The following is a 115343-nucleotide window of genomic DNA, read 5'->3' on the forward strand; positions in this document are numbered from 1 at the left end:
ATATTAATTACTTCCATTTTTATTTCTTTATTACTTAAGCCTTTAACGGAACTTTTAACAATAAAAACAATATCTTTATTTTCTAAACTAGAAGCTTTTATTCGAAACTGTTCACGTATTTGACGTTTGATTAGATTTCGCGCAACTGCCGTAGGGACTTTGCGCTTGGTGATCGCCATACCGACTCGTGGCTGCTCATGAGTATTAGTACGCACAAACGCCATCAGATGGCTCTGATGTAGCTTACGCTCAGGCGCGTCAAAGACCTCACGAAAGGCTGCAGGCGTGAGTAAACGCTGCTCTTTAGTAAAGCGAGCATTTAGTGTCGTTGGAGGAGTATTAGACATAGTACAACCTAGTATAAGAGATGATAACGATAGTAGAAATAATAACAAAATATAGAGACAAAAAAAGCGCCGATGTGGGCGCTTTTAATATATGGCTAAGTGTCAGTTGTGATGATTGACTATCGCAATCTATAAATAATAGAAACACAACAAGCACTATGAGCCATGCTTATCGCAATCTACTGATTATACAGTAAGGCGATGACGTCCTTTAGCGCGGCGACGAGCTAAGACCTGACGGCCTTTTTTAGTTGCCATACGAGCACGGAAACCGTGAGTACGTTTACGCTTGATCACGCTTGGTTGGAATGTACGTTTCATAACTCACCTATCAAAATAATGGACTAAATTCGTAATAACGGAGGATTATATCATTGCATAGGATGTGGGTCAATAAACTATTCACTACGTTTTAAAGCAACGTGATATCGCTCTTCGATTTTTTACTTTTTGTAGAAAGCTGATGAGTTTTTAAAACTCGTCTAAGAAGTTAGTCATCCTCTGTGTACTTGATAAAATCACTACTGTAAATCTTATTATCTAGTTTGAAAACAATTTGTATTATTGGCGATGATTTTTAAAGTTATCCACAGTTTTTATTGATTCTTATAATAATTAATTGATTAATATATATAGATATTGTTGTTATTGGGGTGCTGCTTTTCTGTGGTTAAGTATTAATTTTCCTTTATAATCAAAAATTTAAGCTATGGGTAACCCTGTGTATAACCTGTGGGTGGAATATGGATAACTTAATATGATTACTTATACACAAAAATATCCACAGGCTTATCCCCAGAAAACAAGGTTTTATCCACAGGTTATTTGTGGTAGATTACTCGCCTATAAGATATAAGATGTTAGTGTACTTTGTAATAGGTTGTTTAACGTAAGCCTCAACGCCTTTTTAGACCTAATTCGATCCATTCTTACAATAAAAAATGCTAATACTTTGAACTATAGGGCTACTGATATTCATGATAGATACAGCAAATATTTGGGATAAATGCCTAAACGACCTACGTTATCATGTCAAAGATAACGTGTTTACCATGTGGTTAAGACCATTGTCAGCTCATCAAGAAAACAACACCTTAATCATTCTTGCACCTAATGATTATTTTGTAACTTACATCAAAAAGAACCACTTAGAGGATATTCAGCAGCTGGTTGCTAAGCATAGTCAGGGAAGTATTGAAGAAGTTATTGTACGTGTTGATAACGCTGGTCGCGATATCGATGATAGTAGCTCGCTGCAATCGGGATCATTATTCTCAGAAGATAACCTCTCCCCTACCCTTGCAAATCATGATTTTGAAACCATTCATCATAATAATGCCAAAGCAGATATCGATGCCAATATGCGTCATGCGGAAGCCGTTGACTCTGCTGATGCGAAATCCTTAAATTATTTAAATCCTGATTTTACTTTTGAAACCTTTGTCACAGGTAAGTCTAACAATCTTGCTTATAAGGCGTGCTACGAGCTTGGTAAACGTCAATCAAAAAACCGTCACAATCCTTTGTTTATATATGGACCTTCTGGTTTGGGAAAAACCCATTTAATGCATTCTGTAGCACATCGCTATTTAAAAAATAATCAAACTTTTTATTATTTCACTTCTGAAAAATTTATTAATCAATTGGTTTATTCATTAAGAAATAATAAAATAGAAGATTTTAAAAAGAAAATAAAAAAAGTAGATTTATTAATAGTAGATGATATTCATGTATTAGCTGGAAAGACTAAAAGCAGTAATGAGTTTTTAACATTGTTTGCAGATTTTACTAGTGGTGATAAACAGCTAATTTTGGCATCCGATCGGCATCCATCACAGATGACCGAATTTGACGAGCGCTTTAGATCTCGTTTTTCTTGGGGCTTAACGGTCGCAGTTGATCCGCCTGAAATTGATACGCGCGTACAAATCTTACAAAGGAAAGCCGCCTCTTATGGAATGAGCCTTCCTAAAGAATGTGCATTATTCATCGCTCAAAATGTTGTTTCTAATGTGAGACGTCTAGAAGGTGCTTTAAATCAGGTATTTGCCAATGCTAACTTAACCGGCGCCCCTATTACCCTTGAAATGGTGCAATATGCGTTAAAAGATATCGTTGCCATGCGCGTACAAGCCGTCAATATGGATAATATTCGTAAAGTGGTCGCTGAATATTATGATGTGACGATTAAGGATATGCTCGGTCGCAAGCGTACGCGTAGTATTGCTAGACCTCGCCAAATAGCGATGGCACTATCACGAGAGTTGACCAGCGAGAGTTTTCCTGAGATTGGGCAGTCTTTTGGAGGACGCGACCACACAACAGTGATGCATGCTTGTGATAAAGTGAATGAGCTACGTGCCGCCGATCCAGCGTTTGATAAGGATTACAAGACCCTAGCTTTGATGCTGCAAGCTGGTTAGAAGGCTCTACTATCACTATATTTTAGTAGATAGATATGGTTTATAATGTTGAAAACGGGCGTATACAGACTCCTAATAGATTATCGTCAGTAGACAGGGTATATTAAGTCAATATTCTTTATTTTTACAAAAAGAATCAATCAAATAAGAGTAACTAAGCATGCAATTATCGATTAATCGAGAGTCGTTACTAAAAGCCATTAACTTGATCGCCAAGGCTGCTGATAAACGCCATAATATGGTTATTTTGGGTAATATCAAGCTACAGCTATTTGAATCAGAGCTTGTTTTGACCGCTTCTGATTTAGAAGTAGAGCTGACATCGACGTTGAAATTGCCTGCTGGAGCTTGTGTTGAAGCAGGTACGACGACATTGCCTGCCACTAAATTAAGAGATATCTGTAAATCTTTGCCTGCTCAAGCACAAGTCAATCTGATAACTCAAGAAAACCAACGTTGTTTACTAACCAGTGGCAAAAGTCGTTTTACCTTAGGTACATTGCCTAGCGAAGATTATCCAAGTTTGGGCAATCCTGAAAATATTACACCATTAACGATTAGCCGTAGCCGTCTTATTGACTTGATTCATAAGACCCAATTTGCGATGGCGATTCAAGATGTCCGTTATTATTTAACCGGTATGCTGTTCGATGTTTCACAGCAGCAGCTAACCACCGTTGCGACTGATGGCCACAGACTGGCATTAGCACGTAGTGTTATTGAGGTCAGTGCTGATTTAAGCATGCAGGCTATCTTGCCACGTAAGGCTGTAATTGAGCTTGAGCGTTTGGCTACCGAGCTGGGCAAAATGCTTGGTGATAAAGACAATGCCGTCACGTTGAGTTTCGGTCGTGAGTTTCTGCAAGTGAGCTTACCATTTGGTGATGTGGATAGTGCAGGGCAGGTTAGTCAGGATTTGATGGTGACTTTTACCGCGCGTCTGATTGATGGTAAATTCCCTGATTATCGTCGAGTGATGCCAAGCAATACGGACAAACTTGCTCTATTTAATCAAGAAAAAATGATGGATGTGCTGCGCCGTGTCGCGATTTTGAGTAATGAGAAGTCTCGCGGAGTAGTCTTTAATTTTGCGAGTGATGGTATGGTAGAAGTACGCGCCAATAATGCAGAGCAAGATGAAGCTGTTGAGATGATTCAAGCCAAGTATCAAGGTGAGCCGATGGAGTTGTCCTTTAATGCTGCTTATCTACAAGACGTGCTAGGTGTCATCCAAGGCGACTTGCAAATGCATATGAGCCAGTCAAATGCATCGGTATTGGTTAATCAGTTAAATGATGAGTTCCATCAGTACGTTATTATGCCAATGCGCATATAATTTATTCTTTAAATGATAGATAATTAGGGTTTAAAGTTATAATTGTTATGGATTTTAACCCTAATCATATCGATGAATTTAAGCTTCCTAAGCTTAAAATTCTATATTTTAATTAAACTTTTGCCTGCTAAAATACAAGCAGGATTTATAGGCGGCTGTCGGTATTATGATTGAACGTCTACAAATCTCTCACTTGCGCAATTTAACGCACATCAATTTATCGCCTGCAGCTTGTAATGTTATTATCGGCGCTAATGGCAGTGGTAAAACCTCGTTACTTGAAGCTATATTTTTGTTATCAAGAGGCAAAAGTTTCCGTCATCATCAGCCTAAACGCTACATCCAACATTATCAAGAGTCTGCCACTATACATGCTAAGCTCAATAACAGCCGTACCTTAGCTATCCAAAAGAAAGCAGATGCGACGACTATTCTGCGTTTAAATCAAACCACTGTTTACAACCAAAGCATCTTGACCGAGCAGCTACCAACATTGCTTATAGACCCATCAACGATGGACATGCTAGAGCAGGGTAGTGCCAGTCGTCGCCAGCTATTGGATTGGTTAGTGTTTCACATGAAACAAGGCTTTCACCCCCAGTGGGTTGCTTATCAACGTCTTCTAAAACAGCGCAATAGTTTACTAAAGCAACGGCGTCATTTAACTCAGGTTCAGCTCGCTGAGCTTAAGGCTTGGGATAAGGGGCTGGCCAGTCATGCAGCGCTGATTCATCATTACCGTCAAGCTATATTTGAAGCTTGGCAGCCTTATTTTTCTAAGAGCATTGCACAGTTATTGCCTGCTTATGCTGAACAATTGAGCTTAAGCTACAATGCAGGCTATGATACTGGTATAGCGCTCGACATACAGCTTGATGAACGCCTAGAGCAGGATTTGCAGTTGGGTTATACCCGTATTGGTAATCATCGTGCTGATATTCACGTGCATTGGCGCTCGATAGGCTCAAGACAGATAGCTGATGAGAATCTAAACCCACCTTTATCAGCGGATCCGACTGTTAAACTGCCTATTTTGAAAGAGCAGGCGGCTAATATCTTATCTCGTGGAGAGAAAAAACTGTTGATTACGGCATTGCGTTTATCACAATTACCATTGTTGCTTAATGCTAAAAGTAATAGCGAGCTACATAACAGTGACGCTAAATTAAGTGTTACACCAGTGGTATTACTAGATGATATTACCGCAGAGCTGGATGATAAGGCGATAGAGATTTTATTATCAACATTAGCACAGCTACCATGCCAGGTATTTGTGACCAGTTTGACAGACAGTATTTTACCTTTAGTACATAAATATTGGGAAAAATCTCAAGTGTTTCACATGAAACAAGGAGGTATTTTACCAGCTCAGTAGCTTTTACTAGGGTATTGATATCTGCGTTATTAATCCTTATTTTACGTCCTTAAGCGCCCGTCCTCTTGCATATTTTACCCTCGTTCTATACCGCATTCTGATACTTAGAAATCGTTCCCTAAACAGTGACTTACAGACAAAAAAATGCTAAAATAGAGCTTTATTTTTGTCCTATTCTTAGCAAGTTATCTTACCGTTTTATATGGATCTTTATTATTGGTTGTAAGGACTTAAGTTATTGATAACAATGAATTTGATTCAATATTTTTAAACTTTATAGTTTTAAGAATAATCGCAGTATGGATCAAATAGAGTATGCAGACCTGACATATTTTTCAATCTGGTTTTTTGCCTCTATATTATTTTCTAAAAAGCTTGGGCCAACCTTAATAAAGACAGAATATGACTACAAGACGATATTATAGATAGCATCATTAAGTATCACCACTGTGGTGAGCTGATGATAAACAGCTGATAATGGCTAGATCAAGGAATGCACATGAGTGACTCATTACCTACCGACCACCAGCAATTAACGTCAGACAGCGCAGTTGAGACTATTGCCGCCGCTGTCGCTCCTGAGGTATTACCCTCTGATTACAGCTCGAAAGACATTCGAGTACTGCGCGGACTAGAAGCGGTGCGCGTGCGTCCTGGTATGTATATTGGTGATACCGATGATGGTACCGGCTTGCATCATATGGTCTTTGAGGTGGTGGATAACTCTATCGATGAAGCGCTTGCTGGTCATTGTGATCAAATTGATATCATTATCCACGAAGATGAATCTGTCAGCGTGATGGATAATGGTCGCGGTGTCCCTGTCGACATTCATCCAGAAGAAGGGGTGTCTGCCGCACAGGTTATTATGACGGTACTGCATGCTGGTGGTAAGTTTGATGATAACAGCTACAAGGTATCTGGCGGTCTGCATGGCGTTGGCGTTTCAGTCGTTAATGCATTATCCAAAAAGCTTGAGATGAATATCTGGCGTGAAGGTTATCATTATCATCAGACTTATACTGATGGTGTGCCTGATGGCGATATTAAGCAAATGGAAGCGACAGATCAAACTGGCACACAAATCCGTTTTTACCCTAGTAATGACGTATTTACTGGTACTATTTTTGAATATGATATTTTAGCCAAGCGTTTACGTGAGCTGTCATTTTTAAACTCAGGTGTACGTATTGTTTTGACTGATGAGCGTATTGATAAGCGTCATGAGTTTGAACACAAAGGTGGATTATCAGAGTTTGTCAGCTATATTAATGCTGGTAAAGATGGCATCAATGATGTGTTCCATTTTATCAGTAATCAAGATGATGGTATCAGTGTCGAAGTGGCGTTGCAGTGGACAGATACTTATAACGAAAAAGTGTTTTGTTTTACCAATAACATTCCACAGCGCGATGGCGGCACGCATTTATCTGGCTTCCGCTCAGCACTCACGCGTTGTTTGAATACCTATATGGATCGTGAAAATCTCTTCAAAAAAGAGAAAGTGGCTGCGACTGGTGATGATGCCCGTGAAGGTCTAACGGCTATCGTATCTGTTAAAGTTCCAGATCCTAAGTTTTCGAGTCAAACCAAAGATAAGTTGGTATCAAGTGAAGTAAAATCTGCCGTCGAATCAGCAATGCACGATAAGTTTAATGATTATCTGCAAGAAAATCCAAGCGCTGGTAAATTAATTGCCGGTAAAATCATTGATGCTGCTCGTGCTCGTGATGCTGCTCGTAAAGCGCGTGAGATGACTCGTCGTAAGACCACATTAGATATCGCAGGTCTGCCGGGTAAATTGGCGGATTGCCAAGAAAAAGATCCTGCATTATCAGAGTTATATATCGTGGAAGGGGACTCTGCTGGCGGTTCAGCCAAGCAAGGTCGTAGCCGTAAAACGCAAGCAATTTTGCCTTTAAAAGGTAAAATCCTAAACGTTGAGCGAGCGCGTTTTGATAAAATGTTATCGTCACAAGAAGTCGGTAATCTAATTACTGCACTTGGTTGCGGTATTGGTCCTGATGAATATAATCCTGATAAAGTTCGCTATCATAAAATCATTATCATGACCGATGCGGACGTTGATGGGTCGCATATTCGTACTTTGCTATTGACCTTTTTCTTCCGTCAAACGCCTGAATTGATTGAGCGTGGTTATATTTATATCGCACAACCACCGCTATATAAAGTTAAAAAAGGTCGTCAAGAGCTGTACTTAAAAGACGATGAAGCACTTAAAGCGTATTTATTATCTTCAACGATTGATAATACTAGGCTGCATATCAGTGCTGATGCCCCTGCGATTACTGGTCAAGCGCTAGAGACTTTATTAAACGATTATAATCAAACGCAGTTGATTAAAGCGCGTTTGCAGATTCGTTATCCAGCCGTTTTGTTGGATGCCCTAACGCATACGCCAAAGCTTAGTACTGATATGACGTATGATAAAGATGCAATGCAAGCATGGAAAGATACGCTACAGACTCAGCTTGAGCACTTTGGTAGTGACTTAAACCCTGAGATTGAGCTGGTGAATATCCATGCACCGCAGCCTAAAAATATGGATGCTGCTGCCGCTGATTTACTGGGTATGAAACCTGGCGTTGCCGTTGAAGAAAGTGATAGCTCTGACACTGAAGCGGTAGTCGCAAAAGCACAATGGCTGCCACGTATTACGGTCTATGTGCATCAGTTGGCCCATCATTATTTGCTCGATGCCAGCTTTATCAATTCGGGTGAGTATACTAAGCTGCTGCGTTTATCAGCTGAATGGAATACCTTGCTTGATGAAGATGCTTTTATTCGCCGTGACGCAACAGCGGGTACAACCAAAGACATCCCAATACGTGACTTCGATTATTTGTGGCAGCAAATGATGCTTGACGCGCGTCGTGGTCTAGCGATCCAGCGCTATAAAGGATTGGGCGAGATGAATGCCGATCAGCTGTGGGATACCACTATGGATCCTGAAAACCGCCGTATGCTGCGCGTCAATATTGAAGATGCTATCGCAGCGGATCATATGTTTACCTGCTTGATGGGTGATCATGTTGAACCGCGTCGTATCTTTATCGAAGAAAATGCGTTAACGGTTTCTAATTTAGATATCTAAATGGCATAATATTGTGAATCAATGAAAAACCACCGCTTTGGCAACCAATGCGGTAGTTTTTTAATATCAAGCCTGTTTCACGTGAAACTTAATTGAATAAATGCTTTAAATAATGGATATAGAAATGATCGAAGTTATTTTACTTGCTATAGCATTGGCAATGGATGCATTTGCGGTATCAATTGGTTTAGGCGCTAAGTCCCAAAAACAATCGTCCGCTTATGTTTTACGTTTAGCGGTTTATGCAGCACTGTATTTTGGTATCGCACAAGGCTTAATGCCACTGATAGGGTATTTATTGGGTGCAGTATTGCTAGGCTGGTTGGCGACTGCTGCCCCGTGGATTGGCGGTGGTATCTTGATTTTACTTGGCGCTAAGATGTTATATGAAGCTTTTAATGGTGAGATTGAAGCGGTATTAGAAGACAGTTTTGATAGAAATATGCAAGAAAAAATCAATCATCGCATGATGTTCACATTGGCTATTGCCACCAGTATTGATGCCATGGCAGCAGGATTTACTTTAAATTTACTGGCACTTAATGCGTGGTTAGCGTGCTCCATCATCGCTATTGTTACCGCTGGATTTGGCTTTTTTGGTATCTATTTAGGTAAATCTTCGGGAACGTGGCTTGAGGATAAAGCTGAGATACTTGGTGGATTGGTATTGATAGCCATTGGTATAAAGGTTATGTTTATCCGTTAATAAGCACTATTATTTGGATTAATTCTCTACAATAAAAAGCACCCCTTTGATGATCAAAGGGGTGCTTTTTTGTTTCACGTGAAACTATAGTTATTTATAATCTTAATTATTATTTACTCTTCATCAGTATTAAAACGCCATGCAAGTATACGAGTACTTTTTTGACCTTGACTCATCTCGATGATACGCATTTGGGCGACACCAAGTTGTTTTAACAGCAATTGCAGAGGTTTTACGTTTTCTGACTTAGATACCAGTGTCGTAAACCAGCCAACATGCTCAGCGAAATCTTGACTCTCTTTTGCCATCTTGGTTAAAAAGGTAATCTCGCCGCCCTCAGACCACAGCTCTTTATGCTGACCACCAAAGTTTAGGTTTTGTGCGGCATTGCCAGACTTTGTTGAGCTACGGCTGATTTGTTCATTCTCATTCTTACCGCGATGTCGTTGTAAATTATGCTGCTTACGGCTATTGGCTTCCATCGCTTCTTCTAATGAGGCATGGAACGGGGGATTACATACCACCACATCAAAGTAATCTTGGCGACCGATGATATTTTTAAAAATAAATTTAGGTTCGGTCTGTAGTTTGACTTTAACAGCACTTTTTAGCTTTGGATTGGTTTCACAAATCAGCGCGGCGGTATTGACCGAAATAGGGTCGATATCAGAGGCAGTAAAGCGCCAGCCGTAGCTTTGACTACCAATAATGGGATAAATTGCACTGGCACCCGTGCCAATATCTAGGGCGTGGATTTCTTTGCCAGTTGGCGGTGTATTGTCTTTATTCACATGCGTGGTTTGCGCGAGCAGGTCAGCGATATAATGGATATAGTCGGCACGACCAGGGATCGGTGGGCAGAGATAACCTTCAGGAATATCCCAAAATTTCACGCCATAATAATTTGCTAGTAGTGCCTGATTGAGCACTCGTACCGCTTGATGATCGGAGAAGTTAATCGTCGACTCACCTTTAGGATTGGTAATGGTGTGCTTGGCAAGCTCTGGTAAGGCACGAGTCAATGATACAAAGTCATAACGACCTTGGTGCGGATTGCGCGGATGCAGCTGCCCTAATTTTTTGGCAGTCTCAGGCGAGCGGTTTCTGTGATTATTGGCGGTCGGGCGACGGTTTATAGGCTTACTGGTCATAGTATCGGGCTTTGATGTTTGAATATAATGCACCATTTTAGCAGATTTCACGAGTCACTAGCGTCTTATCGACTACGTAAAATAAGATTTAATCCCAATATTATCATCGCTGTACCCAATACGCGGTCGATCCAATGTTCAAAACGCTGAAAGCGACGATGAACGGCAGGAATAGACAGTAACATCACCACGGTACTAAACCATGCCATCTGCAAGACCATCATCCATACGCCATAAATAGCCAGTTGCCACAGCGGTATATCGGGTGAGAGTACGAGTGTAAATATCGCGACGAAATATACTGGTGCTTTTGGATTAAACACATTACAAAAAAAGCCACGGCGTAAAATGGCAGTGGTCGATTCAATATCAGTAGGCAGTTTTTTATTAGAAATGGCTTTATCAGAAAGCTCGGCATCATTGGTAGAAGTCATTTGCTTAATAAGCATATCTTGTGAAACGTGAGCACCTGAATCTATTAGCTCTACTGGATTTGCTAATTCTGATGTTTTTTTCGGTTTGGCTTGAATACCTTGCCATCCTAGATAAATAAGATAACTGCCGCCCAACCATTTAATAGCAGTGAGTAGTGGCTGCGAATGGGCGATGACCGTTGCCAGTCCTAGCACCGAATAAATGATGTGTACGGCAAGACCCAAAGTAATACCAAGGCTACAAATCAAACCAGTACGTCGACCTTTGGCTAAGGTCTGCTGCGAGACCAAGACAAAGTCAGGCCCTGGTGAGGCGGCGGCCAGCAAGTGAACGCTCGTGATTAGCAAAAATCCGTGCCAAAACTCCATAAAACCCTCTGTACCCTATCCAGTCTGAATCATAGTTGCACTTATCGTAAATGAGGTCAACTTTTATCTATTATCGCGCCATTCGAGTCATTGCTATCGCTTGTGTTATCGCTATATGGTGTCTATATTAAAAGGTGGATGAAAAGCAGGTTTATCGACAAACCGCTATAAATAAACGATCAAGATTCAACCATCAAGACTCGACGATATAATCACTGACTTCATAAAAAATTACTTCGACAAGGACAGCACCATGACGACGGACAGTAATACTCAAGACAAGCGCATCACTTATGACACTGACGGTTATATCTGCCTGATTGGGCTAAACCGTGCCAACAAACGCAATGCCTTTGACAGTCATATGATTACGCAGTTATCTGACGCACTGACCCAATATGAAGACGATGACAATTTACGCTGCGCGCTCATCTTTGCGCATGGCGATCACTTCACCGCTGGGCTTGATCTGGTCGAGCTGCAAGACAAGCTAAACGACGGTGTGTTTGAATTTGATGACAACCAAATTGACCCGTGGGGCATTAGCGGACGCTTACGTACCAAACCTGTGGTGGTGGCGGTCAAAGGGACTTGCTTTACCGTGGCTATCGAGCTGATGCTCAATAGTGACGTGGTCATCGCCAGTGATAACTGTAACTTTGCCCAAATGGAAGTCCAGCGCGGCATCATGCCGTTTGGCGGGGCGACGGTACGGTTTGTCGCGGCGGCAGGCTGGCAAAAAGCCATGCCATATCTACTCACGGGTAAAGCATTCGATGCGCAAACGGCTGATCGGCTGAACTTGGTCAGTGAAGTGGTGGCAAATGGGTCTGAATACGAGCGCGCATTAACGCTGGCACAAGAAATCTGTAAAGCCGCGCCATTAGGGGTAAGAGGCGCGCTATCATCCGCACAAGATGCGAGCCGCAATGGAGCAGCGACGGCACTGGCCAATATCCATAGCTATCTGCCGCCGCTCTTTCATTCAGAAGATGCGAAAGAGGGCGTGATGGCGATGGTTGAGAGAAGGGAAGCTGAGTTTAAGGGGCGTTAACCTACTTTTGATTTATCAAGAAGTAAATATATTATTTTTATAATGCCAATTAAGCACTTGAAATAACATTAAGCTTTATTCCAGTAATTTCATTAATGTATGTCTCAGCATTACCCAAAATTATAAGCTGTTCGTCTGAAACTTTACTTTTTGAGATTGCTGGTTGGATAATTGTCATATTAAATTCATAATATGCTAGCTTTGCGACCTTCTGCAAATAAAATAAGTATTCTAGATCACCTTTATCTATTCGAGAAAGTTCATCTTTCGCTAACCTCTGAGTTTCACGATAAATTAGTCTAGATATAAGCTTATCTACATCACTAATCCACTTGATACTTTTCGCTGCTTGACCTGCTACTTGATAAACATCATCAACTCTGGCCCCAGGATTTGATAGACCTTCCTTGTTTTTTGAACAATATTTTAAGTGAAAAAAGTCAATGTAAAGCACTCTATCATTGTCATTTTTAATAGCAACGATATCTGCAATTTCACCACTGCCATCGTCATCAAAAACTAAGTCGTAAGAACCTTTTATCTTTTCTATAGTATTGTATTGAATAGAGCTACGAATCTTTTGTACTTTTTGAGACTCTGTAGATATATCTACGCCCTCCCAATTCCAGATTTTTATCTTATTTTTATCATATAGATATGCGTATTGTTCATTGGGGTAATAATGTTGGTCACCCTCAATGTAAGATGTATCTACCAATAATAATGTTGGTGGATGTTCAGAAAAGAAATCATTGAGTAATATAGGTGTCTTACCAAACTGAATATATAGATCATCTGAAGACTCAAACTTCGCTTCATCATTATTTAATGAAAACTTTATTTCGCTTCTATTTTCAGGTGTGCAAAGGTAGATAGAAATTTCTTTACCATCAGGAGCAGGTAGTAAAGCTGAATTTAATTCGCAGTTTACTAATTTTTCACTCCAATCAGTATTTCCTATAATTATTGTTTCTTCGTTCTTTCGAAGTAGTTCTACTGGCCAATCTATAGAAATTATAGGCAAATGAGGGAAACTTGAAAGAGTAGTATTGCGCATAGCAGTTTTAAGCACATGATTAGGATCTATACTTTCATCAAGAATTTTCTTACCAACATTCTTACACCATGTAAACCATTTATCTATAGAGTCGCTATCCATTGCCCAAATTTTACCTTTATATGAACAACCAATACTAGTTTCCTCACCGTTCTCAAAACCTTTGCCAAAAATATTCGATTTTACAGCTCTCTGTGCTTCGATATCAGGTATTTGTTCAGCTATATCTCTACCAGTATGCATAGTGTAGCGAACCCCTTTTTTATTTTTGTTAAGGCCTACATTTTGTAGGCGCAAACGTCTAAGTCCGTATAGTGCTCTAAATATCGGTTCCCCTCTGACTTGAATTGCTTTATTAGCAATCGACTTGACTATATATCTATTTAAAGTGCCTTTATTAGAAGTATGAAAAAATAGTAGGCTATTTTCTTTGTCATAATATAGGACATACAAGTCCCAAATTTCGTCAAACAACTCTTTAGATTTAGTCCAGCCTACAGGGACATAGGTCTTTGTACTAAAGATAATAGTATCGTTCTCATCATTGACAGTATGTTCAAATATTTTAAAATGTTTCTCTCCTAGCGAGAAAATGTTTTGAGGATTCCATGATTTCGAAGCTAATCTGTATATGGTCGTACTCATATTAGGTACTAAGCCTAAATTAAAAATATTTGTTGATTCTGAAAATTTTTCTTTAAATTCTTGATACATTTTCTCATCTTTAATTTTGTTTAAACTTACCTCGCTGATAATGTTATTCCAATCAGAATCTTCTACATACAATTTTGCAAGTTCTTTACTAACCCCAGTATTAGCGATATTAGCTATGAACTTAGCATTGCCTAGTTTGTTATTTGTTCTCGTAAATCTACCTATAAATTGAAGAGTTATATTTATACTTTTATGAACATCATGCATGGCAGATATTTTTAAGTTAGCAAGGTCGAAACCTTCACCTAGCATATCTACGCAAACAATTATCTTGTGACTTCCGTTTTTGATAGCTTCTAATTTTGTCTTACTATTTTTTGTCTTACTATTTATTAATACTGGATATAGGTCTGTTTCACTCTCATATAATTTGAAAATCTCTTTCGCTCTTTTTATAGAAGATGCTCTAGCCATAACCATATGGTCAAAGCCTAAGCTAATATCATCTCTAAGGATTTTGATTGCTTTTTCAGAAATGGCTTTGTCGGATTTTTCCTGAGTAAATTCCTTTACTGAATGAAAATCAATTTCTTGAAAGTAACCATCTAATTGAGCCTTTTTAAGGGAATAATCGAAAATAATCCTGCCTTCCACTCTAATACCATCGGATCTAAAAGGTGTGGCAGTAAACTGAAAAACTTTTTTATCTAAAAAATACGTTTTTATATTAGTCCATGTTTTTGCTGCTATATGATGTGCTTCATCAACAATAAGATGTGTACATGCATTCAATAGAGTAGCTAGGCAACTAGCGGAAAAGTTAGAAAATACAGATGGCGTTGCTATGATAACGTTAGAATTTAATAATTCATCAATTTCCTGAAGCCTTTTAACGCCATGCGTTATTGTAGCGACGTGGGGATTTTCAAACTTATCATCAACTAACTCTAGCTTTCGCAAAAGACCAAGGTTCAAAAATTTGTTTTTAATTTGAGTACGTAGCGCATCTGAAGGCACTATAACTAAAGTTAAAGGGAACTTTCCAGCCACTACTAACGATAAGATTGTTTCAGTTTTACCAGTACCTGTCGGCATGACAATAGTTGCAGATTCATTATGATCGGACTTTTCATATCCTAAACCTGCATGGATTGCTCCTATTTGTGGAGGTCTTAGCCCTTCAACTCCAGTGCTAAGATCCTCTTCCTTGAAAGCAAAAAAAATAATTTTCCAAGAATGTATTACGTCTTTGTAACTCTGATTAGATTGATTAATTGGCTGCCAGTAAATGCAGTTTTCACCAACTTCTTTACATTTGACATCAGTGTTCACAGGATATCCTTTTTAATATTTACTAACTTAGATAGAAGCAATTTAATTTGACTTGTATTTTAGTGAAGTAGATTTATCATAATATAAATAATTTGACTACCAATTAAAATAATAAGTATTTGTTTGCTAATTTAGCATAAAATGATTGAGAAAAATCTTAATATATTTATTAAAGTTGCCCTAAAAACAGTTTTAGCCCTGACAATAGTAGATGGCAGGATTGGCTACTTTTCATCACTACACAGTTTAAACCTCGCCCAAATCTTCCATATTCACATACTCCTTTTTACCATGGATCGTATACATCTTGCGATTGATCTCTGGATACAGGGTAATGTCAATCGGTGGTCGGCTGCCGCCCATCAAGTAAGTGGCATCGGTATCGCTCTCATTGCGCATCGAGTGCGCCGCGCCATGAGCAGGAAAACCGACAAAATCTCCAGCACTCAGCTGATAATGCTCATTGCCGTAGCGAAGTGACAGCTCGCCTGACAGTACATAAATGAACTCATCTGACTCCTCATGATAGTGATGCGTCGTTGTCTCATCGCCTGCCTCAACGCGCACAAGGTGCAAGCCAAATTTGGTCAGACCGACGATGTCGCTGAGCGAAACGGTATGGCGAATGGCGTGCTGATTGAACTGATGGACGTGCTTAGTCTCAGGCGTGTTATCGATATCGGATTTCGTCAAGACGTATGCTTGCGTATCCTTATGTGGCTGTTGGTCTAGTGTCGTCATCATCTGTCTCCTTGATTGATGCTTTGAGTGTATACCACTATTAGCCAATAGTATCAGGTTTTAAAAAGGACGAAATAGGCGTGATTTTGATAATCATATAGCGACTTAATATATCCTTCATAAAGCGATTGTTGATGACGCCATTCATGTTGTACCCTGAACCATCATTTTTAAATAAAGGAGGGTGCGGGTGTTGTATAACTTTGATGAAGTCATCGATAGACGGGATACGGGGTCGCTCAAATGGCACTATACCGATGATACGATTCCGCTGTGGGTGGCGGATATGGATTTTAAGGCCGCGCCGCCTATCTTAAACGCGATTGAGCAAGCCGTGCAGCATGGCATATTGGGCTATACCAAACCCACCGAGGCACTGTATGACGCGATCATTGATTGGCATGGTAGTCGCTATGAGTTGGCGCTTGCTAAAGAAAATATTTTGTTCTCACCAGGTGTCGTCCCAAGCCTAGCGCTGATGATGAAAGTATTTACCGAGGCAGGGGATGCGGTACTCATTAATGACCCTATCTATACGCCTTTTATGACCAAGGTTTTGGACAATGGTCGTAAGCTGGTGACCTCTGCATTAAAGGAAATAGATGGTAAATATCATCTGGATTTAGCTGATATCGAAGCCAAAATTATCGAGCATAAAGTTAAGCTATATTTGTTCTGTAATCCGCATAATCCGGGCGGGCGGGTATGGACGGCGGATGAACTTGAAGCGCTGCTTTGTATTTGCAAGAAGCACGATGTGGCCATTGTGAGTGATGAGATTCATCAAGATTTAACTTTGAGTGGGTATACATTTACGCCTTTTTTAACCCTAGCAACAGGCTACGAGCACAAAGTAGTCAGCCTAACTTCGATGACCAAAACCTTTAATATTGCCGGTATCAAAGGCTCGATGATATTTGCTAAAGACAGCGGATTACTGAGTAAAATTAACCAGCAGCAGCGTTTGAGTGACGAGCATGAGCTAAATTTATTCGCTTATACGGCGATGCGTAGTGCTTATGAGCAAGGTGGTGAGTGGTTGGCGCAGGCGCTGACTTATATTGAAGCCAATATTGACTTAACGCTACAATTTTTAGAAGAGCATTTACCTAAGATTAAGGTGATGCGTCCAGAAGCTTCGTATTTGATTTGGCTGGATTGTTCGGCATATGCGCAAGACGATCAAATGCTTTATGACAAATTGAGAGCTGCTAAGGTTGAGCTGAGTGCAGGGATTAAATATGGTGATGAAGGCCATCTTAAAATGCGCCTTAATGTGGCTTGTCCTAGAGCGCTGCTGATAGAAGGGCTAAACCGTATGCAAACAGCATTAAATAGCGATGTTTTTAATATAGTCGATTCAATTTAAAAAGAATACAGTGCTGCTGGGATAAATTTTGCGAAGCCTCTGGAGTGCAAAGGGCACAGCAAGCGAGGAAAGTTTATCCCAACATAACGCTATTTTTAACATGCCTCTTTTATATCGAACTGACTATATTACTTAGCTGGATAACCCGTAATATCTTGAATGCTTTGATATAAAGGCTTTAAGCGCTCATACATTTTGAGATAAACCTCATTATAAAGACGTTTGTAGAGCTGGACATTGGCTTCGATAGGTAAGAACCCATCACCCAAATGGGTCATGGCCTGAGTTGCGGTTAAATGGTCAGGATAAACGCCAAGTCCCACCGCACAGTTGATGGCAGCGCCTAAGCCTGAGGCTTCATAAGTATGCGGTCGATAGGCGGGCATACCGAAGATATCTGCCGTTAGCTGCATGGCGGAGTCGCTTTGGGAGCCACCGCCAGACACACGCAGGTGTTTAATGGCTTTGCCTGTACGCTTCTCAATGGTATCAAAACCAAGCTTTAGCTCATAAGCCAGCCCTTCTAAAATAGCGCGGTAGACATGCGCTCGCGTATGTACATCACCAAAACCAATAAGCGCACCTTTGCCTTCAAGACCCGGATGACGAACACCGGGCGACCAGTACGGCTGCATCATCAAACCCATACAGCCTGCTGGAATGTCTTTGACTGCCTTGTCGAGTAGTTTTTCAGTATCAACACCCTGCGTTTTTGCCAGTTGCTCTTCATACTGGGCAAATTGCTCCTTAAACCAGCTGACCATCCAAAAGCCGCGATAAATCATATACTCATGATTGTAGTAATTTGGCGCGGCGGCGGTATAAGCGGGCATGTGCTTGAGTATCTCAATATAATGGCTCGACGTGGTATTAATAGTCGCAGTAGTGCCAAAGCTTAAGCAGGCGGTATCGGCGGCAAGTCCGGCGGAACCCAACGCTTCGCAAGCTTTATCACTGGCGGCAGCAATCATTGGTGTGCCTTCAAGAATACCAGTAGCGGCGGCAGCTTTAGCAGTAATACTACCGAGCTGCTGCCCAGGTGGTATAAGTTTGGGCATTTGCTCTATCCGGCAACTGAACAGTCGCCATTTGATGTTGTTTGGCTTAAACCATGCTTGCGTTTTGTAATCGTAAGGCAGATAGCCTAAGGCATGACCAGTAGAGTCGGCAATCTCGCCTGTGAGCTGATAGGTGAGGTACGCGGATAAATTGACATAATAGGCTGTTTTCTCCCAAATTTCTGGTTCATGATGCGCAAGCCAATTACAGCGTGCTTTTTGCTGCGCCTCTTGTACCAGCTCGCCCATACCGATGACTTTGGTGAGTGGACCTAGAAAGCCTATGTCATTGTTCTCGCCGCGACGCAAATCCATCCACACAATGGCTGGGCGTAGCGGTTGTTTATCCTTGTCCAAACATATCATGGTATAGCGCTGGGTGGCTAGGCTAACACCGGCAATTTGCGCTGGCGTGATATCGCAATTTTGCCACAACTGCTGACAGGCCTCGCTTAATTTTTGCCAATAGTAGTCAGCATGTTGCTCGGCAAAACTAGGCTGCTCAGAAAAATACGGCTCGATAGGGACGCGTGCTTTGGCTATCTCGGTGCCGAATTGATCAAAGATAAGCGCTCTAACGCTTTGGGTGCCATTGTCGATAGCTAAGAAATAAATAGGCGCATCAAAGTTGTCGGTCATAGTCATCCTTAACTATGTGGGAATATAGATTGAAGCTAACTTAGAGTATAAAGCGGAACGGGTATTAATTTTCCTTGCGTGCTGTGCCTACGCCGACAGAGGCTGAAAAAATTAACCCAGTTCCGCCATATCTTTTCAACAATGAGTTTAGTATAGATAAATTAGGATATAAAAAAGCGCTAAGCCGCAGGCAGATAATAGTAGCGTTGCCATAAGGCTTGATAACGGTCAGACTCTTGCTGCCATTTTTGCTCATCCCAGCCTAGCTCCTGCTGACATATTTGCTTGACTCGCTGACTGATTAGCGGGGTCATCGCACCATTGGGCAATATAAGACCCAAGCGCGTGCGTCGTAGTAATAAATCATCCAAATGAATAACCTGCTCATAGCGAGCAGCAAAGCGAATCTCCGCCCAAATGGTATTGCTATCAGTCACATAAGCCAAGTCATCGTCATGAGCCAGCTCTAGCAAAGTATCGAGCTGTAGGCCATAAAAACCTTTTAAGCGCTGTTGTAATGGTAGCGGCAGGGCAGTAAATTTAGGGTTGGTTGAGGTTTGCTTGCTAAAAACTTGGCTGCTATATAATACATTATCTTGAGTAGCTGATTCATCGAGTTCGAGTACCTTTTGACAGACTTTTAGTACATCAAGGGCGATTAGGCGAAAGGTGGTTAATTTGCCACCGCTTACAGTGACCAGATTATTATCCAACCAGACGCTATGATCGCGTTTTTCCTTACTAGGACTGACGCGCTTACCATCATTGCCATCAGAAATCAGTGGACGCACGCCTGCCCATGAGCTGATGACATCCTTGCGGCTAATATCTACATCATCAAAAAGATCATTGGTCGCGGTCAACAGATAGTCCACCTCGGCATTGGTAATGCCGACTTCTGTATCATCTAAGGGTGGATGGTCCAAATCAGTAGTACCAAGAACGGTTCGGTTCTCCCACGGAAAGACAAAGATTGCTCTTTTATCGACAGGATGCAAAAAGGTATAGGCTTGATTGAGCGGTAGGCGCTCTTGACTGACTACCAAATGACTGCCACGCGATGGACGAATTTGCTTATGAAAGGTTTGTTCCGTTTGCTGACTGGCTTGCATCCGTAACGTATCTGCCCAAGCGCCCGTGGCACTGACCACGACTTTGGCCTGAACGTCGTAAGTATGGGTGCTATGTTGGGGAGAGGTGTCTTTTAGAGTAGCCCCCACCACTAAGCCTTGTTCAGTGGTTATGAGTGATTCTGCTTTAAGATAGTTAATCGCGTGCGCGCCATCATGAATAGCTTCGTCCAATACCCGCATCACGAGCCGTGAGTCATCGGTCACGGCATCACTAAATTGACTGGCACCCAAAAACTTATCTTGTTTAATATGAGGGTTAAGGCTAAGAAAGGCGTCTTTTTTAAAGTACTTAAAGTAGTGCTTACCCGCGAGCTTATCATATACCCTAAGTAGATTATTAAATATCCATGGCGGTGGAAACTTGCCTTTGTAATGGGGCATGACATAGTGCATCTCATTAACGAGGCCACTTGCTTCATTCAGCATGCGTTCACGCTCGCGTACGCTGTGCAGTGTCGTCTTGAAATCGCCCGAGGCAATGTAACGTAGCCCGCCATGTACCATTTTGCTTGAGCGGCTGGAGGTGCCCCAAGCGAAGTCTTTTTGCTCAATTAATAGTACTGCTAAGCCGCGTCTTGCTGCTTCGCGAGCAATACCAGCACCAGTGATCCCGCCACCGATAATGAGCATATCCCATGGTTCAGAACGAGACAGTGGTGCTAATGCTTGCTGGCGTTGTTGATATTGATTAGCTCGGTTCATAGACGACTCATTTTAATTGTTACTTAATTTCAACTATGTATGTTATCCAAATAATCTAATTCATAGTCGTTACTAAATAAAATAAATACACTATATTATAATGCGCGACTGGTATTAATTTTCCTTGCGTGCTGTGCCTACGCCGACAGAGGCTGCGAAAAATCAATGCCAGCCGCGCTGTAACGCTCTTAAACCAAACTATAGTCAATTCCAAATAAAACAGACACGTTATGTTCCAACGCAGTACTGGTATAAATTTTTCTGGCGTGCTGTGACTACGCTGACAGAGGCTGCGTAAAATTCATCCCAGTCCTACTGTATCGCTTTAATACTGAACTCACTATAACTATAAACAAGGTTTTTGAATAAAGTTATTATTCAATCAAAACACCCGGATTCATACGCTGCTCAGGGTCCAGACTTTTAAGCATATCACGGGTAACCTGAATACCTAGCTTACCCTTTTCAGCAGTGAGGTAAGGGGCATGGTCACGACCGACACCATGCTGGTGCGATATTGTCGCTTTACCATTTGCCAGACTTGAGCTGGCAGCATGCTTGATTTTTTGCCAGCGACTTAAGGTACTGGCGTGATCTTGTGCCGCTCTAAAGAAATAGGTGGTATAAAGGCTAGCACCTTGCTTATAAACATGTGAGATATGAGTAAAAGCCATCACGGCTTCGCCTTCGTCTGCCAGTGCAGTTTGCACCGCTGCTTGCATCTGCTGCATTTGCTCGTCGATATTATACCAATTGGTCGCGGTCTCAAAGGTATCGACCATGATGCCTTTCTCCCATAAAGTACCGCGCAAATATGGAAATTTAAAACGCCCGTGTGCCCAGATATTGCCCATCAGATTGGCAAGCTTGCCGCTGATACCACCATGCTGCTTTAACAGATTTTTAAACTGCGTCAGTGCCAGCGCATTCTGTGCTTTATCGCCTGTTACCCCATAAGTCAGCATGACTTTTTGTGAACCTAATCCGCGAGCTTTTAGATAGGTGTTGATTGCCAAAAATTGACTGGGCGTCGTGCCTAAATGTAGATGAGTATCAGTCTCGACCGCATTGCTTAGGCGTAGCATGGATAAGCGAATATTACTCTGCACGGCTTGTCTAAGCACTTCTTTACCCGCTTCCCAATTTGGCAAAAATACCACTTTGAATAGCTCTTCTTCCGGTTGCGACTGCACGCGCATTTTGACTTCGGTAAAAATACCGGCGCGACCTTCAGTGCCCATCATCATTTCACGCAGATCAGGCCCTGCTGCTGACGCTGGAATATCAGCGATATTGAGTACCCCTAGAGGCGTGACCAAAGTACCACCAGCAAACATCTGCTCGATACGTCCGTAACCCAATGACTGCTGACCGCTAGAGCGTGCTGCAATCCAGCCGCCAAGCGTCGATAATTCCCATGACTGCGGATAATGTCCTAAACGGTAACCGTGGGCATTTAATTGTGCCTCGACTGCTGGACCTTGTGTCCCTGCGCCAAAAGTAGCAATTTGGCTCTCTATATCCAAGTCAATCAGCTGATCCATCCTACTCATAGCGATAGTCAATACAGGGCGTGAACCCTTTTGCGGATTGATATGACCAGCGACTGAGGTACCACCGCCAAAAGGAATGACGATCAGGTCGTACTCGCTTGCTAGTTTTAATAAGGTTTCGACATCAGCGGTTGATTGCGGATGCGCCACGCCATCAGGAAAGACCTCAAAGTCGCCGCCGTGCATGGCTATCCAATCCGGAAAGCTCTGACCACGGGCGTGTCTGAGTCTTACTTCGTTATCGACAGATACAGTATCAAGCTCAATCATAGCAGCAGGTAAGCGTGATTTTGGAACGGTTTTGAGCACCTTTTGTAAGCTGACAGAAGACAGTTTTTTAGTTTTACCAATGTGTGACTTGATCAGTTTTGCCCCATGTGGCGAGACTTTTTTATTGATACTGATATTGCCCCAACCATTCCAGCGCGTCTGTTCTATAGGTGTGTTGACAGGTGTAGTGACGGACGTATCTATTTTTGAGAGCGTATCTAAACTGGTATTATCAATAGGAGAGGTCGTTGAGATAGAGGCAGTTTTAGACGTTTTACGCATAAAGGATTTAATTTTGCTCATAGTAAATTTAACCTATCTATTTATAATCACGGTTTGAGTGTCGCTACTGTGGCTATCTCATTGTCCATAATCAGGCAATGAGGATATTTTTTTTATCGAATTAGCATATCACAAATGATCTGATTATTTGATATATGCTAAACATTAGTAGAATCATTAAAAAATAGACAATAATAAACGTATATCTAACCGCCACTACATTCGTGAAACTTGTTAAAATAGCGCACCAATTTATTTATTGATGGACACTACGTTATGACAACTGCTGCCAACGTTCCTACTATTAAAGAAGATCGCATCTTAATTCTCGATTTTGGCTCACAGTACAGCCAGCTTATCGCCCGCCGTGTCCGTGATTCAGGTGTATTCTGTGAGATGTTCCCTTATGATATCGACACTCAGCGCATCATCGATTTTGGCGCAAAAGGCGTTATCTTATCTGGTGGTCCTGAGAGCGTCCACGCAGATGACAGCCCACGCATCAACGATGCTGTATTTGATCTAGGCGTACCAGTATTAGGTATCTGCTATGGTATGCAAGCGATGGCAGAGCGTTTCGGTGGTAAAGTTCACGCCAGTGATATCCATGAATTTGGCGCAGCAACCATCAATATCGATGGCAAATCAACGCTGACTGATGGTATCGAAGACGCAGCAGCGAAGCTAAATGTCTGGATGAGTCATGGCGATAAAGTGGTCGATGCCCCACAAGGCTTCGATATCGTTGCCAGCACGCCAAGCTGCCCGATTGCGATCATGGCAGATGATTCGCGCCATTATTATGGTTTGCAGTTCCATCCTGAAGTGACGCATACCGCACAAGGTCAGGCATTGCTAGGACGTTTTGTCCATCAAATCTGTGACTGCGCGGGTAGCTGGACGCCTGATAACATCATCGATATGCGTATTGAGCAACTCAAAAAGCAAATCGGTGATAAGCAAGTGTTACTAGGTCTTTCAGGTGGCGTAGATAGCTCAGTCGTCGCAGCATTGTTGCATAAAGCCATTGGCGACCAATTAACGTGTGTATTTGTCGATACGGGTCTCTTGCGTCTACACGAAGGCGACCAAGTGATGCAAATCTTCGCTGAAAACATGGGCGTAAAAGTCATTCGTGTCGATGCTGAAGAGTTATTCTTAACGGCATTGGCTGGCGAGTCTGATCCTGAAGCCAAGCGTAAAATCATCGGTAAAACCTTTATCGATGTATTTGCTAATAGTGCCCGTGAAGTCAGCGAGCAGAGCGATGGTAAAGTCATCGAATTCTTAGCGCAAGGCACGATTTATCCAGACGTGATTGAATCAGCGAAGTCGCATCAAGGTAAAGCCCACGTCATTAAGAGCCATCATAATGTTGGCGGTTTGCCCGATGATTTGGCGTTTGAATTGGTTGAGCCGTTACGTGATTTGTTTAAAGATGAAGTGCGTAAATTGGGTATTACCTTAGGTTTACCAGCTAAAATGATTAACCGCCATCCGTTCCCAGGACCGGGTTTGGGCGTGCGTATTTTGGGCGAAGTCACCAAAGAATTTGCTGATATCCTACGCTCTGCTGACGCGATATTTATGGAAGAGTTAGAACGCTCAGGCTGGTATGAGAAGACCGCGCAAGCATTTGCGGTATTCCAACCGATCAAATCGGTCGGCGTGGTCGGTGATGGTCGCCGTTATGCGTGGGTGATTGCGCTACGTGCCGTTGAAACTGTTGACTTTATGACCGCACGCTTTGCTCATCTGCCGTATGATCTGATTGAAACGGTATCGAATCGTATTATGAATGAAATCGCGGAAGTATCACGCGTGACTTATGATGTATCGAGCAAGCCACCAGCGACGATTGAGTGGGAATAATATCCTATTTATTTTTTAGCTGATGTAAAGAAACACTCAACTTGGTTGGGTGTTTTTTTATATATAGAATTTAATTCAGGAAGGTTAAATTCTATATATAATAAATAAAAAAGAATGCCATTAAATAATTGGAAAATGAGAAGCATAAGATGAAAAGCTTGGAACTCACTGTTGAAGACATTACATCATTGAATGATGGCGACTTAAGAGAACTAATTGGACGCTTGTGCGAAGCTGAGTTTTTGCAGCAGCAATTGCCCTTAGCTGATGTAACTTGGGGAGGCGCACAGGAAGCAGCCGATGGCGGACTTGATGTGAGCGTTGATAGTAATAGCCGATTAAGTCAACCTAACTTTATACCAAGAAACTGTACCGGCTTTCAAGTCAAAAAGCATTCGATGGGGAAGGCAGCTTGTCATAAAGAAATGTTAGATGGGACTAATCCTAAACCGATTTTGTCAGAGATTGCTGATAAAAAAGGCGCTTATATCATTGTCAGTGGTAAAGATGATTGTTCCGATAAGATGCTGAAAGATCGCTTAGCCAGTATGCAAGAAGCTGTCGGCTCTCTAACTAACAAAGATGATTTAAAGCTCGACTTCTATGGTCGAAGTCGCATCTTGTCATGGTTGCATATTTACCCAAGTGTGACTCTATGGGTTCGCCAAATAATTGGTAAACCCTTATCTGGTTGGACATCATTTGGTAGATGGGCTGCAACACCGATCGCTGTAGAAGATGATTTTATTACTGATGATCATCGTTGTATAAGCGATAGTAGTTCAGGTAATCAAAACTCGTTAACAGTACTTGAAGGTATTAATGTAGTTAGAGAAAAGCTTCACTCTAGTGGTAGTGCTATTCGTATTACAGGCCTTTCAGGCGTCGGTAAAACTCGGTTTGCTCAAGCTTTATTTGAATCAGAAGTTGGAAATGAGCCTCTTCCATATACTAATACGATTTATGCAGATTTAGGTAATGATCTAGCCCCTTCAGCATCGGAAATGATTGACTATCTTATTGCTAACGATAGCGATACTTACATCATTCTTGACAACTGCCCTCCTGAAGTTCATCGAACCTTACAGAAAAAAGTAATGGCAAGTAACACGCAGATCAAACTGCTATCAATTGAATATGATATTTCTACTGACAAACCAGAAGAAACTCATGTTATACATATTGAACCAGCTAGTGAAGGTACGGTATCACTACTTTTGCAAAGGCGCTTTCCTAAATTAAACAAAACGAACTCCGATAAAATTGCAGAGTTTTCTGGAGGTAATGCAAGAGTTGCTTTAGCTTTAGCTGATCAAGTAGATATTAACGAAAATTTAAGTCAATTATCAGATGAAGAGTTATTTAAGAGACTTTTTCACCAGAGAAAACAAGTAGATGTTAGTCTTTTAGAAAGTGCAGAAACACTCTCTCTAATTTACTCTTTTGACATTTCAAATGAAAATAATGAACTGCTAGCGTTAGGTCGTATTTCAGGTATCGAAAGTAAGACCCTGTACCGTCACCAAGCAGAGTTACTTAGACGGCATATTGCTCAAAAGCGTGGTAATTGGCGGGCTGTCCTTCCTCATGCCATTTCTAACAAACTTGCTAGACGTGCATTCGAAAACCTTCCCATATCTCAGATTAATGCTGAGCTATTTAAAGAAGAAAATGAGCGCTTATTTATGTCTTGTGCTCATAGAATCAGTTATTTGCATGACAGCTTAGAAGCTCAAGGACTAGCTGAAAGTTGGATACAAGAAGATGCGCCATTATATAATCCCTCTACATATAGTCCTATTCACCTAAAATGTTTTAGCTATATTGCTACCGTTATTCCTCAGGCAGCACTCTCTATACTCGAACAAGCTTGCCAAAACGCTGAGTTTGCCTCTCGAAATAACCCTAACTTTAATCAGTTTGTTGGGCTCTTACGTCAACTTGCTTACGATGATGAGTATTTCAATCGTGCTGCCAACCTTTTACTTAAGTTTGCTGAGACTGAGAAACATGGTGAGAGAAACAATAGCATTGTTAACTGGATGGAAAACTTATTTTCTTTGTATTTATCAGGGACAGAAGCGACACCGAGTAAACGACAAGCATTTATTAGAGATCTTTTTCAATCATCTAATCCCAGATACTATGAGATTGCAAAGGTGCTACTCAATAAAGCCTTGCAGACATCTTCTTGGCATTCATTTGGTTCATTTGAATTTGGGGCGCGCAAAAGAGGAATGGGGTGGCAACCTTCTAATCAGGAAGAATGGAGGGACTGGTATTCTGGCTTGATAGATATTTTACAAGAGTTATTGCAGTCAGATGATACTGTACATATTGATATAGCAAAACAGCTCATTGTCTCCAATTTTAACGGACTTTGGATTAGTTCTGGATGTTGTAGCAAGCTTGAGGATATTGTTAGAAACTATGCACGAGATGGGGTTTGGCCTAAGCTATGGAAAGAAATTAAAAGTACTATAGATAATCTAACAGGTGAGTCCAATAGTAAATCACTTATTCGTTTGGAAATGCTAGAAAAAATTGCTGTTCCAAAAGACATCAATACAGAGATTCATGCCTATATATTTTCTAATACTTGGGATCATATAATATATGGCGGTAACGAAAGTCCTTCTGACCATAGAAAAGAGATTATCGCGAAAGTAAAATCCTTAGGAGAAGAAGCTGCTCAAGATACTAGTCTTATTAAAGGGCTAGGAATTGATTTGTGGCAAGAAAGATTTGATTCATTTATTCATTTTGGTGAGGGACTTGCTTTAGGAAGTTCTAACTTAGTAGAAACATTTAAGTATCTAATTAATCTTATCCAAACTATGCCAGTTGAAAGTTTGAACTCTTCTGTGCTACATGGATTTATTAAACAGGTATACGAACACGATCCTAATCTCGCACGTATTATGCAAAAGTCTGCTCTTGAGATAAGTAACCTAGAAGAACATTTTTTATACTTGCTCTGTAGTACGCCATTGGAAGAATGGAGTATCCAAAAGCTTATCGATTTAGCGACTAAGCAGGAGATTAGTGCATCTCAGTTCACGATTCTAGCCTATGGTCGTACTCATGAAGCAATAAACGACAATGAGTTATCCGAGCTATTAGATAGAATAATAAGTATGGAGCAAGGTATATATGCAGCTATAGAAATTCTCAGTATGCGTTTTTTTAGAGATAAGAAAGATACCTATCAATCAACTGCTACTATTTTTTCAGCAGGACGTAAGGTTATCAGGAAAGCAGTTTCCCTAGGTAGTTTAAGAAATTTACGCAGTCATTCTTTGAAAAGTGTAGCCAATTATTGCTTATATTCATTAGCACCTCAGAATGAAATAAGCGAATTATTAGGTTTAATCAAAGAAAATATCGAAGAGTATCGTATATCTAGTAAAGATATCGAACCACTTATGATTGTACTATTAAATAACTTTCCAGAGCTAGTGCTCGAAACCATACTATCTAATGATAATCAGCTGTCAGAACATGATTCGATTTATCAGCAATTTTTCAACCACTATGATGGAGTTTCACTCAATATAGTACCTGCTCAACGTCTTTTAGACTGGTGTAATAATGATCAGGCTAAAGTCCAACGAGTGGCAAAATTACTTAGTATATATACTCCAATAGAAGAACCGCTTTTCCCAACAGTGGATAAAAGGCCTGTTGAATTAAGCAGTCATATAAAAGCTTTTTTTCATATAGCTAAGGATAAAGACAAAATAGTTGAAATTATATATGACGAGATAATGCCAAGTGGTTGGTCAGGTTCTCTTGCAGACATTTTAGAATCAAGAGCCAAAGCTTTTTCCGAATTAAGCAACCATGCTTCTGTAGAGGTTCAGAAATTGATTGAAGAGAAATTAGCATTAGTTAATCAATGGATACAGAAAGAGAGAGAAAGAGAGGCACAAGATCATAATCAACGTGAACAACGCTTTGAGTGACTTAACATTGACGAATTACTATGATCGAAAAACATTTTTTAGAAGTAGAAAAAATGTATGTAGCAAAACTAAACTGTGTTAAAAGGCTTCATTTGAGTCTTAGTAATATAGACAGTAACCTAACAACTGACTAATAAAAATAGCAGCTCTTCATAAAAAGCGCTGCTATTATATAAAAACCCAAATTCTAAAAAAACTAACCCCGAACATTCACCACATAACGCCCGACCGTCTTACTCGCCATAAAGCGATCTAAATATTCAGGCGTTTGCTCAAGCGTAATCTCTTCGCAATAATTCTCTAAATTAGGCAACTTCATATCGGTTGCGACACGCTTCCAGATAGCCTTTTTATCTGCTAGTGGAATATAAACCGAATCGATACCCAATAATGACACCGCGCGGGTGATAAAAGGTATCACTGACATTGAAAACTCAGCGCCGCTTGCTAAACCACAACTGGTCACTGCACCGCCAGCTTTGGTTTGCTTAAGTAGGTTCGCCAAATAATCACCGCCAATCGTATCAATAGCGTTTGCCCACAGCTCGCGACCGGCAGGTTTATCTCCGACCTCGTTAATGGTATCGCGATGACGTACTTCGCTCGCACCTAGTGCTTTTAAATGCTCGCTTTGCTCTGGCTTACCAGAGAATGCAATCACGTCATAGCCGAGCTGCTTTAAGATAGCGATACTGATCGTACCGACGCCACCTGTTGCGCCAGTGACAGCAACTGGACCATCACTTGGTTTTGCGCCCATTTTCTCTAGCTTTTGGACACTGAGCGCTGCGGTTAAGCCGCCCGTGCCATAGGTCATCGCTTCTTTTAGCGTCAGCGTTTCTGGGCAAGCCAGCGCCCAGTCTGCTGGGATTGAGATCATTTGACCGAGACCGCCATCTGTATCCATACCGAGATCATAGCCGAATACCAATACTTCTTGCCCTACGGTAAACGTGCCTGATTTATCGCTAATCACGACGCCAGCGGCATCGATACCAGGGGTATGCGGGTACTGTTTGGTGATTCTTTTATTACCCGATGCCGACATCGCATCTTTGAAGTTTAGTGATGAGTAATGTACTTCGATTAATAAATCGTTTTCAGGTAAATCACTGACGCTGCGTTCTTGAATACTTTTACTAAAAGTGCCGTCAGCATGTTCTTCGACGACCAAAGCTTTAAACGTTGTTTGTTTAGACATAAGGCTATTCCTAATTGGATTTTTTATATAGATATCCATTTGCGAGTAGAGAAAAATGCTCGAAACCTTAAGATATAAAATGAATCTTAAGGTTTTAACAGTACCTTACCGTTTTTTTCTGACTGCATTTTCCCGTCAACTGCTTTTAAGATATCAGCCAAATCAAAGGTCGCTTCAACGGGCAGTTTTAAATTGCCATTGTTAGCACGCTCGATCAGCTCATCAACCAAGCGTTGCTTATTCTCAACGCTCATTTCTTGACTGATTTTACTGCCCCAAAAGCCTTTAATCGTCGCTTGTTTAAAAATAATGTGGGTTGGATTTAGCACCATTGGTTTGCCTGACATGATGCCAAACGATGCTAATGTGCCACCATGACCCAGTAATGCCAGCAGATCATTACTAGACTCACCACCGATAGAATCAACCGCAGCACTGATTTTTTCATCACCAAGGATGGCTTTTACTTGATCTTTCCAGTCGTCATCTGAGGTGTTGATATTATGCTTGATACCCAGTGCTTCTAATTCCTTGATAGCATCGCTACTTCTCACGACATTAATGGTGTTAATACCACGCGCGGCAGCTAGCATGGCGAGCGATTTGCCGACCGCGCCATTGGCAGCATTATGGATAACCCACTGACCGCTTTTTAGTTCTAAGAACTCAATCAGCATCAGCGCGCTCAGTGGCATTGCAATCAATTGTGCTGCCATTTCGTCATCTAAGCTGTCGGGCATCGGGAATACCATATCTTCCACAGCGACGAAATACTCTGCCCACGTCGCTTGTACACTGGCGGCTGCGACACGCTGACCGACTTTTAGATTCTTAACATCGCTGCCTACTGCATCGATGATACCGACCGCTTCACTACCACCGATGGCAGGCATTTCAGGTTTAAAGCCATATTGACCGCGAATGGTTAGTAGGTCATGGTTGTGGATAGAGGCGAGTATCGTTTTGACTCGGACTTCATTGGCTTTAGGCTCTGGAGTAGGGCGGTCGCTGATGCTGAGTACTTCAGTGGGTTTGCCAAAATGATCATAAGTTGCGCTACGCATGATAAATCCTTTTTTTGGTTTTTAGATATTTGTCTAAAGAAGTAAGTTGATGAGTTGATTTGCAACCATCAACAGTAACAACTCTGCTTACCAGTTATCAGTACTTGTTTGGTTAAGGAACGTTGTTATGTACTTATCGTCGTATGACTCAATAAAACTCAATCCGACTAAGCACGTGCTCTTGTACCAGATACGCACAGATATAGGCGCTCGGCCACGCAAAGACAAAGGCCAGCACCCACGAGTGCATTAATTCCATAAAGAAGCCATCGACGAACCCTACTTTAACCAGTAATAGAGCGGATGAGATAATAAGTGACATCATCAGCGCCATCAGACCGGTAAAGATAAGACGGTAGTACTTGCGCCGCGCGCGTATTCTGATAATAGGGAAGTTTGCCATAATGTTGAATTTTCCTACAGGATAATAGTGAGTCTCAATGAACGATGATGAATAGCATTATGAGGCGTCGTTATTGACTATCATAGCGTATGCTGGTGAGTGGATAAAATCGTTGTTATTAATAGTGACGTTCGTTACATTTTAATGATCGTTATTTCTTTTCTAATAATGAGAATATTCTAAATATTGGCAAATTAAAGCTGAACTTTTGCTACGATAAGTAAGATTGAAATACATATAAAGAGTAATAGTATGGCCGTTCAAAAGCAGCGAACCTTAGGTATTATCGGCGGAATGAGTTGGGAGAGTACCCAAAGCTATTATCGGCTGATTAATGAAGGTATCAAGTCTAAGCTTGGCAACTTACATTCAGCAGACTTATGGATTCATAGTGTCGACTTTGCGCCAATTAGCGAGTTACAAGCCCAAGGCAAGTGGGAAGAGTTGGGTGATATCATGGTAAACAGTGGTAAGCGCTTACAAGCGGCTGGTGTCCAAGGTTTATTAATTGCGACCAATACCATGCATAAAGTAGCGGAGCAGGTACAAGTGGCGACGAATTTGCCACTGATACATATTGCTGATGCAACCGCAGATGCGATTAAGCAGCAAGGTTTAACCAAGATTGCCTTACTCGGTACACAATTCACCATGACTGAGGACTTTTATAAACAGCGTCTGATGGATGCGGGCGTGCAAGTGCTGATACCAGATACCGATGCGCGTGCTGAAGTTCATCGCATCATCTATGATGAGCTGTGCCAAGGACAGTTGCTTGCCATCTCACGGCAATATTATACGCAAGTGATTAATGAGTTAGCGGCACAAGGCGCTGAGGGCGCGATATTAGGCTGTACCGAGATTGGACTGTTAATTAGCCAAGCAGACAGTCCAATCCCCGTGTTTGATACCACCGCTATCCATGCAGCCGCAGCGGTACAGTTTTTATCAGATAATGAAAATTTTAGTTAAAGGTAAACCAGTTTCGGTATTTGCAGTAATAGGCAAGTATGATGAATAATGTACTCGCCCATGCTAATGAGTAAAAGCCGCCCGACTAGGCGTTATACGTGTATATATAAACCACGCCATTATCGTTTATTCTTTTTTATCACACGGAGTCTATGAAGATGAAGTCTTCTATGAAGTCGTCGATGCAACCTTGTGATACGGCGCAAAGGTGACAGCTTCCATACAGTCGTCGGTACAAGATCTCGAAACGACGCACTGGTGCCTGTATGCGCGCGAAACTCCTCAGACCTTTGCGCAGCTTCCTCTGCGGGCAAGTGTTTGCCTTTGCGCCATCCGCCGTACAAATATAGTCCTGCTCCCATCACGGCGGTTGCCACCATGCCTGCTGGAAAGGATAGCCAAAGGGCATCGGTTCCAAGTAGAGGATAAAGCCCGAAAGCAAATCCAAGACGCACTGGATACATCGAAATGACCATGACAATCAGCGGCCAAATCACATAACCGTTTGCACGCATGGTGCCAAACAAAACCTGTGCTATCCCAAAAAAGATAAAACCCCATGTCGCCATTAGCTGAATATGACGCCCAATCGGCACCGCTTCACTGTCACTGCCGAGGAAAAGTCCCAAGATAGTCTCATCAAAAATGGTCAGCAGCACAATAATAAAACCGGTCAATGCCAGATTAAAAATCAGTCCCCAGCGTGTGATCCCTGCGATTCGATGCCATTGATTGGCACCGATGTTCTGTGCAACCATTGCACTGGCCGCAGCACTTAGCGCCATTGCTGGCATCTGCACGTAGGTCCAAAGCTGCTGGGTTGCGCTATAAGCGGCTGTGGTCTGTACACCTTCGCGATTAATCAGCGATAACATTGTCAATGCTGCCGAAGAGATAACAATCATCTGCAGACCCATCGGTAACCCCTTAGAAAACATCGACTTCATGATGTCTCGGTCTGCGCGCAAAAAGCGAAGCTCCGACAACTTAAGCGTCAGCACAGAGCCACGCAGATACATAGTGACTAACATGCCAATAAGCGCTAGCATATTTGCGACGGCTGTTGCGAAAGCCGAGCCAAATATGCCCCACTCGGGAAATGGTCCTAGACCCAAAATCAGCGTCGGCGTCAAAATAAGGTCAATCACGACCGATATAATGATAAACCAAAGCGGCGTCGTCGAATCGCCCGTCCCGCGCAGTGCCATCATTATCAGCGTAAACGTAAGTGTGACGGGCATCGCAATAAAAATCATGCGCAGATAGGTTAGGGCAAGCTCTACAGCACTTGCCGGCGTGCCAAGCAGCTCAAGTAGTATCGGCGCAAATATCCACCCTACTGCCGACACTATAACGCTTATCGGAATAATACTGCCCAGCGCCGTGCCCATGGTTTTCTTAACCATAGCGTTGTCACGGCTGCCCATTGCCTGACCAATCAAAATAGTAGACGCCATACCGAAACCAAACACGAAGGAGATCAGTATAAACATCAAGATGTTGCCGTTGGCTGTCGCTGCTAACGCTTCCTCACCCAAAAATCGACCTACCCAGACAGCATTGATCGAGCCGTTTAATGACTGTAATGCCGATGACCCAAGGGTTGGTAATGCAAATAAGAGCATGGTTTTAGGGATCGAGCCTTGGGTAAGGTCACGCCGTTTACCAATGGAGGTATCTGTTTTACTCAATGTTTATCCTTTTGCAATATGCAGGGCCAACTAAACAAAAGCGCTTATCATAAACCAGAAAGCGTCTACGGTCTTTATTAGAGCTGTAACCCCTCGGCAAACGCTTTGATTATTTGCCTGTCATTTTTTTAGGCGATTGTCGAGCAACTTATAGGGAGAGAGTGTTTATTATAAGTGCTGAAACTTAAAAGATTCTTGTGCTAGGATGATGTTTCTCACTTCTTACTTCATTTTTATAGTTTTCAAAAAGGATATTTCGATGCTATTAAAACGCCTAGGTTTTGCTGCTCTACTAAGTCTTTCAATAGTTGGCTGTACCACAGCGCCCAATACCTTGGCGATAAATACCACTCAAAAGATTATTCAATATGAACGCTCAAAATCAGACCTTACGACTCAGTCATTTACGTTAAGCTCTGGCGATAAAATAGTCTATGCAGAAAACGGTAATGTCGCGGGCGAGCCTTTATTATTGATTCATGGCTTTGGCGGTAATAAAGACAACTTTACTCGTATCGCTCGGCAGTTAGAGAACTATAATCTGATCATTCCTGATTTGCTAGGCTTTGGTGACTCTAGTAAACCGATGGCGGCTGACTATCGCTCGGAGGCGCAAGCGACGCGTTTACACGAGCTACTGCAAGCTAAAGGCTTGGCATCTAACATTCATGTCGGTGGCAACTCAATGGGCGGCGCTATCAGTGTTGCTTATGCTGCGAAGTACCCTAAAGAAGTCAAAAGTCTGTGGCTGATAGATAGTGCGGGCTTTTGGTCAGTGGGTGTGCCGAAATCCTTAGAAAGTGCAACTCTTGAGAACAATCCGCTATTGGTCGATAAGAAGGAAGACTTTTATGCTATGTATGACTTTGTTATGTCTAAGCCGCCTTATATTCCTAAGTCTGTAAAAGCCGTATTCGCGCAAGAGCGTATCGCTAATAAAGCATTAGAATCCAAAATACTCGCGCAAATAGTTGAAGACAATGTTGAGCAGCGTGCCAAGGTTATCGCTGAATATAATATTCCAACACTAGTCGTTTGGGGCGAGGAAGATAAGGTCATCAAGCCTGAAACCGTGACGCTAATAAAAGAAATCATCCCACAATCACAAGTGATTACGATGCCAAAAATCGGTCATGTACCGATGATAGAAGCGGTGAAAGATACGGCGAATGATTATAAAGCGTTTCGTGAAGGGTTAAAGAACTAGTCATTTACATATGATATTTTAAGGCGTAAATGATCCAACGTTTGATTAGATATGAGCTGTAGTCAGTCCTAAATAAAAGAAATACAAACATTATAAGGTGCTACTGGTATCAATTTTTGTTGCTTACTGTGCTTACGCAGACAGAGGCTGCGAATAATTAATCCCAGTAGCACTGTATTCTTTTAAAACTGTATCTACTCTATTGTAGGCTGAGTTAAAAATCAGCCTACGTCGATCAAACTAACTCTCTCTTACCAATCGCTCTAGCAGTTCAACCGTGCGCTCTTGTCTAACCAAAGCGACACCTTGTCCTGCCCATAAAGATTGATGTTCGGCATCGCGGTTTTTGGTTGCATGGGCACGCAAAAATTTGGTCATCGCATTTAATTGTGGGTAAGGCGGTAGCTCATGCGCGCTCTCGAATTGAGCAAAATCATGCAAATAATCATTTAATAAACCACGAGCCTGTTTCCCTGAGAATAATCTGGTTAAGCGCGTCTCAGAGCTGCGTCCATCTTGACTGGCATCGAGTAGCGCTTGCTTATAAATGTCATTAATGCCGCATTTATCTGTGGTCAAAAATGCTGTTCCGATTTGCGCAAGCTCAGCACCAGCCGTTTGAACCGCTTTGATGTCCTGTCCGTTCATAATGCCACCAGCCGCGATTAAAGGAATATCGGTGCAGGCACGCGTTTGACTTATTAGCGTCAATAATCCCAATGGATCGTTTTCACTTTGCGGCAACCAACCACCGCGATGCCCACCCGCTTCGACCCCTTGCACGCATACCGCATCTGCGCCAATATCTGCCCATGCTTTTGCTTCCAATGGATGATTGGCAGTACCGACGACCCGTGTGCCTAGACTCTGCAAACGCTGCACCTGCTCAGCGCTGATAATGCCAAAGGTAAAACTGGCGACAGGAACGGGATTGTCATAGAGCACTTGTAGCTGCTCTGCAAAGCTTAGCGCTGGGTGCTTCGGTAGAGTAAATTCGATATTTTTCTCTTGATAGTAATTATTTAGCCAAGCAGGGACTTCGCTATCTAAAGCACTAGATTCATGCTCTGATAACACCATCAGATTGATCATAAAAGGACGATCGGTGAGCGATTTAATGGTGTTGATTTCACTATTTAAAACGTCTGGCGCCGTCATGCCAGCCCCCAATGACCCTAATCCACCAAACTTACTCACCGTCGCCGCCAGCTCAGGGGTGGTCGCTCCTGCCATCGGTGCTTGAACAATAGGATAGGTCAAATCAAGGGTATTCAGTAAGGTCATGACAGGCTTCCATTTTATTTTATGAGGAGGTTTGCATGACTTACTTTAGCAAAGCTAGATGGCGTGCGTGTTAGATAATGTGTATTTGGTTGCTGAATAGGAAGGTTGGATTTTGACTACAAAGTTGTAGTTAAAATATTTGACTATAAAACTGTAGTTAAGAGCTATTAACTCATATACTTGATATCGTTAAAGTATCTAATCAAAGAAAGTTGAAATAAATAATGAATAGAATCTCTCAAATTACTCGACGTGATATATTTGATATATTAAGTATAGAAGATATATGGTGGGCAGGAAAGCTAGATGAAACGGAATTTTTATCTAGGCTTTACGATTTGGAAAGTATGCCTTCAAAAGACCCTAGGTTTTCGAACGCAGCAGGTGATATCTGGCAACACAGATTTAATAACAATGATTGGGAGGACAACTGGGTCTTTAATGATGAAAGGTTTAATTTGTTAAAATGTGAAGATGCTTCTTTTCTAAACTTTTTATGTGAAATGATACATCCCGTAGTAAGGGGACACTTACATGAAGTGGAGAAAATTCACAATATATTCAATGAGAGCCTAAGTAATGATGGGTTCGAAATTGTCGAGAGAACACGTATCTCTAATAAACCAGTTTTTAGTGGGAGAATAAAGTATACAGGCAAAGCATCAATCGAGAAAAAAGGTAACGAAATCAAAATTATTTTTAATGCTGATTATGTTTCCCAGCAGATTAATCTAATGGAATCATCAATTGAAACTTCTCCTTATCAGGCTATAGGAATAGCGAAAGAGTTGATTGAAACTGCCTGTAAATCCATATTCAAAAGTAGGCAAGAAGAATGCAATAAAAACTGGGACTTATCTAAATTGATGAGAGAGACTACAAAGCTACTTAAACTTACTCCTGATGATATATCTAACGAAGCAAAAGCAGCAAGTTCAATAAGACAAATTTTAGGTAGCTTATCCTCCGTAGTTCAAGGAATTGCAGAAGTTAGAAATGAATATGGCAGTGGTCATGGCAAAGATAGCGAGTTTAAAGGTTTACAACCTAGGCACGCTAAGTTAGCAGTCGGAGCAGCCTCTACTTTAGCTATATATTTATTGGAAACACACGAAATTAGAAAAGATAATTAAAATTTAGTTTCTAAAGTAATTATGCTTATTCAAAAGACAAAAAAATGGTCAGCCTCCAAACCATCAAAATGATGACTGAAAAACCAACCCATTTATCTAAAATTATTGCTTAGCTTAAACGCTTAATTCAACTGCAAAGATCCCTTAGCATTCATCAACAGCTCAACCACATCATCGCCACTGATGACCGTGAAGCGCTTATCAATGGCTGATTCTTCTACGCCACCATGTTTCATACACGCGCCGCAAACCAATACTTGACCGCCTTTTTCGATAAAGGCTTCTAGTAATTCGCCAGCAGGTTCAAAGGGATCACCAATATCGACATTATCTAAAGCGTTTGGTAATGCCAAATGCACCGCGTCCACCATCAATATGACTGATGCAGAGTGACCTTTTTTAAGCGCCACACCCGCCATAGTAAAAGCTAAGGTGATCTTGCTTGGGTTTGACTCACTATTATCAAACAGCGTACCGACATAATCCGTATTATTAACCATATTATTTTCCTTTATTAGACTGTTTCTAATTAGATAGTATTCAGTTGAGTATAAAACTCACTACTATCCTAACATTGATTATATTTATTTATATAATGTATTGTTAGCAAATAGTAGTTATAAGGTTAACTGATTGTGAATAGCTGTCTATGAAGAAATTGATCATAACAAGCGGATTTTGACGAAGCGCTGCGATGCAGATGGTTAAATAACCAGTCCTTATTTTGAGGTAAGCCTAGCAAAAACCTAAGATTGTGGCGGCCATGGACGGTCGGCATCACTGACAATCCATTCTGCCACATAGCCGCTCGGCGGTAGCTGCCAATCCGATTGGTCTAAAGCTGCCAGTACTCGTGCCGTCTCGATGACCTTACCGCCTTTGGTGACGCCTGTACGTAGTAGTGCCGACGAGCAAGGCTTGCCCTTTACCCACATCGATTGCTCAATATATATCCAGCGCTCATCGAAGCCGACGATTTTGGTCTTCATGGTGACTTTTTCAAAAGCACGAATACGTTTGCGATATTGGATGGTACTACCAGCGACGACCAAGCCCCAACGCTGCTTAAGCAGTTGAGTGCCAAGCCCGCTCCTTACTGCAAAGTCGGTACGCCCCATGTCATAAAGGGTCAGCACGCGACCATTATTCATCTCTAGGAAATTATCAATATCTGTCAGACGGCAGCGAAAGGTAATCTCACTGGTTTCTTTGAACGTTAAAGTATTGCCTTTTTTCACTTGCAGCGCGGCATGGGCGATGGTGCTGGCGTAACGGATAAATGGATACATAAAGCAGTCTCAAAATATTTAAAGATAAAAATGATGTTTTTTATTTTATAGTTTATCTAATTTTATTAGATGGCACGCCAATATGATTAAAGTAGGCACTCACAGTTTCAGGTATCCAGTTGATGTCAAACTTGGATTTTTTACTTGGATTTTTTACATTGCTATTGCTTGTACGATAACGCAAATAGCCGATATGACCACCGTGTGTCGTATCTAATATAGTGACACTGTCTGAGACATCATTGGGCGTGGCAGTAAAGCCAATAAAGGGATCGTCTTTGGCGCTAATAAGTAACAGCGGGCGTGTGACATTCCTTAAGTGAGGTAGGGCAGAGGATGAGTGGTAGTAATCATTATTAGAGCGGTAACCATGCCTAGGCGCAGTGAAGATATTATCAAAATCGCTAATGCGTTTTACCGCTTTGATAGAAGCAATCTCGTCTGCAGTAATTTCATTTGCCAAGGCTTTTTTGATAATCGGGTTGAGCAAATATGGGGTATAGATACGATGACTCAAAAAGCTATGCATCGTAATAGCAGCCGATGACATGTCAACTGGCGCAGATATTACCGCTGCGCCGTCGCATAGCGCCTCATCACCATATTCACCCATATATTTTGCAAGTGCATTGCCGCCAAGTGACACGCCAACCCCATAAATATGGGCGTAATTCTCACGTAAGCTCTCTAACATATGATGCACCTCGCCCGTGTCACCAGCGTTATAAAACACTTTGCCATTAGCGGGAATACCACCACAACTACGAAAGTGAGCGACGACAAAATGCCAGCCTTGCGCGTGCATTTGATACGCTAACGCACGCGCATAATGGCTGTCACTGCTGCCTTCCATTCCATGAAATAGCACGATTAATGGTGTTTGTTCAAGTTTGCCATTTTCTGAAACTTGGACAGGATGGGCGTCATAAAAGTCATAAGCGATATCAGTTTCGCAAAGTGAATCTTGTTTAATCACGCGTCGGTAATTCGGTGTTTTTGGCGCAAAAAACTTCGGTAAAATACTTTGCAAGTGCGGATTGGTGAGCCAAAACGGCGGTTTAAAAGGGGCAGGTGCGAATGGTTTTGTCGACTTTGAGGTTGGCATATTTCAGTCTTATTTTATGTTTGTTAAAAAATCGTCTTTGAAAATCAGTGCCTTATCATATCCAAGGTCGTCGTCAAAACCAACGGTTTTCAGTGAACGCATGATTACTCATTTAATTTTAAGACTTATCTAATACGCGTCCATCCATCGCAAGACGTTCTTTTAAATGCTCGATATTTGCCTCAGCGAGCGTCACAGTCAAGGTAACCTGCTTACTATAGGCGACATTTTCGATGATGCCGTTTAAGCTCTCAACGACATAGCGGCACTGGGCTTCGGTGGCGAATTCTGCCAGTATTTCTACCGTGATTATAGGAACATAAGGGCTTAGTATCATCTCATCCACTGCCGCTTGCGCTGAGCCTGCATAAGCACGGGTCAAACCGCCAGCACCGAGCTTGATACCACCAAAATAACGGACAACGATAATAATGACATTGCCGATAGATTTATGTTGCAAGACATTTAATATCGGTCGTCCTGCGGTGCCATTGGGCTCGCCATCATCATCAAACCCTGCACTGGTAGTGTTATTAGGATCGCCAATAATATAAGCCCAACAGTGATGACGGGCATCAGTATATTGCTCACGTAGTTGTTCCACATGAAACATTGCCTGCTCACGCGAGGTCACTGGATAAGCATAGGTAATAAAGGCAGATTTTTTGATTTCTAAGCGTGCAGTGACGGCACGTTTTAGCGTTTGATAGCTCATATTTCATCAGGCTTAGGTTGGATATGGTAAACTTGTCTAACTTTCACTGTTGTCCGTATTTGGCGCAGTGTAAATTTCATTTTTCATTATAGTACCACTTCTGACCATTGAAGATAGCCAACAACAGACGTGCACGTGCATGCATCGTTGGTCTTTGATTGAGAGTGAGTATCCCAAAACGGATGGTAGGCAAATCGTATGCGTCTAGATAAATTTCTGAGTAAAGCCACTGAGCTGTCGCGTAAAGAATCCAAAAAAATTCTGCACGCTGGTGAAGTCACAGTAAACGAGCAAGTCATTAAAGATCCCGGTGTACATGTCGATATTGTTAATGACGATGTACAGTGGGCAGGCGAGCCATTGTCGGTCGCCACTGGCAATCGCTATATCTTACTTCATAAACCAGAAGGCTTTGAATGTACCTTAAAGGCTAAAGAATACCCAATCGTCACTGACCTTATTGCGGTGCCAGAGCTTGGCAGTTTACGTATTGCTGGGCGTCTTGATGTTGATACGACTGGCGCATTACTCATCAGTGATGATGGCGGCTGGCTACATCGCGTAACTAGCCCAAAGCACGAGCACGCCAAAGTCTACGAGTTGACGTTAGCAGATGCTATGGATAGTAACGCTCAAGCCAATGCTATTAAAGAAGTGGCTGAAGGCATCCTTTTAGAAGGTGATCACGAAGAAACCAAGCCTGCGACCCTCGAGTTCATCGATGAAACTCATGCGCGTTTAACCTTAGAGCAAGGTAAATACCATCAAGTAAAACGTATGATGGGCTATTTCGGCAATAGAGTGGTTGAGCTACATCGTGCTAGTGTCGGTCATATTACTTTAGACGGGTTAGAAAAAGGCGACAGTCGCTTCTTAACACCAGAAGAAGTAGCAAAATTTTAGAGTTATAGCCTATTAGGTTATAAAATTATGTTTTAGAAAAATTACTTCAAAATCAGCAGCCACTCAATAGTGTGCTGCTTTTTGCATTCTGCTACTCAGCTATTTCTGTCAATTAGCATTAGTGGCTGCCTGTGTTGCCTATCTCTTAAAGCTCAGTAGCAGTTTTGCAAAATTAAGTCTTTAATACTTTGAAAAAACCCTCCTTGTGCTACAGTCAGCCTATCTTTTTTAATCTATATTTTTACATAATGTTATTTACTGCTCTTTTATTAAATAAGCATTAGTGAATAACGATCATTATTAAAAACCAGATAGGACGGTCTCTGTGAAACTCCCTGTATTAAAATCCGCAAGTTTGATTGGCGTTATGTTGTTAGCAACCACTGCTTGCGCGCAGCCGAACACTGCCGATATGACCAATAAAACAGTCAGCCAAAAGGTTAACCACAGTGCCCAAGTTGGTCAGAATACGAAAGCTATTGGTACAGTCAGTAAATCTGTTGATAGCCGTTTGCGCCAATTGCTGACTCAAGCAGGTATCAAAACGCAGATAACCTCGATTGTACCCTCTAAATTACCCAATATGTATCAAGTCAATTTGGCTGAGCAATTGCCACTACATATTACTGAAGATGGTAAATATGTCATTCAAGGCGAGCTGCAAAAGAATCCAAGCAAGCGGGTAGTGACCAAAACGCTAGCGCGTAGCACCAGCGCGCAAATAGGTAAGCCTGTCAGTGCCAGTATCAAATCTGACATATTGGCAAATATGGGCGCGCTTAAGAACATGAGTAACAAAACACCGTTCTTTTACACTGCAGTACCGGGTGTGATTTGGGGTGCGACTTTAGAGGGCGTACCGTTCTTGTTATCAGATGACGCCCAGTACATCACCGATGGTGAGATATCAGTCATCGAAAATGGTCAGTTTACTGGGCTTGATAACCGCTTTGAAAAGCTTAAAAATCAATCTGTCCTAACTACATTGGATACTAAGCAGCTAATTACCTATCCTGCCACCAGTGCTGAAAAAGCGGTAATTTACGTAGCAACGGATGTCAATTGCCCTTATTGCCGCAGATTACATAAGCAGATGCCGATGCTTAATGCCAAAGGCGTGACGATAAAAACCATTGGTTATCCGATTTATGAAGCATCGCCTGAGCAAATGCGCGGTATCTGGTGCCAAGGTAATGAGGAAAGTCGTCGTAAAGCGCTTGATCAGGCGATGCTACATGGCAAGATGACACCAGCGCCTGCACCTTGCAAAACTGATGATGTGGCAGGCAATCGTGAAAAAGCGGCAGGTTTAGCCGTCATGGCAACTCCTGCTATTTATCGTGAAGATGGTGTACTGTTTCAAGCGAGCTTTGAGAGTCCTGAGTTTTTAGAATTCTTGGGAGTAAAATAAGTTGTTGATATTTCTATAATAGTTATGATGGATATCATATTGAATAAGAAATAAAAACCCGCCCTATGAATATAGCTCATAGGGCGGGTTTTTATTCATATAACAGTTGATGGTAGTAAGTCTATTGCGGCAAGACGATATCGACGATTTTCCAGCTAATTAAACCCTCACGCTGCATCTCTATAGTCAAAGGATAGCCTTTTACCTGACCACTGATGGTAAAGCAATTGATGCCGCAGTAACTTAATTGGGGTTTGTCACTGTCAGTCCCTTGGGCTGCCTGCTGTTCAAGCTCATCAGCCTGCTTTTCCATGATTTTCTGCATCTGATTTTTGACCACAGCATTAACATCACCGCGATGAATAATCAGATTTTGAATGAGATTTTTTAAATCTACTTTATTGCTAGCGATTGCCCACGCTGCCGCCAGCTCTTTAGTGGCAGTGTTGGCTTGACCTTGGGTATTGATGACTTTTTCGATATTTTGCGGTGTGATGGCACCAGCGACTGCTTGCATAATAAAACCATTAGCTGCCTCTTTTAGTGGCTCGCCGCCAAGCTCAGCGACCAATGGGTATTTTGTCATGGTCACGGCAAATTGCTCAGTGAGCTGGTTTTGCATACTTGGGCGTACTTGCTCATAGTCGATAGCTGCCGCGATAGTCGCACCATCTTTGGCATCATAAGCCTTTTTAAGCTGATAAGCGCTGTAATAAGGCGAGCCTGCATAGATAGTAACGGCAATGACAATCAATAAAATAATCAGCTTTTTCATAAAATCGATACCTTGATACAAGCGTAATGGCGATGAGTGTAAATAGGACTTTAAAGAGTAATGTTCGAGTACAGTTGGCTTAAAATAAAAGAGCATCACCTTTAGTGGCATTCATGCTTTAAACGGACTCGACTACCGCTATCTATATGGCGATAAATACTAGCATGGCTGAGCATTATGTAGGTATAAAAACCTTTGTTCATTGCTTAATGAATTCTTTTTAATATTAACTAAAGAGTCTAATTAACACTTTGTACTTCTGCCAACTTGATAAATGGTGCTGTCATCTCCATAAATAGCGCAAACTTTTAATAATTGATTTGACTAAGCAGCACCCCACTGTATTCGCTAGTAAGATTTATACGATTGTCATCACTGTTCTCTGTCTTCCGCTATGTTTCATGTGAAACATTTTTTGCGATGATGAGCAGTATTGAACGATAAAGCAACCAAGCGGTGGACTGTGAAGACGATAGGAGAGCCCATGAGTAAGCGCGATTTTTATGAAATACTAGGTGTCAGTAAGACCGCTGATAACAAAGAGATCAAGCGAGCCTACCGCAAGCTTGCCATGAAATACCATCCAGACCGTAACTCTGAAGACCCAGATGCTGAAGAAAAATTTAAAGAAGCATCGATGGCTTATGAAGTATTAAGTAGCGAAGAAAAACGCTCAGCCTATGACCGTATGGGTCATGCTGCTTTTGAAAACGGCATGGGCGGTGGTGGTTTCGGCGGTGGCGGTGGTGGGAACTTCCAAGATATCTTTGGTGATATCTTTGGCAACTTTGGTGATATCTTTGGTCAGTCACGTGGCGGCGGCGGTGGGCGTTCGCGTCGCGGCTCAGACTTACGTTATGTGATTGAGCTAACTTTAGAAGAAGCGGTACGCGGCTGCAAAAAAGAAATCAGCTTTACAGCTCCTGCGCCTTGCGATACTTGTGATGGTAAAGGCGCAAAAAATGCCTCTGATATCGTGACTTGCCAAACTTGTCATGGTCAAGGTCAAGTTCGTATGCAACAAGGCTTCTTTGCCGTTCAACAGGCCTGCCCACATTGTGGCGGTACTGGTAAACAAATTAAAAACCCTTGTTCTGACTGTCATGGTAATGGCGTCAAAGACAAGTCACGCACGCTAGAAGTTTCTATTCCAGCAGGCGTTGATGATGGTGATCGCGTCCGTTTAGCAGGCGAAGGCGAAGCGGGCGGCGCTGGCGTACAAAACGGCGACTTATACGTCGAAGTACGTGTCAAACAGCACAACGTCTTTACTCGTCAAGGTGCCGATTTGTATATGGATGTGCCAGTTAGTATCACTGATGCAGCACTTGGTAAAGAAGTTGAAATCCCAACCTTAGATGGCAAAGTGAAAATCAAGGTTGCAGAAGGCACACAAAGTGGTAAATTATTACGTGTCCGTGGTAGAGGTGTGACACCAGTACGTACGACCATGAAAGGTGATTTGATCTGCCGTGTGGTCATCGAAACACCAGTGAATCTGACTCGTGAGCAAAAAGATTTGCTACGTCAATTCCAAGATACACTGGATGGTGATAGTAAGCATCAGCAGTCACCACATAAAAAATCTTTCTTTAAAAAGATTGGCGATTTGTTTGACTAACAGTATTCGCTATTTAAATGGATAAATGATAAAAGCTCGATAGTTTCACGTGAAACTATCGAGCTTTTTATTGGTGCTATAAAAAACCATTCATAAGCTGATATTTGCTAAACTTAGCCTAACAAATTTAGAAACCAGCGTATTAAAAATAAAGTACTTAGGATAATTATATGAGTCAGCCAGAGAATAAAAAAATGATTAATGTCGGTGTCATCGGTGCAGGTGGACGTATGGGACGTATGCTTATCGAAGCGATACAAGACAATCCACAAACGATATTAACTGCAGCGATTGAGCGTCAAGGTTCAAGTTTGGTTGGAGCCGATGCGGGTGAAGTTGCTGCGGTCGGTCGATTGGATGTAAAAATTGTCGATGATTTACAGTCAGTGATTAATAGGATTGATGTATTGATTGACTTTAGCTTGCCTGCTGCTACTGAACAAAACATGCAAGTCTGTGCTGAGCACAACGTCGCCATGGTTATCGGCACGACAGGATTTAATGAGCAGCAAGAGCAAGTATTGGCAAAAGCGAGTGAGCAAGTTGCTATCGTTTATGCGGGTAACTATTCAACAGGCGTTAATCTGTCATTAAAGCTATTAGGCATGGCTGCTAAAGCTTTTGGCACTGATGCTGATGTAGAAGTCATTGAAGCGCATCATAAGCATAAAATCGATGCGCCATCAGGTACGGCTTACATGATGGCAGAAGCTGTGGCAGAAGCACGTGGACAGAATCTAAAAGACGTCGCTGTCTATGGTCGTGAAGGACAAACTGGCGAGCGCGAAGCAGGTACGATTGGTATTCATGCGATACGTGGCGGTGAAATCATCGGCGATCATACTGTGATGTTTATTGCGGATGGCGAAGTTGTTGAAATTACCCATCGCGCGCGCGCAAGAATGACTTTTGCTGCTGGCGCTGTGCGTGCCGCTACGTGGATTGTTCAGCAATCGGCTGGACAATATAATATGCAGGATGTCTTAGGTTTGAATGACTAGACTTTAACGAGTAAGGTTTGAATTATTAAGGTTTTTTCTTATGGTTTGGTAGCTACTGAGTATGGCTTTTGATAGCGTTTAACTATTGCTAGAGGTCAATTATGAATAAGTTTAGTGAAAATCTGATAGCGAGTTTTGGTCGAAAGCTGGCTATTATAAAAACTGCCAAAACTATAAGTTATGGACGCCAGATAGCATTTATCCTAAGTTTAACTGTAGTGCCAATAGTTGTACAAGCAGCTGCTTATCAAAGCTATGTCATTCATACGTATGGCGGTGATGCATTGCTACCTTCCGTTCGTCAGCAGTTAAATGCTAGTCGCGACGGCGGCACGGTATCGACTTATCAAGATAAGCTAGTGCTTCGTACCACTGCCAGCAACTATCAGGCAGTACAAAAGCTATTGGCACAGATTGACCGTCAGCCACAGGCATTGACGGTCGCTGTGCGTGTCGGCAATAATAGCAGTGCTCAGGGTAATATTCAGCAAGGGCAGGTCACTATTAGTAATAGCGGTATCCAAGGCGTAGGGATTATCAACCAGAGTAATAGCCAACAACAAACAAATAATTTATACCAAATCCAAACCTTATCGGGTAGCGCGGCAAGTATCAGCACGGGTACACTCTATGCACTAAATCAAACCTATACTGCCAATAGTTATCCAACCTATCCAGCTTACAACCGTCCAGCAGGAAGGATTATTATCCAGCAGCAGCTCTTATTGCCAACGAGCCAAGGTATTGCGGTATTGCCAAGGCTACTTGCTAATGGACAAGTCGAAGTACAATTGACCCAAGTTGAAGAAAAGCTCGTGCGCGCCAATCTTTCTTATAATCGCCATGGTTATAATAGTAGCGTGCAAGGGCAAAGATTGCATAGCACCATTATTGTGCCACGTGGACAATGGGTGACTATCGGGAAAATCTCTCAAAACAGCCAAAATCAGACCGCAGGTTATGGTGGCAACCAAAATAACAGCCGTAGCAATGATGTGCCAATATCGATACTAGTACAGTAGCTAATGATAAATACTATAGCAAAATAAACATAAAAAAGCGCGGCACTGTTATTCACAATGCCGCGCTTTTTATAGTAACGATTATTTGTCAAAAATTAGTCAACATAGACCACTTCTAATGGTGGAAAACCATTGAACTCAATAGATGAGTACGAGTTGGTATAAGCACCCGTAGTTAACCAAAATATCTTGTCACCAATCTCCAGCTCTTCTGGTAGCTGATAACCTGCTTCTTCATACATAATATCAGTTGAGTCACAAGTAGGACCTGCTAATACCACCGTACCCGCGCTGGTTGAGGTTTCCATTTTAGGTGTATAAACGGGGTACTTGATAGCTTCACCTAAGGTTTCAATTAAACCTTGAAATAAACCCACATCGGTATAGACCCAACGTGTCAGATCAGTATGCGATTTACGAGAAATCAATACCACGTCACTAACCAGTACGCCTGAACCGCCAACCAATGAGCGACCGGGCTCTAAAATAATCTCTGGCATATCTTCAGCACTATAGTCATCGCTTAAGTAGCTTTGAATCTCTTCAGCATAGACTTTGATAGGATTGACTTCGCTCAGATAGTTTGCCGGAAAGCCACCACCCAAATTAATCATTTGAAGCTTAATGCCTTCTTCGTTCTTCATCCAATCAAACATATATTTAACTTTGGCTAAAGCATCATCCCAAGCGGCAACGTCTTTTTGCTGACTGCCCACATGGAATGAGATGCCATAAGGTACCAAGCCCAATTCTTGCGCTTGAATCAATAGTTCAATCGCCATATTGGGGTGACAACCAAATTTGCGTGACAATGGCCATTCAGCGGTATCTGACCCTTGTACTAAGATACGTACAAATATTTTTGAGCCAGGTGCATATTTTGCGATGTTTTTTAAATCTGCTTCTGAGTCGGTCGCATACAAATCAACCCCTTTTTCAAAGGCGTATTTGACATGTTCAGGCTTTTTGATGGTATTACCATAAGAGATACGTGAGGGCTCAACGCCGCAGTCAAGCACGCGATCAAGCTCATAAATCGATGCACAGTCAAAGTTTGAACCAAGCTCAGCAAGCAGATTGATGACTTCAACAGCAGGGCTTGCTTTCATCGCATAATGGATTTTAGCATGAGGAAAAAAACCAACCATTTCATGATATTTTATTTTAATGCGATTAAGATCAACCACCAAAAATGGCGTTTCACGACCTTCAGCCGCTTTAGTAAATTTCTGCCAGCCGGCAGGGTCAAAATATTGGTCGATTTTAATCATAGTAAGACCTTTAATAAAAACAGTATTTAATGAGAACAAGGAATGAAGCTAACAAGGAGTGATGCTAACCAGAACTAATAATAAAACCCAAATTCTTTACGCTAAAATCTAAGCGTTCAATCGTCGCCTTATCGCTGCGCTATGTGCAGTATCTAAAACAGACAGCGTTTAAAACGTAGCATAAGCCATAACAAAACCACTTGACGATAAACGTATGTAACAATCAGCTTATCAAAGAAATAGATTAATAGTTTGCTGGCTGTGGCTCTTTTTCCGCCACTTGCTCACCTTGTTTTTCACGTATTTTAAGGACTTTACGCACCTTATCACGCGCACGTGTCTGTTTCAAACGCGACAAATAATCGACGAAAATCACCCCATTCAGATGATCCATTTCGTGTTGGATGCAAACGGCAAGTAAGCCTTCTACTTCTTCATCAATCTTATCACCATTCTCATCTAGTGCTTCGATACGCACTTTGTTTGGACGCTCAACCTTGTCATAGACGTCTGGCACGGACAGACAACCTTCTTCATACGGCTGCTTTTCTTCAACCAATGGCGTCACTGTTGGATTGATAAACACTCTTGGGCTGTCTTTATCTTCTGATAAATCTATCACGATAAGCTGGATATGGTGATCCACTTGGCTTGCAGCCAGACCGATACCTTGCGCATCGTACATGGTCTCAATCATATCGGTGATTAAGGTTTTGATTTCAGCAGTGACTTCCTTGACAGGCGTTGCAATCGTACGCAGACGCGGGTCGGGATAGCTTAAAATAGGGAGTAACGCCATAAGGCTCACCTCAATGATAAAGATAAAAAATAGGTTTGATATTATAAGATAAATGGGGACAAAAGTAATGCTTATCAATAGCTAAAGGACGATATCCTGACTGATAAATATAAGAAAAATATAGTAATAATGTATTGATAGAGGAATTTGAAACAATAAAAAAGGCCTTGATTGCACAAGACCTTTATTTTATGTATTCGTTATTGAAATATATTAGCTATTCAGCTGTGTCCAATTATACGCGACGTTTACTCATAATCATCTCATAGATGAACAGTAATATAATCGCACCAATTACTGAGAAGATTAGACCAGTGAACCCGCCATCAGCATTGATACCAATTAGGCCAGCAACAAAACCACCAAGCATCGCACCAACGATACCCAATACAATGGTCATAATCCAACCCATAGGATCGCTACCTGGCTTAATCGCACGTGCCAATAAACCTGCAACCAGACCAACAATAATCATCCAAATAAAGCTCATATCAATTCTCCTAAAGTGTCTATCATTTATAATGGTTTACTTATTTTGTTGAATCTATTGTAAACATTATCGAGATCGAGAAATAAGCAAAAAATGTTACCTATGTATGGGCTCTGTGAGGAAAAAGCGATATTTGCTATTTAGCAGGGGAAATAGGTAAACGGGGTGTTACAAAGGTAGTAAAGTCGCTAATGAAATGACTGTATGTCTCTATTAAAGTAGAAATAGTTTTTATAAGTATAAAAAGAAATAAAAAGGCGTAGTTCATTATTAATGAGCTACGCCTGTTATTCTACAGGGTTATAGAGCCAGACTAACCATTAGCTAAAGCGGTTAATAAACGCTGATGAATACCTTCAAAGCCGCCATTAGACATAATCACAATCGCATCACCAGCCTTGGCATATGTGCAAATATGAGTAATGATATCTTCTACGCTAGAGAGTACCTGTTGGCTGCCAATATCTGGATTTGCGATAGTGGCATTATTAATGACTTCTTTTAGACCCCACTCAAGTCCGGTAGGATCATACCATAAGGTATGATCGGCGAGAGCAGCGGACTCAGCCAAGCTGTCTTGATGGATACCCATTTTCATGGTATTGCTACGTGGCTCAATAATTGCCCAAAGTCGTCTATCAGCTAGCTTTTTCTTAGCACCATCCAAAGTGGTCGTAATTGCCGTTGGGTGATGAGCAAAATCATCAAAGACCAAGATGTCATTGACATCGCCAATCAGCTCCATTCGGCGCTTGATACCAGCAAATGCTGATAACGCCGCGCAGGCAGTTTTAACACTGACGCCGATGTTATAAGCCGCTGCGACAGCAACCAAGGCGTTATTCACATTGTGAATGCCACTCATCGACCAATCGACGACTCCCGTGGCTTCTTTATCAGTAATATCAGCCACAAAACTAACCGCAAATTGACCACCATCTGCGCTGATAAGTTCAGCTTGCCAATCATTACTATCTTTCACATGCTTATCTTTTGCGTAGGTATTATCTGTTGCATAGGTATTATGTGCCGCTGCGTCCAATACTGCTGTCCGCCAAACGGGTGTCCAAACACCTTTCGCTAACGTTTCCTCTAAGCTGGCAGTCGCTGTGGGCATAATGATTTTGCCAGTGCTTGGAATCATACGTACCATATGATGAAATTGGGTCTGAATAGCATCAAGATCCGCAAAAATATCCGCATGATCAAATTCAAGGTTATTTAAAATAGCCGTACGCGGACGGTAATGTACGAACTTTGAACGCTTATCAAAAAATGCAGAATCGTATTCATCTGCTTCGATAACGAAATAGCCAGTATTTGCCGAATCGTCATTATCAATTTTGTCAGCACCCAAATAACTGCTGTGAGCGAAGACGTGCTGTAAATGCTCATCAGTGGTATCAACAAGTGGCACACCGCCGATTAAAAACCCAGTGTCGATACCCGCATAGTGCAATATCCAAGCGAGCATAGTCGTCGTGGTGGTTTTACCGTGAGTACCGGCAACGGCTATCACATGACGCGATTGCAATACCTGCTCAGATAAAAACTGTGGTCCTGAGGTATAGCGTAGACCTGTGTCCAGCATATATTCGATGACATCCATGCCACGCTTCATGGCATTACCAACGACAACCAAATCTGGTGCTGGTTGCAAATGCTCTACCAGATAGCCTTGCTCAATGGTCACGCCCGCGTTTTCCAGTTGGGTGGACATCGGCGGATAAACGTTGGCATCTGAGCCTGTGACCGTATGTCCAAGCTCGCGCGCTAGCAATGCCAGTGAGCCCATAAAAGTACCACAAATACCAAGAATATGAATATGCATAGACGTTCCGTACGAGCTTGAATAAGAGGAATGAAAATCTAACGTAAGGTAATAAAAGAGATTGCTGTATTTTGGCTGAGCTAATATTTATTTTAGCAAATTACTATTTAAGCCAGTACTCTTTTATGTTGAGCCAACGACCGTAGCACAGCAGGCAAGCGCTCATTGTAAAGTAATCATGGTTCGTTGACCAATAAAAAACGCCTAGTAAATAGGCGTTATCAAAATTATAAAGTAGTCGGATTTAGTGTTATCTTAAAGATGCTATATGGCGTTGCCATTCACGCATTTATTGACGTGCTAAAGCATAGTTTTCATCAGGATTTTTATACTCATCCATCATGATCAAGTGATTGTCTTGAATTTGATAGGTTTCGATATTTTTTTTCTCATAAACGATAGTAATTACATCATTGTCTTGACGATAGACACCGGATTCTATCAAAGGCGGTTGCGGCGTTTTGGCCTGATTAAAAACACTGGTTTTCAATACTGAACCGTCAGCGAATAAGTTTAGCGTGAGGTCGATACTGCCACAAGATGGGCAGGGGACAACGCCACCATAATCGCCCATCAAGGTCGCTTGCAACATACTGTCGCTATTTGCTGCTGAAATCATCGGTGAACGTGCTGAGTTATCATTCGAGTTTGCTGCTGCAATAAGTGCCTGTCCTTCTTGATCACTGTCTTCATTAGCTAATGCTTTAGCACTATTGTCTTCTAAGGCAGGTTCATCATTATTCAAAACGTTACTTTGGTCGCTGTTAATCGGCGCACCTTGGGTATTTTTATTTGTAGAAGAAGAGGCACTGTCACAACTCACCAGGGCGATACAGACCGGTACGGCTAATAATAGGCGTAGACAGCGGTTGTTAAGCGAGGAAGCAGAAAATACAGGCGAAAAATTTATCATAGTATTACCACAGAGCAGATTTTTAAACAATATTGCTAATTACAACTGATGTCATTTTGACTCTAAAATCAGCGTAAAAACCACCTAGAACGAAAACGACTAGAGTAACGACAATAAGCCCGCGTTGCGAGCTTGATTTCGTTAAATTATGTGATAAAAATGGAGAAACTCTGAATAGCGCGCCGTGCGTTATTTATCGAGCGAGAGGCTTAGGAGTAGCAGGACGTACGATACGCCACAAGATAAGCAAATGGGTCAGTATGAGAATACTAAATAAAATCAAGGATTGTTCAGGGATGCTTAAGCCCAGAAACGTCCAGTCAATAGAGGCGCATTCACCAGAGCCCGCAAATACTTCTTTTAATACCTGCTGCATAGGCAAGGTATCAAGCCAATAATCCAAACCCGGACCACATGACGGGACTTGATCTGCTGGTAAATGCTGTAGCCAGACATGACGTCCTGCGACTATCGCCGCCCAGCCGATACCCGCTAAACTACCAAGCCAAAGTAGTAGTCTGATAACCATCGATTTTGGATGAAACAAAGCGGCGATTAAAGCAAACCCGCCCATGATCATCAGACCAATCCGCTGAAAAATACAAAGCGGACAAGGTGAGAACCCCATATAACGCTGTAAGAAAAATAGTGCAAAGCTCATGCCTATCGCGGTCATTATGACTAAAAACACTTGCAGATTGCGGTAAGTGGTTAGCTGTAGCATGGGGCAGATACTCTTATAAAGTGCTTGTTAATAAAGGACAGAAAGATATGAAAGATTAACGATATTGCTGCAAGAAATCCATGAAATCTTCTGTTTCAGCTGCTTCTATCTCCGCTTGTTGTAAGATGGATTTTTCGGCGAGCACTTCATATTTTGCTTGGGTATTTGGACTGAGGGTCTGCTGCAATAACGAGTCGCGGTGCTGTTGCGCTAAGGTAAAGCCCAACTGCCATAGACTGCCCAAACGCTTGCTATCAGAGTTCACTTGCGCTGAAATAGTTGACTCAGAGTGACCAGCTTTGCCTTGCATCAAGGCAACTGCTGCACGATAATCATTGCCGCCATAGTGGGCATCTAGTAGTGCCGCTAACGGCTGCATACGATTTAGATGCATCAGCATCCAGCTCTCTAATGATTGCTCGGCACCATTATTAAGGATTTGTAAATTGTCACGGCGACCTTCATTAACGACGCGCTCAAGATTGATAGCGAGCGCATCTTCTTCCTCAGGCATTAATTCAGGGGAATCACTAAGCAAGCAATAAAGCGCCATCACTTCTAAAAAGCAGGCACTAGATAAGCGGATACCGATATCGCTATAAGGGTCCAAATCAATCGCACGAAACTCAACATAAGCGATACCACGACGCTCAAGTGCTTCAGTTGGGCTTTCGCCACTCATGGCTATTTGTTTAGGACGAATAGGGCTGTAGTATTCATTTTCTATTTGTAGAATATGATTGTTGATTTGAATAGGATTGCCATTCTCATCATCTAAGCCGAGTTTCTCAAAGCTTTCGTGTGGGGTTTGAATCGCACGGCGCAGACCTTTGACATATTCAGGCAAGTTGTTATAGCGGATATCAAGGTGCTCTTGCACACTATTGGTGTAACCAAGTTTACCCATACGCAGGCTGGTAGCAGTTGGTTTATAATAGGTTGAATTGTTGAACATCTCAAGGTCGTGCTCAATCCCTGAAACAAAACAAGGGCAAACACTCGGACTTGCGCCCAATAAATACAGCACCAAACTGGTCAGGCGCTTAAAGTTACGAATCAGACCCAGATATTTATCGTTTTTAAACTCTGTTAATGTCAGAGATTGTGCAGTAGGCGTTTGTGTTTGCCATGCAGTGAATAAATCGTCACCAAATGATAAATTATAATGTAAACCTGCAATGGTCTGCATCCGGCGACCATAACGAACACCAAGTCCACTACGGTACAAAGTTTTCAATTTACCCGTGTTAGAGCTACCATAGTCCGCGAGTGGAATATCTTCATCATCTGATGACAGCATACAAGGCATAGACAGCGGCCACATCAGCTCATCTTCAGGCATACCTTTATAGACCAACAGATGCAGCTGACGCAGCATGTTTAGTGTCTCTTTTGGTGATGACTTGGGGTCGGTAATCAGCTCAAGTAAGCTTTCAGAGTAATCCGTCGTAATAAAAGGATGAGTCAGCTTGGAGCCGAGTTTGGCAGGATGCGGCGTTTGGGCCAAATAACCATCAGGCGTCACGCGCAATCCTTCTTTTTCGATACCACGTAACATGCCTGCTAAATGCTCGCTGGCAAACCAGTTTGGAATATCAAAATCGACAAAGCTACTCGCAAAATTACTCATAAGGATCATCTGTTGTTATTGGTTATTATTGATTAAAAAACCATCAATGGCTAATCGGAAAATAGAGAATAGTGACTTCAGTTTAGCCCAAAGACAGGCTAAAAACCACGCACGATTACAAATACGGTCAGTTTTACTGAAGGTGAATTCCACATTGTTTGGCAGAAAATCTAGCCATAAAATAGCAGTAAAGCCCTAAGAAAGTTGTGACTTTAATTGATCGTTTGTGCTTATTTTCTTGAAAGCTTTTATGGAGGGCAACTCTATTTTTATCAATAGCCCATGCACCCAAATTTTTACAGGAAAAATATCTGAAATAAAAAGCACCTACCAATCGGATAAGTGCCATAGCAAAACAATTCTTTATATAGTCATTGGATATTAAAATATACCAAAGCGAGTATTTAGATCGAGAATGACGAGCCGCAGCCACAAGTGGTCGTCGCATTAGGGTTGGTCACGATAAAGCGTGCGCCTTCCAAGCCTTCGGTATAATCAACGGTAGAGCCTTGCAGGTATTGATAGCTTAATGAGTCAACGACCAAGGTCACATCGTTATTATCGAAGTTGGCATCATCTTCATTGAGCTCATTGGCGAAGTTAAAGCCATAAGAAAAGCCTGAGCAGCCGCCGCCCGTCACATACACGCGTAGCATCAAGTTGTTATCGCCTTCTTCTTCACGCAGGCGACGGACTTTTTGCGCTGCACTGTCAGTCAGATTCAAAACCGTTGGATCGACAGGTTGGCTTGAGCTTGGATTAAATTGGTTGGCTGGTTGGTTCATATCTACCTCAATTGCTAAAATCAGATGTTATTATTTTTACCTATGCGAGGTCGTCTATTGATACAGGCTAAGATGACTTGCCAGTAGCTTTTCATAGCTGCTATTCATGACCTACCGGCAACTGCACTATTCTTTATGCAAGGTATCGCTATTGTTGGACCACCACTGCGATATAGACAGCATAGTAACTAGGCTTTAATTGAGAATATCAGTACTTAACTGCCTGATGTCAATAGTGTTTTGCTAGTATAACATAATTGGGCTAATGATTGATTTGTCAAGGCTAACAGTAGCATTTGCTATTATAACCTACTTATATATGCCCCTTGTTGTTTGTTAATACAAGGGAATTAGTAGCAGTATAAAGGTTTGAATTTAAAATACTTATTTAATTGTTTGCCTATCGGTTAGGCGTTTGAAATAATAGCCGCCAGTAAACACGCCAGAGAAGTGTTTTTCCTATTGCCTTATGTTTTATATTACCGCTGAGATGAAGAAATTATATGATCGAATTTAAAGACGTTGGTGTTCGCCGTGATGGTCGTGAGTTGTTTGCAGGGGCAAGCTTCCAGCTACATCCGGGCCACAAAGTTGGCTTAACGGGCAATAACGGGACCGGAAAATCGACCTTATTTGCCTTGTTATTGACACGAATGGGTACCGGCGATACCGAAGTGACCCTTGATAGGGGTGAAGTGAGTATCCCTGATAGCTGGCACGTAGCGCACATGGCGCAGGAAGTTGGCGCGACCACACAGACGGCGATTGATTATGTGCTAAGCGGTGATGAGCAGTGGTACGAGATTAATGCTACTTTGAATGACTTAAGCAGTGTCAGTGATGAGCAGATTGGTGTGCTGCATCAGCAGTTTGATGAGATTGATGGCTATCGTACGCCAACCAAAGCCGCGCAAATTATGGCGGGTCTTGGTTTTAATACCAACCAGCACGAACTACCAGTAGAAGGGTTTTCAGGGGGTTGGCGTATGCGCTTAAACCTTGCTAAGACCTTGATGAGCCGCGCTGACTTGATGCTACTCGATGAACCAACCAACCATTTGGATTTGGATGCTATCTTGTGGCTTGAGACGTGGATTAATGCTTTTACTGGTTTGGTCATCGTGATTTCGCATGATCAAACGTTCTTAGATAACACCGTTGGTCATATCTTGCACGTTGAGCAACAAAAAATCACCCTTTATACCGGTAACTATCAGCAGTTTATTCGAACCCGTCATGAGCGTATGGCGCAGCAGCAGCAAGCGTTTGAGAAGCAAGAAGCGACCAAAGCACATTTGGATGACTTTATTCGTCGTTTCCGTGCTAAAGCCAGTAAAGCAAAGCAAGCGCAGAGCCGTATCAAGCAGCTTGAGCGCATGGCAGAGCTGTCGCCGATGATGGCAGACAACCCGTTCTCGTTTCGCTTTTATGAGCCGGCTAATATGAGCTCGCCATTGATTGAGTTGACCGATGCGGATATTGGTTATAGCGACACGCCACTTCTTTATAATGCAAACGTACAAGTTACCCCTGATACTCGTATTGGGCTGCTTGGAATGAATGGCGCTGGTAAGTCGACCTTGATTAAAGCCTTGGTCGGTGAGCTTGGCGTATTAAAGGGCAGCTATAACGTTTCTGATACGCTAAAGCTTGGCTACTTTAACCAGCATCAAATGGATATCCTTGATCCGAAGGCAACGCCGATAGAGATGTTGCGTCGTTTGGCAGGCAAAACGTCTGATGCGATGTTACGCTCGTTTTTGGGTAGCTTTGATTTCCGTGGCGACCGTATCGATACCATAAGCGAGCTATTTTCTGGTGGTGAGCGTGCGCGCTTAACATTGGCTTTGATTGTTTGGCAACGTCCGAACGTGCTGGTACTCGATGAACCAACCAACCATTTAGACCTACAAATGCGTCAGGCGTTGACGATTGCTTTGCAAGGTTTTGAAGGGGCAGTGGTACTAGTCTCGCATGACCGCGAGTTGATTGCCAATGTCTGTGATGAGCTATTTTTGGTACATGATGGTCAAATCGATGAGTTCGATGGTGACATCAGTGATTATGGTAAATGGCTTGCTGAAAAACGTAAACAAGAAAATTCGCAAGACAAAAATACCAGTAAGAAGAAAAGCAAAAAAGAGAGTAAGAAGTTTGTTTCACGTGAAACAGATGCCAATTCAGTAGGTAGCCAAGCAAGCAAGCAAGTGGGTAAAGATGCGCAGCGCAAGCTGGCCGCTGAACAACGCAAATTAACCGCGCCTATTCGCCGTGATATTGAAAATACAGAAAAGACCTTGGCAACAATTGATGGAAAGCTGCTGGTGTTAGAAGAAAAGCTGGCGAATACGGATCTTTATGAAGAAAGTCGTAAGGCTGATTTGATGGTATTGCTGAATGAGCAAACCGTGCTACAGCAACAACATAGTCAACATGAAGAAAAATTGCTACTGGCAATGACAACCTTGGAAGAAATGGAAGCCAATATCGGCTAATACCGTGAGGTTTTTATCAATTGGTTTTTAATCGAAACCAAGCGATAAAACTCAGTCATTAAAAAAGGGAAGGCTTACGCCTTCCCTTTTTTTACTTTATTGCCTTACTCTCTACGATATCGACCATCACCATAAGATAGGATTTCCATCGTAGTAGTACAAAGCTGACAGTTTATTTGACCAGCAGCAGCTTTAGATAAATCAAGGATGCGACCTCGTATAAAAGGCCCTCTATCTGTAATTTTCACAATCACACTCTGCTTTGTCTTTTTGTTGGTCACTTGTACCTTCGTACCAAACGGCAGCGTTCTATGTGCGGCTGTCAGGGAGTTCATATTGAAGATACTACCACTTGCCGTACGCTTACCGTGGAACTTGCTACCGTAGTAGCTGGTATTGCCGGCGAAAGCAGTGGCGCTCAATAGTATTGATAAAGTGATGACTAAAGACTTGATTAAATAAGACATTTAAAACCTTTTGGCTATTGAAGAAATAGACAGATACTCTTGCCTATGTTATGCATACTCCCTATGAGTACAAATAATATAAAACATCATACAAGAAATAACTTTTCACATTCTTACAGCTCTGTAAAAAAACTCTTTAGGTCAAAAATGCTGTTTTAACAGTAAGTTATGATATATATACCTATTTTGCTATATTTAGATTGCTGTTAATATAAACAATTTATTGGTCGATTCTCTCATTATAAAATCAGTTGAAAGTAAAAATCCTTCATAGTAAACAGTATGTTTCAAAGAAAAATATCCCTTGCATACTACTATCTGCCTAGCAGAGACGATAATAATGTATAGCAAGTGCACGGTATCGCTTTTAAGTTGAATCCCCTATATTGGTAATATTTCTACAATGGTATTTGGTTTTTTTAGCGCTATCATTATAAGTAGACTAGGGTCACAATCTGTTATATCGCCAACCTAATTTCGATTACTAGCGTTTACAATTGGCATTTCATTATTATTAATAGATCTTATTTTGAGGAACATAACATGGCAGAAAAAAACTACTATGACATTTTAGGGGTCAACAAAGACGCCTCAGACGCCGATATTAAAAAAAGATATCGTAAGCTCGTCCGTCAATATCATCCAGATGTCAGCGATGCGCCAGATGCCGATAATAAGATTGCTGAGATTAATAATGCTTATGAAACCATCAGAGATAAGGACAAGCGTGCTGAATATGATGCGATGCTAAACAATCCTTTTGCTGGTCAAGGTGGCGGTTTTGGCGGGCAAGCAGGTGCTGGTCAGGGTGGCTTCCGTTGGGAAGATATCAAAGATCAGTTTGGGGAAGGTGAGGCTTACGGCGATGGAGGTTTCCGCTTCGATGATATTTTTTCGGCATTTGGACGCGGCGCACGCGGACAAAATAGTGGTCAGTCGCAATATGGCGGCTTTGGCAACCAAGATAGTAAAGGTCAAGATCAACATGCCGAGATTACGGTTGATTTGGCTTCGGTCTATAACGGTGATGACTATAGTATTAAGTTAAATGTTCCGGTGCGTCAGCCAAATGGCAGTGTGGGCTACGATAATAAGACCCTTAAAATTAAAATCCCTAAAGGCATTACGGATGGCAAGCAAATTCGATTAGCTGGACAAGGAGCGGCTGGCAGCGGTAATGGTAAAAATGGTGATTTATTTTTAAAGGTTAAAATCAGTCATGCTTCAAATATCCGTATCGAAGGCGCAGATATTTACCAAACTGTAAACATCGCCCCATGGGAGGCAGCACTGGGTGAAAAAATTAATGTTAATACGCCAGCGGGCACACTAGGTGTGACAATTCCTAAAAATAGCAAATCAGGCAGCAATTTACGTCTAAAAGGCAAAGGTATTCCTGCTAAAGAAGCAGGCGATTTATACTTAACCCTAAATATTGTCAATCCAGATATCAATAGTGAAGCGGAAATCAACGCTTATGAAGCACTAAAACAAGCCTTCACTGACACAACCATTGAACGATAAACAAATAGATTTATAAAAGCCGTTTAATACCTTAATAGAGATGTAGACGATAACGATAAAATAAAGAAAAACGAGGATAATCGCTATGAAACACTCGCCTGAATTTACCGACATTATCTTGAGCCTAGATGAGCTTGTATCTGCCTGTGGGCAAGAGCGCCAATGGGTCATCGAATTGCTTGAAGAAAATATTATCGAATATGATGTACCAGAGCGTCAGCAATTTACCGGTTATCAGTTGACAACCGTACGCCGTGCCTCGCGACTCAGCCGCGACTTTGAAGCCAGCGTGCCGGCGATTGGTTTGATACTGGAGTTACTAGATGAGGTTGAGCAGCTGCGCCAATTAAAGCGCCAGCTTGATATGCAGATGCCGGTGATTGAAGTAGACGTCGAGCATTTAAAATAGCCAACGTCTTATCATTACCCATAAAAAAGGGTCTCTAAATGAGACCCTTTATACTATTAAAAATACCGCTTTAAAAATGACGGTTTTTCATTAAAACCAACGTCAATAACTAACAAATAACAACTAACAACTAACGCGCATATTTTGGATCAGCGGCAGCGGTAAATAAGACGTCTGTTGATGAGTTTAAGGCAGTTTCAGCGGAATCTTGTACCACCCCGATGATAAAGCCAATTGCCACCACTTGCATGGCGATGTCGTTTGGAATACTAAATAAGCTCGCAGCTAATGGAATTAAAAGTAGAGAACCACCAGCCACACCAGAAGCGCCGCAAGCACTAATCGTTGCGACCAAACTTAGTAGTAGCGCTGAGGCAAAGCTTACTTCGATACCAAGTGTATGCGCGGCTGCTAGCGTTAAGACGTTAATGGTAATCGCCGCACCCGCCATATTGATGGTTGCACCTAGCGGAATGGTGACTGAATAAGTGTCTTCGTGTAGACCCAATTTACGCGCAAGGTTCATATTAACCGGAATATTGGCGGCTGATGAACGGGTAAAAAACGCGGTAATCCCCGATTCACGCAGACAAGTAAATACCAGTGGGAAAGGGTTTTTACCCGTCTTAACTAAGACGATAATAGGGTTGACTACTAGCGCAATAAACAACATACAACCGACCAGTACCATCAAGATGCGCGCATAACCTGCTAGGGCGGCAAAGCCTGTCTCAGCGACGGTATTGGCAACCAAGCCTAAAATACCAAATGGCGCTAGCGCAATGACCCATTTGACCACTTGCGAGATGGCATCAGAAAAATCACTGACCACGGCTCGCGCGGTATCGCTGGCTTGACGTAGGGCAAAACCAATGATGATTGCCCACGCTAAAATACCAATATAATTGGCATCAGCGATAGCCTGCACAGGGTTGGCAACCAAATTCATCAGCAAGTTGGTGAGTACTTCTTGCAGGTTAGCAGGGGGTACTTGCTCAATGTTGGCATTGACCAATATTAGCTCGGTAGGGAATAAAAAGCTTGCGCCAACGGCGGTCAGTGCTGCCAAAAAAGTGCCAAACATATACATAATCAACACCGGCTTGACATACACTTCATTGCCACTGCGATGTTGGCTAATCGCTGCCATGACCAAAATAAAGACCAATATCGGCGCGACTGCTTTTAGCGCGCCGACAAATAGCGTCCCTAATAGGCCCAGCGCAACACCGATATTTGGTGCCAGCCAGCCAATCAAAACGCCTAATATTAAACCGATAATAATAAGCGGCACCAGCCCTATACGCTGGTACATCGCAATCAATGAACGCATCTATACACCCTCGACTTTGTCAATAAATATAAAATTTATAATAGAACGGAAAAGTAATCGAAGGATGGTAGCATTTTTTTAAGATAAACGCCTACCTTTAACCCATGTCTACCTAAACACATAAGGTGAAGTAAAAGTGCGCAATGTGAAAAAATAGAAGTGTTTTTTAGGACGAGAAATAAAGGGATTTTATAGCTAAACCTTAAAATGGGTCAGCTCGTAGCCCAATTGTTGATAGGCTTTGTATTTATGCCGACCTTCTTGCGTACTCTCAGGGTCAGGTTTTATCAGCTCAAGCACCCGAGTAGGCTGGGCATTATTGGTCGCTGCCATAAAACGATTGACAGGATGGATGGTGGTATTTAGGACAATACCTTTAAAATCCGCTGGCATATAACTGCTAAGTAAAACAGGGGCTAATGCCTCGTTATTCTCTTGCACAGATTTGCTAGCATCTTTAGGCTCAGAAATAGTAGCGTGCAAAAGTCGCTGATGCGGTATAAAGCTTGCGGCATCATATGACCATAGCGCCTCATCAAGTGTCGATAGCAATTCATCATCTTTATCAATGAGAATCAACAGCGACTGAGCGCTTTTATTCAGCGCGGTTTGGGTCAATTGACAAATAAAGCCCAAGATATCTTGGGCTTTACTCTCACTTAAAATATAAAAACTGATATTCATAAATTCATTTTCATAAATTGGTATTTTACCAATAGATTATTGATAGCGGATTAGGCATTGTTTGCGCTGTTTTTGAGGTATTGCATAAATAGCGGAACAGGGCGACCAGTTGCTGCTTTGTCTTTACCTGAATTCCATGCCGTACCAGCGATATCCAAATGCGCCCATGCTTGACCTTCTTCAACGAAGCGCGATAAGAAGCAAGCGGCTGTGATAGCCCCGCCACCTTTACCACCGATGTTTTGCATATCAGCGATAGGCGAGTCAAGCTGCGCTTGATACTCATCATCTAACGGCATATGCCAGATTAAATCGCCCGACAAATGACTGGCGTTTTCTAATTCAAACAACACGTCTTCGTCATTACTAAATACCGCTGAGCGCACATGACCTAAGGCAACCACACAAGCGCCGGTCAACGTTGCCACATCGATAATGGCTTTTGGATTATAGCGCTGTACGTAGCATAATGTATCGGCCAATACCAAACGACCTTCGGCATCGGTATTTAAGATTTCAACCGATTTGCCATTCATGGCTTTGACAATATCGCCTGGGCGCGTGGCATCCCCTGATGGCATGTTTTCTGCACAAGCAAGCGCACCAACGACGTTGATCGGGAGACGCGCTTCACATAAAGCTTTAATCGTACCAAGTACCGATGCTGAACCGCCCATATCAAATTTCATCTCATCCATCGCCGCACCGGGTTTGATTGAGATACCGCCTGAATCAAAGGTCACGCCCTTACCGACTAAGACGATAGGCGCATCATCATTGACAGTTTTTACATCGCTGTTTTTGTCAGATTTTTTACTAGCAGCTTTGGTCGGTAATTTATCCGCCAAGGCTTTTAGACCGCCTGTTACTTTTGCACCACTATTGGCGATTTTGCTAGCGCCGACTTTAGCGCTAAAGTTAGATTTACCGCGGTACTCTAACAATACCAATTTGCCTTCTTTGGCTGAGCCTTGGGCAACCGCTAAGAAGCAGTTCATACCCAGCGCTGACATCTCATCTTCACCCAAGACGGTGACTTTTAATAAGTCAGGATAAGCTTTAGCAAGCGCTTCGGCTTGTTCGGCCATGTAAGCAGGGAAACAGATATTGCCCGGCTCATTGGCGACGTCACGGGTTAAGCTTTGACCAGCGAATACCGCTTGGGCAAATGTTAACGCAGCTTCTAATGACTCGTCAGCCAATAAATAGATGTCGGTTAAAACAGGCGTGCTTTGTTCAGATTTGTATTTATCAAAACGGTAGCTTGCTGCCAATAAATTAAGGGCAAACTGGCTGAAATGATTTTCTTCTAAAGCATCACCTAAAGCAACGGTGATAGAGTCAACACGTTTTTGCGTGCTTTGATAGATGGTATTGGCGATTTTTTGCAATACGCTGTGACCAAGCTTATCAAGATTACCCACACCAACGAGTAATAGCTGTACTGGATTTTCTTTCGTGGTTTTCTTGTCGCCAGCGAGCGCATAATCAGCGACGGTTTCGCAGGCTTTACCATTAAAATGTGATACTTCCATCAATTGCGCAATACGGCTTTGATAATCGCTCAATACCGACTCTGCTAAGATGTTTTTCTTATCATCGATTAAGACGACGAGGCAAGCGGCATCTTTGCTTTTGGCTTCTTTTTTAAGAATTTTTTGTGTATGGGTTTTCGGTAAACTTTGCGTTAATTTAATATTCATATATTGTTATCCTTATTAGATGAATGCATTTTTTTAAAAGCGTGAATACAGTAAGGTGTCAAATTTAAAAAGATATCAAATTTTACCTGCTAACGCATTTGAGTCGATAGTGTATTCTAACTGCTACTTATCTTAAATAGCACACCTATCAAGCAAGCATAGTAGTGTAGCATATCGGCATACAGTACGCAGTTAGCAAGGGTTAGGTAATGTTTCTGGAGCTATTTCTTGCATTATTCTAGGGTCTGTCGTTAGCTGTTAGTCAACTTATCAGTCGCTACTAGAGCGGCAAATCTATCTTGAAGTGCAGCCATCGCACTGTCATGCACAGTACTAGCCGTTATGACTTGTCCTGCAACACTAGGCAGATCGCGCGTGGCACAAGCATCATGGCAAACAAAATTTTCAAAACCCAAATCAAAGGCTGCTCTGACGCTTGAGCTGACGCACATATGGCTCATAAAGCCTGCAAAAATAATTTGTTGCTTACCAGCCGATTTTATTAGCGCTTGCAGCTCGGTATCATAAAATGCATTAGGGTGCATTTTAACAATGGTTTTTTCGTCATTAATGGGCTGCAGGCTATTAATAATATCTACTTTTGATGATAATGGATTGAAAATTTTGTCATTATCCTGCCCGTGATGAGTAACATGAAATATCGGGATAGCTTCGCTTCTAGCTCTATCGAGTAGCAGGCACGCGTTCGCAGTAGCTTTACTACCGGCATCACCTAACGGCATCGCGCCGTCAACATATTCATTCTGAAAATCAATCATGACGATAGCGCAATTTGACCAATCAATCTCATTAAATTGACCACCAGCTAATCCAAGTAAAGTAGAGGGAATAGACATTTTATGCTCCGTTAATTAGTAAACGATATAAGTGTAGATGCTAAATCTTAAATAATTTTGAATGTTAACTAACGTTAAATACTAACAACTAATGCTGATAGTATTCAGTACGTGATACGTACAGTACACAAATTCAGTTAGAAAGCATGTATGAGAGACTTACTCGTGATGTCTGAGTTAAAGCGCTTATATCTTATATAATGCGATTAGGTTTTAAATAACGCAGTTACGTCCCTATTTAACCCTGTTGATGAGTGAGTAATAAATGCGTTATTGATAACGGCTAGGTAATGTTTCCAAACACATTTCCACGCTATTTTTTCTAGAAATATGCTAGCATTAGCGGTTATGCCTATCGTCTCTGGTCAAGCTTAACTGTCCTTATCAATACAGTCGCGATGAACCGCACGAACGCCAACTTCTACAACCGCTAAGAGTGCCTACTGTGATATTACGCCGCTATATGACCCAACAAGTTGCCTCAACGACCGCATTAGTCTTGGGGTTTTTAGTGGTGATGATGCTGGGCGGACGTTTGATACGCTATTTTGGTATCGCAGCTGAAGGTAATTTAGACATCGGTTTGCTGTTTACCATCATTGGTTATAACCTACCGTATTTCTTAGAGCTTATCCTACCATTAGCGTTTTTTATTGCGTTAATGCTGGTATTTGGGCGCCTGTATGTTGACCAAGAAATGGCGGTGATTAATGCCAGTGGCGTGTCGCGCGGTCGGCTTGGGCGCTTGATGACGCCATTGATTTTGGCATTGTTTGTGGGTGAGGCAGCATTATCCATCGTTGGTAAGCCATGGGGCGTGCGTTCATCTGAGAATGTCTGGCAACAGCAAGCGTTGACCAGTGCCTTTGACTTAATTCGCCCCAATCAATTTATCAGCAGTGGCAATTATCATCTGTATGTGGGCAGTTTAAGTGATGATAAAAAACAATTACAAGATGTGATATTGATTCAGTCTGAGCCTGAAAAAAAGGGCAGTGGGGCTAAAAATAATACTGCTAAAAATAGTACCATGGATCTTGAAAATAACATCGATGTCGAAACTGCCGAACAGCTTAATATTCCAGAATTGCCCACAGCGCTTGCCAATAATAATATTAGCAAAGACACGATTACGCTTGCCAAACGTGCTGAACAAGTAGATACGGGCAATAGTGGCGTGACCCAATTGGATTTGTTCCAAGGTCGCCGTTATGAAGTCGGGGCTGGTAGCTTGAAATACAATCAAGTAGGTTTTGATCGCTATCGTATTACCTTGACGGAGTCGTCGAAAGAAGTCATCACTGAAGACAATATCGAGACGCAAGCGATTGGACCGTTATGGCAGGCGGCAACAGGCAATGCGCAAGTGGGCAGTAATAATGCCATGCGTGCGGCCCAAGGCGAGCTTGGTTATCGTTTATCGTTACCATGGCTGATGATTATTGCGCCGATGCTCGCCGTACCACTGGCGCAAGTTCGTCCACGTCAAGGTCGTTGGTTACGCCTATTTCCCTCTATTTTACTGTTTGTCAGCTGCGCACTCGGTATCATCTCACTCAAAAATGCTGTCGGTAAAGGCAGTGTAAGCGTGTGGGCTTATGCATGGCTCATCTTAGGGTTTATGGCATTGGCACTGTATATGAATTGGGGTAGCCGCGTGCAGCACCGATTGCGCTTTCGCAAGCCAGAAAATGAGCTTTTGACGGTTACCGACAATCAAAATAGTAGCTCACAAGGAGGGCAATCCTAATGAGTGCTCTATTCTCTAAATCATCGAAGCCGAATTCGCCAAATGCTCAATCGCTACTTAGCCCAAAACCGACTAACCTCAAAGTGCTTAGCCGCTATGTGAAACTAAATGCCTTGCTAGCGATTATCGCGGCGGTCATAGGGCTATGGGCATTACAGCTGGTATTCTCTTATTTATCTGAGCTTGATTCGCTAGATGATAGCTATACGATGGGAGAGGCAATCAGATATATCTTTTATCGCTCGCCTTATTTTTTAGAACAATTTATCCCAACAGGGGCATTATTGGGTGCGGTCGTTGGTTTGGGCTTGCTGGCCAATAACAGTGAACTGGTCGTCATGCGAGCTGCTGGTATTAGCGTTTATCGAATCGTCAGTTGGGTATTGCAGCCAGCTATGATTTTTGTAGTATTAGCATTATTCATTAACCAGTTTGTGTTGCCGTATTCCAATCAATTGGCAAATGAGATTAATAGTGAGGATAACAGCTCGCTAGTGACTTCAGTACGTGGTTACTGGACAGTGCAACCACGCTTTGAGAATACAAAAGACGGCAGTGCTAAGCCGGGTGGTAGTGATATCTTGTATATCGATTATGCTGATGTCAAAGGGAATATCGGTCAGGTAAAGCGTTGGCACTTAGATAATAACGGCAACTTGCAAACTGCCATTCATGCTGAAGGTGGTAAATATATCGGGCGCGAGGCGCTTGCTACCGCTAGCAGCAAACCGAGCGAGCAATATCGTTATGAGTGGCAGCTGAACAATATGACCAAGCTGATGATTAATCAAGGCTTTGAAAGTAGCCAAGCCATATCGCCCACAGACACATTGAGTTTACCGTTTGCCCCTGAGTCTGTGTATTTGCTCACGCGTCAAGCCGAAGATTTATCTCTTACGCAACTTTATGAGCATCGTCAATTTATGCGTCAGCAAGGCACTCGCTCTTTAAGTCATGAGCTGGCGTTTTGGCAAAAGCTATTATCACCCTTGTCTATCTTGTCATTAGTGATTGTCGCCTGCTCGTTTGTCTTTGGCTCATTGCGTACGCACAGTCTCGGCTTGCGTATCGTCGTGGCATTATTATTTGGGCTGCTATTTAGTTATGTGCAGGATTTGGTCGGTTTTGTTTCACTAGCAACGGGCTTTTCGCCGCTACTGATGGTGATATTACCGATTATTGCCAGTGCATTGTTGGGTGGATATTTACTGAAACGGCAGATGTAACTCTCAAAATGAGGTAAATCTAAAAGTTTAGCCATATGATTTAGCGTGCTTTTTATTTGTCTGATTCTAGGATTTAATCTTTGGTTGCCATGGTAATCGTATAAGTCTTGCCCTGTTTTACCTTTTCGCTATTACCAAAGACTTCGGTAAATGAGCGTTTCATAAATTGACGTAAGCCATTAATCGTCACCACGTAAAAGCGTCCACCTTTACGCATACGCGCATGAGCATCTAGGAAATAAAGGTAATGCTGCTCTTTGCCTACTTTGGCTGGTAAGTTTGACATCACAAGGCTAAAGTCTTTGTCTTTTGCCACGTGATTAAAGCCATTTGATAAATGTACATCGACATTTTTTAGACCATTCTTTTCACAATTAAGGCGTGCATATTCTACTGCCATAAAGTCTTTATCAATCAAAGTATGCTGACCATTAGGACATTCGCGCGCTGCTGCCATACCCAGAACGCCGTAGCCACAGCCCAAATCTATCGAGTCATCATCCGCCTGAAAATCCACATAATCAAGTAACATCAAGCTACCGTCATCGAGCTTTTGTGGTGAAAAAATACCCCACGTGGTCGCAAAATCAAACGGCTTGCCGAGTACGTCTTCGCGAAAATTAATATCTTCGCGCCAGTATTTTGCTTTTTCTAATAGATCGCTAGGTGGTCTATGGCTCATGGAATTCTCGGATTATAGATAAGTAAAAGGTGGTGCATTGCTCAAATGAACAGGGTGCACATTATGATGAGTATTGTAACGATAAAAGGGAAGATTTGCAGCTACGTATTAGTGGAAATTGTGATGGGCACTAAAGGAGGGGTATTTGACAGGAACGATTGTCAGATTTATGTCAGGTTGAAGTTACCCGTTTACGCATTTATATCGTAAATGCTATAGCATCCTTATTGAAGCTATGGAATACTAATAAAGCTAACTAATTGGTCAACTATTTATTGTAGTGTCTTCTTGATATGAAGAATTACGGTCATACTAGGAGTTGTACCAGCTTACTAAGATTAAACTCACCAAGCTTTACTTAATTAGAAAGGATGCTTAAATATGAAGTCTAAAATCAAAACGAAAATAAACCCAGCGCAAGAAACATTTATTCATATCGTGCATAGTAAGCGTATTAAGCCTCTCAAAAAACAGCCGGGTGTCAAATGTGTGGAAGCAGTAAAAACTATCGATAAAGCTTATCTGGCTGAGCTATCTGGTTGTGATGAATATGTGTCTATCGCTTTTTGTTATAAAAACTATAATGAAGAGACCAAGCCTCGTCTTAGTGAAAATGAAAGCTGTGCTGTGATTAGTGTGGCCAAAGCCAAAGAGCTATTAAATACCACAGAGTTGGCTGAAGAAGCATTGTCTGCTGTCAGTATTATTCTGTTTAGCGCTGTATCACAGACGTTTGGTGGCTTCTTAACGGATGGGGAAACCAGTAAGCGTTATGTACTATCAAAAGGCACAGAATATGCAGGCTTGTCCTCATTATCGCTATAGCATATAAGCAAGATTACGTTTCTATTAAGTATGAAAAAACGGCAGTATTATTATAATATTGCCGTTTTTTTGCTTTAATTTATAAATTTTTATATTGTTAATAATATCTCGTAAATCAGTAATCTAACCCCTTGGATGATGTTCAGCATGAAGTTTTTGCAATCTAGCCGTCGCCACATGGGTATATATCTGCGTCGTCGATAAATCACTATGTCCCAGCAATAACTGCACGCTCCGTAAATCCGCACCGTGATTGAGTAAATGGGTAGCAAAAGCATGACGTAAGGTATGCGGTGATAGGTCTTTATCAATACTGGCAACTTTGGCGTATTTCTTTAGCAGATACCAAAAGTTTTGCCGGGTCATATAGCCACCTTGGGCGGTCAAAAACACTGCTTGGCAATTTCCTGCTTTTAAATGGGCTATCAAATCACCACGTCCATGCGTCAAATAATCTTCAAGCGCATCTGATGCATATTCCCCTAAAGGCACTAAGCGGGTTTTATTGCCTTTCCCCGTGATTTGCAGCCAGCCTGAGTTTAGATTCACTTGTTCAAGAGACAAGTTAACCAACTCACTGACGCGCAAACCGCAAGCGTAAAGTACCTCTAACATGGCTTTATCACGTAGCCCTAGCGCAGTACTACTATCGGGCGCGGCAAGGAGATTATCAACGTCAGCTTCTGCCAAATCTTTTGGCAGTGGACGACCAAGTTTTGGGCTTTTAACACGCTCACAAGGATTGTCTTCACGTAGGTTGCTGGCAATCATCCACAGATAAAACTGACGCAAACTTGAAAGCATGCGCGCTTGCGTACGCGGCGTTTTGCCATCTTGAGTGAGAATAGACAGGCAGTGGAGCACGTCTTCGGGCTGCCAACGCGTTAATGCCGCGTGATTGGTTAATTCGCAGGAGCGCAAATCACGCACATAGGCGTTACGGGTACGTGTGGCCAAACCACGAGCCAGCATTGCTTGACGAAATTCGGTTATATAAGCCGGTTCATCATCTACGGCCAGCGCTTTTGGTTGGCGCTGCTGTACGGCACGGTCGCGGCTCATAAGACATACTCAGTAGTGGTATAAGAAAATCCGAGTTAATATAGACGATATTTTTTATTTTAAACTGATTATCAATTAATAAAATTTGGCAAAGTCATTTTTACCCTTTAAGTATTAACAGCTACCAAACACCATAGCGAGGTGACTTCCGCATTACGCGCTGCAAATAGTGGATCAGTATCGTCTTGGCTTCGACCGTGTTTAGGTTGGGTATCGAGACGGTATTTTACTTCTAAACCAGCATTAGCAAACCAGCCCAATAATTCATCGCGGCTGCGCAACTGCAAATGTTCTGCCAAATCTGACAGAATCAACCAGACCTCTCCTTGCTCAGCTAAATGTTGCTTTGCGCCTTGCAAAAACCCACGTAACATCGTGCTATTGGCATCATAGACGGCGAATTCTAAGGGCGAGGTTGGCTTGGCAGGCAACCAAGGTGGATTACAGACCAGCAAATTAGCCAATGGCGCATCAGTCGGATACAAGTCCGCTTGCTGCAATTGCACTGCAGGTAAATCTAAACGTGTAAGGTTGTCACTAGCGCAGGCTAATGCACGCGGATTTAAGTCCGTCGCAATCACTTGCTTCACACCGCGCTGCGCCAGAATAATAGCAAGCAAACCGGTTCCGGTACCGATATCAAAGGCGACATCATAAACGGCTGGCAACGGTGCATCGAGCAACAACTGTACATACTCATGACGAGTCGGTGCAAAGACGCCATAATGTGGGAAAATTGATAAACCCAAATTTTCGATTGCCACACCTTTTACGCGCCACCCTGTCGCACCTAAGGCACCTTGCAGGTCACGAAATGAAATTAGACATGACTCATTCAACTCACCAAAAGCAGCGGTACAAGCAGCACCGACATCAGGGGCGCGGCGTAACTGGCTGACATAACCGGCATCAAGCTCTAATAATAAACGGCTTAATAGGCGCGAACGCTGAGATTGGACTTGGCGTTGCTGATGAAAAAGATTAGGGATGTCTTTAGAGGATACTGAAGCCTCATCTGTAGATTTAGCGGACTTAGCGGATTTGTTGGTCGCTTTGTTAATTTTGCGCTGCTCAGAACGCTCATTCGCACGGTCAATGCGTCGAGTGATGGCTTGCAGCAGTTGCCTTGCATTATTAAAGTCACCGCGCCACAGCATTGACGTTCCAGCACAAGCCAAGCGATAAGCCTCATCGGCTGTCGTTTTGTCGTCGACCACAACAATACGTGCAGGCGGCACATGATTGCTTTGAGACAACCAGCGAGCCTGACGTAAGGTTTCATTTTCGTGCCATTGCACGTACTGTATTTCTGTTGCTAACACGCGACCTACCTTTCAGATATGAATGATGTATTTTTTATAACGCAAAGATATTTCTGCATTATATATTGCGCTAAGCGCTCTTTTTCTTGACTAAATAACGATAGGTTGGCGCATCGTTTAGCGTTTCTTGATGGACAAGGGTATGTCCCAAGTGCCGGCAGAAATTAGGAATGTCACGCGTAGTGGCAGGATCAGTGGCTAATATCTCAATCACATCGCCGCCATCCGCTTTACGAATCGTCTTATGTAGCATCATGACCGGCTCAGGACAAATCAGTCCTTGGGTATCTAGATGATGGTGAATAGTCGTGTCTAATATTGAAGTCGTCATATTTTGTTATATAAACCTAATAGATAAGTTTGGTAGCTGAATACTTGTTTTCTAATGATTTTATAAAGGCCTATTTTCTGCGTCAATAGCGATAATATCTTTATTGTTTTCAGTGCTGTTATTATTCTCAGGTAAGTCGGATAGGGCTAAGAAATTAAAGAAGCGCTTAAAGCTCACCTTAAATAAAAAAGCCACACCGAGCCACGATGCCAATCCTAACCAAGCCGTATCGGCAAATAACAGTCCGCCGATCAGGATAATACTTGAGACACCAATGGTCATGATAACCATCGAGGTTTGATTGAGACGATAGCGATAGATGATAAAGGCATTATATAGCGTCAATGGAATAGTCAGTGCCACCAAAGCATAAGGTAAGTTGTAGAATAGTTGATACAGGAGCTGATTGTCATGAAAAGCTTTGATACTAGCAATGGTGCCAAAAACCATAAAAGCGATAATAGCGGCATAAATGAGATAGACGGCTATTTGGTTGACACGTTGGGCGCCTTTGATACGCGCAATAGCAAGCGGTGCAAAACCATGTCGCGAGCTATTGTGCAAAGAATTGTGCAAAGAGTGGTCTGAGACAGAGGTCATAATAATCAGTCATTTATTCGTTTGGATTGAGGAGGTACAGTTAATTCACTTTTAAAAGGGTACAGAACTAATGGGGTTAATTATTCGCAGCCTCTGTCTGCGTAGGCACAGCAAGCAAGGAAAATTAACCCCAGTAGTGATTGATAACATTTGTATTTCTTTTATGTAGAACGGACTATATCAGGTATTGATGGGACATTAAAAAGAAAGCTAATGCTCAATTAATCTGCTTTGATGGCGTCGATGGCGATACTGCTATGAGGATCAGCAAAGTAGGTCGACATTAAAATACAGGCAGAGATATCATCAATCGGAGCGCGCTCATGTTTAATCCAGCCATTTTCCCATGCTATCTCACGCGCGGCGACCGATGTTAGGCGCTCATCGCATAGAGATACGATGACAGGTAAATGCTGCTCCATGATTCTATGTGCCAGACGACGGGCAAATTTATGTGCGCGTTTTGACAGCATAGAGCTGCTACCGTCCATATTTAACGGCAGTCCGACTACTACCTTTGCCACGCCCCAAACCTTGATAATACCGAGTAGATTATCCCAATCAGGTTGCCCATTATTCATCGCTAAAATATCAAAGGCACGCGCCGTTTCTGTCAAGCTATTACCGAGTGCCATGCCCATTTTTTTAACCCCATAATCTAAGGCTAAGATAAGGTGTGGCTTAATCGCTGGCTCAGCAACGCTAGTGTCAGTACTGTCTTTTATAAGAGTGCTATCTACCATAATAAGGGGTGTTTCCTATTTTTAGTTCTGTATTCGTTCAGCGTATGAAATTAAGCATGACCGATGTCACTGCTTAAATAATCAAAATTAACCCCAATCTTATCAGCGGCCATTTGCCACCGTTCCTCAAAAGGCGTATCAAACAATAAGTTTAAATCAGCAGGGCATACCAGCCAATCGCCGTTGGCAAGCTCACGATCGAGCTGTTTTTTACCCCAGCTGGCATGACCTAAACAGAGCTGATAATGACCAACGCCTTGACCGGCTGCAATACGTTTGAGGATATCTTGGCTGGTAGTGATGCAGACATTTTCTGAGATGGCAAATGAGGATGCCCATTCTGGCTGCCCTGTATGCAGTACAAAGCCAACCTCAGGGTACATAGGTCCACCTTCTAATGCCAGATCTTCCATCACCTGTGCGTTTGTAACCTCAATATCCAGATCTTCTAGCAGTTTTCCCACGCGTGCCTGCTCTAATGGACGATTGACCATCAGACCGAGGGCACCGTGTTTATCATGACGACAGATATAAATCAGCGCCTGCTCAAACCGTGGGTCTGACAGTTCAGGCGCCGCGATTAAAAAATGATGGGTCAAATTGGCTTTGGACATAGAGACAAATGCAACCTACTAATAAAGGTAAAATAACAGAGCTGACACCACTATATGGCGATAATGAATAAAAAATCAACTAAAGCAAGGATTTAGCCGTCAGAAGGTGTTTATGGTGGTCAATCAATGATCATTTAACATCGCTCAATAGACTGCGCGCATGGTCACGAGTGACATCGGTGATAATAACACCACCAGACATACGTGCCAGCTCATCTACTTGCGCACTCTCGGTTAAGATGACAAGCTCACTTTCAGTTTGCTCGTCATGGTGTTTTTGTACCAAGATATGCTGATGCGCTTGCGCAGCGACTTGGGCTTGGTGGGTAATGGCGAGTAATTGCTGCGTTTGCCCAAGGGCGCGCAACAGCTCACCCACCACTTGTGCCGTACCACCACTGATACCAACATCGACTTCGTCAAAGACTAGCATAGGTTTTGCCGCATTATTATCTGCATTGGTCGCTTGCAAGACCTGCATCACTAGCGCCATACGTGATAGCTCACCGCCTGAAGCGATTTTGTGTAGCGGCTGCATCGGCATACCGACGTTGGCGCTGAATAATAAGTCTATATCATAACAGCCTTGTCCATTATATTGGCTGACATCGGTCTTTTTGGTAAAAACGAATTCACAACGTGCATTAGGTAGGGCAAGCGGCTGTAGTTGCTTAATCAGCTGTTTACTGACAATCGGTGCAGCTTTTACGCGTTTTTTATTTAGCTCAGTTGCTAGTGCTACATACTCTTGCCATGCTTGCTCGATTTGCGCTGCCATTGCATCGCTGCTTGGCTCGTTTTCTAATTGTTCTAATTGCGCTTCCCAGCCTTTTGCTTCATGAATCAAGTCGCTCGCTGGCAAGTTATGCTTACGTGATAGGCGATGACCTAAGCTGATTAAACTGTCTAATGACTGCAAACGCTCAGGATCAGGTAATTGCTGCTCAGCATAATCTGACAATAAGCCAGTCACTTCAGTGATTTGCTGCTGCGCCAAATGCAGCTGTTCTGAAGCTTGCTCAAAGGTTTGGCTCACGCTCATTTGATTATCGCACAGCTTAATCGCTTGGCCGAGTAAGGTCATTACATCGGGCTCATCGGTATCATTATCAAGCAGATGCAAGCCATGACTGGCCTCGATCATGAGTGCTTCAAGATTAGACAGCTCTTCATGTTCCGCTTCTACTTCTGCATAATCAACGACTAATAATGGTGCGATATCTGCTAGCTGGCTTTGCAACAGTTGAATACGATCTTGGCGCTGCGCTTCACGACTAGCGAGATCGTCAGCGCGGCGTTTAAGTTGCTGATAAGCTTGATAGCTACTTGTGGTTTGCGTAGCAATAGAGGTTATCTGCGCCATTTCATCTAGCCATTGCACCACAAACTGAGGTTTTAACAGTGCTTGCTGGGCATGCTGGCTATGAATATTAACCAGTAATGCACCCAAACTTTTCAGCTCAGCCAAACTAACGGGCGCGCCATTCAACCACGCTTTTGAGCGTCCCGTATTGCTAAGCTGGCGGCGAATCAATACTTCTGGCTCTTCTAAGCCTCGCTCATTTTTGGCAAACCACTGAGCAATGACAGGATTATTTTCTACATCAAATTGCGCGTAGATATCGGCATGGGCGGCGCCATGCCGGACCATCGCACTGTCTGCGCGCTCGCCGACACATAAAGACAGCGCGTCAAGCAATAGTGATTTGCCAGCCCCTGTCTCACCGGTAATGACATTGAAGCCTTCAGCCACACTCAGCTCATGCTGAGCGATCAACGCAAACTGATGTAAAGTTAATGATACTAGCATCAACGCCTCTCATGACAGACAACAACCCTCAAATACGATGTCATATCATACGAGGAGGTCATCTTTACAATAGGTTAAATAAAGGAATGAATCGGTTCGGTTCAGACTGCTACATAGATAAATACAATTGGCAAATAGTATGGTGGTAAATACCCTTAAATACAAATATTAAAGGTAATCAATAACATCAAGCCAAGCTGTCATAATAAGCTGAACTTTCGTGCCGCTGTAACAAATTTTATAGATATAATGTGGTAGCATAATCTCACATAATGATAAACTCTTATCACCGTATTTTTATCCATTCTACTACAGAGCCGTGAGCTTATAGAATATGATATAAATCTGTATGTCATTAAGTATCAGTAATAAATGGTTATTTTTAAACCTATAAGATAAATCAATTCTATAATCAGCGCACAGCAAAGTAAAAATGATTTAGAGTCGATGGTAAAAGGTAGATATAACAACGCTTATCTAAGCATTTGCTTATCTACACATTCAATTTGGTTTTTTAGTTGGCAATAATTATTTGATAAGGAAGCCACTATGACAGCGGCGCAATTTACTAATGTAACAGTCAATGCTCAAGCCACGATATCCTATGATGGTCGTTGCTCAAGCCATACCATTATGTTTGAGGACGGTCGTCATAAAACATTAGGTGTTATCTTGCCTTGTGATAATTTGGTCGAGCATTATCACTTTAGTACCAATACATCTGAACGTATTGAAATCACTAGCGGTGAGTGTGAAGTCAAAATAAATGGGGAAGAGGAGTTCAGCTACTACCGCGCAGGACAGTCATTCGTGGTTGAAGGTAATAGTGGTTTCAATTTACGCACAGAAGAGATTGTCCAGTATATCTGCCACTTAGAAGGCTAATATGCTTCAAAGTGCGCTTAGATAATTGATAACGCCAAAAAGCCAATGATTCCAAAGAAATAAATCTTATCAGGTTTATTTCTTTTTTTTGCTGACATTATTTAGATGAAGCTGGTCATTAATTGCTACAATTACACATCTCTATTTTTATTGCATGTTTTTTATAACACTGTGCAATACCCACTTTATAATCAATAGGCCTATTATGGCAAAACCTACCTATTTTTATGGCATTCATGCCATTGATGCTTTGCTCGAATACCGTCCTCTTGATGGACTGAGCTTATTTGTACAGCAAGGGCGCGAGACTGACAGTCATGTACAGGCTATTATGGCGCAAGCACGTGATAATGGCATCAGTATTCAACCAACGCAAAAAGACAAACTTACTCAGCTGTGTGGTAGCCCGCAACATCAAGGCGTAGTGCTGAACGCCCGTCCATTAGGCTTCGCTGATGAAGGTTTGCTAGATACGCTTGCTGGTCGAGATGATTGTTTGTTACTGGTACTAGACCAAATTACGGACGCCCATAATTTTGGCGCTTGTTTGCGTACAGCAGTAGCCATGGGTGTCGATGCAGTCATTTGTCCGAAACATCATGCAGCTAGCTTGACGCCAACGGTTGCTAAAGTATCTGTCGGTGCAGCTGAAATGATGCCTATTGTTAGCGTGACCAATCTAGCACGCACGCTGACAAAAATTAAAAATGCCGGCGTTTTTGTGTTTGGTACCGCTCTTAATGCCGATGCCAAACCAATCCATGCTGCAGATCTGACTGGTAAGACGGCTATTATCATGGGTTCAGAAGGTGAGGGGATGCGTCGCCTGACAACAGAAAGCTGCGATGAGCTGGTTTATATTCCGATGTCAGGCAACGAGCATGGCAACTTACAAAGCTTAAATGTCAGTGTGGCGACAGGTATGGCTTTGTATGAGATTAATCGGCAGCGAACTTTAGCTGCTGGGCAAGTTTAAGATAGTCTTGATGGAGCGGCTCTAATTGTACATATAGCGCCGCAAGATCACTCTCATTTAATACCACATCATCCGCATGACGATTGCGCTCTTCACGGCTTAGCTGATTGACCATAATGGCTTTAATTTTTTGCACACTTAGCGCATCACGTTGACTGGCTCGTGCAAGTTGGGTATTTTCTGTGGCATCCATCACCAAAATACGTTGACATAAATTGGCAAGCCCAGCTTCTGCCGCTTCAATCAATAACGGCGCTGACAACACCACATACGGCGAGGTACTCTCTGCCAATTGCTTTTTTGCAGCTTCGCGTATCGCGGGATGGGTAATCGCTTCAAGCTCAATTAGGGCATCAGGGTAAGTAAACACATGGGTCCGTACAGCGGCGCGATCCATATCACCATTGGCGTTTAGCACCCAATCACCAAATTTCCTCTGGATTTTGCGCAACGTTGAGCTGCCTTTGACCACTACTTGATGTGCAATGACATCTGCATCAATAATATCGATTCCCTGCTGTGCGAACCAGTCGCTGGCGGCTGATTTGCCACTGCCGATACCACCCGTTAAACCCACTACCAATATTTTACTTTTATGCTCAGGCGTTTGCGGCTGATGCGAATAAGGTGAAGGTGCTGCTGCGTATTTTGACATAATGATGACTTATCTGACTGATAGAAGGATAATGACTGTAATCAATGAAAGGTTAAACATAACTATCGGGAAATGGCTATTGCTTAAGTATACATACCTAAATACCAATTAACGATATCTGAGCCGTATAACAATGCCACAATACCGGCAATAGCAATATAAGGACCAAAGGCAAAAGGCTTGCTCTCACCTTGTTTTTTCATCAAGATAAGCCCAACGATAGAGCCTAGCAATGATGATAATAAAATAATCAAGGGTAACATCATAGGTCCAAGCCACGCACCCAGTACTGCCAATAATTTAAAGTCGCCTTGTCCCATGCCATGCTTTTTGGTGATTAAATAAAATATCTTGACCACTACCCATAACGATAAAAATCCCAATAACAAGCCCCATATCGACTGAGTAGGGGGCACAAACCAACCTTGTGAATTGACCGCCAATCCTAGCCCTGCTAATGGAAAAGTTAAGCGGTCAGGCAATAACTGTGTATCAAAGTCGATACCAGTTAAGGCGATCAGTGTCCAGACTAAAACTAATGCCGATAGCCCTACCATGCCAACGCCAAAATGATAAATGACTAGTACAGATAGCAGAGCAGTGACTAGCTCAACGATAGGATATCGAAGCCCGATAGCCGCTTTGCAATCTGAGCAACGTCCGCGTAGTAATATCCAGCTGATTAAAGGTATGTTTTCACACCACTTAATTTTGTGGGCACAGTGCGGGCAGCGCGATGCTGGTTTACTTAAGGTAATAGGTGTATCAGTGGCAACAATATTAACTAGTGGCATCGTATGCTCACGCGGCATATCTGCTTGCTCATACATAAACTGGCTACACTCTTGTCGCCAAGCCGATACCATCATCAGCGGAGTGCGATGAATTACCACGTTTAAGAAGCTACCGACGCACAGCCCTAGTAGACCAAATACGACTAAAGCGATTGTCATGTTCTCTTGTAATAACTGTATAAATTGCATGAACGAACTACCCTTTAATTAGCTTTTAGCCTACCACTGAGCCCATCTGGAAGATTGGCAAGTACATGGCAATGACCAAGCCACCGACTAATACGCCAAGTACCGCCATAATAAGCGGCTCCATCAAGCTGGTCAAACCATCAACAGCGTTATCAACTTCGTTTTCATAATAGACTGCTACTTTATCGAGCATCTCTTCTAAGCTACCAGATTCTTCGCCGATACCTACCATTTGAATAGCAAGACTTGGAAATAAATTGGTTGAACGTATCGAGAACTGTAATTGTTGTCCCGTAGAGACGTCATTTTTGATTTGTTGAATAGCGTTATAAAATACGACATTATTTGCTGCACCGGCAGTAGAGTCTAGCGCATCAATAAGCGGTACGCCGGCAGCAAAAGTCGTGGACAGCGTACGAGCAAAACGCGCAATCACTGCTTGGTAAGCGATATTGCCAAATATTGGGGCTTTTAATACCGCACGGTCTAGGACATCACGAAATTTCTTTGAACGCTTCTTAGCTTCTGAAAAGCCAATAATTGCGCCACCAATAAATACAATTAAGATGAACCACCATGCTTGCATCCACTCAGACATACCTACGACCATTTGGGTAAAAGCAGGTAATTCTGCACCAAAAGAGCCAAATAAATCAGCAAACACTGGAACGACTTTAACAAGCAGAATAATGGTGACAATAATAGCAACTACAACGACCGCGATAGGATATTTCATGGCTTTTTTAATCTTAGCTTTTAACAGCTCGCTTTTCTCTTTATAAGTCGCAACTCGCTCTAGCATGGTTTCTAACGCACCTGACTGCTCGCCAGAATCAACAAGCGAGCAAAAAAGATCGTCAAAATAGCGGGGATGGCGACGTAATGCCGATGCAAAAGTACCACCAGCTTCGATATCGGCTTTAATTTGTAACACCAAGTCTTTCATACTCGGATTATCTAGAGAGTCCGCGACAATCTCAAAGGATTGAGTCAATGGCACCCCAGCTTTCATCATGGTTGCCAATTGACGTGCAAAAATAGCAATATCGATAGGCTTGATAGACTTTTTAAAGGTGTATAAGGGTTTTGGCTTTTTCTTGATACCTTTAACCGTAATACCTTGTTTGCGCAACGTGGCTTTGGCAAGCTCTAAGCTACGACTGGTCGTCTCACCTTTTACCTTTTGCCCGCGACGGTTGACGCCATCATATACAAAGTCTAACAGCATGTCGGTCTTAGCTTTTGCCATGTCCGTTCCTTGAAAAAATGGTCTGATATAGTCCAATATAGATAATGCCTGCTATAAAACGTAGTTAACCCATTGTTTTAAGCGGATATACTTTATTTTAGCGCAAAAAACCAGTGTTTATCTGTTTTATTTTTCCTACTGGCTATTATTGTTTAATAGTAATTAAACAACAAGTTTTACGGACATAATGAAATTTACTCAGAGCAATATCTGTACCAAACTTTTCAGCCAAATATGCTATTCAGAAGTTACGCGCATCATTTCTTGAATACTGGTGACACCTTGTAAAACCTTTAAAACACCAGAGCGACGTAAGTCTCTAAAACCGTTTTTTAGCGCCGCATCTTTGATGTCTATCGCGTTACCATCTTCCATGATAATACGTGAAATATCTGGAGTGACTTTCATCACCTCATAAATGCCCACACGTCCTTTGTAGCCTTCACGGCACTCATTACAACCGACTGGTTCGTAGATGACATTGTCTGTATTGTCCAAATCTGCATCTGTAAAACCAAGCTCAAGCAGACTTTGACGTGGGATACTAATGGGTTTTTTACAGTTTTTACATAAGCGTCGTGCCAATCGTTGGGCAATGACCAAGTTCACGGAAGTGGCAATATTAAAGGAAGCGACACCCATATTGCGTAGTCGCGTCAATGTTTCGGGCGCTGAATTGGTATGTAAGGTTGAAAGTACCATGTGCCCTGTCTGTGCTGCTTTAATCGCAATTTCAGCGGTTTCAAGATCACGAATTTCACCAACCATCACAATATCAGGGTCTTGGCGTAAAAAAGACTTCAGAGCGGTGGAGAAAGTCAGTCCCACTTTTGGATTGACGTTGACCTGATTAATACCTTCAAGGTTAATTTCGACAGGATCTTCAGCAGTCGAAATATTGGTCGAACCAGTGTTCAAGATATTAATACCAGTATAGAGTGAGACGGTTTTACCAGAACCAGTGGGACCGGTAATTAAGAGCATGCCTTGCGGTTTATGTAACGCCTCCAAGAACATATCTTGTTGGTCGGGCTCATAGCCCAACGCTTCAATACCAAGCATGGCTGATGAGGGATCTAGAATACGCAAAACCAGTTTTTCACCAAACAAGGTAGGTAGGCAGCTTACCCGAAAGTCGATGGCCTTATCTTTAGATATCTTAAGCTTAATACGACCATCTTGTGGCACCCGGCGCTCTGAGATATCCATTTGTGACATCACTTTTAAACGCGCAGCAATTTTCCCCGCGAGTTGTACGGGCGGGTTGGCCATTTTTTGCATCACACCGTCGACTCGAAAGCGCACTCGATAGCTTTTTTCATAGGGCTCAAAATGTAAGTCGGACGCCCCCATACGAATGGCATCTACTAGCATTTTATTAACAAACTTGACGACCGGTGCTTCCTCGACGCTATCAGAGATTTTGGTCTCGCCATCATCTTCTTCTTGACTCTCATCAAAGCCAATATGCAAATCACTATTAGAAAAGCTATCAAAATTTTGCATGCTATCAGCATAGAAGCTTTCAATACGCCTTTTAAGCTTATCTTCTTCGACTACAACGGTTTCAATTGACAAGCGAGAGTTAAAGGCAATCGCATCAATCGCATCGATACGGGTCGGATCGCTCAGTGCCACAAATAAGCGCTGCCCACGCTTAAACATCGGTAAGGCATTAAACTTACGGACGATTTTTTCGTCGACCAAGTCTTTTGGGATGACCTCTGAGCTGAGCGCATCGAGATCAAATAAAGGATCGCCGAATGCTTGCGATAGCATTTGAGCCAATTGATAGGCATTGGCAAGCTTATGCTCTACCAGATAAGAGACCAGTCCTACTTGCTGCTGCTGCGAATCAGTCTGCGCCGCTTTCATATGCGCTTCGCTTACGATACCTTCGCTAATCAGCTGCTGTGCTAAGCCACCGTATTTACTGGTTGTGATAGACATTAAGACTTCTCCTTGCTCGACATCTGGTAGGCGATATATTTACCTAAATAGCAGGCTATTCACCATGTTTTACTTATTGCCATTTTATCGTTGATAGTTGAGCTAATTATTAAAATAGTTATTTTAAATACGGGTTTGAGATAAAAAAATCGATTGTCTGCACTTTATCCTATATTGAGAAAATCATATAGGGATTTGCGTGAGCGCAAAGGTTTTATAGAGTGTAAGGCTCGATTGGCTCATCAAAAATAATTATTTAGCAATAGTTACTAAAGCAACGGTTGAAAGGTCAGTTTTGATTTGGGGCGCACTATACTATAGCACTTGTGAAATATTTGTTATACTTGCGCGCATATTAGCCATATTGGCAGCCATATATAAGACAAGGTAGAGAAGAATGCAAGCTTGGGTAATTGGAAATTGGAAGCAGAATCCAGCAACGAGCCATGACGTAAACGCACTACTGGACGACTTATGCGCTGCTATTAGTACAACCAAGCAAATGAGCCACGATAACTCCGCGCGTTGTCAAATAATGGTAGCACCAAGCTTGATACATTTAGCAGCAGTGAATGGTCGCCTAAAAGACACCTCAATACTGTGTGCAGCTCAAGACGTTAGTGGGCATAGTGCCAGTGTTGGTGCCTATACAGGTGAATGTTCAGCGCAGCAGATAGTCGATGCTGGAGCGACTTGGACAATCCTTGGTCACTCAGAGCGCCGTCAGTATCATCAAGAATCTAACGATGCTTTATTGCAAAAAATGATTCACGCATTGTCACAAGATTTAGGCGTGGTATTTTGCATTGGTGAAAGCCAAGCGCAATATGATACTAAGCAAACTCTTAAAGTCATTGATAATCAGTTAGCGGTTATCAAAGAATTCATTGCACAGCAGCCAGAACTTATTGAGGCATTACCGACTCGTCTCATTATTGCTTATGAGCCAGTATGGGCAATAGGTACAGGTAAAGTGCCAACAGTAGCAGAAGTCAGCGCCACTCATAAGCATATCAAGCGAACGTTGGCAGGATTTGCCGACTCATTGTCTAACATGACGGTTTTGTATGGCGGTAGTGTCAATGCTGATAATGCCAATAGCTTTGCTGCTGATCCTATGATTGATGGCGCTTTAGTTGGCGGTGCTTCATTGAAAGCTGACAGCTTTCTGACGATTGCCACCGCTTTTAGCCAAGCCAGTATCTAGTAGATTCTTGATAGATATGATAGAAACGTGAGTCTTTATCGTAATTGTTATTCACAAAATGTCTTTATCAGTTGGCAAAAGTGGGTTTAACAGTGCCCTTGCAATCGTGTACAATACGCCCTATTTATATCATCGATATGGCAACATTTACCGCCAATCTTTATCACTATTACACCATACGATTTGTTTTTCGTTATCAGTCGTCATTACGCGGCAAAAGAGGCCACCATGTTTACGTTTATATTAGCCCTGCATATTATCGTGGCGATTGCCATGATTGGCTTGATTTTGATACAGCATGGTAAAGGGGCAGATGCAGGGGCTTCTTTTGGTGCCGGCTCATCAGGTACAGTATTTGGTGCAGCGGGCACTGCCAACTTCTTAACACGCGCGACAGCCGTATTGACCGCCATCTTTTTTATCACGAGTATGACCCTTGCGGTCCATGCTCGTAAGCAGGCAGAAGATCAGTTTCGTCTAGATGCACCGGTTTCAGCACCACAAACACCGCGGCCTTTGACACAAAATCCTCAGTAGCTGCTGTTACTCTACTTTTTTAAGTAGGCAGCCCTTGCTATTTGAAAGCGTTACATTTACAATGCTTTTTCTGTTTTTACAAGTCTTAGACCTTTGATGCTTACCTTACGCGTCAACTATAATGGGTATTGAGAATATAGAGAGAACAGTTAGAGTAATGCGATTGTGGTGGAATTGGTAGACACGCCATCTTGAGGGGGTGGTGGCGCAAGCTGTGGGGGTTCAAGTCCCCCCAATCGCACCAAGTTTTAAAGTTGTATCGTATTAAGTGAGTCGTTCATAAATAGCTAAGATTTTTAATTTAAATTATTTTTAAATAAAGATTGACACTACTATAAAACCTCCCTATAATACGCGTTCTAGATTGATGCGGGGTGGAGCAGTCTGGTAGCTCGTCGGGCTCATAACCCGAAGGTCGTTGGTTCAAATCCAGCCCCCGCTACCACTTTTTATACTGATGTTTTGCACACTAAATTTGTCAGTAACAATTAGCCCACCATTATGCTTGTGGGTTTTTTTGTATCTGGCGGTCTGTGTAATCGCGATATCTATCCTACTTATGCTAAGCTCTATGTCTATAGAGTGCGATACCATTTATAGAAGCTTGTCATCACATGTCATTCATGGCGCGATGATACTTAAGCACACTATCTTTTATTCCTCACTCTTTTATCGATAGTACTGCTTTATAAGTAATAAAAGCATAGCGCGGCTGAGCTTGATATTTGTTAAGCTTACCCTGATATAAATACCCGGTAGATATCATTTGTGTTTATGCTTTAAGCATAAGACAAGCACTGTGGTTTAAATAACGATAGGTTCTTATTAAATAATGGTGAAGAAAAACTTCAGCAGGATTTATTAAGTAAGATAGATAAGTGAATAGGAAAATATAAATAGATTATGAAGCTTTCGACCAAAGTTACAGAATTGACTAATATCATTGCCCCTGCCGTCGCGGCTTGCGATGTGGCACTATGGGGTATCGAGTTTGCACCGCAAGGTAATCGCTCTTTGTTACGCATTTATATTGAGGCATTGCCAGAAGAGCAAGCTCAAAATAAACAAGTAACGATTGAAAACTGTGCAGCAGTGAATCACCAAGTGAGCGGTATTCTTGAAGTTCATGACCCGATTTCCGGTGAGTTTATTTTAGAAGTCTCTTCACCTGGTTTTGACCGTGCGTTCTTTTCAGATGAGCAAATGCATGCTTATGTCGGTCAGACAGTGAGCTTGCGTTTGATACAAGCGATTGGTGAAGGTGATAAAAAACGCCGTAAAGCAACTGGTACTTTAAACAGTATCGATGCCACCTCTTTAAAGCTGACTGCCACTGATGGTGATCAGTTTGAGATTGCATTGAGCAATATTGATAAAGCCAATTTAATTTATGAAGATGCTTAATCTATTCGCTATTAGACCTTTTAGTGTATAAACGCAGTTAGTCTAATAGCTTAGATGACTGATGGTGAAAATATAGAGTAAGTCAAAAATTATAAAATTTAAGTCAATTAAAAAATGATAGGACAGGCATAGTATGAGTCGTGAAATCTTAACGGTAGTAGAAACTGTCAGTAACGAGAAGGGCTTAAATCCTGAAGATATCTTTGAAGCAATCGAAGATGCTTTGGTCGTCTCGACTAAGAAAAAAGTATATACCGATCAGCCGGAAGTAGAAGTGCGGGTCTCAATTGACCGTACAACAGGCGATTATGATACTTATCGTTATTGGACAGTGGTTGCAGATGAAGACCATGAAATGCCTGCTTGTCAGCTTGCGATTACTGACCTTGATCAAGAAGAATGGTCAATCGGTGATATTAAAGAAGAGCAAATTGAGTCAATCGAGTTTGGTCGTATTGCTGCCACTCAAGCCAAACAAGTTATCATCCAAAAGATTCGTGAAGCTGAGCGTAATTTAGTAGCAGATGCTTTTGAGCCACGTGTTGGCGAGATGATGTATGGCGAAGTCAAAAAACAAACCCGTGATGGTTACATCATTGACTTAGGTGATAATGCTGAGGGTTATCTGTCACGTGATCAGATGCTACCACGTGAGCAATTGCGCGCAAAATCGCGTATCAATGCCATCTTATATCATGTAAACCGTGAAAACCGTGGCGCTCAGTTGCTTCTATCACGTACTCATCCTGAAATGCTCTCGGCATTGATGCAAAAAGAAGTGCCTGAGATTGCAGAACAAATTATCGAAATTCGTAACGTCGCGCGCTTACCGGGTACTCGTGCTAAAATAGCGGTGAAAACCAATGATCATCGTATCGATCCGGTTGGTGCTTGTATTGGTATGCGTGGTACACGTATCCAAGCAGTACAGCAAGAGCTTGATGGCGAGCGTATTGATGTAGTGGTTTGGTCAGATGATCCTGCCCAATTTATCATCAGCGCTTTAGAGCCTGCAGACGTAAGCAGTATCATCTTAGATGAAGATACGCAAACGGCTGATATTATCTTTAGTACCAATGATCAGCTAGCACGTGCGATTGGCTCACAAGGTCAAAACGTACGCTTAGCTTCTGAGCTGACCGGCTATAAGCTAAATATGATGCTAGAAGAAGAGTATCAGCAGCGTCAAGCAAACGAATCTAAAGCATTCATCGAACTATTCTATGAACGCCTAGAAGTGGATAAAGACTTAGCACAAGCGCTTGTCGATATTGGTTTTACCAGTATTGAAGAAGTGGCTTATGTACCTGTCGAAACCTTCTACGATATTGAAGGATTAGATGATGAAGCGATTGATATGATCCAAGAGCGTGCGAAAGAAGTCGTTATCGCAGACGAATTGGTCAAACAACAGAACATGAAAGAGCCAAGTCAGGAACTACAAGATCTTGAAGGAATGACGGTCAGCTGGGCTTATAAAATGGCTCAAAAGGACATCATTACGGTTGATGACTTAGCAGAACAAGCCGTTTTCGACTTAGAAGATATCGAAGACTTAGATACTGAAACCGCAGGAAAACTCATCATGAAAGCTCGGGAATCTTGGTTCAATGAATAAGCGGTAACTGCATATCGCTGTCTTTTGGTGATATGCTATCGATAATAAAGTGCTGGTATGAGCAAAATTTATATCAGCCTTACCCCAATCATTTGTAGCCAACAACTGAATTGAACATATAGCAAATAATAGACAGTAGGTGATAATAAATGGCAGATAAGACCGTCAAAGAACTGGCAGATATGGTAAGCAAAACCGCAAGTGCTGTACAACAGCAATTGGTAGATGCTGGACTGCCTGCGCGTGCAGAAGGTGACTTAGTCACCGAGCTTGAGCAGGAAAAGTTGGTGACGTATTTAAAGCAAAGTCATGGTCAGGAAGAAAAGCGTCGCATTAGTCTGAAGTCTAAAACGACTAGTACTGCGCGTGTGACTGGCTCTTCGGGCAAATCTAAGAGCGTCAATGTTGAAGTGCGTAAAAAGAAAGTGTTCGAGAAGCCTGATCCAGAAAAGATGGCTGAAGAATTGGCTGCACGTGAGCAAGCGATGATTGAGTCGCAAGCGCGTGCTGCTAAAGATGCCGAAGACCGTGCTGCTACTAAGAAAAAATCTGAGGAGCGTCAAGCTGCTACTTTAGCTGCGATGCGTGCAAGCCTTGGCTCTAGCAAAAAGTCAGACGACAAGAATGACGATATTTCAACGTCAGTGGTTGTGAAGAAAGGCGGCAAGACTACTGTTGAAGTTAAGCCGAAAGAACAACCTAAGAAGAAAGTTACAGCGACGAAACCAAAAGTTGAGACGGCAGTTGAGCGTAAAGCTCGTGAAGTGCGGGAAAAGGAAGAAGCTCGTTTACGCGAGATCGAAACTGAAACACGCCGTACCCAAGCTGAAGAAGCGCAAAAGCGTACGCTTGAGCAAATGCGTAAAATGGCCGGTCAGTATACTGATCAGCCCGCAAGTGAAGTTCGTAAAGATGAGCCATTGGCAGAAGGTTTGGTCGGTGACGCATTAGAAGAATCGTTTGAGAAAGAACGTCGTGAAATTAAGCGTGGCACCAGTACCACTAGTGCCCGTGGCCGTGGTCGTCGTAAAAATCAAGACGAGCGTGAAATTAAGAACCGCAAAAACGGTCTACGTTCAAGCCAGTCTTCACAGCATAAATTTGAAAAACCTGTCGAAAAAATTGTTTATGATGTAGAAATCAGTGAGCAAATCACGGTTTCTGATCTTGCCCAGCGCATGGCAGTGAAAGCTCGTGAAGTGACTAAGTTACTCATGAAAATGGGTGAAATTGCTCGCGAATCAGACATGATTGATCAAGCAACCGCTAGTCTAATCGTAGAAGAGATGGGTCACAATCCAGTACCCGTCAGTGATACTAAAGTTGAAGACGATCTACAAGATGCTGTTGATGAGCGCAGCAGTAACGTACAAACGCGTCCACCAGTAGTCACTATCATGGGTCACGTTGATCATGGTAAGACGTCATTACTAGATAAAATCCGTGAAACGAAAGTGGCTACGGGCGAAGCAGGCGGTATTACTCAGCATATCGGTGCTTATCATGTGAAAACAGCACGTGGTGTTATTACTTTCCTTGATACTCCAGGTCACGCCGCCTTTAGTGCAATGCGCTCACGTGGTGCTCAAGCGACAGATATCGTTGTATTGGTCGTTGCTGCTGATGACGGCATGATGCCACAAACTGAAGAAGCGATTGATCATGCTCGTGCTGCTGGTACGCCGCTGATTGTTGCTATCAACAAAATGGATAAGCCAAGTGCTGATCCTGATCGTGTTCTAAACGAGTTGACTGCAAAAGAAGTGGTATCGGAAGATTGGGGTGGCGATACTCCTATGGCTCGTATCTCAGCCAAGACAGGTGATGGTATTGATGAGCTGCTAGAGCTTATTAGCTTACAAGCTGAGCTAATGGAATTAGAAGCACCATTAGATGGTCCTGCTCAAGGTGTGGTTATTGAGTCAAGACTCGAAAAAGGTCGTGGTCCTGTCGTTAGTGTCCTTGTCAAAAAAGGTACATTAAAACAAGGCGATTTAGTCTTAGCTGGTGAATATTACGGTAAAGTTCGTGCGATGACTGATGAACATGGTAAACGTATTCAATCAGCTGGACCTTCTATCCCTGTAGAGATATTAGGCTTACCTGAAACGCCAGCAGCTGGTAGTGAATTCTTAGTCTTAACGGACGAGAAAAAAGCCCGTGAAGTCGCAGACTTTAGAACCAACCGTGAGCGCGAGCGTCAGCTTGAGCGTCAAAACGCGATGCGTCTAGAGAGCATGTTTGATCAGATGGAACAGGGTAATGTTTCATACCTAAATATCGTTCTAAAAACCGATGTTCGTGGTTCGCTTGAAGCACTACTTGCCGCATTGAATGAGTTATCGACGGATGAAGTTAAAGTTCGTGTGATCAGCTCAGGCGTTGGTCCTATCTCTGAGTCAGATGTGACGCTAGCAGAATCTAGTGAAGCGGTATTGTTAGGCTTCAACGTTCGTGCAGATGCTACCGCACGTCGTAAATCAGATTCTGCCAACATGGATATTCGCTATTACAGTGTTATTTATGGCTTGATTGATGATGTGAAAGCGGCAATGAGCGGTATGCTTGCGCCAGAACATCGCGAGAAAATCTTAGGTGTTGCAGACGTTCGTGAAGTATTCCGCTCTAGTAAGTTTGGTGCAGCTGCTGGTTGTATGGTGGTTGAAGGTACGATTTATCGCAACAAACCTATCCGTGTATTACGTAATGACCAAGTTATCTTTACTGGTCAATTACAGTCATTACGTCGCTACAAAGAAGACGTTAATGAAGTACGTACGGGCATGGAATGTGGTCTAGCCGTTCGCGGTTACGATGTAGAAGCTGGTGATAAAATTGAAGTCTTTGAGATTCAAGAGTTCGCACGTACTATCTGAAGTCACTGGTAAAATTAGGATGGTGCATCATGCAATCCGCTTTATTAACTGTGCATGGCATGATGGATTAGCTATCTTATAAATATTCAGCTGTACTTAGGCCTAACAGGTACATCCTGCTAGGCCTTTTTTAACAAATATTAGTCGTTAAACTTATTAATAAATGATTATATTGATCAATAAAAACAAGGTAATAACATGAACCAACGTTTACAACGTTTAGCTGATCAGATTCAGCGTGAGCTTGCTGTCCTTATCCGTGACGCGGTCAACGATCCGCGTCTGACAGGTTTTGTCACTATCTCTAGCGTTAAGGTCAGCCCAGATTTGGGCTATGCTGATGTGTATGTGACCATTATGGAGCCTGAGCTCAATGATGCCATGACCATGTCAAATCATGAAGAAAGCATCAAGGTGCTAAACAAAGCGGCAGGCTTCTTGCGTACTGAGCTGAGTCATAGTTTGAAGACTCGCACAACACCGCGTTTGCGCTTTCATTATGATGAAGTGACTGCCCGTGGTAATTACATGATGGATTTAATCAGTAAAGCGGTTATTAAAACTGAAGAAAATGAGTCTGACGAGCAAGAAAACGAAGAGTAGAAGGGTAAAAGTCATTATGTCGATTGTTTCTACAAAAGCCTCTACGCAAGCGGATAAAAAGTCTAGTAATCACCCTAACAAGATTAAAGTTTCTGGTGTGATTTTAGTCGATAAGCCTCAAGGTATGACTTCTCAACAAGTGGTTTCAAAGGTAAAATATTTATTTAAATCGCCTAACCATGACAGCAAGAAAGCAGGTCATACTGGCACACTTGATCCAATGGCAACGGGATTATTGCCTATCTGTTTGGGTGAAGCGACCAAGTTCAGTCACTATCAGCTTGATGCGGATAAATCTTATCAAGCAACCATTCTACTTGGTAGTCAAACTGATACCGGTGATGCCGATGGGCAAGTCACTGCTGAGGCACCGATTCCAGCGTTTGATGATGCACTGTTAGACAAAGTCGCCCAGCAGTTTTTAGGTGCCCAGCAGCAAATTCCACCGATGTATTCTGCCTTAAAAAAAGATGGCAAAAAACTCTATGAATATGCTCGTGCTGGTATAGAAGTAGACCGCCCGCCAAGAGACATTGTCCTTAAAGCCATTGAGTTGAAAGCAATTGATAAGCAGCAAATCCAGTTAACAGTAACTTGTTCAAAAGGCACTTATGTGCGTGTATTGGCAGAAGATATTGCTAAAGCGATGGGTACACTTGGCCATTTGACGGCACTACGCCGTCTACAAGTGGGTGATTTTAAAATCGATGAGACAATTGCGCTTGCAGATTTAGAAGCATTGCCATTAGAACAACGTCAGACATATCTATTGCCAGTAGATGCCTGCATTGATATTAGTGCTGAGCTGTCACTATCGTCAGAGCAGTGCGAGCGCGTACAAATGGGTCAACGCTTGAATGTTATCGATCAGTTGACTGATGATGTGCAAAGTTATATCGCAACAGCTATCGATCAGCATTTAGCTGCTAACAATAACAGCGCTGCTGATAGTCAAAATATAGAAGATACTAACGATGATAACGAGCAGCAATTGGTACATGAAATACCGATAGATATTCGTCTTATGGATGAGCAGGGTGCGTTTATTGGTTTAGGGGCAGTGAGCTTAAATGGTCGATTGCAACCTAAAAAGCTGATTCAGTTGTAATTTCAACATGTAAATCTGGCTAGATTTATAACTTAAAAACTGCAAAACTTACTAAGAGTTCACACAAATCACATATCGTCACATTTTATTGCAGGTTTCACCTATAGTGAAACCTGCTTTTTTTGTATCTTGATTAAGTCAGCTAGGGAAAGCATGACATGGATGAAAAGAATAATAAGAAAGCACAATATAAAATGTGAAAGGGTGATAATAATACAAAATGGATTTACTATAAATTTCGTTGAATAAAATAATAATAATGATAAATTTGAGCAGTAAAACTAAATAAAAATAATAAGACATTAATTCATATAAATTAATTTTTACAATTATAAGAAAATCATTCAGTCATAAATGTAATTTATAAATAATAGGAAGTACTATGAAAACGATTGCTTTTTTACTTCATAACAACTTTGAACAAGTAGAATATGAAGAGGTTAACAGCCAACTAAAAGCCAAAGGTTACAGCACACTTCTAATAACGACCAATAAAGAAAAAGAAGTCCAAGGTATGCATCAAGACGTCAACAAAGGCGATATCTTTACTGCTGACATGTTTGCAAAAGAAGCAAAACCTGCTGAGTATGATGCTTTAGTTTTGCCGGGTGGTACGGTTAATGCTGATACCATGCGTGGTAACGAAGATGCACATAGTATTATTACTGCTATAAATGAAGCTGGTAAACCGCTTGCTGTTATCTGCCATGCGCCTTGGATATTAATCAATACTGGTATAGCTAAGGGTAAAACGTTAACGGCTTATCATACTTTACAATTTGATTTAGAAAATGCTGGGGCAAAATTCGTAGACGAAAGCTTGCAGATAGACGGTAATCTGATTACTTCACGCAACCCAGATGATATTAATAATTTCGTCGCAGCGATTGACAAAGCTTTAACATAAGTTCCAATCGTTTCAACTTAGAGTAATTTTTATTCATTATCTATAAGGATATAACACGATGACACAGCCTAATCCAAACGATACCAAATTTGAGCAACAACGTTCTGATTCTGCCAAAGCAGCACTTAAAAGCCAGACGGAAGATAATCATACAGAAGACACTGAAGCTGCCGCAGAGCGTATTGCTGATAACTTGGAAACGAAGGAAGATAAATAGCTTCTTAAGTATGAATATATGAGTTAAATGTAAATAGGAGTTACTATGAGCAATTCAGTAAAAGATATGGATGAGCAAGAACAAGAGATTAATCAACTTGTAGAAGATATCAATCCTCGTGCTGATAACTCTCCTGATAGTTTAGCAGAAGCTACGACTGTGCCTTTAGCAGACGATGAGCTAGGCGGTACGGCTAGCGAAGAAGATATCCAGAAAAATAAATAAGTCTTAGATTATAAGGCTGGTATCTACATTTCATATTTACTTTTGATTGGTACTAACAATTTCGTCATCTTACTTACCAATAATCAGATATTCTTAAAACCATAACAAAAAACTGCTGTTAGCCCAGCAGTTTTTTGTTATAATTGGCGTCATATTTAAATACGGTTTAGATTATTCTAAATGGTTTTAAATGACAGTTATGACTCATTTCATTGAGCTTGTCGTACACTAGGTCAACTCTAGTAATGCAGGGTTGTCCTGAATGACGTACAGGCTATTTTATTGACTATTCTATTGCTCCTCGATACTTAAACTTTTAAGGTTATCTTGGTGCTCTTAGCATTGCCGGAGAGATTTATGCTAACTAATGCCGATCGCGAACAAATCATTGCTCAATACCAACGTGGTGAAAGTGACACTGGTTCACCAGAAGTTCAAGTAGCTTTGTTAAGTGCTCGCATCAACGATCTACAAAACCATTTTAAAGCACATAAAGCGGATCACCATAGCCGCCGTGGTCTTATCCGTATGGTTAATACCCGTCGTAAACTGCTTGATTACTTAAAAGGTAAAGATCTTGGTCGCTATACCACCCTTATTAGCCAGTTAGGTCTACGTCGTTAATTTGACGACAGTAGTACAAATGGTTGCTAAAACGAGATATGCCTTAACTGGGAAGTATTTTAGATTTTTTGCGCAGCTATTTGGAACTTGCTTGTTGATATCGATAAAATAGATTTTTCTAAAAACGGTGTGGAATAGTTTCACGCCGTTTTTTTATGCTTATCAGTATGGTATGAGTTTAAGTACAGAAACAAAAGCTTATATTTAACTAATTATTAAGAAATAGATAGTAGTGCATTAGGTTGGTCAATGACCATAAATCACTGTAAAATAATGCCTTAGTCGGTTTTTGCACTGTTTATGATAGATAAACATGCATAGGTAAAGTAGTTAAAAGCCTCCATAGATGGAGTGGTTTTGATGCTATAAAAATCCAAATGATCGTTATAGCAAACCGAATTTTAGCAGCAACCAATATGCAGGGCTAAGCGAGCTAGACAAGCCAGTAGCATAAGATAAATATTTGATAATAATAGTTTCGATAGACAGGATTTATAACTGTAAAGACAGTCGATTAGAAGCTATACACAAAGAATTTTAATGACAGATATCAGTGTTTTTTGTGCTGATATTATTTCGTCAGTCAATATTAGGAAAATTATATGACAATGTTTAATACCATTAAGCGCGAATTCCAATACGGTAACCAGCAAGTTGTTATCGAAACAGGACGTATTGCGCGTCAAGCCAACTCGATTTTAGTCCACATGGGCGGCGTTACTGTATTGGTAGCAGCGGTTGTAAAGTCTGATGCTAAAGAAGGTCAAAACTTCTTTCCATTGACCGTAAACTACCAAGAAAAAATGTATGCAGCAGGTAAAATTCCAGGTGCTTACGGCAAACGTGAAGGTCGCGCGAGCGAGTCTGAAACCTTAACCTCGCGTCTGATTGACCGCCCAATCCGTCCACTATTCCCTGAAGGCTATGTAAACGAGATTCAAATCACAGCGACGGTTGTGTCATCTGATAAAACTCAATCAGCGGATATCGCAGCACTAATCGGTGCTTCAGCAGCGTTAGCTATCTCTGATGCCCCGTTCAATGGTCCTGTTGCTGCGGCGCGTGTTGGTTTTATCAATGGCGAATACGTACTGAACCCGACCCTTGAAGAGCTTAAAGAAAGTGATCTTGACTTGGTCGTCGCTGGTACCAAGTCTGCAGTATTGATGGTTGAGTCTGAAGCTGCAGAGCTATCAGAAGATCAAATGCTAGGTGCGGTCTTATACGGTCATCAGCAGCAGCAAATCGTTATCGATAACATTGCCTCAATGGCAGAAGAAATTGGTACTGCTAAGCAACAATATACCGCTCCTGTACGCGATCAAGCATTAGAGACCAGCATGAAAGAGCAGTTCGGTACGCAAGTATCTGACGCTTATACCGTTACTGATAAGCAAGCTCGTTATGCGAAACTTGACGAAATCAAAGACGCTGCAATCGCGGCTCTTGCTGGTGATGCTGAATCAGAAGAGTATAGCAATAATGTTGCTGAGCTTAAAGAAATCTATAACGATCTAAAATATCGTACCGTTCGTGACAATATCTTGTCAGGCAAGCCACGTATTGACGGTCGTGATTTAGAAACCGTTCGTGCCCTTGATGTACAAGTGGGCGTATTACCATTTACTCATGGTTCAGCATTGTTTACACGTGGTGAAACCCAAGCATTGGTAACGACTACCCTTGGTAATACTCGTGACGTCAATATGATTGACTCGCTAGCGGGTACCATTCGTGACCATTTCATGTTGCATTATAACTTCCCACATTTCTCAGTAGGCGAAACAGGTCGTGAAGGCATTCCTAAACGTCGTGAAATCGGTCATGGTCGTCTAGCACGCCGTGGTGTACAAGCGATGCTGCCTGATAGCGATCGCTTCCCATATGTTATCCGTGTGGTTTCTGAGATCACTGAATCAAACGGTTCATCGTCTATGGCTTCTGTTTGCGGCGCAAGCTTGGCATTGATGGACGCTGGTGTGCCAATTAAAGCACCAGTTGCTGGTATCGCTATGGGTCTTGTTAAAGAAGGCGAGCGTTTCGCGGTATTGTCTGACATCTTAGGTGATGAAGATCATCTTGGCGATATGGATTTTAAAGTCGCTGGTTCTAAAGACGGTATTACTGCTCTACAAATGGACATTAAAATCGAAGGTATTACCCCAGATATCATGGAGCAAGCGTTAAAGCAAGCTCATGCTGGTCGTATCCATATCTTAGACGCGATGAACAAAGTATTGCCTGAAAGCCGTACTGAAATCAATGCTCATGCACCTAACTATGCCGTAATTGAGATCAATCCGGATAAAATCCGTGATGTTATCGGTAAAGGCGGCGCAACGATTCGTCAGCTAACGGAAGAAACTGGTGCGGTTATCGACATTGATGATGCTGGTACCATCCGTATCTTTGGTGAAAACAAAGCGGCAACTAAAGCGGCAATTGCTAAAATTGAAGCAATCACAGCAGAAGTTGAAGTAGGTAAAACTTACGAAGGTACGGTTGCTCGTATCGTTGACTTCGGAGCCTTTATTAACGTATTGCCAAATACTGATGGTCTCGTGCATATCTCGCAAATCGCTGATGAGCGCGTAGAAAACGTATCTGACTATCTAAAAGAAGGTCAAATCGTGAAAGTATTGGTTCAAGACGTTGATAATCGTGGTCGTATCAAATTGACTATGAAAGGTATTGAGCAGAGCTAATGCTTGATATTTGATAGCGTTAATATTTAAAAACCGCCTTGAATCACTTATTATGAGTGCTCAAGGCGGTTTTTTTATGGACGTAAAATATAACTAAAATTAGAAAATATGCTATATGGCAACGTCTTTAGGTACATGGATATCAATGCGAAGCTTAGGTAAATTTGCTAAATAATGGGCTATGAGAGGCAATATATCAATATGCCAATCTAATGGAAGCGCGTTTGTTATAAGAGACTCATTGGTCGAAGGATTGGCTTCATTGCGTGAATGGCTATAAATAAGGGGACGGGCAAGCAGAGCAATGTGACGGATACTTTGATAGCGTATCAGCGTTGTCAGTTGTTGTCGTAAATCTACTAAAGCTGCCGTCAACCAGCGTACTCTTACTGGATGATAAGGGTGATCTGATATAACAAGGTTGGCAATATAACTGGGTTGGTTGCCATTACTACTGATACTAAGCCCAGCCTGTTCACGTATGCGTTTATGCAGCAAACAGCTACCAACCATTAAGCTACCATCACGGCACGCACGATAGTAACGTTGATAATTATCAGGATATAGGGTTTTTGCGCGAGTCAAAATAGGATCTAAAAGGAGACCAGCGCTATTAACAGGAAGTATGAGCAGCTGAGCGCTGCTATTTAGAATAGGATTATGAGTGAGTTGCAAAGATGCCATCATCAACCCCTGAATAAAAGCATACATTATTTGGCGATAACTGCTAATTAGTGGTGGTTTTAACCGCAGTATCAGCCTCTAATTGGGCAATTTGTTGCTCAAGTAATGCGATTTCTTGAGCCTTAAGTTCGGTTAATTGTTTGGTCATGGCAATCTGTTCAGCAGCGAGCTTTTCTTGTTCGGCTAAGCGCTTACGTTCATCTTCTAAACGATCAATCTCTTCTTTGGCTAAGCTGTTCGTTTTTGGTAATGGGGCTTCTAAGATGGCTTTAGAATCTGGGATATCAGAATCCGTCATGCTAGCGCTACCTTGATTTTCATCATCAATAATATTATTAACGTCATCTTCTAATGGTACAGAAGCAATCTGTGTAGACTTATCTTGTTCAGAAGTCACCGGCAAATTTTCAGCAGAGCTCTGATTAGATTGAGGTGCCGTGCCTTTCCAAACGAAATAACCGATTAACAGCACAATTAATAAAATACCAAACCACCATTTTTGACGTGGCTTAGCAGAATGGGTAGATTTTTTTGAGACTTTATGGGAGAAAGGACGCATTTTTTTGCTTTTCATACTACGTTCAATTTAGGTTAAAGATATCCTGCCATACTATAGCAAACTCGAAATAAAAAAGCCCATCTATTGATAGAAGGGCGATTAAATACAGCATTGTTTATAGCAATCATGAGATATGACTGTCTGATCGTCAAATATAAAGAGTTATTCTTTGAATTTGACCGTCCCACTGGTTCCGGTAATCATAGCGTCACGAGTTAATTGGTCCTCAAGATGGTTCTTTGCGCTGATCTCATCAGGATCAGGGCGATGTTCAGTATGCCCGCATAGCGTACATTCAATATATTCATCAGGCGCTGGCACAACGATATTGACCTGTACTACCGCATCCATGACCTGACATTTCGGGCAGCGAACGCCCGCTAAAAACTGCCGCTTTGGGCGCGTTGATTGATAGCGCATTTAAATCACCTCGCGTGTTATTAAGGCATTGGCAGCCGTACTACTTTTAGTCTGGTCTTCAGTATCAGAAAAACCGCTATGACGTAGCAAAGCATCAATACTGGCGCTACGACCACGGAAATTTTCAAAATTCACCTTAGCTGGAAAACTACCGCCCACTGATAAAATAGTCTCACGGAAGGCTTTACCTGTGATGGGATTAAAAATGCCGTCTTCTTCAAATTTACTAAAAGCATCAGCAGACAACAGCTCTGCCCATTTATAAGAATAATAACCAGCGGCATAACCACCAGCAAAAATGTGACTAAAGCCATTGGCAAAGCGGTTGTAATCAGGCGTCTGTAAAATGGCAATATCATTACGTACGCTGTTAAGCGTAGTCAAGATACCTTCATAATTAAGCGCTGGCGTGTGCGCATGAATCAACAAATCAAACAAAGAAAATTCGATTTGACGGAGCGTTTGCAAACCACTTTGGAAGTTTTTGACTGCCAATAGCGCATCGAGTTTCTCTTTTGGTAATGGCGTGCCAGTTTCGACATGACTGCTAATAAGAGCAATACCTTCCGCCTCCCATGCCCAGTTTTCCATAAACTGGCTTGGCAGCTCGACCGCATCCCACTCAACGCCATTGACCCCAGCAACATCACCTACCGTTACTTGAGTCAACAGATGATGTAAACCGTGACCAAACTCATGAAACAAGGTGACAACTTCATCATGAGTCAATAAGCTTGGCTTACCATCGAGTGCTGGGGTGAAGTTACCGACCATAAAGCACACTGGTAGCTGTTGGTGGTTTTGCTCTTCATAACTATAACGTGACTGAAAGCCACTCATCCAGGCGCCGCCGCGTTTACCACTACGGGCAAATAAATCAAAATAAAAACCGCCAAGCAAGTTATCATCAGCATCAAATAACTGATAAAAACGCACCTCATCATGCCAGCGTGATACGGATTCATTTTGCTCTTGTACTTTGATGCCGTATAAACGCTCAACGATAGCGAATAACCCGCTAATCACTTTTGGTAATGGGAAGTACGGGCGAATCTCTTCTTGTGATAAGCTGAACTCGCTTTGTTTGACCTTTTCGGCGATATAAGCACTGTCCCACGGCTGCAAATCTTCAATACCGTAATCTTGCGCATATTTTTGCAATTGCGCCAAATCTTGCGCAGCAGTTGGCGTTGCTTGCACTGCTAAATCACGTAAAAAGGTTTCTACTTCTGCCACGCTGTCTGCCATTTTGGTCGATAGCGATACCTCTGCATAGTTATGAAAACCCAATAGTCTGGCTTTTTGTTCACGTAACTGCAAAATCTCACTCATAATATTTGCGTTATTTAGAGACTGACCTTTAGCATTAGTATGCTCATCAAACTCAGAGCCGCGAGTGACATAGGCACGATATAACGTCTCGCGTAAGTTGCGATCATCGGCATGGGTCATAATGGCAAGATACACAGGAATATTTAAGCCTGCCACATAATAAGGCGTCGATAAGGTATCAATCTCTGTTTGCGTGAGCGAACCATTTGCAAGCTGGCTTGTTTTATATTGCTCACCAGCATCGGCTATTAATGCCAAACCACTTTCAGTCAAACCTGCTAACTGCTCTGTTTTAAGCGGCAACGCATAAGCTTGAGTGGCGTCTAAAACATGGTCTGAGAAAGTGGCTGATAACGTAGACAGCTTACTTTGAATGACTGCAAATTTATCTTGCTCAGCTTTTGGTAATGCGACCCCTGATAACTCAAAGCTACGTAGCGCAAGCTCAATAGCTCGTGCTCGTGCCGGCTCAAGCGCTGCGAAGAAAGCTTTATCGTTGACAATCGCTTGATAACGACTAAATAGCGGCTGATGCTGCCCAACGCGCGTACCATAAGCTGATAGCTTTGGTAACAGCTCATGATGGACATGGCGGATCTCATCATTGCTCATGACACTATTCAGATGCGACAAAATGCCCCAACTGCGATCCAATGCCAAATTGATGTGGTCAAAGTTTTTTATATCAATTAGCGCTTGCTCAGCGTCTATCGAGGTAGACGTATCCTTGCTATCTGTAGACACCTTCAACTCATCTAAAAACGCATTAGCCGTGTCAATGGCGCTGATTACTTGCTGTTGCAAAGTGCTTGGTGCAGTATCGGCAAAATCGACAAGATGTAACTTTGAAGAAATAGAAGTCATAAAAGGTTCCGTTATAAATAATGAGTTTGACAGATAAAAGGGTTTAATTTGGCGTAATTATTCAAATCGTTCAAATGATTAACAGGCATTACTGTTTATATTTTAAAGATATATTAAGATCAAGGTTTCTTAATGTTAAATAGTTTGATGTGAGGCTAATCGTTATGGTGTATTGATAAACATTGTTAATAATCAGCATTGTAATATTTAAATAATGGGTCTTCATTAATGAAAATACAAGCTGGAAGCTTGAGCTCTGCTAAGCTGTTAATCAAGTGACCTTTATTAAGGCTACTGTTATTAAGGTTATTGTGGCAAGCGTTGATATTATTTACAAAGCATCATCATTTGCTTGCAAATTAACCCTATAGCTTGTGTGGTCAAGTTGGTAGTGTAATAGGATAACAGGCGTTAATAGTGCTGTAGTATGAATAGCCTGTTAAGCATGCTATGTTATTAAGAGTATGCAGTCGCCTGACCGCAAAAATCTAGAATAAGTAACAGGCAAGGCGTACCAAAAGTAGTATTGGAAATTTATAGTCATAAAACAAGGAGTATTAAATGAAAGCAACTCTCAAAAGCTTACGCGAGACAAAGGCGAATCCAGCAGTCAGTATTTTTGTCAAAACGCACCGCGAACACCCTGCTAATGACAAAGACCCTATTGCCCTAAAAAACCAATTAAAAGTCGTCGAAGAACGTCTAACCAATGAGTATGACAAGCGTACAGCGACCACTATCTTAGACAATATCCATGCTAAGACCAAAGAGCTGAATCATAATCTTAATCTAGATACCTTAGCTATTTTTGCTAGTACTGACGATGTGCAAGTGATCCGTATGCCTATTGATACCACTGAGCGCGTGGTTATCTCACATCGTTTTGCGACCCGTGATTTAGTGCGTGATATGGCAAGCGCTGTGCATTATTATACTTTGGTATTGACTCGTGATAAGGCACGTTTAATTGAAGCCTCTAATGATCGCGTGATACGAGAGTTCGATCTAGACGATACTGCCCAAAATAATATGGAAAACATTCCTTTTCCTATCGACAATAATGGACTTCATACGACAAGCGATGGCGGATCAGATCGCTCAGCGAATAATGAGAGTAGTGCGTTAAAAGAGTTCTTTAACCAAGTAGATAAGAGTGTTCAAGAGCTGTGGGGCGAGCATAAAATGCCGCTAGTCGTAGTCGGTGATAGCAAAAATATTGGCTACTATAAAGATGTTTGTGACCGTCCGGATAATATCATCGCTACGGTATCAAACGCCACCAATCTAGATGAGGGTGGTGCACAGCATGTTATCAACAGTGTACAAGAAGCAGTAGAAGGTTATCGTACCTCCTTACACCAAGCGGCACTGGGCGAGATTGATAAAGCGCGCGGGGCGAACAAACTACAGACTGATTTGCAAGAAGTCTATCGCAGTGCTTTTCAGGGTATAGGCGATACCTTGTATGTCCGCCGTGGCTATATTCAACCAGCCAAAATTAATGAAAAAGCGCAAACGCTAAGTCTTGCGGACGACTCAAGTGCAGAAGGTATCACTGATGATGCTATTGGTGAAATCATTGAGCATGTCATTCATAATGGCGGTAAAGCGGTCTTTATGCCACAAGATATTATGAATGCAGACCAACCGATTGCTCTTGTCACCCGCTATTAATAGATGACATAGGCTCATTAACGAATTAGCCATTGGTCATTGATAGCACATAGGTATAGTATGAGAGCATTGGTTCAGTATGGGCCAATGCTCTTTTTACATGTATGGTTTTCTAGTGCCTCGATTCTATTTCAAACGATTATTTTTTATTTTGAGCTGACCATATTCAAAACCCAATATCTACTCTATAAATACTGAGTTTATGACTACTACCATTATGACTAATACCACCTCTTTTGTACTCACAAGTTATAACATTCATAAAGGCATGTCGCCGATGAATCGCCAGGTCAAAGTTCAGGGTATCGCCCAAGCACTTGATATTATAGGTTCCGACATACTCTGCCTACAAGAAGTACAGGGGCAAAACCTTAAGCGCAATATTCAATATAACGAGTACCCTGACCAGTCTCAGCACGAATGGTTTGGTGAATATCTGCAACTAGAAAACAGTTATGGCAAAAATTCAGAGTACGATAACGGCCATCATGGCAATGCGGTGTTGAGCCGATTTCCACTTGATCCCAAGCACAACGTCAATATTACGGTCAATAAGCTTGAGCAGCGCGGGGTTTTACACTGTGAAGTGCAGCCGGTAGGTTGGGAGGTGCCAGTGGTGGTTTTATGCGCCCATTTAAACCTATTTGAGCGCGATCGTATCAAGCAATATGAAGCGATTTCTAACTATGTCAGAGATGAGATTGCCCCTGACCAGCCACTGATTTTGGCGGGCGATTTCAATGACTGGAAAAAAATGTCTTGTGATAGATTGGCATCAAGCTTGGGTATGACGGAAGCTTTTAAACATTGTCACGGCAAGCTGCTGCCTACCTTTCCAGCAAAGCTACCTGTATTGAGTTTAGACCGTATCTATGTCCGTAATCTCAGAATAAAAGATGCTTGGGTACATACGGGTAAACCGTGGTCAACTCTGTCTGATCATCTGCCTTTGAGTGCAGAACTGGCGTTGCTATAGAGTAAAAATTATTAATAGAATAAAGAACGCTAAACTAAAATAAACAAGGATGATATACAATGTCTGATAAAAGCATACCAATGACTCAAAATGCCGTACTCATACGTGAGTTTGGTGAACCTGAAGTCATGATATACCAAGATGATATTGCCGTACCTGATTTGACAGATGATCAAGTGCTGGTAAAAGTTGCTTATGCCGGCATCAATCCAGTCGATTATAAAACTCGTCAAGGTAAAGGCTGGGGCGCCACCAATATCCAAAAAGATAAGTTTGATCATAATCAACCAGCGATTTTGGGTTTTGATATGTCAGGCACAGTAGTTGAAAGTCAAAGTACGAAATTTGCTGTTGGTGATAAAGTCGCAGCATTAACTTTTAACGGTGGATGCTATGCTGAATATGTCGCTGTTGATGCTAAAATGCTGGCACGTGTACCTGAAGCTGTCACCTTAGAGCAGGCAGGCGCATTACCTTGTATCGGACAAACGGCGCTACAATTTGTTGAGTTTGCTGATATCAAAGAGGGCGAGCATGTAGTGATGAATGCCCCAGCAGGCGGTGTTGGTCATCTATTGATACAGCTTTTGATGAAAAAAATCGCTAAACATAATATCAAAGTTACGCTTATTTGCTCAGCAGAAAAGTATAAAAAACTGGATAGCCTGATAGATACTAGCCAGCTTACAGGCTGGATTGATTACACCAAAAATGGTCCGTTTCCTGAGCTGCAAGCCGACGTCTTATTGGATTTGGTCGGTGATGAAGCGGGTGTAAGGGCGCTAGACGTTGTCAAAGAGTCTGGACGTGTATATGTACTACCAACAATTTGGGTAGATAAACTCAAAGAAGCAGGCAGTCAAAAAAATCTAAGCGTTGAAGGTTATGCGGCTCAGCGTAATGGCGAGGATATGGCACGAGTACTACAGCTAGTGGCAGATGGTCAGCTAACTTTACGTTTGCAAAAGACTTATCCATTGTCAGAAGTCGTTATCGCCCATCATGAGCTGCAAAAAGGCGATGCTTTTGGTAAATTGGTATTGAAAGTCAGTTGAGCCGAGGTTGATTGGATAATAGATTTAGCTAATGGTTAGCTTCGATTATTTGGATATATTTGCCGAAAAGTTAAGCTAATGCGTCCTGTGGTTACCTTTTTAGTCTTGGTAATACTGTGCTTCCAAAAGCTCTGAGTATCACCATGCATGACAATTAGCTGACCTGACTCAAGATAAAGCTCAACTTTATCTTGAGTTTTTTTATGCTTAAAGACAAATTTACGCGTAGCACCAAGAGATAATGAAGCAATAACTGGTTGCTCACCAAGCTCTCGTTCATCATCGGCATGATAGCCCATACCATCCTCACCAGAAGGGTAATAGTTAAGTAAACAGGAATTAAAATTGGCATCAATGCCAAGATCTAATAATTTCTGTTCGATATGATGTTTCACATGAAACACAGTCTCTGTCCAAGGTATGGTTTGACGCGTATGACCAGAGTACTGATAGTCAATATCGCTATCACCCATCCAAACGATTTGACGCGTTGTGACATGTGTCTTGCCAAATAAAGTAACGATATCTTCTTGCCAAGGTAACTCAGTCACCAAGTTATAAAATAAGGGGCTGGGATAATCGATCACAATTCCTAAGTCATTTACCTGACCGTCATAAGGCAACAGGTTGTCAGTCGGTTTGGGCGCAAAAAGGTCAGTCATAGGTCAGCTTATTTATTGCTCTGATAATGCTCATTGATAATTTGAGCGCAGATTTCTGGCGCCTCCATGGGTAATAAATGTCCATACTCTGGTAAGGAAATAATACTGCTATCAGGAACAAATTTGTGCCATTGTTTACGCACTTTTGGATTGATAAATAAGGTGGGTTTGCCAGTAATCAAAGTGTAAGGGCAGCTTAGCTTTTTAAGCGCCGCATCAATATGAGGGGCACCAAAATAATTAGCTAACTCTTGTTCTGGTGAGAATAGCAGAGTATAGCTACCGTCATTATTAGCGCTCAGGCTTTGTGTAGCAAAGGTTTTTAGGTTTATATCACTAATACGTTGATATGCCCGCTGCTCCCTCAAGTAATCGAAGTATTCCTGAATACTTGCCCAAGTGGTTTGCTTAGTTAATGTGCTTTTAAAGGGTTCTTGGCTTAATAAAAACTGCCGCGGCAACAGATTATATATTCTTGCTTGTTTTTTGGTAAAGGTAACAGGCTCGATAAGGTAGAGCTCTGAGAAAAGCTCTGGACGCTTTGCTGCCGCTATTGCAGTAGCAGTTGCGCCCTGCGAATGTCCAATACCAACAACTGGTTTATCTTGGGTTTTTTCTAAAAAATCAATCAGCATCTCAGCATCTTGCTCACGCGTTAGGCGGCGTGCTTGCGGCTTATCATACCAATAGCCGCGTAATGCCAATGAGCTCAGCTCAAAGCTGGCTGCCAGCTCATTTAACAATGGTGCATAGGTACCAACGGTAAAGCTGTTACCCCCATAAAAATGGGCAGGCGCACGTTTATAATCAGTTTGATTGGCTGAGCCTAGTTGCTGTAAGTCATAATAGCGAGCCTGTCTGCCAGCAAGGTTGATGCGATTTGTATAAGCTTCCATAAAATAAACACGTCCCTGTGAGAAGTTGCTCTTAGTAAAACGCTTTTAATTAACTGTCTTCACCTAAGAAGCCGCCGCTTTGGCGATGCCATAATCGTGCATAGATACCATGTAGATTCAATAGTTCATCATGGCTGCCCTGCTCAATAATTTGACCTTTATCCATCACAACCAGTCTATCAAGAGCGGCAATGGTTGATAAGCGATGGGCGATGGCAATAACTGTCTTGCCAGTCATAATATCGTTCAGGCTTTCAGTAATTGCAAATTCGATCTCAGAATCGAGCGCACTGGTGGCTTCATCTAACAGTAGAATAGGCGCGTTTTTTAGCATAACACGTGAGATGGCAATACGTTGACGCTGCCCACCCGAAAGTTTGACGCCGCGTTCACCAACTTGAGTATCCAGCCCCATGTTGCCTTTATCATCATATAAATCTTTGATAAAGTCCCATGCCTGAGCTTGTTTTGCTGCGATGATAATCTGCTCGTCAGTAGCATCAGGACGACCATAAGCAATATTTTCGCGTACGGTACGATGTAATAAAGAGGTATCTTGGGTCACCATGCCGATTTGCTGACGTAAGGACTCTTGGGTCACCTCATCAATCGCTTGACCATCAATGAGGATTTTACCTTTATCGACATCAAAGAAGCGTAAGAGTAGATTGACCAAGGTGGATTTGCCAGCACCTGAACGTCCAACCAGACCGATTTTTTCGCCGGGTTTGATGTCCAAGTAAAAATTATCGAGAAGTTTGATAGTAGACGTGGCTGATAGGTTGCCGTCGTTTAAATTTCCACCATCATTATTGTCTGCATCATCGTTATCATTCTCATAACTAAAATCAACATGATCGAAGACGATACGACCTTCTGTCACTTTTAAAGCTGGTGCATCGGGTTTGTCAATGATGGTTTGCGGTGCAGATAAGGTACGCATACCGTCCTGTACCGTACCGATACTTTCAAACAAACTTGCCGTCTGCCACATAATCCAGCGCGTTAAACCATTCAAGCGTAGCGCCATGGCAGTTGCAGCAGCAATAGCACCGACACCAATGGCTTCTTGTTGCCATAAATACAAGCCAATACCGGCAGTACTACTGACCAAAACAACACTAATCAAATGCGTTGAAAACTCAAGATAGCTGACCCAGCGCATTTGTGCATGGACGGTACCCAAAAACTGCCCCATGGCGTTTTTGGCGTAACTGAGCTCACGGCGCGAGTGACTAAACAGCTTGACGGTCATAATATTGGCGTAGGCATCAGTAATGCGCCCCGTCATCAAGGCGCGAGCATCTGCTTGTACGATAGCCGTTTGTTTGAGTTTAGGTATGAAATACCACATCGCAAGCCAAACTAATACAAACCACGCGATAAAGGGGATCAGTAGCAAGCTATCAAGATTGAAGAGAATGATACCTGAAGTAATAAAATAGACCGCGACATACATAAACATGTCAGTAACTGTCATAACGGTATCACGCACTGCCAATGCCGTTTGCATCACTTTAGCAGAAACGCGACCGGAGAATTCATCTTGATAAAACTGCATCGATTGACCAAGCATACGCTGATGAAAACGCCAGCGCATCTGCATCGGGAATACCCCTTGCAAGGTTTGAAAATGGATAAATGAGGATAAGGCAATCCATAATGGGCTGACAATCATCACCGCCAGCATAAGCAGCAGCATGTCGCCTTTTTCTAGCCACAGATTTTGCGGGGTATAAACCCCAAGCCAGTCAACGATATTTCCAATCCAAGCAAAGAGCATGGCTTCGTAAATACCAATACCGGCTGACAAAATCATAAACAGCAGTAGCCAGCCGCGTAAACCATTGGTGCACGCCCACAAAAATTTCAGCATGCCATCACGAGGTAAGGGTAGTGGCATCGGTGTTTCAGGGAAGGCAGGTAGGCGACTTTCAAAAAAGCGAAATAGAGTGTTCATAGGCAATAGCAATACGTCAAGATAAGCGTAAGTAGACGCCATCTTGAGCCATTATATAAGTGAGTAAGTAGGCATCTATTTTAGCAAATCTTGACCAACACGCTTACAGGCTAATTGTAATTTGAACGCATCAGACACTCATAGGACCATCTGATGATACATGGGCATAAATAGCTTGCTGCATAAGAAATATATTGTTACATTCTATGGTTTTTTCTCCTTTTAAATTAACACTGATATATACCCTCGATATGATGGATGACTAAGGTAAAGCGTTATGATGTATTTAACGATAGCAGTGCTGTGTAGCGTTGCCGTCTCTGTGTTACTTAAAATATTGCGCCAACGTGATATTGATATTCGTCAAACCATCGTTGCCGGCTATCCGGTCGCCTTTTTATTGACTTGGTTTTTACTCAAGCCAGACGTCAGTGGCATGAGTAACCTTGGTGGAGCATGGGCAATTATTATCGGCCTTGGTGTACTACTGCCTGCGGTATTTATTATACTCGGGCGCGCGATTGAAGCAATCGGTATGGTAGCTACTGATGCCGCTCAGCGACTGTCCTTGATCATTCCTATTGTCGCCGCTTTTTTATTATTTGGTGAAGTATTGACAGGCATACGCGTTTTTGGCTTATTGCTCGGGTTTTTGGCGCTCGGGGCGCTGATTTATCGTCCGCAGCAGGGTGAGATTAGCAAACAAGCCAAACATACACCGCTATGGTTGTTTGGCGTCTGGGCAGGCTATGGCGTTATTGATATTCTATTTAAACAAGTTGCCAAGCAAGGTGCTGCCTTTCCACTGACACTCTTTGTCAGTTTTGGGTTGGCAGGTCTGCTATTGTTGATTTATCTGCTCATCATGCGCGTACGCTGGCAGGGCAATGCACTTGCAGCAGGGATATTACTTGGTGCGCTAAATATGGGTAATATTTATGCTTATATTCGCGCTCATCAAGTATTGTCAGAATCGCCAAGTATCGTCTTTACTGGGATGAACGTTGGTGTGATTGCTGTTGCTACTCTTATAGGCGTTGGAGTATTTAAAGAATCACTCAACCGTATTAATATATTGGGTTTATTATTGGCGATTTTCTGTGTCGCAGTCTTGTTTTTGGCGTAGATATTTTTGGCGTAATATAGGTATAACAACAATTTTATAAATGCTTTTGCCGTTCAGTTATAGGCACATATAGCATCCTATGGTAAGGTTATCTACGAACAGTTAAACTAATATCAGCTAAAAATATCATTTGTGACACTTGACCTCAATAAATAAAATAGGATGCTCTTTCCATGGAATATCAAAACCAATATAACAAACAGCTACAACGTATCAAAAATGGTTCAGGATTTATCGCAGCCCTTGACCAAAGTGGTGGCAGCACGCCAAAAGCGTTAGAGAATTATGGAGTTATGGGCGATGCCTATGACAATGACGAAGCCATGTTTGACCAAGTGCATGAGATGCGAGCGCGTATCATGACGTGCGACTGCTTTGATAATGAGCGGGTACTTGGCGCGATTTTGTTTGAAGATACTATGGAGCGCGCGGTCAATGGTAAGCCCACTGCCAACTATTTATGGGAAGACAAGCAAATCGTCCCGTTTTTAAAGGTGGATAAAGGCTTAGCAGAGCGTATGAATGGCGTGCAAGTCATGCGCCCGATGCCAAATCTAGATCTATTATTGGACAAAGCAAAAAACTATCCAGTATTTGGTACTAAAATGCGCTCCGTGATTTATGAGCCAAGTGTTGATGGCATTGAGTTAGTTGTCCAACAGCAGTTTGACGTAGCAAAGCAAATCCTATCAAAGGGTCTAATGCCGATCGTTGAGCCAGAAATTGATATCAATAGTGAGAAAAAGCATGATTGTGAGCTGATTCTTAAAACCAGTATTTTGCATAATCTTGAGCGCTTAAATGATGAGCAACAAGTGATGCTCAAATTAACCTTACCTGAAGAAGCCGGATTTTATCAAGAACTGATTGATCATCCGAAAGTATTGAAAGTCGTGGCATTATCGGGTGGTTATAGTCGCACGGATGCCTGCGCAAAATTGAAGCAAAATCCGGGTATGATTGCTAGCTTCTCGCGTGCCTTTACTGAAGGCTTGAGCAAGCAGCAAAGCGATCAAGAGTTTGCTGATACTATTAATACTTCGATTGATGAGATTTATCAGGCTTCTAAAATTTAACTTTTAGAGTCTAATTTGAAATTTTAAGTTTAAAGCATTCATCTATTAGTATAAAAAAAGCCCCTGTTATGTGCAGGGGCTTTTTTTATACTTGAACAATAGTTGTTAGCGTTGTATTTCTATACTTTTTTATATAACTGCCGAGCTTCTTTGTGAGATTTTTCTGTCAGTTTATTTGGCATTTAGTCCTTTGGCATACTCACGGACATTCTGAGTGATTTTCATTGAACAAAACTTTGGACCACACATGGAGCAAAAGTGTGCCGTCTTGTGTGCATCTTTGGGTAAGGTTTCATCATGAAATTCGCGCGCGGTATCAGGGTCGAGCGCCAGATTAAATTGATCATCCCAGCGGAATTCAAAACGGGCTTTTGATAAGGCGTTATCACGAGCTTGTGCGCCCGGATGACCTTTGGCAAGGTCGGCGGCATGGGCTGCGATTTTATAAGTGATGATGCCGTCTTTGACATCCTTTTTATTCGGCAGACCCAAATGCTCTTTTGGGGTGACATAACACAGCATGGCGGTGCCAAACCAGCCAATCATCGCCGCGCCTATCGCACTAGTGATATGGTCATAACCCGGTGCGATATCGGTGGTTAAGGGTCCTAGTGTATAAAAGGGCGCATCAGCACAAACTTCAAGCTGCAAATCCATATTCTCTTTAATACGGTTCATCGCTACGTGTCCCGGACCTTCAATCATGACCTGTACGTCATGCTTCCATGCCACTTGCGTCAGCTCGCCAAGGGTACGCAGCTCACCAAACTGCGCTTCATCATTGGCATCTTGCAAGCAGCCCGGACGTAAGCCATCGCCCAAACTAAATGCCACATCATACTGTTTCATAATCTCGCAGATGTCTTCAAAATGAGTATATAAAAAGCTTTCTTTATTATGAAACATGCACCACTGTGCCATGATAGAGCCACCACGCGAGACGATACCGGTTAAGCGTCCAGCAGTTAGCGGAACGTATTCAAGCAATACGCCAGCGTGAATAGTGAAGTAATCAACGCCTTGCTCGGCTTGCTCGATAAGGGTATCGCGAAATATCTCCCACGTTAAATCTTCGGCTACGCCATCGACTTTTTCTAATGCTTGATAAATCGGCACCGTACCAATCGGTACAGGTGAATTACGAATCAGCCATTCACGGGTTTCATGAATATGGTTACCAGTAGACAGATCCATGATGTTATCCGCACCCCAACGCGTCGCCCATGTCATTTTCGAGACTTCTTCATCGATAGAAGAACCCAGCGCTGAGTTACCGATATTGGCATTAATTTTCACCAAAAAGTTACGCCCGATGATCATCGGCTCAGATTCAGGATGATTGATATTGTTCGGGATAATAGCGCGACCCGCGGCAACTTCACTGCGTACAAATTCTGGGGTGATAATCGCTGGCGTGTGCGCACCAAAAGTCTCGCCTTCGTGCTGGCGCATATCAGTCAGCTCATGCTGTTTTTGGGTTTCGCGGATAGCTATATATTCCATTTCTGGGGTAATAATGCCACGGCGAGCATAGTGCAATTGAGTAACGTTACCTACTTTCCCATCAACAGCTTTAGCACGGCGAGGCTTGTCAATATGAGCAAAGCGTAAGTTTGCAGTACTGATATCACGTGCGCGCGCCAGACCGTATGAGCTTGATAAACCAGCTAGCTGTTCGGTATCACCGCGCTCATCTATCCAACCTTCGCGTAGTTTTGGCAGACCTTTGGTCAAGTCAATTGCGGCATTGGGGTCGGTATAGACGCCTGAGGTGTCATAGACATAAAACGGTGGATTTTGCTCCCACTCGGACTCGGACACGCCTTGGATAGGAGTAGGGTCAAGGGTAATCTCGCGCATCGGCACTTGAATATCAGGGCGTGAGCCTTCGATATAGACTTTGCGAGAGGCAGGCAAAATGCGATGTAGGTCGCGTGCGTCTTCTTCAAAACGGGCGTCAGTTTCGCTGCGATGGGCGGGAGTTTTTAGTGCGTCTGCTTTGCTTGCTTTTACAGGGGTATGTGTGGTGGCTTGCGAGCCAATATCTGAAATAGTCATATGCTGTCCTAGCGTGTTGGTTTTTGAATAAAATCAACACCGCCAGTATCTGCGGGGCAAGCCTATCCCATATCGATAAATTCAATCACGAAACAATAATGCTATCAAAATAAATTTTAATAGCATTATCTATAAAGGATTGGTCGGGCATCATTTTATTTATTGGCATACAGCAATATAAAGCGCTGCTAGATATGAACAATAATAAGAAGGCATTTCTGCGCGCCCTTTATACAGATATAACATAAGCTTAAGACTTCCCTGCGTCGGTACTAACCGCATCAGGTTCGGCGGGTGGTTTCTCAGCGACCATACGTCAACTGCATATTAAGCAGTCAATATATATCGCACCCCGAGTCTGTCAGTGTTGTGAATCTTCTTAATACTATCAAACTTCGACGACAAGTCCTAGTCATTTACCGATTTGTTAGTACCGTTTCAATATTAACTTTCTGGTGTCCATCCCTGAGCACGCTCATAATCTTCATTATCTAAAAATTTATCGCGCTGCTCAGTTAAAAATTGCTTCGCTTTTGGATCCAGCATACTAAGATGGTTTTCGTTAATCAGCATGGTTTGCTGCTCAAGCCACTCTTTCCAAGCCTTTTCAGACACGGTTTCTTGCAGTTCTTGACCTTTTTTATTCGGAAAAGGCGGATGCGGCATTTTTGGTAACTCTTGCTGATATTTGCGGCAAAAAACGGTATTGGCTTGTGGGTTAAAGGTTTCGGTCATGAATGACTCCTGTTTATAATGGTTTTTTTAATGAGGTTAATAACAAATGATATTACCTAATACTGTACCTGATTATGCTCAAAAAAACACCCGCAACGAAGGCGGGCATTTTTAATAATAAAGCGCTAATACTATTAAACAGATATTAAGCGAATAATTCCAATCGAGTACGACCACGGCTGACGGCTTGTTTGACTTGATTCGGCGCAGTACCGCCCAAATGATCACGCGCGGCAAGTGAGCCTTCTAAGGTTAAATACTCAAACACGTCTTCACCAATCGCATCGCTAAACTGCTGGAGTTGCGCAAGAGATAAGTCGCTTAAATCAACGCCCTCAGCAATGCCCAAAGCGACGGCATTACCGACCACTTCATGAGCATCACGGAACGCTACGCCACGGCGCACCAGATAATCCGCTAAATCAGTTGCAGTTGCATAACCTTTCATCGTGGCGGCGCGCATATTTTCTTTATTCGGCGTGATATTTGGTAGCATATCAGCAAATGCTAGTAATGAACCGGTCAAGGTATCAACACAATCAAATAGCGGTTCTTTGTCTTCTTGATTGTCTTTATTATAAGCAAGCGGCTGGCTTTTCATTAGGCTAAGTAGCGTCATTAATTGACCAAATACGCGTGCGGCTTTACCACGAACCAACTCTGGTACATCAGGGTTTTTCTTTTGCGGCATGATAGATGAGCCGGTACAAAAGCGGTCAGGAATCTGCACAAAGTTAAATTGTGCTGACATCCAAAGAATAATCTCTTCGCTCATGCGTGACATATGCATCATTAAAATAGATGCTGCCGAAGTAAACTCGATGGCAAAATCACGATCTGATACGGCATCTAGCGAGTTTTGGCAAATACCTTCGAAACCTAATAGCTCAGCGGTAATGGTACGGTCAATTGGAAAAGTCGTACCAGCAAGTGCCGCGCTACCAAGCGGCATTTGGTTAATGCGACGACGGGCATCGACTAGGCGCTCGGTATCACGGTATAGCATCTCAAACCATGCCATGACATGATGACCAAAGCTGACCGGCTGCGCGGTTTGCAAATGGGTGAAGCCTGGCATGATGGTATCAGTATGTTGCTCAGCCAAATCTAGCAAGCCACTTTGCAAGCGCACCAATAGCGCAATGATATTATCAGTCTCTTCGCGTAACCAAAGACGAATATCAGTCGCCACTTGGTCATTACGGCTGCGACCGGTATGCAGCTTTTTGCCTACCGCGCCGACGATATCGGTCAGGCGCGATTCGACGTTCATATGCACGTCCTCTAACGCAATCGACCAATTAAACTCACCGGCTTCGATTTCGCGTAGCACTTGATGCAATCCATCAATGATCGTTGCAACGTCATCAGCTTCCAAGATACCGCATTCTCTGAGCATGGTCGCATGGGCAATTGAGCCTTGAATATCGTGGCGGGCAAAGCGCTGGTCAAAACCAACCGATGCGGTAAAGGCTGCCACAAAGCTGTCGGTCGCTTCACTAAAGCGTCCTCCCCACATCTGCTGACCCTGACTACTAGTAGTAGGGCTGTTCTGTGCGGCAGCGTTTGTTATTGAAGCATCTGTGCTAAACTCAGAAGCAGATGAATTTTTATTTGAATCAGGATTACTAAGGTTTGAAGAATTGGCGTTCATATCAGTCTAAGACAAGTCAAGAGAATAAGAACTCAAGTATAGCAAATGATGAGGTTGCCTTACTAGCGGAGCGCTTAGAGTTTTTTATACCCAAGCTCATGGAAATCATGAAACCTTGGCAATGGCTGCTGGCAATCTTTTTTTGGTCGCTTTTTTTAGCGATTGTCGATCGTCATAGCGTTGTCAATGAAACACAATTTGCCATAAAAATGACGGCAAGATTTATCCAAACCACCTTAACACTACTGCCTTCCTTTTATCTCATTGAC

The 115343-nt window shown here is 42.3% G+C and carries 97 protein-coding genes, 2 tRNA genes and 1 riboswitch (1 of these 100 running past the window's edge); of the genes, 45 read left to right on the forward strand and 54 right to left on the reverse strand.

The window, feature by feature from the left end:
- A partial coding sequence (rnpA, locus tag JMX89_RS00005; protein WP_201550379.1) for a ribonuclease P protein component occupies nucleotides 1-347 on the reverse strand: 347 nt, incomplete at its 3' end.
- Nucleotides 348-533: 186 nt separating this feature from the next.
- Nucleotides 534-668: a 50S ribosomal protein L34 gene (rpmH, locus tag JMX89_RS00010; protein ID WP_007394757.1), complete on the reverse strand. Its 135-nt coding sequence runs from the start codon at nucleotides 666-668 to the stop codon at nucleotides 534-536.
- Nucleotides 669-1324: 656 nt separating this feature from the next.
- Here rpmH and dnaA point away from each other — a divergent pair.
- The 5 genes from dnaA to JMX89_RS00035 all read left to right on the forward strand — a co-directional run bounded on the left by dnaA (nucleotide 1325) and on the right by JMX89_RS00035 (nucleotide 9302).
- Nucleotides 1325-2770 carry a chromosomal replication initiator protein DnaA gene (gene dnaA, locus JMX89_RS00015; protein ID WP_201550382.1) on the forward strand — a complete coding sequence of 482 codons (1446 nt, stop codon included), beginning with the start codon at nucleotides 1325-1327 and terminating at the stop codon, nucleotides 2768-2770.
- A 160-nt stretch (nucleotides 2771-2930) separates the two neighbouring features.
- Nucleotides 2931-4106 (forward strand): DNA polymerase III subunit beta, encoded by a 1176-nt coding sequence (gene dnaN / locus JMX89_RS00020; RefSeq protein WP_201550385.1) that lies wholly within the window; start codon nucleotides 2931-2933, stop codon nucleotides 4104-4106.
- A gap of 166 nt (nucleotides 4107-4272) precedes the next feature.
- Nucleotides 4273-5481, forward strand: a complete 1209-nt coding sequence (gene recF, locus JMX89_RS00025; protein WP_201530629.1) for a DNA replication/repair protein RecF — start codon at nucleotides 4273-4275, stop codon at nucleotides 5479-5481.
- 499 nt (nucleotides 5482-5980) lie between these two features.
- Nucleotides 5981-8596: a DNA topoisomerase (ATP-hydrolyzing) subunit B gene (gene gyrB / locus JMX89_RS00030; RefSeq protein WP_201550388.1), complete on the forward strand. Its 2616-nt coding sequence runs from the start codon at nucleotides 5981-5983 to the stop codon at nucleotides 8594-8596.
- Nucleotides 8597-8720: 124 nt separating this feature from the next.
- Nucleotides 8721-9302 (forward strand): manganese efflux pump MntP family protein, encoded by a 582-nt coding sequence (locus JMX89_RS00035; protein ID WP_201550391.1) that lies wholly within the window; start codon nucleotides 8721-8723, stop codon nucleotides 9300-9302.
- Nucleotides 9303-9415: 113 nt separating this feature from the next.
- Here the strand turns inward: JMX89_RS00035 and rlmF are convergent, their stop codons facing one another.
- Both rlmF and JMX89_RS00045 read right to left on the reverse strand, forming a co-directional pair.
- Nucleotides 9416-10453: a 23S rRNA (adenine(1618)-N(6))-methyltransferase RlmF gene (gene rlmF, locus JMX89_RS00040; RefSeq protein ID WP_201550394.1), complete on the reverse strand. Its 1038-nt coding sequence runs from the start codon at nucleotides 10451-10453 to the stop codon at nucleotides 9416-9418.
- A gap of 65 nt (nucleotides 10454-10518) precedes the next feature.
- Nucleotides 10519-11256: a LysE family translocator gene (locus JMX89_RS00045; RefSeq protein WP_201550397.1), complete on the reverse strand. Its 738-nt coding sequence runs from the start codon at nucleotides 11254-11256 to the stop codon at nucleotides 10519-10521.
- A gap of 253 nt (nucleotides 11257-11509) precedes the next feature.
- Between JMX89_RS00045 and JMX89_RS00050 the strand changes: the two genes are divergently transcribed.
- A complete protein-coding gene (locus JMX89_RS00050) occupies nucleotides 11510-12310 on the forward strand; it encodes a crotonase/enoyl-CoA hydratase family protein (protein ID WP_201550400.1) in 801 nt (266 codons plus the stop codon).
- Between the two features lie 49 nt (nucleotides 12311-12359).
- On the opposite strand, the gene JMX89_RS00055 is transcribed toward JMX89_RS00050, so the two are convergent.
- The gene (locus tag JMX89_RS00055; RefSeq protein ID WP_201550402.1) at nucleotides 12360-15353 is read right to left on the reverse strand and encodes a DEAD/DEAH box helicase; all 2994 of its coding nucleotides are present in this window, start codon (nucleotides 15351-15353) and stop codon (nucleotides 12360-12362) included.
- Nucleotides 15354-15599: 246 nt separating this feature from the next.
- A complete protein-coding gene (locus tag JMX89_RS00060) occupies nucleotides 15600-16097 on the reverse strand; it encodes a cupin domain-containing protein (RefSeq protein WP_201550404.1) in 498 nt (165 codons plus the stop codon).
- Between the two features lie 181 nt (nucleotides 16098-16278).
- Between JMX89_RS00060 and JMX89_RS00065 the strand changes: the two genes are divergently transcribed.
- Complete coding sequence (locus JMX89_RS00065; protein WP_201550406.1) at nucleotides 16279-17463, forward strand: MalY/PatB family protein; 1185 nt, start codon at nucleotides 16279-16281, stop codon at nucleotides 17461-17463.
- A 128-nt stretch (nucleotides 17464-17591) separates the two neighbouring features.
- On the opposite strand, the gene JMX89_RS00070 is transcribed toward JMX89_RS00065, so the two are convergent.
- The 3 genes from JMX89_RS00070 to JMX89_RS00080 form a co-directional block, all read right to left on the reverse strand.
- Nucleotides 17592-19160 (reverse strand): FGGY-family carbohydrate kinase, encoded by a 1569-nt coding sequence (locus tag JMX89_RS00070; protein ID WP_201530620.1) that lies wholly within the window; start codon nucleotides 19158-19160, stop codon nucleotides 17592-17594.
- 179 nt (nucleotides 19161-19339) lie between these two features.
- Nucleotides 19340-20995 (reverse strand): glycerol-3-phosphate dehydrogenase/oxidase, encoded by a 1656-nt coding sequence (locus JMX89_RS00075; protein WP_201530619.1) that lies wholly within the window; start codon nucleotides 20993-20995, stop codon nucleotides 19340-19342.
- Between the two features lie 374 nt (nucleotides 20996-21369).
- Nucleotides 21370-23121, reverse strand: coding sequence for an FAD-binding oxidoreductase (locus JMX89_RS00080; protein ID WP_201550408.1), 1752 nt, complete (start codon nucleotides 23119-23121; stop codon nucleotides 21370-21372).
- Between the two features lie 255 nt (nucleotides 23122-23376).
- On the opposite strand from JMX89_RS00080, the gene guaA reads away from it, so the two are divergent.
- Nucleotides 23377-24972, forward strand: a complete 1596-nt coding sequence (gene guaA / locus JMX89_RS00085) for a glutamine-hydrolyzing GMP synthase (RefSeq protein ID WP_201530617.1) — start codon at nucleotides 23377-23379, stop codon at nucleotides 24970-24972.
- A gap of 149 nt (nucleotides 24973-25121) precedes the next feature.
- Nucleotides 25122-28937, forward strand: coding sequence for a hypothetical protein (locus JMX89_RS00090; protein ID WP_201530616.1), 3816 nt, complete (start codon nucleotides 25122-25124; stop codon nucleotides 28935-28937).
- A 196-nt stretch (nucleotides 28938-29133) separates the two neighbouring features.
- Here JMX89_RS00090 and JMX89_RS00095 read toward each other — a convergent pair whose 3' ends face one another.
- The 3 genes from JMX89_RS00095 to JMX89_RS00105 form a co-directional block, all read right to left on the reverse strand.
- Nucleotides 29134-30138 (reverse strand): oxidoreductase, encoded by a 1005-nt coding sequence (locus JMX89_RS00095; RefSeq protein ID WP_201550410.1) that lies wholly within the window; start codon nucleotides 30136-30138, stop codon nucleotides 29134-29136.
- Nucleotides 30139-30224: 86 nt separating this feature from the next.
- On the reverse strand, nucleotides 30225-31202 hold the full coding sequence (locus JMX89_RS00100; RefSeq protein WP_201550412.1) for a zinc-binding dehydrogenase: 978 nt from the start codon (nucleotides 31200-31202) through the stop codon (nucleotides 30225-30227).
- A gap of 148 nt (nucleotides 31203-31350) precedes the next feature.
- Complete coding sequence (locus tag JMX89_RS00105; RefSeq protein ID WP_011512396.1) at nucleotides 31351-31605, reverse strand: DUF2798 domain-containing protein; 255 nt, start codon at nucleotides 31603-31605, stop codon at nucleotides 31351-31353.
- A gap of 252 nt (nucleotides 31606-31857) precedes the next feature.
- Here JMX89_RS00105 and JMX89_RS00110 point away from each other — a divergent pair, with 252 nt between their 5' ends.
- Nucleotides 31858-32577, forward strand: coding sequence for an aspartate/glutamate racemase family protein (locus JMX89_RS00110; protein WP_201550415.1), 720 nt, complete (start codon nucleotides 31858-31860; stop codon nucleotides 32575-32577).
- A gap of 119 nt (nucleotides 32578-32696) precedes the next feature.
- Here the strand turns inward: JMX89_RS00110 and JMX89_RS00115 are convergent, their stop codons facing one another.
- Complete coding sequence (locus JMX89_RS00115; RefSeq protein ID WP_201550417.1) at nucleotides 32697-34268, reverse strand: MATE family efflux transporter; 1572 nt, start codon at nucleotides 34266-34268, stop codon at nucleotides 32697-32699.
- A 259-nt stretch (nucleotides 34269-34527) separates the two neighbouring features.
- On the opposite strand from JMX89_RS00115, the gene JMX89_RS00120 reads away from it, so the two are divergent.
- The gene (locus JMX89_RS00120; protein ID WP_149409085.1) at nucleotides 34528-35475 is read left to right on the forward strand and encodes an alpha/beta fold hydrolase; all 948 of its coding nucleotides are present in this window, start codon (nucleotides 34528-34530) and stop codon (nucleotides 35473-35475) included.
- Between the two features lie 240 nt (nucleotides 35476-35715).
- On the opposite strand, the gene JMX89_RS00125 is transcribed toward JMX89_RS00120, so the two are convergent.
- Nucleotides 35716-36759 (reverse strand): NAD(P)H-dependent flavin oxidoreductase, encoded by a 1044-nt coding sequence (locus JMX89_RS00125; RefSeq protein WP_201530610.1) that lies wholly within the window; start codon nucleotides 36757-36759, stop codon nucleotides 35716-35718.
- A 224-nt stretch (nucleotides 36760-36983) separates the two neighbouring features.
- Here JMX89_RS00125 and JMX89_RS00130 point away from each other — a divergent pair, with 224 nt between their 5' ends.
- The gene (locus JMX89_RS00130; RefSeq protein WP_201550419.1) at nucleotides 36984-37892 is read left to right on the forward strand and encodes an abortive infection family protein; all 909 of its coding nucleotides are present in this window, start codon (nucleotides 36984-36986) and stop codon (nucleotides 37890-37892) included.
- A 122-nt stretch (nucleotides 37893-38014) separates the two neighbouring features.
- On the opposite strand, the gene JMX89_RS00135 is transcribed toward JMX89_RS00130, so the two are convergent.
- The 4 genes from JMX89_RS00135 to JMX89_RS00150 form a co-directional block, all read right to left on the reverse strand.
- A complete protein-coding gene (locus JMX89_RS00135; RefSeq protein ID WP_011512403.1) occupies nucleotides 38015-38392 on the reverse strand; it encodes a DsrE family protein in 378 nt (125 codons plus the stop codon).
- A 246-nt stretch (nucleotides 38393-38638) separates the two neighbouring features.
- Nucleotides 38639-39181, reverse strand: coding sequence for an acyl-CoA thioesterase (locus JMX89_RS00140; RefSeq protein ID WP_020442427.1), 543 nt, complete (start codon nucleotides 39179-39181; stop codon nucleotides 38639-38641).
- Nucleotides 39182-39233: 52 nt separating this feature from the next.
- Nucleotides 39234-40286: a YheT family hydrolase gene (locus JMX89_RS00145; RefSeq protein WP_201550421.1), complete on the reverse strand. Its 1053-nt coding sequence runs from the start codon at nucleotides 40284-40286 to the stop codon at nucleotides 39234-39236.
- 118 nt (nucleotides 40287-40404) lie between these two features.
- On the reverse strand, nucleotides 40405-41001 hold the full coding sequence (locus tag JMX89_RS00150) for a YigZ family protein (protein ID WP_201550423.1): 597 nt from the start codon (nucleotides 40999-41001) through the stop codon (nucleotides 40405-40407).
- A 198-nt stretch (nucleotides 41002-41199) separates the two neighbouring features.
- On the opposite strand from JMX89_RS00150, the gene JMX89_RS00155 reads away from it, so the two are divergent.
- Complete coding sequence (locus tag JMX89_RS00155) at nucleotides 41200-41904, forward strand: pseudouridine synthase (protein WP_201530608.1); 705 nt, start codon at nucleotides 41200-41202, stop codon at nucleotides 41902-41904.
- A gap of 325 nt (nucleotides 41905-42229) precedes the next feature.
- Nucleotides 42230-43315, forward strand: coding sequence for a disulfide isomerase DsbC N-terminal domain-containing protein (locus JMX89_RS00160; RefSeq protein ID WP_201530607.1), 1086 nt, complete (start codon nucleotides 42230-42232; stop codon nucleotides 43313-43315).
- Nucleotides 43316-43436: 121 nt separating this feature from the next.
- Here the strand turns inward: JMX89_RS00160 and JMX89_RS00165 are convergent, their stop codons facing one another.
- The gene (locus JMX89_RS00165; protein ID WP_227672968.1) at nucleotides 43437-44090 is read right to left on the reverse strand and encodes a DUF2939 domain-containing protein; all 654 of its coding nucleotides are present in this window, start codon (nucleotides 44088-44090) and stop codon (nucleotides 43437-43439) included.
- A gap of 484 nt (nucleotides 44091-44574) precedes the next feature.
- Here JMX89_RS00165 and dnaJ point away from each other — a divergent pair, with 484 nt between their 5' ends.
- The 3 genes from dnaJ (at nucleotide 44575) to JMX89_RS00180 (ending at nucleotide 47734) form a co-directional block, all read left to right on the forward strand.
- On the forward strand, nucleotides 44575-45711 hold the full coding sequence (gene dnaJ / locus JMX89_RS00170; protein ID WP_011512410.1) for a molecular chaperone DnaJ: 1137 nt from the start codon (nucleotides 44575-44577) through the stop codon (nucleotides 45709-45711).
- Between the two features lie 170 nt (nucleotides 45712-45881).
- The gene (gene dapB / locus JMX89_RS00175) at nucleotides 45882-46712 is read left to right on the forward strand and encodes a 4-hydroxy-tetrahydrodipicolinate reductase (RefSeq protein ID WP_201550427.1); all 831 of its coding nucleotides are present in this window, start codon (nucleotides 45882-45884) and stop codon (nucleotides 46710-46712) included.
- 101 nt (nucleotides 46713-46813) lie between these two features.
- Nucleotides 46814-47734, forward strand: a complete 921-nt coding sequence (locus tag JMX89_RS00180) for a hypothetical protein (protein ID WP_201550429.1) — start codon at nucleotides 46814-46816, stop codon at nucleotides 47732-47734.
- A gap of 95 nt (nucleotides 47735-47829) precedes the next feature.
- Here JMX89_RS00180 and JMX89_RS00185 read toward each other — a convergent pair whose 3' ends face one another.
- The 8 genes from JMX89_RS00185 to erpA all read right to left on the reverse strand — a co-directional run bounded on the left by JMX89_RS00185 (nucleotide 47830) and on the right by erpA (nucleotide 56177).
- On the reverse strand, nucleotides 47830-49005 hold the full coding sequence (locus JMX89_RS00185) for a type III PLP-dependent enzyme (RefSeq protein WP_201530604.1): 1176 nt from the start codon (nucleotides 49003-49005) through the stop codon (nucleotides 47830-47832).
- Nucleotides 49006-49249: 244 nt separating this feature from the next.
- Entirely contained in the window at nucleotides 49250-49804 is a 555-nt protein-coding gene (gene def / locus JMX89_RS00190) for a peptide deformylase (protein ID WP_181209325.1), read from the reverse strand.
- A gap of 235 nt (nucleotides 49805-50039) precedes the next feature.
- Nucleotides 50040-50294 (reverse strand): GlsB/YeaQ/YmgE family stress response membrane protein, encoded by a 255-nt coding sequence (locus JMX89_RS00195; protein ID WP_011512415.1) that lies wholly within the window; start codon nucleotides 50292-50294, stop codon nucleotides 50040-50042.
- 313 nt (nucleotides 50295-50607) lie between these two features.
- A complete protein-coding gene (locus JMX89_RS00200) occupies nucleotides 50608-52125 on the reverse strand; it encodes a Mur ligase domain-containing protein (protein ID WP_201550430.1) in 1518 nt (505 codons plus the stop codon).
- 289 nt (nucleotides 52126-52414) lie between these two features.
- On the reverse strand, nucleotides 52415-53038 hold the full coding sequence (locus JMX89_RS00205; protein WP_201550432.1) for a copper resistance protein NlpE N-terminal domain-containing protein: 624 nt from the start codon (nucleotides 53036-53038) through the stop codon (nucleotides 52415-52417).
- Nucleotides 53039-53231: 193 nt separating this feature from the next.
- A complete protein-coding gene (locus JMX89_RS00210; RefSeq protein ID WP_011512418.1) occupies nucleotides 53232-53762 on the reverse strand; it encodes a disulfide bond formation protein B in 531 nt (176 codons plus the stop codon).
- Between the two features lie 55 nt (nucleotides 53763-53817).
- A complete protein-coding gene (gene gshA, locus JMX89_RS00215; RefSeq protein WP_413786897.1) occupies nucleotides 53818-55401 on the reverse strand; it encodes a glutamate--cysteine ligase in 1584 nt (527 codons plus the stop codon).
- Between the two features lie 395 nt (nucleotides 55402-55796).
- On the reverse strand, nucleotides 55797-56177 hold the full coding sequence (gene erpA, locus JMX89_RS00220; protein WP_020442442.1) for an iron-sulfur cluster insertion protein ErpA: 381 nt from the start codon (nucleotides 56175-56177) through the stop codon (nucleotides 55797-55799).
- Between the two features lie 503 nt (nucleotides 56178-56680).
- Here erpA and JMX89_RS00225 point away from each other — a divergent pair.
- Nucleotides 56681-58672, forward strand: a complete 1992-nt coding sequence (locus JMX89_RS00225; protein ID WP_201530601.1) for an ATP-binding cassette domain-containing protein — start codon at nucleotides 56681-56683, stop codon at nucleotides 58670-58672.
- A 104-nt stretch (nucleotides 58673-58776) separates the two neighbouring features.
- On the opposite strand, the gene JMX89_RS00230 is transcribed toward JMX89_RS00225, so the two are convergent.
- Nucleotides 58777-59139, reverse strand: coding sequence for a septal ring lytic transglycosylase RlpA family protein (locus tag JMX89_RS00230; RefSeq protein WP_011512421.1), 363 nt, complete (start codon nucleotides 59137-59139; stop codon nucleotides 58777-58779).
- A gap of 543 nt (nucleotides 59140-59682) precedes the next feature.
- On the opposite strand from JMX89_RS00230, the gene JMX89_RS00235 reads away from it, so the two are divergent.
- Complete coding sequence (locus JMX89_RS00235) at nucleotides 59683-60663, forward strand: DnaJ C-terminal domain-containing protein (RefSeq protein ID WP_201530600.1); 981 nt, start codon at nucleotides 59683-59685, stop codon at nucleotides 60661-60663.
- Nucleotides 60664-60748: 85 nt separating this feature from the next.
- The gene (locus tag JMX89_RS00240; protein ID WP_144297316.1) at nucleotides 60749-61072 is read left to right on the forward strand and encodes a chaperone modulator CbpM; all 324 of its coding nucleotides are present in this window, start codon (nucleotides 60749-60751) and stop codon (nucleotides 61070-61072) included.
- 130 nt (nucleotides 61073-61202) lie between these two features.
- Here JMX89_RS00240 and sstT read toward each other — a convergent pair whose 3' ends face one another.
- From sstT to JMX89_RS00260, 4 genes are all read right to left on the reverse strand, one after another.
- On the reverse strand, nucleotides 61203-62405 hold the full coding sequence (gene sstT, locus JMX89_RS00245; RefSeq protein WP_068407337.1) for a serine/threonine transporter SstT: 1203 nt from the start codon (nucleotides 62403-62405) through the stop codon (nucleotides 61203-61205).
- A gap of 195 nt (nucleotides 62406-62600) precedes the next feature.
- Complete coding sequence (locus tag JMX89_RS00250; RefSeq protein ID WP_201550436.1) at nucleotides 62601-63089, reverse strand: DNA polymerase III subunit chi; 489 nt, start codon at nucleotides 63087-63089, stop codon at nucleotides 62601-62603.
- A 50-nt stretch (nucleotides 63090-63139) separates the two neighbouring features.
- Nucleotides 63140-64792, reverse strand: coding sequence for a leucyl aminopeptidase (locus tag JMX89_RS00255; protein WP_201550438.1), 1653 nt, complete (start codon nucleotides 64790-64792; stop codon nucleotides 63140-63142).
- 251 nt (nucleotides 64793-65043) lie between these two features.
- Nucleotides 65044-65649, reverse strand: a complete 606-nt coding sequence (locus tag JMX89_RS00260) for a cysteine hydrolase family protein (RefSeq protein WP_201530597.1) — start codon at nucleotides 65647-65649, stop codon at nucleotides 65044-65046.
- A 463-nt stretch (nucleotides 65650-66112) separates the two neighbouring features.
- Between JMX89_RS00260 and JMX89_RS00265 the strand changes: the two genes are divergently transcribed.
- Both JMX89_RS00265 and lptG read left to right on the forward strand, forming a co-directional pair.
- A complete protein-coding gene (locus JMX89_RS00265; protein WP_201530596.1) occupies nucleotides 66113-67399 on the forward strand; it encodes an LPS export ABC transporter permease LptF in 1287 nt (428 codons plus the stop codon).
- Nucleotides 67399-68625, forward strand: coding sequence for an LPS export ABC transporter permease LptG (gene lptG, locus JMX89_RS00270; RefSeq protein WP_201550440.1), 1227 nt, complete (start codon nucleotides 67399-67401; stop codon nucleotides 68623-68625). The genes JMX89_RS00265 and lptG overlap by 1 nt, the downstream gene beginning before the upstream one ends.
- A 73-nt stretch (nucleotides 68626-68698) precedes the next feature.
- Here the strand turns inward: lptG and JMX89_RS00275 are convergent, their stop codons facing one another.
- Complete coding sequence (locus tag JMX89_RS00275) at nucleotides 68699-69307, reverse strand: class I SAM-dependent methyltransferase (RefSeq protein WP_020442451.1); 609 nt, start codon at nucleotides 69305-69307, stop codon at nucleotides 68699-68701.
- 381 nt (nucleotides 69308-69688) lie between these two features.
- Here JMX89_RS00275 and JMX89_RS00280 point away from each other — a divergent pair, with 381 nt between their 5' ends.
- A complete protein-coding gene (locus JMX89_RS00280) occupies nucleotides 69689-70132 on the forward strand; it encodes a hypothetical protein (RefSeq protein ID WP_011512431.1) in 444 nt (147 codons plus the stop codon).
- Nucleotides 70133-70255: 123 nt separating this feature from the next.
- Here the strand turns inward: JMX89_RS00280 and xerD are convergent, their stop codons facing one another.
- The 7 genes from xerD to recN form a co-directional block, all read right to left on the reverse strand.
- Nucleotides 70256-71194, reverse strand: a complete 939-nt coding sequence (xerD, locus tag JMX89_RS00285; protein WP_201530594.1) for a site-specific tyrosine recombinase XerD — start codon at nucleotides 71192-71194, stop codon at nucleotides 70256-70258.
- 107 nt (nucleotides 71195-71301) lie between these two features.
- Nucleotides 71302-72516 (reverse strand): methyltransferase, encoded by a 1215-nt coding sequence (locus JMX89_RS00290; RefSeq protein ID WP_201530593.1) that lies wholly within the window; start codon nucleotides 72514-72516, stop codon nucleotides 71302-71304.
- A gap of 70 nt (nucleotides 72517-72586) precedes the next feature.
- Nucleotides 72587-72847 (reverse strand): sulfurtransferase TusA, encoded by a 261-nt coding sequence (tusA, locus tag JMX89_RS00295; protein ID WP_020442453.1) that lies wholly within the window; start codon nucleotides 72845-72847, stop codon nucleotides 72587-72589.
- A gap of 60 nt (nucleotides 72848-72907) precedes the next feature.
- Complete coding sequence (locus JMX89_RS00300) at nucleotides 72908-73447, reverse strand: hypothetical protein (protein WP_201530592.1); 540 nt, start codon at nucleotides 73445-73447, stop codon at nucleotides 72908-72910.
- 221 nt (nucleotides 73448-73668) lie between these two features.
- Nucleotides 73669-74190 carry a Holliday junction resolvase RuvX gene (gene ruvX, locus JMX89_RS00305; protein ID WP_020442455.1) on the reverse strand — a complete coding sequence of 174 codons (522 nt, stop codon included), beginning with the start codon at nucleotides 74188-74190 and terminating at the stop codon, nucleotides 73669-73671.
- 50 nt (nucleotides 74191-74240) lie between these two features.
- Entirely contained in the window at nucleotides 74241-74804 is a 564-nt protein-coding gene (locus JMX89_RS00310) for a YqgE/AlgH family protein (RefSeq protein WP_201530591.1), read from the reverse strand.
- 130 nt (nucleotides 74805-74934) lie between these two features.
- Nucleotides 74935-76614, reverse strand: a complete 1680-nt coding sequence (gene recN, locus JMX89_RS00315; protein WP_201550442.1) for a DNA repair protein RecN — start codon at nucleotides 76612-76614, stop codon at nucleotides 74935-74937.
- Between the two features lie 549 nt (nucleotides 76615-77163).
- Here recN and JMX89_RS00320 point away from each other — a divergent pair.
- Both JMX89_RS00320 and rlmB read left to right on the forward strand, forming a co-directional pair.
- Nucleotides 77164-77499: a pyrimidine/purine nucleoside phosphorylase gene (locus JMX89_RS00320; RefSeq protein WP_201530589.1), complete on the forward strand. Its 336-nt coding sequence runs from the start codon at nucleotides 77164-77166 to the stop codon at nucleotides 77497-77499.
- Between the two features lie 205 nt (nucleotides 77500-77704).
- Entirely contained in the window at nucleotides 77705-78475 is a 771-nt protein-coding gene (rlmB, locus tag JMX89_RS00325; protein ID WP_201530588.1) for a 23S rRNA (guanosine(2251)-2'-O)-methyltransferase RlmB, read from the forward strand.
- On the opposite strand, the gene coaE is transcribed toward rlmB, so the two are convergent.
- The 4 genes from coaE to pilB all read right to left on the reverse strand — a co-directional run bounded on the left by coaE (nucleotide 78438) and on the right by pilB (nucleotide 83312).
- A complete protein-coding gene (gene coaE / locus JMX89_RS00330) occupies nucleotides 78438-79130 on the reverse strand; it encodes a dephospho-CoA kinase (RefSeq protein ID WP_201530587.1) in 693 nt (230 codons plus the stop codon). The genes rlmB and coaE overlap by 38 nt on opposite strands.
- Before the next feature lie 83 nt (nucleotides 79131-79213).
- Entirely contained in the window at nucleotides 79214-80113 is a 900-nt protein-coding gene (locus JMX89_RS00335; RefSeq protein WP_201530586.1) for a prepilin peptidase, read from the reverse strand.
- Nucleotides 80114-80138: 25 nt separating this feature from the next.
- On the reverse strand, nucleotides 80139-81362 hold the full coding sequence (locus tag JMX89_RS00340; protein ID WP_181209343.1) for a type II secretion system F family protein: 1224 nt from the start codon (nucleotides 81360-81362) through the stop codon (nucleotides 80139-80141).
- A gap of 237 nt (nucleotides 81363-81599) precedes the next feature.
- The gene (gene pilB, locus JMX89_RS00345) at nucleotides 81600-83312 is read right to left on the reverse strand and encodes a type IV-A pilus assembly ATPase PilB (protein WP_133103978.1); all 1713 of its coding nucleotides are present in this window, start codon (nucleotides 83310-83312) and stop codon (nucleotides 81600-81602) included.
- A 397-nt stretch (nucleotides 83313-83709) separates the two neighbouring features.
- Between pilB and tpiA the strand changes: the two genes are divergently transcribed.
- The 14 genes from tpiA (at nucleotide 83710) to pnp (ending at nucleotide 97343) form a co-directional block, all read left to right on the forward strand.
- Entirely contained in the window at nucleotides 83710-84519 is an 810-nt protein-coding gene (tpiA, locus tag JMX89_RS00350; protein ID WP_201530585.1) for a triose-phosphate isomerase, read from the forward strand.
- A 228-nt stretch (nucleotides 84520-84747) separates the two neighbouring features.
- A complete protein-coding gene (gene secG / locus JMX89_RS00355; RefSeq protein ID WP_011512446.1) occupies nucleotides 84748-85056 on the forward strand; it encodes a preprotein translocase subunit SecG in 309 nt (102 codons plus the stop codon).
- 159 nt (nucleotides 85057-85215) lie between these two features.
- Nucleotides 85216-85300: transfer RNA gene (locus JMX89_RS00360), tRNA-Leu, on the forward strand.
- A gap of 124 nt (nucleotides 85301-85424) precedes the next feature.
- A tRNA-Met gene (locus JMX89_RS00365) sits at nucleotides 85425-85501 on the forward strand.
- 458 nt (nucleotides 85502-85959) lie between these two features.
- Nucleotides 85960-86460 (forward strand): ribosome maturation factor RimP, encoded by a 501-nt coding sequence (gene rimP, locus JMX89_RS00370; protein ID WP_201530584.1) that lies wholly within the window; start codon nucleotides 85960-85962, stop codon nucleotides 86458-86460.
- 133 nt (nucleotides 86461-86593) lie between these two features.
- The gene (gene nusA, locus JMX89_RS00375; protein ID WP_011512448.1) at nucleotides 86594-88078 is read left to right on the forward strand and encodes a transcription termination factor NusA; all 1485 of its coding nucleotides are present in this window, start codon (nucleotides 86594-86596) and stop codon (nucleotides 88076-88078) included.
- Between the two features lie 149 nt (nucleotides 88079-88227).
- Complete coding sequence (gene infB, locus JMX89_RS00380) at nucleotides 88228-90954, forward strand: translation initiation factor IF-2 (protein ID WP_201530583.1); 2727 nt, start codon at nucleotides 88228-88230, stop codon at nucleotides 90952-90954.
- Nucleotides 90955-91152: 198 nt separating this feature from the next.
- Nucleotides 91153-91557, forward strand: coding sequence for a ribosome-binding factor A (locus JMX89_RS00385; RefSeq protein WP_011279383.1), 405 nt, complete (start codon nucleotides 91153-91155; stop codon nucleotides 91555-91557).
- A 16-nt stretch (nucleotides 91558-91573) separates the two neighbouring features.
- Nucleotides 91574-92665, forward strand: coding sequence for a tRNA pseudouridine(55) synthase TruB (gene truB, locus JMX89_RS00390; protein ID WP_201530582.1), 1092 nt, complete (start codon nucleotides 91574-91576; stop codon nucleotides 92663-92665).
- A 382-nt stretch (nucleotides 92666-93047) separates the two neighbouring features.
- Nucleotides 93048-93572 carry a type 1 glutamine amidotransferase domain-containing protein gene (locus JMX89_RS00395; RefSeq protein ID WP_201530581.1) on the forward strand — a complete coding sequence of 175 codons (525 nt, stop codon included), beginning with the start codon at nucleotides 93048-93050 and terminating at the stop codon, nucleotides 93570-93572.
- A gap of 58 nt (nucleotides 93573-93630) precedes the next feature.
- The gene (locus JMX89_RS00400; protein ID WP_188004066.1) at nucleotides 93631-93789 is read left to right on the forward strand and encodes a hypothetical protein; all 159 of its coding nucleotides are present in this window, start codon (nucleotides 93631-93633) and stop codon (nucleotides 93787-93789) included.
- Nucleotides 93790-93834: 45 nt separating this feature from the next.
- Nucleotides 93835-94014, forward strand: coding sequence for a hypothetical protein (locus JMX89_RS00405; protein ID WP_133103973.1), 180 nt, complete (start codon nucleotides 93835-93837; stop codon nucleotides 94012-94014).
- Between the two features lie 357 nt (nucleotides 94015-94371).
- Complete coding sequence (gene rpsO / locus JMX89_RS00410; RefSeq protein ID WP_011512454.1) at nucleotides 94372-94638, forward strand: 30S ribosomal protein S15; 267 nt, start codon at nucleotides 94372-94374, stop codon at nucleotides 94636-94638.
- 602 nt (nucleotides 94639-95240) lie between these two features.
- Nucleotides 95241-97343: a polyribonucleotide nucleotidyltransferase gene (gene pnp / locus JMX89_RS00415; RefSeq protein WP_201530580.1), complete on the forward strand. Its 2103-nt coding sequence runs from the start codon at nucleotides 95241-95243 to the stop codon at nucleotides 97341-97343.
- A 111-nt stretch (nucleotides 97344-97454) separates the two neighbouring features.
- Here the strand turns inward: pnp and JMX89_RS00420 are convergent, their stop codons facing one another.
- From JMX89_RS00420 to JMX89_RS00435, 4 genes are all read right to left on the reverse strand, one after another.
- The gene (locus JMX89_RS00420; protein ID WP_201530579.1) at nucleotides 97455-98027 is read right to left on the reverse strand and encodes a hypothetical protein; all 573 of its coding nucleotides are present in this window, start codon (nucleotides 98025-98027) and stop codon (nucleotides 97455-97457) included.
- 43 nt (nucleotides 98028-98070) lie between these two features.
- Nucleotides 98071-98601 carry a hypothetical protein gene (locus JMX89_RS00425; protein WP_201530578.1) on the reverse strand — a complete coding sequence of 177 codons (531 nt, stop codon included), beginning with the start codon at nucleotides 98599-98601 and terminating at the stop codon, nucleotides 98071-98073.
- Nucleotides 98602-98748: 147 nt separating this feature from the next.
- The gene (locus JMX89_RS00430; RefSeq protein WP_133103969.1) at nucleotides 98749-99006 is read right to left on the reverse strand and encodes a YheV family putative metal-binding protein; all 258 of its coding nucleotides are present in this window, start codon (nucleotides 99004-99006) and stop codon (nucleotides 98749-98751) included.
- Nucleotides 99007-101202, reverse strand: a complete 2196-nt coding sequence (locus tag JMX89_RS00435) for a M3 family metallopeptidase (protein WP_201530577.1) — start codon at nucleotides 101200-101202, stop codon at nucleotides 99007-99009.
- Nucleotides 101203-101763: 561 nt separating this feature from the next.
- Between JMX89_RS00435 and JMX89_RS00440 the strand changes: the two genes are divergently transcribed.
- From JMX89_RS00440 to JMX89_RS00450, 3 genes are all read left to right on the forward strand, one after another.
- Complete coding sequence (locus JMX89_RS00440; protein WP_201530576.1) at nucleotides 101764-102876, forward strand: hypothetical protein; 1113 nt, start codon at nucleotides 101764-101766, stop codon at nucleotides 102874-102876.
- Between the two features lie 217 nt (nucleotides 102877-103093).
- Nucleotides 103094-103852 carry an endonuclease/exonuclease/phosphatase family protein gene (locus JMX89_RS00445; RefSeq protein WP_041752899.1) on the forward strand — a complete coding sequence of 253 codons (759 nt, stop codon included), beginning with the start codon at nucleotides 103094-103096 and terminating at the stop codon, nucleotides 103850-103852.
- Nucleotides 103853-103911: 59 nt separating this feature from the next.
- Complete coding sequence (locus JMX89_RS00450) at nucleotides 103912-104907, forward strand: NADP-dependent oxidoreductase (RefSeq protein WP_201530575.1); 996 nt, start codon at nucleotides 103912-103914, stop codon at nucleotides 104905-104907.
- A gap of 35 nt (nucleotides 104908-104942) precedes the next feature.
- On the opposite strand, the gene JMX89_RS00455 is transcribed toward JMX89_RS00450, so the two are convergent.
- From JMX89_RS00455 to JMX89_RS00465, 3 genes are read right to left on the reverse strand one after another with little or no spacing between them, the layout of a single operon-like run.
- Nucleotides 104943-105569, reverse strand: coding sequence for an alpha-ketoglutarate-dependent dioxygenase AlkB family protein (locus tag JMX89_RS00455; RefSeq protein WP_201530574.1), 627 nt, complete (start codon nucleotides 105567-105569; stop codon nucleotides 104943-104945).
- An 8-nt stretch (nucleotides 105570-105577) separates the two neighbouring features.
- Nucleotides 105578-106465 carry an alpha/beta fold hydrolase gene (locus JMX89_RS00460; protein WP_201530573.1) on the reverse strand — a complete coding sequence of 296 codons (888 nt, stop codon included), beginning with the start codon at nucleotides 106463-106465 and terminating at the stop codon, nucleotides 105578-105580.
- 49 nt (nucleotides 106466-106514) lie between these two features.
- Complete coding sequence (locus JMX89_RS00465) at nucleotides 106515-108425, reverse strand: ABC transporter ATP-binding protein (protein WP_201530668.1); 1911 nt, start codon at nucleotides 108423-108425, stop codon at nucleotides 106515-106517.
- A 277-nt stretch (nucleotides 108426-108702) separates the two neighbouring features.
- Between JMX89_RS00465 and JMX89_RS00470 the strand changes: the two genes are divergently transcribed.
- Both JMX89_RS00470 and JMX89_RS00475 read left to right on the forward strand, forming a co-directional pair.
- Nucleotides 108703-109551, forward strand: a complete 849-nt coding sequence (locus JMX89_RS00470) for an EamA/RhaT family transporter (protein WP_201530572.1) — start codon at nucleotides 108703-108705, stop codon at nucleotides 109549-109551.
- Between the two features lie 173 nt (nucleotides 109552-109724).
- Entirely contained in the window at nucleotides 109725-110627 is a 903-nt protein-coding gene (locus tag JMX89_RS00475) for a fructose bisphosphate aldolase (protein WP_133103961.1), read from the forward strand.
- A gap of 171 nt (nucleotides 110628-110798) precedes the next feature.
- Here JMX89_RS00475 and thiC read toward each other — a convergent pair whose 3' ends face one another.
- The 3 genes from thiC to argH all read right to left on the reverse strand — a co-directional run bounded on the left by thiC (nucleotide 110799) and on the right by argH (nucleotide 114939).
- Nucleotides 110799-112685 (reverse strand): phosphomethylpyrimidine synthase ThiC, encoded by a 1887-nt coding sequence (gene thiC, locus JMX89_RS00480; RefSeq protein ID WP_133103960.1) that lies wholly within the window; start codon nucleotides 112683-112685, stop codon nucleotides 110799-110801.
- 241 nt (nucleotides 112686-112926) lie between these two features.
- A riboswitch (TPP riboswitch) is annotated at nucleotides 112927-113050 on the reverse strand.
- 79 nt (nucleotides 113051-113129) lie between these two features.
- The gene (locus JMX89_RS00485; RefSeq protein ID WP_011512469.1) at nucleotides 113130-113420 is read right to left on the reverse strand and encodes an oxidative damage protection protein; all 291 of its coding nucleotides are present in this window, start codon (nucleotides 113418-113420) and stop codon (nucleotides 113130-113132) included.
- A gap of 145 nt (nucleotides 113421-113565) precedes the next feature.
- Nucleotides 113566-114939 (reverse strand): argininosuccinate lyase, encoded by a 1374-nt coding sequence (gene argH / locus JMX89_RS00490; RefSeq protein ID WP_011512470.1) that lies wholly within the window; start codon nucleotides 114937-114939, stop codon nucleotides 113566-113568.
- Nucleotides 114940-115055: 116 nt separating this feature from the next.
- On the opposite strand from argH, the gene JMX89_RS00495 reads away from it, so the two are divergent.
- Nucleotides 115056-115343: the 5' portion of a sensor histidine kinase gene (locus JMX89_RS00495; protein ID WP_201530571.1), read on the forward strand. It continues 864 nt past the right edge of the window; the window shows 288 of its 1152 coding nt (coding positions 1-288); its start codon is at nucleotides 115056-115058; its stop codon lies beyond the right edge, outside the window.

It is taken from the genome of Psychrobacter sp. DD43 (assembly GCF_904846555.1).
Taxonomy (GTDB): domain Bacteria; phylum Pseudomonadota; class Gammaproteobacteria; order Pseudomonadales; family Moraxellaceae; genus Psychrobacter; species Psychrobacter cryohalolentis.

What these genes read in the sequence shown, in the direction of transcription:
- rpmH (WP_007394757.1), bottom strand. Translation starts at nt 668, where the DNA reads ATGAAACGTACATTCCAACCAAGCGTGATCAAGCGTAAACGTACTCAC.
- dnaA (WP_201550382.1), top strand. Translation starts at nt 1,325, where the DNA reads ATGATAGATACAGCAAATATTTGGGATAAATGCCTAAACGACCTACGT.
- dnaN (WP_201550385.1), top strand. Translation starts at nt 2,931, where the DNA reads ATGCAATTATCGATTAATCGAGAGTCGTTACTAAAAGCCATTAACTTG.
- recF (WP_201530629.1), top strand. Translation starts at nt 4,273, where the DNA reads ATGATTGAACGTCTACAAATCTCTCACTTGCGCAATTTAACGCACATC.
- gyrB (WP_201550388.1), top strand. Translation starts at nt 5,981, where the DNA reads ATGAGTGACTCATTACCTACCGACCACCAGCAATTAACGTCAGACAGC.
- JMX89_RS00035 (WP_201550391.1), top strand. Translation starts at nt 8,721, where the DNA reads ATGATCGAAGTTATTTTACTTGCTATAGCATTGGCAATGGATGCATTT.
- rlmF (WP_201550394.1), bottom strand. Translation starts at nt 10,453, where the DNA reads ATGACCAGTAAGCCTATAAACCGTCGCCCGACCGCCAATAATCACAGA.
- JMX89_RS00045 (WP_201550397.1), bottom strand. Translation starts at nt 11,256, where the DNA reads ATGGAGTTTTGGCACGGATTTTTGCTAATCACGAGCGTTCACTTGCTG.
- JMX89_RS00050 (WP_201550400.1), top strand. Translation starts at nt 11,510, where the DNA reads ATGACGACGGACAGTAATACTCAAGACAAGCGCATCACTTATGACACT.
- JMX89_RS00060 (WP_201550404.1), bottom strand. Translation starts at nt 16,097, where the DNA reads ATGATGACGACACTAGACCAACAGCCACATAAGGATACGCAAGCATAC.
- JMX89_RS00070 (WP_201530620.1), bottom strand. Translation starts at nt 19,160, where the DNA reads ATGACCGACAACTTTGATGCGCCTATTTATTTCTTAGCTATCGACAAT.
- JMX89_RS00075 (WP_201530619.1), bottom strand. Translation starts at nt 20,995, where the DNA reads ATGAACCGAGCTAATCAATATCAACAACGCCAGCAAGCATTAGCACCA.
- JMX89_RS00080 (WP_201550408.1), bottom strand. Translation starts at nt 23,121, where the DNA reads ATGAGCAAAATTAAATCCTTTATGCGTAAAACGTCTAAAACTGCCTCT.
- guaA (WP_201530617.1), top strand. Translation starts at nt 23,377, where the DNA reads ATGACAACTGCTGCCAACGTTCCTACTATTAAAGAAGATCGCATCTTA.
- JMX89_RS00090 (WP_201530616.1), top strand. Translation starts at nt 25,122, where the DNA reads ATGAAAAGCTTGGAACTCACTGTTGAAGACATTACATCATTGAATGAT.
- JMX89_RS00095 (WP_201550410.1), bottom strand. Translation starts at nt 30,138, where the DNA reads ATGTCTAAACAAACAACGTTTAAAGCTTTGGTCGTCGAAGAACATGCT.
- JMX89_RS00100 (WP_201550412.1), bottom strand. Translation starts at nt 31,202, where the DNA reads ATGCGTAGCGCAACTTATGATCATTTTGGCAAACCCACTGAAGTACTC.
- JMX89_RS00105 (WP_011512396.1), bottom strand. Translation starts at nt 31,605, where the DNA reads ATGGCAAACTTCCCTATTATCAGAATACGCGCGCGGCGCAAGTACTAC.
- JMX89_RS00110 (WP_201550415.1), top strand. Translation starts at nt 31,858, where the DNA reads ATGGCCGTTCAAAAGCAGCGAACCTTAGGTATTATCGGCGGAATGAGT.
- JMX89_RS00120 (WP_149409085.1), top strand. Translation starts at nt 34,528, where the DNA reads ATGCTATTAAAACGCCTAGGTTTTGCTGCTCTACTAAGTCTTTCAATA.
- JMX89_RS00125 (WP_201530610.1), bottom strand. Translation starts at nt 36,759, where the DNA reads ATGACCTTACTGAATACCCTTGATTTGACCTATCCTATTGTTCAAGCA.
- JMX89_RS00130 (WP_201550419.1), top strand. Translation starts at nt 36,984, where the DNA reads ATGAATAGAATCTCTCAAATTACTCGACGTGATATATTTGATATATTA.
- JMX89_RS00135 (WP_011512403.1), bottom strand. Translation starts at nt 38,392, where the DNA reads ATGGTTAATAATACGGATTATGTCGGTACGCTGTTTGATAATAGTGAG.
- JMX89_RS00140 (WP_020442427.1), bottom strand. Translation starts at nt 39,181, where the DNA reads ATGTATCCATTTATCCGTTACGCCAGCACCATCGCCCATGCCGCGCTG.
- JMX89_RS00145 (WP_201550421.1), bottom strand. Translation starts at nt 40,286, where the DNA reads ATGCCAACCTCAAAGTCGACAAAACCATTCGCACCTGCCCCTTTTAAA.
- JMX89_RS00150 (WP_201550423.1), bottom strand. Translation starts at nt 41,001, where the DNA reads ATGAGCTATCAAACGCTAAAACGTGCCGTCACTGCACGCTTAGAAATC.
- JMX89_RS00155 (WP_201530608.1), top strand. Translation starts at nt 41,200, where the DNA reads ATGCGTCTAGATAAATTTCTGAGTAAAGCCACTGAGCTGTCGCGTAAA.
- JMX89_RS00165 (WP_227672968.1), bottom strand. Translation starts at nt 44,090, where the DNA reads ATGAAAAAGCTGATTATTTTATTGATTGTCATTGCCGTTACTATCTAT.
- dnaJ (WP_011512410.1), top strand. Translation starts at nt 44,575, where the DNA reads ATGAGTAAGCGCGATTTTTATGAAATACTAGGTGTCAGTAAGACCGCT.
- dapB (WP_201550427.1), top strand. Translation starts at nt 45,882, where the DNA reads ATGAGTCAGCCAGAGAATAAAAAAATGATTAATGTCGGTGTCATCGGT.
- JMX89_RS00180 (WP_201550429.1), top strand. Translation starts at nt 46,814, where the DNA reads ATGAATAAGTTTAGTGAAAATCTGATAGCGAGTTTTGGTCGAAAGCTG.
- JMX89_RS00185 (WP_201530604.1), bottom strand. Translation starts at nt 49,005, where the DNA reads ATGATTAAAATCGACCAATATTTTGACCCTGCCGGCTGGCAGAAATTT.
- def (WP_181209325.1), bottom strand. Translation starts at nt 49,804, where the DNA reads ATGGCGTTACTCCCTATTTTAAGCTATCCCGACCCGCGTCTGCGTACG.
- JMX89_RS00195 (WP_011512415.1), bottom strand. Translation starts at nt 50,294, where the DNA reads ATGAGCTTTATTTGGATGATTATTGTTGGTCTGGTTGCAGGTTTATTG.
- JMX89_RS00200 (WP_201550430.1), bottom strand. Translation starts at nt 52,125, where the DNA reads ATGCATATTCATATTCTTGGTATTTGTGGTACTTTTATGGGCTCACTG.
- JMX89_RS00205 (WP_201550432.1), bottom strand. Translation starts at nt 53,038, where the DNA reads ATGATAAATTTTTCGCCTGTATTTTCTGCTTCCTCGCTTAACAACCGC.
- JMX89_RS00210 (WP_011512418.1), bottom strand. Translation starts at nt 53,762, where the DNA reads ATGCTACAGCTAACCACTTACCGCAATCTGCAAGTGTTTTTAGTCATA.
- gshA (WP_413786897.1), bottom strand. Translation starts at nt 55,401, where the DNA reads ATGATCCTTATGAGTAATTTTGCGAGTAGCTTTGTCGATTTTGATATT.
- erpA (WP_020442442.1), bottom strand. Translation starts at nt 56,177, where the DNA reads ATGAACCAACCAGCCAACCAATTTAATCCAAGCTCAAGCCAACCTGTC.
- JMX89_RS00225 (WP_201530601.1), top strand. Translation starts at nt 56,681, where the DNA reads ATGATCGAATTTAAAGACGTTGGTGTTCGCCGTGATGGTCGTGAGTTG.
- JMX89_RS00230 (WP_011512421.1), bottom strand. Translation starts at nt 59,139, where the DNA reads ATGTCTTATTTAATCAAGTCTTTAGTCATCACTTTATCAATACTATTG.
- JMX89_RS00235 (WP_201530600.1), top strand. Translation starts at nt 59,683, where the DNA reads ATGGCAGAAAAAAACTACTATGACATTTTAGGGGTCAACAAAGACGCC.
- JMX89_RS00240 (WP_144297316.1), top strand. Translation starts at nt 60,749, where the DNA reads ATGAAACACTCGCCTGAATTTACCGACATTATCTTGAGCCTAGATGAG.
- sstT (WP_068407337.1), bottom strand. Translation starts at nt 62,405, where the DNA reads ATGCGTTCATTGATTGCGATGTACCAGCGTATAGGGCTGGTGCCGCTT.
- JMX89_RS00250 (WP_201550436.1), bottom strand. Translation starts at nt 63,089, where the DNA reads ATGAATATCAGTTTTTATATTTTAAGTGAGAGTAAAGCCCAAGATATC.
- JMX89_RS00255 (WP_201550438.1), bottom strand. Translation starts at nt 64,792, where the DNA reads ATGAATATTAAATTAACGCAAAGTTTACCGAAAACCCATACACAAAAA.
- JMX89_RS00260 (WP_201530597.1), bottom strand. Translation starts at nt 65,649, where the DNA reads ATGTCTATTCCCTCTACTTTACTTGGATTAGCTGGTGGTCAATTTAAT.
- JMX89_RS00265 (WP_201530596.1), top strand. Translation starts at nt 66,113, where the DNA reads ATGACCCAACAAGTTGCCTCAACGACCGCATTAGTCTTGGGGTTTTTA.
- lptG (WP_201550440.1), top strand. Translation starts at nt 67,399, where the DNA reads ATGAGTGCTCTATTCTCTAAATCATCGAAGCCGAATTCGCCAAATGCT.
- JMX89_RS00275 (WP_020442451.1), bottom strand. Translation starts at nt 69,307, where the DNA reads ATGAGCCATAGACCACCTAGCGATCTATTAGAAAAAGCAAAATACTGG.
- JMX89_RS00280 (WP_011512431.1), top strand. Translation starts at nt 69,689, where the DNA reads ATGAAGTCTAAAATCAAAACGAAAATAAACCCAGCGCAAGAAACATTT.
- xerD (WP_201530594.1), bottom strand. Translation starts at nt 71,194, where the DNA reads ATGAGCCGCGACCGTGCCGTACAGCAGCGCCAACCAAAAGCGCTGGCC.
- tusA (WP_020442453.1), bottom strand. Translation starts at nt 72,847, where the DNA reads ATGACGACTTCAATATTAGACACGACTATTCACCATCATCTAGATACC.
- JMX89_RS00300 (WP_201530592.1), bottom strand. Translation starts at nt 73,447, where the DNA reads ATGACCTCTGTCTCAGACCACTCTTTGCACAATTCTTTGCACAATAGC.
- ruvX (WP_020442455.1), bottom strand. Translation starts at nt 74,190, where the DNA reads ATGGTAGATAGCACTCTTATAAAAGACAGTACTGACACTAGCGTTGCT.
- JMX89_RS00310 (WP_201530591.1), bottom strand. Translation starts at nt 74,804, where the DNA reads ATGTCCAAAGCCAATTTGACCCATCATTTTTTAATCGCGGCGCCTGAA.
- recN (WP_201550442.1), bottom strand. Translation starts at nt 76,614, where the DNA reads ATGCTAGTATCATTAACTTTACATCAGTTTGCGTTGATCGCTCAGCAT.
- JMX89_RS00320 (WP_201530589.1), top strand. Translation starts at nt 77,164, where the DNA reads ATGACAGCGGCGCAATTTACTAATGTAACAGTCAATGCTCAAGCCACG.
- rlmB (WP_201530588.1), top strand. Translation starts at nt 77,705, where the DNA reads ATGGCAAAACCTACCTATTTTTATGGCATTCATGCCATTGATGCTTTG.
- coaE (WP_201530587.1), bottom strand. Translation starts at nt 79,130, where the DNA reads ATGTCAAAATACGCAGCAGCACCTTCACCTTATTCGCATCAGCCGCAA.
- JMX89_RS00335 (WP_201530586.1), bottom strand. Translation starts at nt 80,113, where the DNA reads ATGCAATTTATACAGTTATTACAAGAGAACATGACAATCGCTTTAGTC.
- JMX89_RS00340 (WP_181209343.1), bottom strand. Translation starts at nt 81,362, where the DNA reads ATGGCAAAAGCTAAGACCGACATGCTGTTAGACTTTGTATATGATGGC.
- pilB (WP_133103978.1), bottom strand. Translation starts at nt 83,312, where the DNA reads ATGTCTATCACAACCAGTAAATACGGTGGCTTAGCACAGCAGCTGATT.
- tpiA (WP_201530585.1), top strand. Translation starts at nt 83,710, where the DNA reads ATGCAAGCTTGGGTAATTGGAAATTGGAAGCAGAATCCAGCAACGAGC.
- secG (WP_011512446.1), top strand. Translation starts at nt 84,748, where the DNA reads ATGTTTACGTTTATATTAGCCCTGCATATTATCGTGGCGATTGCCATG.
- rimP (WP_201530584.1), top strand. Translation starts at nt 85,960, where the DNA reads ATGAAGCTTTCGACCAAAGTTACAGAATTGACTAATATCATTGCCCCT.
- nusA (WP_011512448.1), top strand. Translation starts at nt 86,594, where the DNA reads ATGAGTCGTGAAATCTTAACGGTAGTAGAAACTGTCAGTAACGAGAAG.
- infB (WP_201530583.1), top strand. Translation starts at nt 88,228, where the DNA reads ATGGCAGATAAGACCGTCAAAGAACTGGCAGATATGGTAAGCAAAACC.
- JMX89_RS00385 (WP_011279383.1), top strand. Translation starts at nt 91,153, where the DNA reads ATGAACCAACGTTTACAACGTTTAGCTGATCAGATTCAGCGTGAGCTT.
- truB (WP_201530582.1), top strand. Translation starts at nt 91,574, where the DNA reads ATGTCGATTGTTTCTACAAAAGCCTCTACGCAAGCGGATAAAAAGTCT.
- JMX89_RS00395 (WP_201530581.1), top strand. Translation starts at nt 93,048, where the DNA reads ATGAAAACGATTGCTTTTTTACTTCATAACAACTTTGAACAAGTAGAA.
- JMX89_RS00400 (WP_188004066.1), top strand. Translation starts at nt 93,631, where the DNA reads ATGACACAGCCTAATCCAAACGATACCAAATTTGAGCAACAACGTTCT.
- JMX89_RS00405 (WP_133103973.1), top strand. Translation starts at nt 93,835, where the DNA reads ATGAGCAATTCAGTAAAAGATATGGATGAGCAAGAACAAGAGATTAAT.
- rpsO (WP_011512454.1), top strand. Translation starts at nt 94,372, where the DNA reads ATGCTAACTAATGCCGATCGCGAACAAATCATTGCTCAATACCAACGT.
- pnp (WP_201530580.1), top strand. Translation starts at nt 95,241, where the DNA reads ATGACAATGTTTAATACCATTAAGCGCGAATTCCAATACGGTAACCAG.
- JMX89_RS00420 (WP_201530579.1), bottom strand. Translation starts at nt 98,027, where the DNA reads ATGGCATCTTTGCAACTCACTCATAATCCTATTCTAAATAGCAGCGCT.
- JMX89_RS00425 (WP_201530578.1), bottom strand. Translation starts at nt 98,601, where the DNA reads ATGAAAAGCAAAAAAATGCGTCCTTTCTCCCATAAAGTCTCAAAAAAA.
- JMX89_RS00430 (WP_133103969.1), bottom strand. Translation starts at nt 99,006, where the DNA reads ATGCGCTATCAATCAACGCGCCCAAAGCGGCAGTTTTTAGCGGGCGTT.
- JMX89_RS00435 (WP_201530577.1), bottom strand. Translation starts at nt 101,202, where the DNA reads ATGACTTCTATTTCTTCAAAGTTACATCTTGTCGATTTTGCCGATACT.
- JMX89_RS00440 (WP_201530576.1), top strand. Translation starts at nt 101,764, where the DNA reads ATGAAAGCAACTCTCAAAAGCTTACGCGAGACAAAGGCGAATCCAGCA.
- JMX89_RS00445 (WP_041752899.1), top strand. Translation starts at nt 103,094, where the DNA reads ATGACTAATACCACCTCTTTTGTACTCACAAGTTATAACATTCATAAA.
- JMX89_RS00450 (WP_201530575.1), top strand. Translation starts at nt 103,912, where the DNA reads ATGTCTGATAAAAGCATACCAATGACTCAAAATGCCGTACTCATACGT.
- JMX89_RS00455 (WP_201530574.1), bottom strand. Translation starts at nt 105,569, where the DNA reads ATGACTGACCTTTTTGCGCCCAAACCGACTGACAACCTGTTGCCTTAT.
- JMX89_RS00460 (WP_201530573.1), bottom strand. Translation starts at nt 106,465, where the DNA reads ATGGAAGCTTATACAAATCGCATCAACCTTGCTGGCAGACAGGCTCGC.
- JMX89_RS00465 (WP_201530668.1), bottom strand. Translation starts at nt 108,425, where the DNA reads ATGAACACTCTATTTCGCTTTTTTGAAAGTCGCCTACCTGCCTTCCCT.
- JMX89_RS00470 (WP_201530572.1), top strand. Translation starts at nt 108,703, where the DNA reads ATGATGTATTTAACGATAGCAGTGCTGTGTAGCGTTGCCGTCTCTGTG.
- JMX89_RS00475 (WP_133103961.1), top strand. Translation starts at nt 109,725, where the DNA reads ATGGAATATCAAAACCAATATAACAAACAGCTACAACGTATCAAAAAT.
- thiC (WP_133103960.1), bottom strand. Translation starts at nt 112,685, where the DNA reads ATGACTATTTCAGATATTGGCTCGCAAGCCACCACACATACCCCTGTA.
- JMX89_RS00485 (WP_011512469.1), bottom strand. Translation starts at nt 113,420, where the DNA reads ATGACCGAAACCTTTAACCCACAAGCCAATACCGTTTTTTGCCGCAAA.
- argH (WP_011512470.1), bottom strand. Translation starts at nt 114,939, where the DNA reads ATGTGGGGAGGACGCTTTAGTGAAGCGACCGACAGCTTTGTGGCAGCC.